This is a genomic window from uncultured Tenacibaculum sp. (assembly GCF_947495995.1).
GTDB lineage: Bacteria > Bacteroidota > Bacteroidia > Flavobacteriales > Flavobacteriaceae > Polaribacter.
Genome location: NZ_CANMAX010000005.1, coordinates 57,672 through 173,014 on the forward strand (window position 1 = coordinate 57,672; position 115,343 = coordinate 173,014).

The 115,343-nt window shown below is 30.1% G+C and carries 99 protein-coding genes (2 of these 99 cut by a window edge); 34 read left to right on the forward strand and 65 right to left on the reverse strand.

Annotated features, from left to right (window positions below; translation table 11 throughout):
• The 3 genes from Q1A15_RS14175 to Q1A15_RS14185 form a co-directional block, all read left to right on the forward strand.
• Nucleotides 1-249: the 3' portion of a DNA repair ATPase gene (locus Q1A15_RS14175; protein WP_299625190.1), read on the forward strand. It extends 4,608 nt beyond the left edge of the window; the window shows 249 of its 4,857 coding nt (coding positions 4,609-4,857); its start codon lies off the left edge, out of view; the stop codon is at nucleotides 247-249.
• An 8-nt stretch (nucleotides 250-257) separates the two neighbouring features.
• The gene (locus Q1A15_RS14180) at nucleotides 258-788 is read left to right on the forward strand and encodes a hypothetical protein (protein WP_299625193.1); all 531 of its coding nucleotides are present in this window, start codon (nucleotides 258-260) and stop codon (nucleotides 786-788) included.
• 289 nt (nucleotides 789-1,077) lie between these two features.
• Entirely contained in the window at nucleotides 1,078-1,449 is a 372-nt protein-coding gene (locus Q1A15_RS14185; RefSeq protein WP_299625196.1) for a hypothetical protein, read from the forward strand.
• Between the two features lie 278 nt (nucleotides 1,450-1,727).
• Here Q1A15_RS14185 and Q1A15_RS14190 read toward each other — a convergent pair whose 3' ends face one another.
• Nucleotides 1,728-3,662, reverse strand: coding sequence for a histidine kinase (locus Q1A15_RS14190; RefSeq protein ID WP_299625198.1), 1,935 nt, complete (start codon nucleotides 3,660-3,662; stop codon nucleotides 1,728-1,730).
• Between the two features lie 26 nt (nucleotides 3,663-3,688).
• On the opposite strand from Q1A15_RS14190, the gene Q1A15_RS14195 reads away from it, so the two are divergent.
• On the forward strand, nucleotides 3,689-4,420 hold the full coding sequence (locus tag Q1A15_RS14195) for a LytTR family DNA-binding domain-containing protein (RefSeq protein WP_299625201.1): 732 nt from the start codon (nucleotides 3,689-3,691) through the stop codon (nucleotides 4,418-4,420).
• A gap of 246 nt (nucleotides 4,421-4,666) precedes the next feature.
• Nucleotides 4,667-4,849, forward strand: coding sequence for a hypothetical protein (locus Q1A15_RS14200; protein ID WP_299625203.1), 183 nt, complete (start codon nucleotides 4,667-4,669; stop codon nucleotides 4,847-4,849).
• A 61-nt stretch (nucleotides 4,850-4,910) separates the two neighbouring features.
• On the opposite strand, the gene Q1A15_RS14205 is transcribed toward Q1A15_RS14200, so the two are convergent.
• The 8 genes from Q1A15_RS14205 to Q1A15_RS14240 form a co-directional block, all read right to left on the reverse strand.
• A complete protein-coding gene (locus Q1A15_RS14205) occupies nucleotides 4,911-5,333 on the reverse strand; it encodes a secondary thiamine-phosphate synthase enzyme YjbQ (protein ID WP_299625206.1) in 423 nt (140 codons plus the stop codon).
• Between the two features lie 11 nt (nucleotides 5,334-5,344).
• The gene (locus Q1A15_RS14210) at nucleotides 5,345-5,875 is read right to left on the reverse strand and encodes a hypothetical protein (protein WP_299625209.1); all 531 of its coding nucleotides are present in this window, start codon (nucleotides 5,873-5,875) and stop codon (nucleotides 5,345-5,347) included.
• A 183-nt stretch (nucleotides 5,876-6,058) separates the two neighbouring features.
• Nucleotides 6,059-10,081 (reverse strand): InlB B-repeat-containing protein, encoded by a 4,023-nt coding sequence (locus tag Q1A15_RS14215; RefSeq protein WP_299625211.1) that lies wholly within the window; start codon nucleotides 10,079-10,081, stop codon nucleotides 6,059-6,061.
• Between the two features lie 101 nt (nucleotides 10,082-10,182).
• Nucleotides 10,183-10,923, reverse strand: coding sequence for a response regulator transcription factor (locus tag Q1A15_RS14220; protein WP_299625217.1), 741 nt, complete (start codon nucleotides 10,921-10,923; stop codon nucleotides 10,183-10,185).
• Entirely contained in the window at nucleotides 10,916-12,133 is a 1,218-nt protein-coding gene (locus tag Q1A15_RS14225; RefSeq protein WP_299625220.1) for a histidine kinase, read from the reverse strand. The genes Q1A15_RS14220 and Q1A15_RS14225 overlap by 8 nt, the downstream gene beginning before the upstream one ends.
• A 94-nt stretch (nucleotides 12,134-12,227) precedes the next feature.
• Nucleotides 12,228-15,155: a sensor histidine kinase gene (locus Q1A15_RS14230; protein WP_299625222.1), complete on the reverse strand. Its 2,928-nt coding sequence runs from the start codon at nucleotides 15,153-15,155 to the stop codon at nucleotides 12,228-12,230.
• Nucleotides 15,156-15,311: 156 nt separating this feature from the next.
• Nucleotides 15,312-17,219: a molecular chaperone DnaK gene (dnaK, locus tag Q1A15_RS14235; protein WP_299625224.1), complete on the reverse strand. Its 1,908-nt coding sequence runs from the start codon at nucleotides 17,217-17,219 to the stop codon at nucleotides 15,312-15,314.
• Between the two features lie 119 nt (nucleotides 17,220-17,338).
• Nucleotides 17,339-17,950: an NUDIX domain-containing protein gene (locus Q1A15_RS14240; RefSeq protein WP_299625227.1), complete on the reverse strand. Its 612-nt coding sequence runs from the start codon at nucleotides 17,948-17,950 to the stop codon at nucleotides 17,339-17,341.
• Nucleotides 17,951-17,957: 7 nt separating this feature from the next.
• On the opposite strand from Q1A15_RS14240, the gene pyrE reads away from it, so the two are divergent.
• Both pyrE and Q1A15_RS14250 read left to right on the forward strand, forming a co-directional pair.
• Nucleotides 17,958-18,599, forward strand: a complete 642-nt coding sequence (gene pyrE / locus Q1A15_RS14245) for an orotate phosphoribosyltransferase (RefSeq protein WP_299625229.1) — start codon at nucleotides 17,958-17,960, stop codon at nucleotides 18,597-18,599.
• Nucleotides 18,600-18,635: 36 nt separating this feature from the next.
• The gene (locus tag Q1A15_RS14250) at nucleotides 18,636-19,025 is read left to right on the forward strand and encodes an SRPBCC family protein (RefSeq protein WP_299625231.1); all 390 of its coding nucleotides are present in this window, start codon (nucleotides 18,636-18,638) and stop codon (nucleotides 19,023-19,025) included.
• On the opposite strand, the gene Q1A15_RS14255 is transcribed toward Q1A15_RS14250, so the two are convergent.
• A complete protein-coding gene (locus Q1A15_RS14255; RefSeq protein WP_299625234.1) occupies nucleotides 19,026-19,760 on the reverse strand; it encodes a biotin--[acetyl-CoA-carboxylase] ligase in 735 nt (244 codons plus the stop codon).
• An 86-nt stretch (nucleotides 19,761-19,846) separates the two neighbouring features.
• Here Q1A15_RS14255 and rsfS point away from each other — a divergent pair, with 86 nt between their 5' ends.
• From rsfS to Q1A15_RS14285, 6 genes are all read left to right on the forward strand, one after another.
• Nucleotides 19,847-20,215 (forward strand): ribosome silencing factor, encoded by a 369-nt coding sequence (gene rsfS / locus Q1A15_RS14260; protein ID WP_299625237.1) that lies wholly within the window; start codon nucleotides 19,847-19,849, stop codon nucleotides 20,213-20,215.
• A gap of 24 nt (nucleotides 20,216-20,239) precedes the next feature.
• Complete coding sequence (ftsH, locus tag Q1A15_RS14265; protein ID WP_299625240.1) at nucleotides 20,240-22,186, forward strand: ATP-dependent zinc metalloprotease FtsH; 1,947 nt, start codon at nucleotides 20,240-20,242, stop codon at nucleotides 22,184-22,186.
• A 21-nt stretch (nucleotides 22,187-22,207) separates the two neighbouring features.
• Nucleotides 22,208-22,795, forward strand: a complete 588-nt coding sequence (locus Q1A15_RS14270) for an LUD domain-containing protein (RefSeq protein ID WP_299625243.1) — start codon at nucleotides 22,208-22,210, stop codon at nucleotides 22,793-22,795.
• A gap of 2 nt (nucleotides 22,796-22,797) precedes the next feature.
• Nucleotides 22,798-23,595 carry a phosphatidate cytidylyltransferase gene (locus tag Q1A15_RS14275; protein ID WP_299625245.1) on the forward strand — a complete coding sequence of 266 codons (798 nt, stop codon included), beginning with the start codon at nucleotides 22,798-22,800 and terminating at the stop codon, nucleotides 23,593-23,595.
• 1 nt (nucleotide 23,596) lies between these two features.
• Nucleotides 23,597-23,854, forward strand: a complete 258-nt coding sequence (locus tag Q1A15_RS14280) for an acyl-CoA-binding protein (RefSeq protein ID WP_299625246.1) — start codon at nucleotides 23,597-23,599, stop codon at nucleotides 23,852-23,854.
• A 76-nt stretch (nucleotides 23,855-23,930) separates the two neighbouring features.
• Nucleotides 23,931-24,569: a YceI family protein gene (locus Q1A15_RS14285; RefSeq protein WP_299625248.1), complete on the forward strand. Its 639-nt coding sequence runs from the start codon at nucleotides 23,931-23,933 to the stop codon at nucleotides 24,567-24,569.
• Between the two features lie 56 nt (nucleotides 24,570-24,625).
• Here the strand turns inward: Q1A15_RS14285 and Q1A15_RS14290 are convergent, their stop codons facing one another.
• Entirely contained in the window at nucleotides 24,626-25,714 is a 1,089-nt protein-coding gene (locus Q1A15_RS14290) for an amidohydrolase family protein (protein ID WP_299625251.1), read from the reverse strand.
• Between the two features lie 36 nt (nucleotides 25,715-25,750).
• Nucleotides 25,751-26,278 carry a 3-hydroxyanthranilate 3,4-dioxygenase gene (locus Q1A15_RS14295; protein WP_299625254.1) on the reverse strand — a complete coding sequence of 176 codons (528 nt, stop codon included), beginning with the start codon at nucleotides 26,276-26,278 and terminating at the stop codon, nucleotides 25,751-25,753.
• A 207-nt stretch (nucleotides 26,279-26,485) separates the two neighbouring features.
• On the opposite strand from Q1A15_RS14295, the gene Q1A15_RS14300 reads away from it, so the two are divergent.
• Nucleotides 26,486-28,840: a penicillin acylase family protein gene (locus Q1A15_RS14300; protein ID WP_299625257.1), complete on the forward strand. Its 2,355-nt coding sequence runs from the start codon at nucleotides 26,486-26,488 to the stop codon at nucleotides 28,838-28,840.
• Between the two features lie 103 nt (nucleotides 28,841-28,943).
• Entirely contained in the window at nucleotides 28,944-29,765 is an 822-nt protein-coding gene (locus tag Q1A15_RS14305; protein WP_299625260.1) for a hypothetical protein, read from the forward strand.
• A gap of 53 nt (nucleotides 29,766-29,818) precedes the next feature.
• Here the strand turns inward: Q1A15_RS14305 and Q1A15_RS14310 are convergent, their stop codons facing one another.
• The 9 genes from Q1A15_RS14310 to kynU all read right to left on the reverse strand — a co-directional run bounded on the left by Q1A15_RS14310 (nucleotide 29,819) and on the right by kynU (nucleotide 37,556).
• Nucleotides 29,819-30,595: an SDR family oxidoreductase gene (locus Q1A15_RS14310; protein WP_299625263.1), complete on the reverse strand. Its 777-nt coding sequence runs from the start codon at nucleotides 30,593-30,595 to the stop codon at nucleotides 29,819-29,821.
• Between the two features lie 9 nt (nucleotides 30,596-30,604).
• The gene (locus Q1A15_RS14315; RefSeq protein WP_299625266.1) at nucleotides 30,605-32,044 is read right to left on the reverse strand and encodes an aldehyde dehydrogenase; all 1,440 of its coding nucleotides are present in this window, start codon (nucleotides 32,042-32,044) and stop codon (nucleotides 30,605-30,607) included.
• A gap of 1 nt (nucleotide 32,045) precedes the next feature.
• Entirely contained in the window at nucleotides 32,046-32,687 is a 642-nt protein-coding gene (locus tag Q1A15_RS14320; RefSeq protein WP_299625269.1) for a hypothetical protein, read from the reverse strand.
• 35 nt (nucleotides 32,688-32,722) lie between these two features.
• Entirely contained in the window at nucleotides 32,723-33,376 is a 654-nt protein-coding gene (locus Q1A15_RS14325; protein WP_299625272.1) for a phytanoyl-CoA dioxygenase family protein, read from the reverse strand.
• Nucleotides 33,377-33,778 carry a RidA family protein gene (locus Q1A15_RS14330; protein WP_299625275.1) on the reverse strand — a complete coding sequence of 134 codons (402 nt, stop codon included), beginning with the start codon at nucleotides 33,776-33,778 and terminating at the stop codon, nucleotides 33,377-33,379.
• A gap of 71 nt (nucleotides 33,779-33,849) precedes the next feature.
• On the reverse strand, nucleotides 33,850-34,374 hold the full coding sequence (locus tag Q1A15_RS14335; protein ID WP_299625278.1) for a DUF1697 domain-containing protein: 525 nt from the start codon (nucleotides 34,372-34,374) through the stop codon (nucleotides 33,850-33,852).
• 35 nt (nucleotides 34,375-34,409) lie between these two features.
• Nucleotides 34,410-34,724 (reverse strand): GIY-YIG nuclease family protein, encoded by a 315-nt coding sequence (locus Q1A15_RS14340; RefSeq protein ID WP_299625281.1) that lies wholly within the window; start codon nucleotides 34,722-34,724, stop codon nucleotides 34,410-34,412.
• Nucleotides 34,725-34,786: 62 nt separating this feature from the next.
• Nucleotides 34,787-36,199 (reverse strand): NAD(P)/FAD-dependent oxidoreductase, encoded by a 1,413-nt coding sequence (locus tag Q1A15_RS14345; RefSeq protein WP_299625284.1) that lies wholly within the window; start codon nucleotides 36,197-36,199, stop codon nucleotides 34,787-34,789.
• Nucleotides 36,200-36,293: 94 nt separating this feature from the next.
• Nucleotides 36,294-37,556: a kynureninase gene (gene kynU / locus Q1A15_RS14350; RefSeq protein WP_299625287.1), complete on the reverse strand. Its 1,263-nt coding sequence runs from the start codon at nucleotides 37,554-37,556 to the stop codon at nucleotides 36,294-36,296.
• A gap of 257 nt (nucleotides 37,557-37,813) precedes the next feature.
• Between kynU and Q1A15_RS14355 the strand changes: the two genes are divergently transcribed.
• The 3 genes from Q1A15_RS14355 to Q1A15_RS14365 all read left to right on the forward strand — a co-directional run bounded on the left by Q1A15_RS14355 (nucleotide 37,814) and on the right by Q1A15_RS14365 (nucleotide 42,358).
• Nucleotides 37,814-39,253, forward strand: a complete 1,440-nt coding sequence (locus tag Q1A15_RS14355; protein WP_299625290.1) for a hypothetical protein — start codon at nucleotides 37,814-37,816, stop codon at nucleotides 39,251-39,253.
• Nucleotides 39,254-39,472: 219 nt separating this feature from the next.
• The gene (locus Q1A15_RS14360) at nucleotides 39,473-40,810 is read left to right on the forward strand and encodes a hypothetical protein (RefSeq protein ID WP_299625293.1); all 1,338 of its coding nucleotides are present in this window, start codon (nucleotides 39,473-39,475) and stop codon (nucleotides 40,808-40,810) included.
• Between the two features lie 192 nt (nucleotides 40,811-41,002).
• Nucleotides 41,003-42,358 carry a hypothetical protein gene (locus tag Q1A15_RS14365; protein WP_299625296.1) on the forward strand — a complete coding sequence of 452 codons (1,356 nt, stop codon included), beginning with the start codon at nucleotides 41,003-41,005 and terminating at the stop codon, nucleotides 42,356-42,358.
• A 65-nt stretch (nucleotides 42,359-42,423) separates the two neighbouring features.
• Here Q1A15_RS14365 and serA read toward each other — a convergent pair whose 3' ends face one another.
• The 5 genes from serA to Q1A15_RS14390 all read right to left on the reverse strand — a co-directional run bounded on the left by serA (nucleotide 42,424) and on the right by Q1A15_RS14390 (nucleotide 47,808).
• Nucleotides 42,424-44,307, reverse strand: coding sequence for a phosphoglycerate dehydrogenase (gene serA, locus Q1A15_RS14370; protein WP_299625299.1), 1,884 nt, complete (start codon nucleotides 44,305-44,307; stop codon nucleotides 42,424-42,426).
• A 227-nt stretch (nucleotides 44,308-44,534) separates the two neighbouring features.
• On the reverse strand, nucleotides 44,535-45,083 hold the full coding sequence (locus Q1A15_RS14375; protein ID WP_299625302.1) for a hypothetical protein: 549 nt from the start codon (nucleotides 45,081-45,083) through the stop codon (nucleotides 44,535-44,537).
• A gap of 176 nt (nucleotides 45,084-45,259) precedes the next feature.
• Complete coding sequence (locus Q1A15_RS14380) at nucleotides 45,260-45,619, reverse strand: hypothetical protein (RefSeq protein ID WP_299625305.1); 360 nt, start codon at nucleotides 45,617-45,619, stop codon at nucleotides 45,260-45,262.
• Between the two features lie 248 nt (nucleotides 45,620-45,867).
• Complete coding sequence (gene ettA / locus Q1A15_RS14385; RefSeq protein ID WP_299625308.1) at nucleotides 45,868-47,559, reverse strand: energy-dependent translational throttle protein EttA; 1,692 nt, start codon at nucleotides 47,557-47,559, stop codon at nucleotides 45,868-45,870.
• Between the two features lie 72 nt (nucleotides 47,560-47,631).
• Nucleotides 47,632-47,808: a CAL67264 family membrane protein gene (locus tag Q1A15_RS14390; protein WP_299625735.1), complete on the reverse strand. Its 177-nt coding sequence runs from the start codon at nucleotides 47,806-47,808 to the stop codon at nucleotides 47,632-47,634.
• 361 nt (nucleotides 47,809-48,169) lie between these two features.
• On the opposite strand from Q1A15_RS14390, the gene Q1A15_RS14395 reads away from it, so the two are divergent.
• A complete protein-coding gene (locus tag Q1A15_RS14395) occupies nucleotides 48,170-49,141 on the forward strand; it encodes an aspartyl protease family protein (protein WP_299625311.1) in 972 nt (323 codons plus the stop codon).
• A gap of 4 nt (nucleotides 49,142-49,145) precedes the next feature.
• Nucleotides 49,146-50,108 carry a glycogen-binding domain-containing protein gene (locus Q1A15_RS14400; protein ID WP_299625314.1) on the forward strand — a complete coding sequence of 321 codons (963 nt, stop codon included), beginning with the start codon at nucleotides 49,146-49,148 and terminating at the stop codon, nucleotides 50,106-50,108.
• Here Q1A15_RS14400 and Q1A15_RS14405 read toward each other — a convergent pair whose 3' ends face one another.
• Together Q1A15_RS14405 and Q1A15_RS14410 are read right to left on the reverse strand one after the other, a co-directional pair.
• Nucleotides 50,109-52,136 (reverse strand): NADPH-dependent 2,4-dienoyl-CoA reductase, encoded by a 2,028-nt coding sequence (locus tag Q1A15_RS14405; RefSeq protein ID WP_299625317.1) that lies wholly within the window; start codon nucleotides 52,134-52,136, stop codon nucleotides 50,109-50,111.
• A 71-nt stretch (nucleotides 52,137-52,207) separates the two neighbouring features.
• Nucleotides 52,208-53,149 carry a nitronate monooxygenase gene (locus Q1A15_RS14410; RefSeq protein ID WP_299625320.1) on the reverse strand — a complete coding sequence of 314 codons (942 nt, stop codon included), beginning with the start codon at nucleotides 53,147-53,149 and terminating at the stop codon, nucleotides 52,208-52,210.
• A 153-nt stretch (nucleotides 53,150-53,302) separates the two neighbouring features.
• Between Q1A15_RS14410 and Q1A15_RS14415 the strand changes: the two genes are divergently transcribed.
• On the forward strand, nucleotides 53,303-55,027 hold the full coding sequence (locus Q1A15_RS14415) for a T9SS type A sorting domain-containing protein (RefSeq protein WP_299625323.1): 1,725 nt from the start codon (nucleotides 53,303-53,305) through the stop codon (nucleotides 55,025-55,027).
• Nucleotides 55,028-55,109: 82 nt separating this feature from the next.
• On the opposite strand, the gene Q1A15_RS14420 is transcribed toward Q1A15_RS14415, so the two are convergent.
• From Q1A15_RS14420 to Q1A15_RS14435, 4 genes are read right to left on the reverse strand one after another with little or no spacing between them, the layout of a single operon-like run.
• Entirely contained in the window at nucleotides 55,110-55,832 is a 723-nt protein-coding gene (locus tag Q1A15_RS14420; protein ID WP_299625326.1) for a pirin family protein, read from the reverse strand.
• Between the two features lies 1 nt (nucleotide 55,833).
• Nucleotides 55,834-56,274: a MarR family transcriptional regulator gene (locus Q1A15_RS14425; RefSeq protein WP_299625330.1), complete on the reverse strand. Its 441-nt coding sequence runs from the start codon at nucleotides 56,272-56,274 to the stop codon at nucleotides 55,834-55,836.
• A gap of 6 nt (nucleotides 56,275-56,280) precedes the next feature.
• The gene (locus tag Q1A15_RS14430) at nucleotides 56,281-56,811 is read right to left on the reverse strand and encodes an NAD(P)H-dependent oxidoreductase (RefSeq protein WP_299625333.1); all 531 of its coding nucleotides are present in this window, start codon (nucleotides 56,809-56,811) and stop codon (nucleotides 56,281-56,283) included.
• Nucleotides 56,799-57,158: a DoxX family protein gene (locus Q1A15_RS14435; RefSeq protein WP_299625336.1), complete on the reverse strand. Its 360-nt coding sequence runs from the start codon at nucleotides 57,156-57,158 to the stop codon at nucleotides 56,799-56,801. Before Q1A15_RS14435 ends, Q1A15_RS14430 begins: the two co-directional genes overlap by 13 nt.
• A gap of 81 nt (nucleotides 57,159-57,239) precedes the next feature.
• On the opposite strand from Q1A15_RS14435, the gene Q1A15_RS21045 reads away from it, so the two are divergent.
• The gene (locus Q1A15_RS21045; RefSeq protein WP_363322687.1) at nucleotides 57,240-58,244 is read left to right on the forward strand and encodes a GNAT family N-acetyltransferase; all 1,005 of its coding nucleotides are present in this window, start codon (nucleotides 57,240-57,242) and stop codon (nucleotides 58,242-58,244) included.
• Between the two features lie 110 nt (nucleotides 58,245-58,354).
• Nucleotides 58,355-59,257 carry an EamA family transporter gene (locus Q1A15_RS14450; RefSeq protein ID WP_299625339.1) on the forward strand — a complete coding sequence of 301 codons (903 nt, stop codon included), beginning with the start codon at nucleotides 58,355-58,357 and terminating at the stop codon, nucleotides 59,255-59,257.
• On the opposite strand, the gene Q1A15_RS14455 is transcribed toward Q1A15_RS14450, so the two are convergent.
• The 3 genes from Q1A15_RS14455 to Q1A15_RS14465 form a co-directional block, all read right to left on the reverse strand.
• The gene (locus Q1A15_RS14455) at nucleotides 59,220-60,062 is read right to left on the reverse strand and encodes an AraC family transcriptional regulator (RefSeq protein ID WP_299625342.1); all 843 of its coding nucleotides are present in this window, start codon (nucleotides 60,060-60,062) and stop codon (nucleotides 59,220-59,222) included. The two genes, Q1A15_RS14450 and Q1A15_RS14455, sit on opposite strands and share 38 nt — an antisense overlap.
• Nucleotides 60,062-60,340, reverse strand: coding sequence for a putative quinol monooxygenase (locus Q1A15_RS14460; RefSeq protein ID WP_299625345.1), 279 nt, complete (start codon nucleotides 60,338-60,340; stop codon nucleotides 60,062-60,064). The genes Q1A15_RS14455 and Q1A15_RS14460 overlap by 1 nt, the downstream gene beginning before the upstream one ends.
• A gap of 168 nt (nucleotides 60,341-60,508) precedes the next feature.
• Nucleotides 60,509-60,943: a hypothetical protein gene (locus tag Q1A15_RS14465; protein WP_299625348.1), complete on the reverse strand. Its 435-nt coding sequence runs from the start codon at nucleotides 60,941-60,943 to the stop codon at nucleotides 60,509-60,511.
• Between the two features lie 236 nt (nucleotides 60,944-61,179).
• Between Q1A15_RS14465 and Q1A15_RS14470 the strand changes: the two genes are divergently transcribed.
• Entirely contained in the window at nucleotides 61,180-61,371 is a 192-nt protein-coding gene (locus Q1A15_RS14470; protein WP_095070624.1) for a hypothetical protein, read from the forward strand.
• Between the two features lie 108 nt (nucleotides 61,372-61,479).
• Here the strand turns inward: Q1A15_RS14470 and Q1A15_RS14475 are convergent, their stop codons facing one another.
• From Q1A15_RS14475 to Q1A15_RS14485, 3 genes are all read right to left on the reverse strand, one after another.
• Nucleotides 61,480-63,189: a hypothetical protein gene (locus Q1A15_RS14475; protein WP_299625363.1), complete on the reverse strand. Its 1,710-nt coding sequence runs from the start codon at nucleotides 63,187-63,189 to the stop codon at nucleotides 61,480-61,482.
• A gap of 79 nt (nucleotides 63,190-63,268) precedes the next feature.
• Nucleotides 63,269-63,793 carry a hypothetical protein gene (locus tag Q1A15_RS14480; RefSeq protein WP_299625366.1) on the reverse strand — a complete coding sequence of 175 codons (525 nt, stop codon included), beginning with the start codon at nucleotides 63,791-63,793 and terminating at the stop codon, nucleotides 63,269-63,271.
• 12 nt (nucleotides 63,794-63,805) lie between these two features.
• Nucleotides 63,806-65,041 carry a DUF6638 family protein gene (locus Q1A15_RS14485; RefSeq protein WP_299625369.1) on the reverse strand — a complete coding sequence of 412 codons (1,236 nt, stop codon included), beginning with the start codon at nucleotides 65,039-65,041 and terminating at the stop codon, nucleotides 63,806-63,808.
• Nucleotides 65,042-66,068: 1,027 nt separating this feature from the next.
• Between Q1A15_RS14485 and Q1A15_RS14490 the strand changes: the two genes are divergently transcribed.
• Both Q1A15_RS14490 and Q1A15_RS14495 read left to right on the forward strand, forming a co-directional pair.
• Nucleotides 66,069-66,989, forward strand: coding sequence for a response regulator transcription factor (locus Q1A15_RS14490; protein WP_299625372.1), 921 nt, complete (start codon nucleotides 66,069-66,071; stop codon nucleotides 66,987-66,989).
• A gap of 79 nt (nucleotides 66,990-67,068) precedes the next feature.
• Complete coding sequence (locus tag Q1A15_RS14495; RefSeq protein WP_299625375.1) at nucleotides 67,069-67,980, forward strand: helix-turn-helix domain-containing protein; 912 nt, start codon at nucleotides 67,069-67,071, stop codon at nucleotides 67,978-67,980.
• 6 nt (nucleotides 67,981-67,986) lie between these two features.
• On the opposite strand, the gene Q1A15_RS14500 is transcribed toward Q1A15_RS14495, so the two are convergent.
• The 8 genes from Q1A15_RS14500 to Q1A15_RS14535 form a co-directional block, all read right to left on the reverse strand.
• A complete protein-coding gene (locus Q1A15_RS14500; protein WP_299625378.1) occupies nucleotides 67,987-72,459 on the reverse strand; it encodes a PAS domain-containing protein in 4,473 nt (1,490 codons plus the stop codon).
• A 128-nt stretch (nucleotides 72,460-72,587) separates the two neighbouring features.
• Nucleotides 72,588-73,046, reverse strand: a complete 459-nt coding sequence (locus Q1A15_RS14505; RefSeq protein ID WP_299625381.1) for an RDD family protein — start codon at nucleotides 73,044-73,046, stop codon at nucleotides 72,588-72,590.
• 53 nt (nucleotides 73,047-73,099) lie between these two features.
• Nucleotides 73,100-73,684: an NUDIX domain-containing protein gene (locus tag Q1A15_RS14510; RefSeq protein ID WP_299625384.1), complete on the reverse strand. Its 585-nt coding sequence runs from the start codon at nucleotides 73,682-73,684 to the stop codon at nucleotides 73,100-73,102.
• 30 nt (nucleotides 73,685-73,714) lie between these two features.
• Nucleotides 73,715-74,161: a hypothetical protein gene (locus tag Q1A15_RS14515; protein ID WP_299625387.1), complete on the reverse strand. Its 447-nt coding sequence runs from the start codon at nucleotides 74,159-74,161 to the stop codon at nucleotides 73,715-73,717.
• Nucleotides 74,162-74,166: 5 nt separating this feature from the next.
• A complete protein-coding gene (locus Q1A15_RS14520) occupies nucleotides 74,167-76,128 on the reverse strand; it encodes an AAA family ATPase (RefSeq protein WP_299625390.1) in 1,962 nt (653 codons plus the stop codon).
• A gap of 14 nt (nucleotides 76,129-76,142) precedes the next feature.
• Complete coding sequence (locus tag Q1A15_RS14525; protein WP_299625393.1) at nucleotides 76,143-76,406, reverse strand: hypothetical protein; 264 nt, start codon at nucleotides 76,404-76,406, stop codon at nucleotides 76,143-76,145.
• Between the two features lie 34 nt (nucleotides 76,407-76,440).
• On the reverse strand, nucleotides 76,441-77,487 hold the full coding sequence (locus tag Q1A15_RS14530) for a hypothetical protein (RefSeq protein ID WP_299625396.1): 1,047 nt from the start codon (nucleotides 77,485-77,487) through the stop codon (nucleotides 76,441-76,443).
• Nucleotides 77,488-77,561: 74 nt separating this feature from the next.
• The gene (locus Q1A15_RS14535; protein ID WP_299625400.1) at nucleotides 77,562-78,908 is read right to left on the reverse strand and encodes a microtubule-binding protein; all 1,347 of its coding nucleotides are present in this window, start codon (nucleotides 78,906-78,908) and stop codon (nucleotides 77,562-77,564) included.
• A gap of 312 nt (nucleotides 78,909-79,220) precedes the next feature.
• Here Q1A15_RS14535 and Q1A15_RS14540 point away from each other — a divergent pair, with 312 nt between their 5' ends.
• Nucleotides 79,221-81,911: a T9SS type A sorting domain-containing protein gene (locus tag Q1A15_RS14540; RefSeq protein ID WP_299625403.1), complete on the forward strand. Its 2,691-nt coding sequence runs from the start codon at nucleotides 79,221-79,223 to the stop codon at nucleotides 81,909-81,911.
• 167 nt (nucleotides 81,912-82,078) lie between these two features.
• On the opposite strand, the gene Q1A15_RS14545 is transcribed toward Q1A15_RS14540, so the two are convergent.
• Nucleotides 82,079-83,707, reverse strand: a complete 1,629-nt coding sequence (locus Q1A15_RS14545) for an isocitrate lyase (protein ID WP_299625406.1) — start codon at nucleotides 83,705-83,707, stop codon at nucleotides 82,079-82,081.
• An 85-nt stretch (nucleotides 83,708-83,792) separates the two neighbouring features.
• On the reverse strand, nucleotides 83,793-85,388 hold the full coding sequence (gene aceB, locus Q1A15_RS14550; RefSeq protein ID WP_299625409.1) for a malate synthase A: 1,596 nt from the start codon (nucleotides 85,386-85,388) through the stop codon (nucleotides 83,793-83,795).
• Between the two features lie 127 nt (nucleotides 85,389-85,515).
• Here aceB and Q1A15_RS14555 point away from each other — a divergent pair, with 127 nt between their 5' ends.
• The 3 genes from Q1A15_RS14555 to Q1A15_RS14565 all read left to right on the forward strand — a co-directional run bounded on the left by Q1A15_RS14555 (nucleotide 85,516) and on the right by Q1A15_RS14565 (nucleotide 89,564).
• The gene (locus tag Q1A15_RS14555) at nucleotides 85,516-87,000 is read left to right on the forward strand and encodes a helix-turn-helix transcriptional regulator (RefSeq protein WP_299625412.1); all 1,485 of its coding nucleotides are present in this window, start codon (nucleotides 85,516-85,518) and stop codon (nucleotides 86,998-87,000) included.
• Nucleotides 87,001-87,062: 62 nt separating this feature from the next.
• Nucleotides 87,063-88,706, forward strand: coding sequence for a carboxyl transferase domain-containing protein (locus tag Q1A15_RS14560; protein WP_299625414.1), 1,644 nt, complete (start codon nucleotides 87,063-87,065; stop codon nucleotides 88,704-88,706).
• Between the two features lie 132 nt (nucleotides 88,707-88,838).
• Entirely contained in the window at nucleotides 88,839-89,564 is a 726-nt protein-coding gene (locus Q1A15_RS14565) for a YebC/PmpR family DNA-binding transcriptional regulator (RefSeq protein ID WP_299625417.1), read from the forward strand.
• 45 nt (nucleotides 89,565-89,609) lie between these two features.
• Here Q1A15_RS14565 and Q1A15_RS14570 read toward each other — a convergent pair whose 3' ends face one another.
• The 17 genes from Q1A15_RS14570 to Q1A15_RS14650 all read right to left on the reverse strand — a co-directional run bounded on the left by Q1A15_RS14570 (nucleotide 89,610) and on the right by Q1A15_RS14650 (nucleotide 109,081).
• Nucleotides 89,610-91,694: a von Willebrand factor type A domain-containing protein gene (locus Q1A15_RS14570; RefSeq protein ID WP_299625420.1), complete on the reverse strand. Its 2,085-nt coding sequence runs from the start codon at nucleotides 91,692-91,694 to the stop codon at nucleotides 89,610-89,612.
• Between the two features lie 150 nt (nucleotides 91,695-91,844).
• Complete coding sequence (locus Q1A15_RS14575; RefSeq protein WP_299625423.1) at nucleotides 91,845-95,261, reverse strand: VIT domain-containing protein; 3,417 nt, start codon at nucleotides 95,259-95,261, stop codon at nucleotides 91,845-91,847.
• Nucleotides 95,262-95,396: 135 nt separating this feature from the next.
• Entirely contained in the window at nucleotides 95,397-96,422 is a 1,026-nt protein-coding gene (locus Q1A15_RS14580) for an AMP-binding protein (protein WP_299625426.1), read from the reverse strand.
• A 1-nt stretch (nucleotide 96,423) separates the two neighbouring features.
• Nucleotides 96,424-97,395 carry a CPBP family intramembrane glutamic endopeptidase gene (locus Q1A15_RS14585; RefSeq protein ID WP_299625429.1) on the reverse strand — a complete coding sequence of 324 codons (972 nt, stop codon included), beginning with the start codon at nucleotides 97,393-97,395 and terminating at the stop codon, nucleotides 96,424-96,426.
• A gap of 6 nt (nucleotides 97,396-97,401) precedes the next feature.
• A complete protein-coding gene (locus tag Q1A15_RS14590; protein ID WP_299625432.1) occupies nucleotides 97,402-98,442 on the reverse strand; it encodes an o-succinylbenzoate synthase in 1,041 nt (346 codons plus the stop codon).
• 5 nt (nucleotides 98,443-98,447) lie between these two features.
• Nucleotides 98,448-98,966, reverse strand: a complete 519-nt coding sequence (locus Q1A15_RS14595) for an SRPBCC family protein (protein ID WP_299625435.1) — start codon at nucleotides 98,964-98,966, stop codon at nucleotides 98,448-98,450.
• Nucleotide 98,967: 1 nt separating this feature from the next.
• Nucleotides 98,968-99,645 carry a metal-dependent hydrolase gene (locus tag Q1A15_RS14600; RefSeq protein WP_299625438.1) on the reverse strand — a complete coding sequence of 226 codons (678 nt, stop codon included), beginning with the start codon at nucleotides 99,643-99,645 and terminating at the stop codon, nucleotides 98,968-98,970.
• Nucleotides 99,646-99,687: 42 nt separating this feature from the next.
• Entirely contained in the window at nucleotides 99,688-100,644 is a 957-nt protein-coding gene (gene menA / locus Q1A15_RS14605) for a 1,4-dihydroxy-2-naphthoate octaprenyltransferase (RefSeq protein WP_299625441.1), read from the reverse strand.
• Entirely contained in the window at nucleotides 100,635-102,140 is a 1,506-nt protein-coding gene (locus Q1A15_RS14610) for a PH domain-containing protein (protein WP_299625444.1), read from the reverse strand. The genes menA and Q1A15_RS14610 overlap by 10 nt, the downstream gene beginning before the upstream one ends.
• A complete protein-coding gene (locus Q1A15_RS14615) occupies nucleotides 102,133-102,648 on the reverse strand; it encodes a PH domain-containing protein (RefSeq protein WP_299625447.1) in 516 nt (171 codons plus the stop codon). The genes Q1A15_RS14610 and Q1A15_RS14615 overlap by 8 nt, the downstream gene beginning before the upstream one ends.
• A 12-nt stretch (nucleotides 102,649-102,660) precedes the next feature.
• Nucleotides 102,661-103,263 carry a hypothetical protein gene (locus tag Q1A15_RS14620; RefSeq protein ID WP_299625449.1) on the reverse strand — a complete coding sequence of 201 codons (603 nt, stop codon included), beginning with the start codon at nucleotides 103,261-103,263 and terminating at the stop codon, nucleotides 102,661-102,663.
• A 21-nt stretch (nucleotides 103,264-103,284) separates the two neighbouring features.
• A complete protein-coding gene (locus Q1A15_RS14625) occupies nucleotides 103,285-104,064 on the reverse strand; it encodes a (Fe-S)-binding protein (RefSeq protein ID WP_299625452.1) in 780 nt (259 codons plus the stop codon).
• 24 nt (nucleotides 104,065-104,088) lie between these two features.
• A complete protein-coding gene (locus tag Q1A15_RS14630; RefSeq protein WP_299625455.1) occupies nucleotides 104,089-104,628 on the reverse strand; it encodes a hypothetical protein in 540 nt (179 codons plus the stop codon).
• A 106-nt stretch (nucleotides 104,629-104,734) separates the two neighbouring features.
• Nucleotides 104,735-106,051 (reverse strand): 4Fe-4S dicluster domain-containing protein, encoded by a 1,317-nt coding sequence (locus Q1A15_RS14635; protein WP_299625457.1) that lies wholly within the window; start codon nucleotides 106,049-106,051, stop codon nucleotides 104,735-104,737.
• A 15-nt stretch (nucleotides 106,052-106,066) separates the two neighbouring features.
• Nucleotides 106,067-106,666 (reverse strand): peroxidase-related enzyme, encoded by a 600-nt coding sequence (locus Q1A15_RS14640; RefSeq protein WP_299625460.1) that lies wholly within the window; start codon nucleotides 106,664-106,666, stop codon nucleotides 106,067-106,069.
• Nucleotides 106,667-106,669: 3 nt separating this feature from the next.
• On the reverse strand, nucleotides 106,670-107,638 hold the full coding sequence (locus tag Q1A15_RS14645) for an MlaD family protein (RefSeq protein ID WP_299625463.1): 969 nt from the start codon (nucleotides 107,636-107,638) through the stop codon (nucleotides 106,670-106,672).
• Between the two features lie 66 nt (nucleotides 107,639-107,704).
• On the reverse strand, nucleotides 107,705-109,081 hold the full coding sequence (locus Q1A15_RS14650; RefSeq protein WP_299625466.1) for an N-acetylmuramoyl-L-alanine amidase: 1,377 nt from the start codon (nucleotides 109,079-109,081) through the stop codon (nucleotides 107,705-107,707).
• A gap of 91 nt (nucleotides 109,082-109,172) precedes the next feature.
• On the opposite strand from Q1A15_RS14650, the gene Q1A15_RS14655 reads away from it, so the two are divergent.
• From Q1A15_RS14655 to Q1A15_RS14670, 4 genes are all read left to right on the forward strand, one after another.
• Nucleotides 109,173-111,848 (forward strand): putative LPS assembly protein LptD, encoded by a 2,676-nt coding sequence (locus Q1A15_RS14655; RefSeq protein ID WP_299625469.1) that lies wholly within the window; start codon nucleotides 109,173-109,175, stop codon nucleotides 111,846-111,848.
• Nucleotides 111,849-111,873: 25 nt separating this feature from the next.
• On the forward strand, nucleotides 111,874-112,257 hold the full coding sequence (locus Q1A15_RS14660) for a RidA family protein (RefSeq protein WP_299625472.1): 384 nt from the start codon (nucleotides 111,874-111,876) through the stop codon (nucleotides 112,255-112,257).
• A gap of 144 nt (nucleotides 112,258-112,401) precedes the next feature.
• On the forward strand, nucleotides 112,402-113,061 hold the full coding sequence (locus tag Q1A15_RS14665; RefSeq protein ID WP_299625475.1) for a hypothetical protein: 660 nt from the start codon (nucleotides 112,402-112,404) through the stop codon (nucleotides 113,059-113,061).
• Nucleotides 113,062-113,116: 55 nt separating this feature from the next.
• Nucleotides 113,117-115,343 carry the 5' portion of a CHAT domain-containing protein gene (locus tag Q1A15_RS14670; RefSeq protein ID WP_299625478.1) on the forward strand. Its footprint extends 578 nt past the window's final position, so the window shows 2,227 of its 2,805 coding nt (coding positions 1-2,227); it begins with the start codon at nucleotides 113,117-113,119; its stop codon lies beyond the right edge, outside the window.

The following is a 115,343-nucleotide window of genomic DNA, read 5'->3' on the forward strand; positions in this document are numbered from 1 at the left end:
AGTGAATCACAGACCTTAACCTCTGCTGCAGAAGGAAATCTTTTAAAGTATAAAGAGTTAATCGATAAACTTTCTGATGAAGAATTAACCAGATGGACTAGCATTAAAGAAATCTTCTTGAAAAACAATAAACTGAAAGGTTTTGGAGATAAAAATGAAATGGCTCAAATTTTAAGTCAGATGATGGCTTTCTCTGAGAATTTAGAAGGAATTAAAGAAGCTCTACAAAAAGGATTGGAGAAGAATTAAAATAATTAATGAGAGATTTTTTAAAAAGAATAAAACTTATAGATGATTTACAGACAGAATTAGAAGTTGAAAAAACTGATTTTGTTCATAAATTAAAACAAAATGTAGATGAAGGAAGCACAGGGATTTTCTCTGATGCTTTCGACATTTTCTCTAGAAGTAAAAACGATTATAAAGGAAACGTAGATTTAAACAGTTTTAAAGTAAAACGCAGAAAAAAATTATTTGACACAAATATAAATCTTGCCGTTGCTAGCGGAACATATAATCAAAAAGGAAATAAATTAATTATTGACACTGAAATAAATGGGTTCTCTCCTATTTTTATTCCTTTTTTTATTTTTTGCCTTTTATTTTATCCTGTATTCATTATAATTTTTTTATTCGGAGAAAATAATGATACAGCAACTATCCTATTTGCTATACCCTTTATTTTACTTCATGCAACTTTTATGATAGGAATACCTTATTTTTTGATGAGAAGAGGAGTAAAAAGATTGAAACGAGAATTAGAAAGAGAGTTTTTCTATTTGACATAATAGAAATCACACTTTAATTCTAAATAAAAAACTAAAAATGAACTACTATGAAAAAGGTCATTTACACGCTTCTTATTTTAGTATTAATAAATTGCTCAACTGAAAAAGAAAGTAATCCTCTTAACTCCGATGTTTAATTCATAAAACATTCACTAAAAATGAGATTAAAGACTTACAAAAGATTTTAGATTTCTTCAATAGTGAAATATGTAAATCAGCACAAGAAAATATTGATGATTGTTATTTAAATTATTGTTCTAGGATTGGTAATGAAGTTAAAAAACACGGAATGTATAAAACTCATATTGATTTTAAAAAACAATATGAAGTATACAAGCAAATTAATTCTAATACATTTAATGAAATATGGCTATTTCAACAAAGCTTACCTATTAGAGAAAGAAAAGATACTTTAAAATATTTAGGTTTTAATCATAGTGGTAAGTACATTCATTTTCTGAATGAATATGGTAAAGAAAATAAAGCAGTTAAAGATTATGTAAATAACTTTAATATTGCTTCAGATCTTGGACCATCAATGATCAGTCAAGTGATTATGAATTATAAAACTTTTCAAATTGAAGATATAAAATCTAAATTATTAATTGCTATTCATTACTTAACATTGAATGATCAAAACTTAAGAAAAGAGAAGTACTAGAAATTTCATTATGACATGATTTCGAATTCATCTCCATTGAATTTAGTTCAATATTTCAGAATCTGAATATAACAACTAACAATGTATTAAGATGAGAATCTGAAACAAGTTCAGATTGACGCAACTACATATTTATTTGCGGCCAGTAACTTAAAAAATTATATTTTAACACAAAGAAGTACACGATTCTGGTCGGACTAACAGAAAGTTAAAATATTAATTTCCAAAAACAGTTAACATCAATTTTATACGTTCACTATAATTTCGAATTCTTGTAATTATTCATCCAATACTAAAGGTAAACTTAACTTGGCACAAGTTCCTTTTACTCGATCATTTTCATATTTTAATTCAAAAGTATTATTGAACTTTTTCGATAACAACTTTAATCTATCTTTAATTAAAATTATTGAATATGATTTTTTCACATTCATTGAAGAAGGAATTTCTTTTTTTATAAATCCTTCTCCGTTATCTATAACCTCAACTAAAAGAGATTCTTTGCCCTCCATATTTTTTTTCACGTTCAATTCTATTAATCCTTTGTCATTTTTTATCCCATGAACAATTGAATTTTCTAATAAAGGTTGCATTAACATTGGTGGAATAAGTACTGATTCTTGATCTAGAGTTTTGTCTATATTTATTTTGAAATTAAACTTATCTAAAAAGTCAGATTGCACTTCTAAATAGTTATTTAGTAACTCTACTTCTTCTTCTAATGTAATATATTCTTGAGATGAGTTTCTTAATATGTTTCTAAATAAATAACTCAACTTTCTTACGTATTCTGTTGTATTTTTAGATTCTGAAACTATTTTTCCATTGATAGCACTAAATGCATTAAATATAAAGTGCGGATTCATTTGCATCAACATTAACTGTTGTTTCAAATTAGCTCTTTCATATTCTTCTTGTTTCCTTTTATTTTTTCTGTAATAGAGAAAAAATAATATTAGTGAAATCATAAAAACAAATAGCATTATAGCTATCACTTGATAATTTCTTATTTTAACTTCATTCTGTTTTTTTGCTTTAGACAATGACTTTATCTCATTTTCTTTTGTTTTCGTGTCAAACTCAAGAGATAATAATTGTAAATGTTTAGATATTTTTTTTTCATTGTAATTATTGATATACTCAATAATCTTTTCATCTAAATCAACTATTTTTTTAAAATTTCCGCTTTTGGTATAAACCTGTCTTAAATAATCATGTGTATGTAAATACAAACGTTTATTCTCCCTAGAATACTCCTTAAAAACATTTACTGAATCGAGAACATTTAAAAGTATTTTTTCTGCTTTCTTCAAGCTATCTTGATTCAACAAAACATATGCATAATTAGCTTTCGTAAAGAATTTTGTGTTAGATCTACTTTTTTTTGAATAATCTAAGTTTTTATCAAGAGATTCTTTTTGAGCTGTTTTAAAATAAACTAACGCTGAATCTATATTCTTTTCTCTGTAATGATATTCTCCTAAATTATTATAACATTTTATGTTATTCCAATTAAGAGTTTCTTTTCTTTCATTTCCTGTATGTTTTATTGTAGAATCCTTAAAGATTTTAAGAGCTTTATGGTTATATATTTTTGCAGAATCTATATTCCCTATTGTAGCATGTAAATTCCCTATACCTAAATACGTTATAGTTGAATAAAACTTAAATCCCATTCTATAATCATCAAGTTTTTTCTTTTTATAAAAAAGAGCTAATTCCATGTCTCCAACATTATAATGACTTTCGCCTAAAAAACCATATATGTAGGATTGCCAACTTTTTCCATCATAACTTTTAGGAAACTTATCTATGTATAAAAGACCTTGATTAAAACTTTTTATAGCTGATATGTATTGAGATTTAAAAAATAGCTTTAATCCTTTTATATAATATGCTTTATGTATTAACCCTCCTGAAGGTAAATAATCTGATTCTTTTTCATGAAATTCGGAAATAGCTTTATTAGAATATATTAATGCTGAATCTTGTTTTCTTTCAACTAAACATCTAAATGCTTTAAATACATAATATTTTGTCCAAGCTTTAATATTTTTATTTTTTTTTATTGAAAATAAAATATCCTTTTCAAAAGTTAGATTCTCTTTTACTAGTCTTAAAGTATCTATTGTTTCTTGCTCTAATAAAACTGGTTTTTGTGAAAAAATTTTTAAGGAAATTACAATAGTTATAAGTGTTAAAATTCTTATCATTAGCATTTAAATTATAAGGATAAAATATGATCAATGCAATAATAGTAGAAAACGACTTTAATTCTTTAAATTATATCCTTAAAATATTAAACAATTATCAAGATATATCAATATTAGGAACTGCTAATACAATAAAAAAAGGAGAACAATTAATTAAAGATTTGAAACCTGATATTCTCTTTTTAGATATTGAGCTAGATGATGGTAATGCTTTTGATTTATTAGACAATGTTAAAACTAGAAAATTTGAAGTTATTTTTACTACAGCTTATGATACTTATTACCAAAAAGCATTTCAGCATTTTGCCTTAAACTACTTATTAAAACCTATTGACCCTCTAGAGTTAGATTCAGTATTAAATCATTATAGAAGCACAACAGTTAAATATAACTCACAAAAATTAAGTCAGTTTAGAAACTTTATTAAAAACGATAATTCTAAAATTTTACTAAATATAGGTGGTAGCTATATTGCTGTATCTTTAGATGACATAATTTATTGTAAAGCTAATCAAAACTTTACTATATTTCAATTAACTTCAGGGAAATCAGAAATGATTTCTAATCCTCTAAAATATTATACTGAATTATTTTTTGATAAAAATTTCTTTAAAGCTAATAGGTCTTTTTTAATAAATATTACACACATTAAAAGAATTATCAAAAGAGAAAGTATAGAAATGACAAATGGCGAAACTATAAATGTTTCCGTAAAGAATCGTCAAAATCTTAATGAGATGATTAAAATTCTTTCTTAGGTTATATTATTCTCTTATCATTGTTTATTACCTAGTCATCAGTTAATTTACTTCACTAATCATTTTTAATGATCAACCTAAAGTTTAAACCAATAGGTTTGTAACTATGAAATACTATTTTATTCAATTAAAACCTTAAACTGGGAAAATTGTTAAGTAGTTAAAAAGAAAATATTCATCTACAGACATAATCTTTGAATGTCTATAAATTTTCAAAGTATTAACCAATTTTAAATTTTAATTATTATGAAAAAATCAATTTTAAATCTAGGAAAAACTTTAGGTAAAGATGAGCAAAAAAATGTTTTTGGAGGTATTGATATTACAATTACTGCCGAATGTGGTTTTATGGGGTTAGGAAAACCTTACAAGAAATGTCCTGCTGGAGCTGCTTGTATTAGTGGTAAATGTCGCTATGTTTTATTATAGGAAACTCTTTATAAGTTCACAAGGAAGAAAAAATAATTTTCTTCCTTGTATTATATCATTTTCAACTTCCAAAAACAGTTAATACCAATTTTCTCCGTCCGCCATAATTTCGATGTTCACCCAAGTAAATTCCTTGCCAAGTTCCTAAGTTTAACTTTCCGCTAGTAATAGGGATTTGAACTTGACAACCCAACATCGAACTTTTTATATGTGCTGGCATATCATCTGCTCCTTCGTAATCATGTTTATAATATGGCATATTTTCAGGAATCATTTTATTGATATGCGTTTCAAAATCCATACGAACAGTTGGATCTGCATTTTCATTAATCGTTAAACTCGCTGAAGTATGCTTTATAAATACTTGTAATTGTCCGATAGCAATTTCTCTTATTTCTGGAATTTCATTTAGTACAATATCTGTGATTAAATGATATCCTCTTTCGAATGCAGGTAAACTAATTTCTTTTTGGTAAAATTTCATACAATTTTAGTTTAAGATAACTCCAATTTAATTTGTTGTAGTGATTTATTTGTAGTCAATATCTTCTCTATTATTCTCTCTTGTAAAACCTCCAATTCTTCATCATGATATTGCATCCATTTCGTGTTTTTAAACACCTCTTCTACCTCTTTTTTCTTTTTAAAAATAACCGTTAAATTAAATAATTTTTCTTTCTCTTTTTCTTCTGGTTTGTAAACCTCTACTTTTTCAGTTTCAAAATCAATTTTCAATCCGAATAGTTTTTCATCGGAAGTTAAACTATAAAAATCAGTCCATTTTGCATATCCTACATAATAATTCTGATTCTGATATTTAGTTACTCCATTCAATTTCCATCTACAATTTGCTACTCTTCCCCAATGATTCGAATATCGATATACTCCTTTTTCTGTATATACATAAGTACTACCTGATTTACTTTTAAAATGAATATTTTCTTCTTTTAAAACATCAGATGTTTTGAATTCAAATTGACAGTAGGTGTGTTTAAAAAAGTTTGTTCTATTGTATTTAGTTTGCATTGAACGCTTCTATTCTTTTATTCAACAAACCTAAAACTATTACTGTAAATAAAAAAAGCCCGAAAAGTTTTAATTACTTTTCAGGCTTAATTGCTTAGAATGTTGAAAATATGATGAAAAACACTAATGAATATAAAAGCAAGAGCAGAATTTCTAGTCTATATTTCTTTATAGCATTCATCATTATTTCTTAATAATCCTTCTAGATGCTACGCGTCCCTCCGAATTTGTTACTTTAAGTATATAAATTCCGCTTACCAAACTAGATAGATTCATCTTTTTCTCTTTTGTTTCTAACACCTTTTTCCCTACAATACTATACAAAACAACTTTCTTTATATCATAACCCGTTGTTACTTTAATATTTAAGATATCTGAAGTTGGTATAGGATATATTTTTACTTCTTTATTAAACTCTTCATCAACAACACTAGCCGTTACTGCACTAAACATTGCTGTAATAGTTTTATCTGCATCCATAACAACATCAACAGGGTTTGCTGTACTAGTTATATCTCCACTCCAACCATCGAATTTATATCCAGCATCTGGAATAGCTTCTAACCTAACTATTGTTCTGTCATTAAACTGACTAATCGTTGGGGTATTATTGATATTTTTTGGACCAAAAGTTGGAACAGAGATATTTACAGTTCCGTTAATAGCATTAACTGTTAATGTACGCTGAATAAGACTAAAATTAGCTGTAACTGTTTTATCAGCATCCATAGTAATTGTCAATGGGTTTGTTGTTCCAGTTGCATCGCCGCTCCAGCCATCAAATTGATAACCTGCATCTGGCGTTGCTGTTAATTCAACTGAAGTTCCATCATCATATGTTCCTCCTGTTGGATTTGGATTTGTACTAACAGAACCATTTGTAGCATTAATAGTTAATGTTCGTTGAATCTTACTAAACATTGCTGTAACTGTTTTATTAGCATCCATTGTAATCATTAATGGATTTGTCGTTCCTGTTGCATCGCCGCTCCAGCCATCAAATTGATAACCTGCATCTGGCGTTGCTGTTAATTCAACTGAAGTTCCATCATCATAAGTCCCTCCTGTTGGATTAGGGTTTGTGCTAACCGAACCATTTGTAGCATTAATAGTTAATGTTCGTTGAATCTTACTAAACATTGCAGTAACTGTTTTATCAGTATCCATAGTAATCGTTAATGGATTTGTCGTTCCAGTTGCATCGCCGCTCCATCCATCAAATTGATATCCAGCATCTGGTGTAGCTGTTAATTCAACTGATGCTCCATCATCGTAAGCTCCGCCTGGTGGATTTGGATTTTTACTAACCCAACCATTTGTAGCATTAATAGTTAAGGTACGTTGAATTTTACTAAACATTGCTGTAACTGTTTTATCAGCATCCATAGTAATGGTTAATGGATTTGTAGTTCCTGTTGCATCTCCACTCCATCCATCGAATTGATAACCTACAGCTGGTGTAGCTGTTAATTCAACTGATGTTCCATCTACATAAAGTCCATCTGCCGAACTAGGACTTATAGTTACCGAACCATTGGTAGCAGTTACATTTAATGCCTTTTTTATCACTGGAGCAGCTGGTCCGAATTCATACGCTCCCATATCAACAGTAGTATTAAATATTCGTTGATTACCAAATAAATCAGTTGATACACCAGAAGGTATTCTACTATTGTCACCAGTATCTTTTGCTGGCGAATTGGTTTGTATTGTAAAATCTCCATTAGCCGCATCAGTAAACAAAGGGTCACTATTACTCGTATTTGAAGCTAAAAATGAAATGTTAGAAAAATTATCCTCATCTATACTGTTCAAGGCTGCTAAATTATTAGTAAAATTAGTCCCTCCTCCTTTTCCAACAGCTAAAGCCACATTTCCATTATTGTTTTTATTTCCCCAGAAAATATTATTTGCTACAAAACTATTTCCATAACTACCTGTATTTCTACTTAGAGCAACTGTTGCAAAATCTGAATTTGCATCTGTTCCTTCATTAAGATTATTAACAAATGTATTATTTATAATGTTCGTAGAAATTATAGTTCCCGTATAATGTGCTCTAACCCAAACCATTCCTCCTTTAGCTTTTCTAGAACCATCATCTGTCGTTCTGTTATTTTTAAATAATGAATTTGTTAATATAAAATAGGTTACATTAGTTCCTTCTCTTGGAATAACATACATTGCTGTACCTGAATTAGAACTTAAATTATTATCAAAAACACAAGCATCTACTGATATAACTACCGACCCTGATTTATCTGCTGATAAATTTAATCCTGCCGCCCAATAAGCAACATTATCCTTAACTGTTGTGTTTTTAATTGTGAAGTTACTTATATTAGGACTCAGAGATAAACCTGCTCCAAATCTACCATCTCCAGAAGTTGCATCTGCATAACCACCAGAAATTGTAATTCCATCAATGACTATATTGTTTCCAGCAACATTAATAACTCTTAAGCTATTATCACTTCTTGTAGTATTATTAAAAGTGACATTGGCATCATCATTTCTCAACAAATCTCCACTTAAGATTGTTTTATTACTTAAATAATCTCTTTGATTTAAGTTTGTTTCATTTCCAGCAAAACCACCATAGATTAATAATCCATCAACATTAAACTCAAATCTTGCGTTTCTATTATTTGATGAAGGTGTATATGTTCCTCTTGCTATCCAAACTTCTGTTTTACCATTTAAATTACTTGCTAATGCAGTTTCTAAACTTGTGTAAGCATTTGCCCATGATCCTCCTGTATTACTTCCTGTAGCAAATTGACTTACATACACACGTGTAGTTTGAGTATAAGTTATTTTTTGGTATTCAGAAGGGGCACTAAATCTGTTATCACAGTTTGTTCTTACATAGACATCATATTCTTGACCATTTACTAATCCTGTTAAAGATGTAGTTGTTCCAGAAATATTTTGAATTGTTGTTCCTGAACTTATAGGTTGTCCAGCATCAACATATGTCAACTCATACGAATCAACAAATTCTGCAACTGGATCCCATGTTATGTCAGCTGTTGTTGCTCCAGTTAATATTCCTCTAAGATTATTAGGCTTATTACAAGATTTTGCAACATAAACCACTTTAACATTATCCGACGTTGCTGTTAATGCTCCTGTACAATTTGTTTTAATATAAATATCATAGCTAGTTCCTGGAACAAAATTATTAATCTGTACCGAAGTTCCTGAGATATTTTGAATAGTTGTACCACTACTAATTGACTGTCCAGTTTCTACATATGTTAACTCGTATGAATCTACTGAATTCGCTGGAGCCGTCCAACTTACATCTGCAGTAGTTTCATCTACAAAACTTACCTGAGGAGCTGTTGGCGCTTTACATACAGGAACAATGTTGGGATCAGTATACTTATAAACTCCACCTCCGTTTGCTACAGAAGCAGGTGATAAAACATATATATCTTGATCAACAATATCTAATGTTCTTCCGTAAGGAATTGTTCCTCCTACATTTTGAACACTTCCTCCGTTTACAGAAATTCTTCTAATTCCACCATTTAAACCTGCATCAATAAAATAAAGATATCCTTGTGCATGCCTTATTCCCCAAGGATCTGATAAACCAGATTTGAATACTTGCGCACTAGGAGAACTAGCAGATAAATCAACTCTATAAATTCTTCCTTCTGAATATGACGTATAATATAAATTATCCCCAACAACTATTGCGTCATAAACGCTATTCCAAGCAGTAGGTAAAGTTGCAACTACAGTTGTATTTGTTCCTCCTGTATATCTTTTAATTTCTATATTAGAAAACGAACCTCTTTTTGATAAAAAATAAAGATCTCCATTGTAAACAAACAATGCATTTGCGCTAAGCCCGTTTATTGCAGTGATAGATCTTGAACCGCTTGGATATGCATAAGCAAACTTTGATACTCCACCTCCTGGTATAATACAAGAATTTCCTTCTCGATATATCATAGTTCCTTGAAAAGCTATATTATTAAAAGGACTATTATTATAACCACTAGATACAACTTGTTCAGTTGGGTTTGACTGGGTAAGTGATACACTTTTTAATTCTGAGCCAACCATTGTGTAGGCCATATCATTTATTACCGCAATTCCTTTACCCGCAGGAAAACCGCTGTAAACTCTTGTTTGTGCACCTAATCCTACACAAAGTGGTATAACTACCATTAAAAGTATTTTTTTAAGCATAACTTTTTGATTATATAATTATAACACAAAAGAATAATATGCTTTTTAAAGGTGAACTTTTTTATTTCCGAATGAACATATTTTGTTTCCTAAGTTATTTTTCAGGAAGTGAATGAAGCTTCAAAAGATTCTTTATAACCTTTGCTGACTGGTATCAATTTTTCTAAAGTAAGTTTTAACTGTCTATCTCTTTTTGAGTAAATAATGATATGATTTGTATTAACGATCCATGATCTGTGAACTCTCGTAAAAGAGGTTACATTTTCAAATAAATTCTCGTAGTGATTTAATTTTTTTGAGGCTATGTATTCCTTATTATTAGTAGTATAAATGATAGAATACATTCGATCTGCTTGGATACAAATAATATCGTCTGTTGCGATTATTGCATAATCGTTCTTATACGGAATCGCTATTTTTTTTAATTCTTTTTTATTCTCTTTTAATACAGGTATTCTTGTATCTAACTTTTTCTGACTAATAAAAAGTTGCGCTTTTTTAACTGCATTTTGCAATAAACTTACTTCAATTGGTTTTAATAAATAATCTATCGCTGCCACTTGAAATGCTTTTATCGCATACTGATCGTAAGCAGTTATGAAAATGACTTGAAAATTAATTTCTTCGAATTCATTAAAGATTTGAAAACCATTTTTCTCTGGCATTTCAATATCTAAAAACACTATACTTGGGGTTTCTTTTTCTATTAATTGCACAGCATCATCAATATTAGAAGCTTCTCCTACAACAGAAATTTCTGGACAAAAATCGTCTAATAAATACCTTAGATTTTCTCTTGCATTTAATTCGTCGTCAACTAATATTGCTTTTAATTTACTCATCTTCTTTAATAAAAGGTATTTTAATAATTACTTTCGTTCCTTCTTTAACTTTTTCATAATTGAATCCGATATTCGATTTATAATAATCCTTCAATAGCATTAACCTTTCCTCTATTAATTTTGTAGATAACGAAGTCTTTTTGTCTCCGTTTCTTTGCTTAATTCTTTTTGATTCCTCTATACCTACTCCATTATCAATAATAGTACAATGTAAGACATCTTTTAATTCAAAATTTAAAATTATTTTTTTAATCCCTTCTTTTTTGTGCAACAATCCATGTTTAATGGCATTCTCTACAAATGGTTGAATAATCATTGAAGGTATTTTAATATGAAATAAGGTTTCTCCTCCAACTATTTTATATTCAAAACTATCTCGAAATCGAAGCTTTTCTAATTCTAAATATTTCTCCAACAGTAATAATTCTTCATCAAAAAAAATAAAACTTTTCTCACTCATATTTAGATTCTCTCGTATCAAAGCAGCAAACTTTGTTAGATAATCATAAGCTTTATGTTTATCTCCCTTTAATACCAAATTTTGAATCGAATTCATGGCATTAAACATAAAATGCGGATTCATTTGTGCTTTTAATGATTTCAATTGTAAATGAGCAAATTCGTTTTTTCTTTTCTCTTCTAACTCAATATAAGCCGTTTTTAATTTCTTCTCATTCGATTCATTTAATTTTTTAAAAAAATTGACTACTAAAAATAAGATTACGAATAAGAATATTTTTTCCTCAGGTACAAAGTTTTCAATATTCCGCTTTCCAGTTATGTAATAAGGTATGAAAAACAAAACTACAGATAAGATCAATGTGAAATAATGCACCCACTTTTTATCAAAAAAGAATAAAGCTAAAATTGGTAGTGCCAAATAATTATACTCGGTATTTTCGTAAACAAATAACACATGCGTTAAACCAACTACAGCTATAACATAAGAACATAAAAATAGTACTCTAGCTACGATATAATAATTTGCTTTTTGTAGTATATAGACTACAATAAACAGTGATAAAAAAGCAATATAACAATACCCTATTTCAAGTGTTAGTGTTCTCTCAAAAAGCCGTTTGATTGTAAAAAACACGATATCGAGTCCCATCATTAGACAACAAAAATTAAGAATCGTAATACGTTTTGCATCCAATCCTTGTAGCGCTAGATCTTGATTATAGATATATTTTTCTAAAAATCTCTTCATTCAACTCTACAAATACTAACATAAATGTGAGAGTTTAAAATTTACTTTCTTAACGTAGTAAAAAAGCTTCCGAATAGCTAAAACTTAAAATGAATTAAGACAAATAAGGAATTTTAATAATAACCATCGTTCCTTCTTCGACTTCAGGATACTCTACTCCAATATCGGTTTTATAATAATCACGCAGAAATAATAATCGTTCTTGAATTGATTTTGTTGAAAATGATTTTCTTTTTACACCATTGGCTTGTTGAATTTCTTTTGACCTTTTAACTCCAATTCCGTTATCAAAAATTTTGCTCACTAAAACACCTTCCTTAATGTAGAATTCTATCTTTATTTTTTTCATTCCTTCTTTTTTATGAAGCAAACCGTGCTTTATTGCATTCTCTACATAAGGCTGAATAATCATAGTTGGAATTTTAACTTCTTCAACATCTTCTCCTACGATAATTTGATATCTGAAGCTTTCTTTAAACCTAAGTTTTTCAAGTTCTAAATATCTATTTATCAATGAAAGTTCTTGTTCAAAAACAACAAAATTTTGTGTACTTAAATGTAAATTTTCACGAATTAAAGAAGAAAACTTAGTCAAGTAATTATAGGCTTCTTGCTTATCATTCTTTAAAATTAAATTTTGTATTGAATTTAATGCATTAAACGTAAAATGCGGATTCATTTGAGATCGTAACGTTTCTAATTTTGTAGAAACCAACTCTTTCTGCAATCGCGCTTTTTCCAAAGCCACATTTTGCCTACGTTTAATACTTTTTAAACGTGTATAAAAGCGATACCAGATAAAAACAACTCCAGATAAAAACACGAGTAATATAAACCACCATTCTTTGTAAATCGGTAAAGCAATAGCAAAATTTATAGTTCTTGAAAATTCATTTGTCGGATTATCTATTGATGTAGCTTTAAGAGTAAATTCATAAGTTCCTGAAGCAAGATTATTAAAAGTTACCTGATTAATATTTTCATCAAGATTATTCCATAGACCAGCATCTTTTTTATTCGATAATTTATAAGAATATTGAACATTTTCTTCTGATAAAAAACCATTGATTTGAAACTTGAAGTGTACTTTATTTTCATCAGAATTCAAATCGTATTTCTCTTTTAATTCTCTAGTTTTATCATTAATTGAAACATCTGTAAAATAAAACTCAAGTGTATTCACTTTTTTAAATAACTTTTCTCTATCAACTACAATAACTCCTTTATTAGAACTAAAAAACAACTCTTTCTCAAAAGGAATAATATCTGTGATATTATATGTATTTATTCCATCTCTGCGGGTTAAGTTTCTAAACTTTTTAGTTTTTGTATTTAATAACTGTACTCCATTTGTAGTTGAAATCCACAAGTTATCTCCATCTCCTTTAATTTCTCTAGTTAAATTTGATAACAAGCCATTATTCCTATTATAATTCACATAAATATAGTTCTCTTTAACACCTAGAATTCCTTTTTTAAATGTAGATAACCAAACTGTTCCATCGTTTGTTTCTCCAATATCTATAGTAAAAACTTCTCTATCTTTATGTAATATTTTTAACTCTTTATTTTTATCATCATAAACTCTTGTTCCATCAACATAACCTACGTATTTCTTGTCATTTTTTTTACTATGATGTATAGTGTAAGAACGTAATGGACCTAGTTGTGTTGATTTAATTTCTTTTGAACTTAATTTTAATTCTGATGCGGAATTGTATGAAGCCACTAAAATCTTATTCTTTTCTACAAATGAAAAATCTTTTACTCCAGAAAGATAATAGTTGGATATATATTCATAACTAAAATCGTTAACATCTATAATTAATGTATATGTTTCATAACCCACAATAGCCTTATTTTCACTAATTTCAACAATTGCAAATACTTTTTCCTTTTTTAACGTTGGTAATTTTGTTCGTTTTTTTGTGTTTACATCTACTAAATCAAGGCTACCTTGAGAAGAACCAATTAATATTTTATCTTCTCCTATTTTACTCATTGCTGTTATATTAGCATCTGTTAAATCGAACTTAAGTTCATTCAAATGAATATTAGGAACAATATAAACACCGTTCCTAAGCGTAGTAAACCAATAATTATCATTTCTATCTTTAATGACCTTAGAGACTCCCTTTCCTTTAAAAATATGGTCTTTAATTATAATCTCACCTGCTAAATGATCATAATCACAAATAAATACACCATTTTCGGTAGCTAACCATAATAAATCTTCGTATATGTAATAATCGATATATGGAGTATATTTTAGAATATTAGGTAATTTAATTTCTACTAAACTATCTTGGGTCTCTAATACTAACCTATTATTTTCTTTATTTACTTTTGTTGCTAGTTTTTCTAATCCTAAAAAAAAGTTTTTACCTCTAAAAGGAATAAAACTCCAACTAATGTAGAAGAAGTTTGATTGTAATTTATTTTTGAATTTCTTTTCTATGTTTGATTCTCCGTCAACCCCAATACTGAACTTATGATCCTCTATAATGTATGAAAGATTTCTATCATTTTTTATAACAGATATTGTTTTATTATCATCATTAATTTTCTTTACAATATTTGAATTATTTAAATCAACTAAAATAATTTCCCTGTAATAATAGATGACAAGTTTATTTTCAAAAAAAATAAAATTTGTTAGCTCTCCTTTAGCCTCATTCTTAACATCTTTAAATAGTTTTAATGAATCGTTTTCTACATAAAAAAACTGTCCTGATATGTTATTACACCAAACTCTACCTTGATCATCTAATTTCACTCCAAAAACAGATAATCCTCTTTTATCCGGATGCGTGTAATTTTTGAATTTCTTTCCATCATAACGGAATAAACCTTTATCAGCTGCTAACCAAATAAAACCTTTGTTATCCTCTACAATATTGTAAAACTCAATATCTGGTAATCCATCTTTTTCTGTGAGTTGTGTAAATACTGGTTGTTGAGCAGTAATAAATACTGATAAACTCAACAGAAACAGAAATAATATCTTTTTAAAGACGCGCATTGAATTATTTTGTGTGTTCACAAAATAAGGAAACTGAAGTCAATAAAAAAACCTTATCCATTATTCACTTCCCAGCTGAATCAAAATATTTCCCAAATAAAAAAACCAGTTTTACTTTCGTAAAACTGGTTTTTAATATGGTATAAAAGTTGTGAATTACTTCACTTCTTCGAAGTCTACATCTTCTACATTATCGTTACTATCTGCTTGCGCATTTGCTCCAGCATCAGCTTGAGGTCCTCCTGCAGCTCCACCAGCTTGTTGCTGTGCAGCATACATTTCTTCAGAAGCTACTTTCCAAGCTTCGTTGATTTTCTCCATTGCTGCATCAATCTGAGCTAAATCTTTGCTTTCGTGAGCTTTTTTCAACTCTTCTAAAGCAGATTCGATTGGCGCTTTCTTATCAGCTGATAATTTATCTCCAAATTCCTTTAACTGTTTTTCAGTTTGGAAAATCATAGAGTCAGCTCCGTTAATCTTATCGATACTTTCTTTAGCTTTTGCGTCTGCTTCTGCATTAGCTTCAGCATCTGCTTTCATCTTTTGGATTTCCTCTTCTGTTAATCCTGAAGAAGCTTCGATACGGATATTTTGCTCTTTGTTAGTTCCTTTATCTTTTGCAGAAACATTGATGATACCATTCGCATCGATATCGAAAGTTACCTCGATTTGAGGAACTCCTCTTTGTGCTGGTGGAATACCATCTAAATGGAAACGTCCAATTGTTTTGTTATCTGCAGCCATTGCTCTCTCTCCTTGTAATACATGGATCTCAACAGATGGTTGATTATCTGCTGCTGTAGAGAATACTTGTGACTTCTTTGTTGGAATAGTTGTATTCGCTTCTATTAATTTAGTGAATACGTTACCCATAGTTTCAATTCCTAATGATAAAGGTGTAACATCTAATAATAATACATCTTTAACATCTCCTGTTAAAACTCCTCCTTGAATTGCAGCTCCTAAAGAAACTACCTCATCTGGATTTACACCTTTACTTGGCGCTTTTCCGAAAAACTTCTCAACAGCTTCTTGAATTGCAGGAATACGAGTTGAACCTCCAACCAAGATTACTTCGTCAATATCAGAAGTACTTAAATCAGCATTTTTTAATGCTGTTTGACATGGCTCAATTGTTCTCTTTACTAAATCGTCGATTAATTGCTCAAATTTAGCTCTACTTAATGTACGAACTAAGTGTTTTGGCCCACTAGCAGTAGCTGTAATATATGGTAAGTTAATCTCAGTTGATGTAGTACTAGATAATTCAATCTTAGCTTTTTCTGCAGCTTCTTTTAAACGTTGTAACGCCATTGGATCTTTACGTAAATCCATATTCTCTTCTGCGTTAAACTCGTCAGCTAACCAGTTGATGATTTTTTCATCTACATCATCTCCTCCTAAGTGTGTATCTCCATCAGTAGCTAATACTTCAAATACTCCATCTCCTAATTCTAAGATAGAAACATCATGTGTACCTCCACCAAAGTCAAATACTACGATTTTCTTATCAGAATCAGCCTTATCTAATCCGTAAGCTAATGCAGCAGCAGTTGGTTCGTTGATAATACGACGAACTTTTAATCCTGCAATTTCTCCAGCTTCTTTAGTAGCTTGACGTTGTGCATCGTTAAAATATGCTGGTACTGTAATTACTGCTTCAGCAACATCTTGTCCTAAATAGTCTTCAGCAGTTTTCTTCATCTTTTGTAATACCATCGCAGAAATTTCTTGCGGAGTATACAAACGATCATCAATTTTTACACGAGGAGTATCGTTATCTCCTTTTACTACTTCATAAGGAACTCTTTCTACTTCTCGTAAACTTTCAGAATAATGATTCCCCATAAAACGCTTAATTGAATAAACAGTTTTTGTTGGGTTAGTTACTGCCTGACGCTTAGCTGGATCTCCAACTTTACGTTCTCCTCCTTCTACGAATGCTACAACAGAAGGTGTAGTTCTTTTTCCTTCTGAATTAGGAATTACTACTGGCTCATTTCCTTCCATTACAGAAACGCATGAGTTGGTAGTACCTAAATCTATTCCTATAATTTTACTCATAACTTTATAATCGATTTTATTTTTAATCTTAATTTTTACGAGTAACAGATGTCAAAGGTTATGCCATTAAGTTTTTTTATTTTTTTTGACAGAAAAGCTTAAAATGCGGTGACATGATGTCAGTTTTCGATATTTAAATCATTGTATTTTGCTAAAACAGTTCTAACATTGGCATATGTCTTTTTTAAGGCCTTAGCAACTGCATCAGATTTTTTAAATTCTGCTTTTTTAATTCCTTCTTCTAACAAAGGATTTAATTTACCTTTATGATCCGTATGCATTAAATACCAATAAATTTTCTTTAATCGTAGTTTTCTATTATCATAATAGAAATGGTAAGTATTGAGTAAAAATTGTTTAATTTCTAGATTTTGAATACCACATTCTTCTTTTACTTCTCTAAGTGCAGTATCTTGTATATCTTCATCACCATCTATTCTACCTTTTGGTAAATCCCACTTTTTTGCTCGATAAATAAATAATAGTTCGTTTTCATCGTTAGACACCAATCCTCCTCCAGCTTTAATCATGTTATACTTTTTACAGAAAGCTAACCAATCTCCTTCGAGTGTATTTGAAAACAAGTATACTCCCTTTAATTTACCAGTTTTTACCTGATTTATAACCCGTGAGATTACTATATTTTTGATTTTTAACAACGGAAGATCTTCCTCATTTTTTAACGAAGAAGTAAATATTATAGGTCGATCATTCACAAAAACTTTATACATTTGCGCTATGATTTTAAACAAAGATACTGCAAAAAAAACTGCTGAACTTCTTTTGCAGATTAAAGCCATCAAATTAAGCCCAAACGAGCCTTTTACTTGGGCTTCTGGTTGGAAATCTCCGATTTATTGTGATAATAGAGTTACATTATCATATCCACCAGTACGAAATTTTCTTAAAGAAAAAATAGCAAAGCTCGTTGAAGAGAAATATGGAAAACCTGATGTAATTGCTGGAGTAGCTACTGGTGCTATTGCAATTGGTGTACTTGTTGCACAAGAATTAGGGTTACCTTTCGTTTATGTTAGACCAGAACCAAAAAAACATGGACGTAAAAACCAAATCGAAGGTTTTTTAGAAAGCGGACAAAATGTAGTCGTTGTTGAAGATTTAATTAGTACTGGTAAAAGTAGTTTAAATGCTATTAAAGCTTTAAAAGAAGCCAATGCTAATGTAAAAGGAATGGTCGCTATATTTTCTTATGGTTTTGCTGTTGCTGAAGAAACATTTGGAGAACACAATTTAGATTTTTCTACTTTAAGCAACTACGAAAATTTATTAGAACAAGCTTTAGATAGCAATTATATCACTCAGAAAGAATTGCAAACTTTAGAAAGTTGGAGATTAAATCCTAGCGAGTGGAAACAATAATACTTAAAAATTGATCATTTAAATCTACCATAAATAATGAATATTGAAGGAAATAGCGTTAGCGTAAATAAATCACAAAAAGACTTATTCGATTTTTTAATTCAGTTAGAAAACTTTAAAGTTTTAATGCCTGAAAATACAGAAAAGTTCGAAGTAGATGGTGAATCTTTCATTTTTGGATTAAAAGGAATGCCAGAAATTAGATTAGTAATGAAAGAGAAAACTGAATTTTCAAACGTTACTTTAGGAGCTGCAAGCAGTAAATTACCTTTTACTTTAGCTGCAGACATTCAAGAAGTATCAGACAGTGAAAGTAATGTTCAGTTAAAGTTTGAAAGTAGCTTTAATCCAATGATGGCTATGATGGTTAAAAAACCATTAACAAACTTTATCAATACTCTTACAGAAAACTTAGCAAAACTTTAATTATATGAAAACAACTTCTTTTAATTGAAACGATTTTAAAGTTTCATCAGGAAGTTCAATAATAAGTTTTCCATTAGAAGTTTCGACTTCTAATATTTTACCCATAAAAACAACATCTTTATCATCTTTAAACATGCTAGGGATGTTTTTTTTATGCAATACATTATGATATTCTTCATTCAAAACATCATAATCTTTATTGATTAGTAAACTTATTTTCTCTTTTAGTTTAGAAATAATTTCAGCTAACACATCTTCTATTACTATTTCTTTCCCAGTAATATTTTTTATTGAAGAAGCTTTTGGTAAGTAAGTAGGAAAGTCTGTTTGATTAATGTTCACTCCTACTCCAATTATTGTAGCATCTATTTTGTTCCCTTTTAGGATATTTTCGACTAGTATACCACAGATTTTCTTTTTCTCTGACAGAATGTCGTTAGGCCATTTAATTTCTAAGTTTGTCAGCTTAAAACTAGACAAAGCTTCATGTATCGCTATCGCTATAGCAAAGTTAAGATATACTTGTTTAGAAATGGGCACATCACTCAACCTTACATAAACACTACACAAAAGGTTCTTTTTAGCTTCAGAAACCCAAGTTGTATTCATTTGTCCTCTCCCTAAAGTTTGCTCATCTGCGACGACAACAGTATAGTCAGAAAGTTCAGATTCTACTGACAATTCTTTCAAAAAAGAGTTGGTTGATGCAGTGGCATCAAGTTTGATTATATTCATAAATGCTAATTATAACGAACTCGTTTCAATAATACATAAATTAGTCACAAAAAAATAATAACTTTGCTAAAAACTAAAAATAATTAATGACAAAAACTCAAGCAAGTACAGACGATTTAATTGCAACAATTATTAAAGGAATCGATGATGTTAAGGGAGAAGATATCCAATTATTAGATTTAAGAGATATCGAAAATACTGTATGTGATTATTTTGTAATTTGCACAGGTAACTCAAACACTCAGGTTAATGCTATTTCAGGTTCAGTACATAAAGTAGTTAGTAAAGAACTTAAAGACAAACCTTTTAATGTTGAAGGTCAAGATAATTCTGAATGGGTTTTAATGGATTATGTGAATGTAGTTGTTCATATTTTCCAGAAACATGTTAGAGATTATTACGACATTGAAAGTCTTTGGGGAGATGCTAAAATTACAGAAATTAACCCAGCATAATCCTATAATTATTCACCCACACTTATGAGCGAAAAGAAAAAAAACACCTCAAATTTTAATCTAGGCTCGAACTGGATTTATATACTTCTTATTTTATTTTTAGTAGGAATGACTCTATTTGGAAGATCTAGTGGACTTACAGATGGAAAAGATCTTACTTCTATAAAATTTAATGAGATTTTAAATGATAACGATATTGAAAGCGTTCTTATCTTAAACAACTCTAGAGCTGAAATTTATATCAAACAAGATGTAATAGATGCAAAAGAGAAATATTCTAAAATCGTGAAGAATCCTTTTTACAGAAAAGGAAGTCCGCTTTATGAATATAACTTTGGAGATTTACAAAACTTTGAAAATAAGTTAGAAGAAGCTAAGAAGAAAAACAACCTATCTTTAGACTACGCTTACAAAGAAAGAACTAGTATTTTCGATACAATCTTAGGTTTCTTACCTTTTATCTTATTAATCGCTATCTGGTTATTCTTTATGAGAAGAATGTCTGGTGGTGGTAGCGGAGCCGGTGGAGGCGGTCAGATTTTTAATATTGGAAAATCTAGAGCTAAACTTTTTGATGAGAATACTAAAGTAAAAACAACATTTAAAAATGTTGCTGGTTTAGAAGGAGCTAAAGAAGAAGTACAAGAAATTGTAGATTTCTTAAAGAACCCTGATAAATACACAAAACTTGGTGGAAAGATTCCTAAAGGAGCTTTATTAGTAGGACCTCCAGGAACAGGTAAAACTTTATTAGCTAAAGCTGTTGCAGGTGAAGCTGGTGTACCTTTCTTCTCACTTTCTGGTTCAGATTTCGTTGAAATGTTTGTTGGAGTTGGTGCATCTCGTGTACGTGACTTATTCAAACAAGCAAAACAAAAATCTCCATCGATTATCTTTATTGATGAGATTGACGCTATTGGTCGTGCTCGTGGTAAAAACAGTATGACAGGTAGTAATGATGAGCGTGAAAACACATTAAACCAGTTATTAACTGAAATGGATGGTTTTGGAACTGATACTAATGTAATCGTATTAGCGGCAACAAACCGTGCAGAAATTCTTGATAAAGCATTAATGCGTGCTGGTCGTTTTGACCGTCAAATCTACGTTGACTTACCAGATTTACATGAGCGTAAAGAAATATTTGATGTACATATTAAGCCGTTAAAATTAGCTGAAGATGTAAAATTAGATTTCTTAGCACAACAAACTCCTGGATTCTCTGGAGCTGATATCGCAAACTTATGTAATGAAGCTGCTTTAATCGCTGCAAGAAATAATAAGACTGCAATTCATCACCAAGATTTTATGGATGCTGTAGATAGAATTGTTGGTGGTTTAGAAAAGAAAAACAAAGTAATCACTCCAAAAGAAAAGAAAGTTATTGCGTATCATGAAGCTGGTCATGCAACGGTAAGTTGGATGTTACAATATGCTGCTCCATTAGTAAAAGTAACTATTGTTCCAAGAGGTCAGTCTTTAGGTGCGGCTTGGTACTTACCAGAGGAGCGTAAAATTGTTCAAACTGAACAAATGCTTGATGAAATGTGTGCTACTATGGGTGGTAGAGCTGCAGAGAAATTAATCTTTGACAAAATATCAACTGGTGCTTTAAGTGATTTAGAAAAAGTAACAAAACAAGCTCGTGCCATGGTAACCGTTTATGGTTTAAATGACGAAGTTGGAAATGTTACTTACTATGATTCTTCTGGAAACGATTCTTTTGTTAAACCATACAGTGAAGAAACTGCAAAGACAATTGATAAAGAAATTTCTAAAATCATAGAAGGTCAATATCAAAGAGCTATCGAAATTTTAGATCAGCATAAAGACAAGCTTGATATTTTAGCTCAAAAACTTTTAGAGAAAGAAGTGATCTTTAAAGATGACTTAGTAGAAATTTTCGGCAAAAGACCTTTTGAAAAAGACGAGAAATTATCTGACGAATTAAGCAACTCGACTGAAGAATAATATAAACTCGATAACTTTTAAATGAATTTTTTAAGAAAGTTATTTAATATTAGTACAGAGTCGTCTAACGAGAAATTGATTAAAAAACAACCAGTCAATTTGTCGTTAGACGATTCTTTTGTACACCATTTTATTAATAATGGTGGTAAATTTTTGTACAGTACAAAAATTGATGAGGTTATTTATAACCTAAAACATATTATAGCAGAAAATAAATGGGAAGAAATTTCTTGTAATGATATCGATCTGCTAAAACTTACAAAAGATATTCCTGTAACTATACATGAAAAACTAAACAATACCAATCCTATTTTCACAAGTTGTGAGCATTTGATTGCTAACTCTGGAGAGATTTTATTTTCATCAAACCAGTTAGGAAGTCAGAAATTATCACAATTATCAGATGATTTTATAGTATATGCTACTACAAGTCAACTTGTAAAAAATATAGGAGAAGGCTTAACAGGAATTAAAATGAATTTCAAAGGAAATATTCCAACAAATATTAGTTCTATAAAAAATTACTCTATTTCAAATTCTGAAGATGATATTTTAGAATTTAATAGAAATTCAAAGAATTTATATTTACTATTATTTGAAGATTTATAATTATGAGTAATTTTTTAGTAAGAATTATCTCTGCTATTGTATATGCAGCACTTTTCATCTTTAGTATTTTTTACTCTGAAGATAGTTATATTGGTTTAATAGCTCTTTTCGGGAGCATTTGCTTGTGGGAGTTTTCAAAAATTCTAAACAACAGAGAGATATTACTTTTCATTCCTATTTTATTAAGTGGAATGTATTTAAAATACACAGATCAAATTTCTAAAGACCTTAACTTAGTTCTTTTAATTACTTCTATAGGTTATTTATCATATTTAATTATTGATTTATACACTAAAAAAACTAGTATTAGAAGTTTAATTAATAAGTTTTTCTTAACGTTAAACTACATTATACTACCTTTTATATTTTTAGCTTTTTTACCATTCTTACATGGAAGTTACGAGCCTTACTTGGTCGTTTTTGTAATTCTAATTATCTGGGCTAATGATAGCTTTGCTTATTTAGTTGGTAAAAATTTCGGTAAGAGAAAATTATTTGAAAGAATTTCTCCGAAAAAAACCATAGAAGGATTTATTGGTGGATTTATATTTTCAATAATCACTGGTATTGTGATTGCAAAATACAGTACTATATTAAATGTTGTAAACTGGATGGTAATAGCATTTATAGTTTCGGTATTTGGAACCTATGGTGATTTAGTCGAAAGTAAATTCAAACGTATCGCTAATGTTAAAGATAGCGGTACCATTATGCCTGGTCATGGTGGACTTTTAGATCGTCTGGATAGCTTGTTTTTCCTTGCACCCTTCGTATATTTGTATATACATTATTGTATATAAAATGACTTCTGATTTAGATACGCTTTTTTCTGACGCCTTTGAACGTGCGAATAATACTACAAAAAAATTCGCTCCAGATGTTCAGTTACGTTTATATGCATATTATAAACAGGCCACTAAAGGAGATAATTTTTCATACAATAACGAAGATAATTTGAAAAATGCATTTAAATTTAATGCATGGATTCAGTTGAAAGGAATGGATGAAAATGAAGCTAAAGAGAATTACATTAAATTGGTTAATTCAATTTTAAAATAGATTATCATTATTGAAAATAAACGAATAGAAAAGTAATTAGTATTAATTTAACCAACAATCTAAAATAAGATCCAAGATGAACAAATTTCTAACTATTGTAAGTATTGTAGCATTATCTTTACAATTTACTTCATGCAAATCTGAAGCTAAAAAAGAAGAAAAAAAGGAAGTTGAAACTACTACAGAAGCTCCTGTTGAAAAGACTGCTCCTTTTGCTATAAAAAATGCAACAAACAGCATTAACTTTACTGCATACAAGACTACTGATAAAGTACCAGTAAACGGAATCTTTAAAAAAATCGAAATCACAAAAGGTGGTGAAGGAAATTCTGTTAAAGAAGCAATGAATGGTGCTGAATTTAAAATTCCTGTAAGTGGTTTAGAAACTAAAGACAACGGAAGAAACTTAAAAATCAGAAAGTTTTTCTTCGCTGTAATGGCTAACACAGTAGATTTAACAGGAAAAATCACTATTGATAACGATAGTTTAGGTACTGCAGAATTTACAATGAATAGTGTTACTGAAAAACTTCCTTTCAAATATACAATTAAAGATAAAGTATTCTCTATGAGTACAACTATGGATATTGATAAGTGGAATGCACAAAGCGCTATCGCTTCTTTAAATAAAGTTTGTGAAGATTTACACAAAGGAGCTGATGGAGTTTCTAAAACATGGAGTGAAGTTGCAATTAATGTAACTACAACTTTCTAATTTAGAAAATAGAAAACATATTAAAAAAGCCTCAGTGAATACTGAGGCTTTTTTATTTAACTTAATATTTTATTGACTAATTCTTTCTTCTTTTCTTCATTATCTCCAAATAACCATTGTAACACGTTACACTGCCACATTTGATCTCTATGTTCTTCTGAAATAATTTCTCTATCGATAGCCAAATCCAAAATCTTTCCTGGATAAGATGATTGTTTATCACTCTCCATTTCTCCTAACGGATAAGGATCATCTAAACCAATTAATACTTGATCTACACCTTGATTCTTAATTAATAAATCTAAAGAACCCGTATCGTGAACTAAAGTATCAAAGAAAATATTCTTATGTCCTACTGCTTTTCGTGGATGTGCTTTACCTTCAAATAAATCGGGTCTCCCATCAAAACCTTGAATTCTTCTTCCTAAATTCATTTGAGCTAATTGTCCTCCATGAGCAAAACATACTCGCATATTAGGATACTTTTCGTAGTAACCGTTCAATGATAAGAAATGATAAGCATCTGCACACTGAGCTAACATCCAAATTAAATGAAAACGCCAACTTGTATTTTCTAGTTTAATGAATTTTTCTCCATCATAGGGGTGAATTTCTACAGCTAAATTATACTTATCTGCTAATTCAAAAATTGGTTCATTTTCTTCATCAAAAATACAACGCCAAGTTCCAATAGTATCCATATAATGTGTTGGTAAACACAATAGGTTCATTCCTAACTGTTCTACACATCGTTCAATTTCCCAACAAGCTCCTCTTACAAAACCTGGATGTACAACAAAACCACAAGTAAATTTACTTGGATGATCTTGTTGAATACGTGCGTTAAAATCGTTTTGGAAACGTAAAGCTTGTTTCATTTCTTCTAATCGTAAACCATTTCCGTATAACTGAGAAAGATTTAAAACTACAGCATGATCAATCTTAAAATGTTCCATCCAAGCTAATTTCTCATTTAAAAAGAAACTTGAATCGGTTACTGGCCTTTTCCAGTTTTTTTGCAGCATGAATTTTTTGTCTTTATCCACCCAAAAAATCCCTTTGTCTTTCATAAATTGTGGAATTTCTTCTGGATAAGGAAGCAAATGTGAATGTCCGTTGATTCTTAGTTTTCGTTTAGCTTGCATTGATTCGTTTTAAAGTTTTCGTTTTTCTTAGTACTATTACTTTATTTTATTTGGAGCTTCCATTACTGTACCACAATTTGAACAAGTACATTTATCTTTATCTGAATAATATTTATCAAAAATAATTGGCATATCTGTTTCAATATTATCTAATGCAAATTCTTCTCGATATAATGGTGTTCCACAATTTTCACAATACCACTCCAAAGCATCTAACATTCCTTCAGCTCTTGGATATTCAATAACTAAACCAACTGTATTTTCTTTACGTTGAGGTGAATGAGGCACTTTTGCTGGTAATAAGTAAATATCACCTTCATTAATTTCTACATCAATCATCTCCCCTTTTCCATCTATAATTTTCAACACCATATCTCCTTCCACTTGATAGAAAAATTCAGGTGTTTCGTTATAGTGATAATCTTTTCTATTATTTGGTCCGCCAACGACCATTACGATATATTCTCCATTATCCCAAACCTGTTTGTTTCCTACAGGCGGCTTTAATAAGTGACGATGTTCATCGATCCACTTTTTAAAATTTAAGGGTTGTACTAAATTCATATTGTTTTGTATTGAGTTATAAAATTAAATAAAAACTACTCAGAAAATGCACTTAAAAGTTAATTAAAATTGTGAATTAAGTTATCAAACAAACTAAAAATTACATTTTATTCGTATTCTAAATAAGAAATGCTACTTTTAAACACATATAAACGGGACAATTTCAACTAGGTATTAAATACTTAGTTCTGTATAAAAAACCTCTTCATGAAGAAAAAAATAATAATTGCATTATCCATCCTTTTACTTATATCTATCGCTGGTTTTATCTGGATAAAAAACAGTAACAATTTTAAACGAGAAGGAAAATTTGAAATAAGCATTAATGAAAAACCAATCAAAATTATTCGTGATGAAAATGGTATTGCTTATGTAATTGCAGAAAATAAAGCTGATCTTTTTAGAGGACAAGCTTTTGTTACAGCTCAAGATCGACTATTTCAAATGGAGTTTTACAGAGCTTTAATCAAAGGAAAAGCTGCCGAATTAGTTGGATCGTCTATGTTACAATCTGATATTAAAATAAGAGTTCTTGATATTTATGGAAACGCAAAAAGAAGTTATGCGTATTTAAGTGAAGAAACTAAGGCGATTTTACAATGGTATTGTGAAGGTTATAACGAATATTTAAAAGTTGCCAAAGATGAATATCCATTGGAATTAAGTTTATTAAAAATGAAACCAACAGAAATGCTACCTGAAGATATTATGTCTATTGTACATTTTGTCGGTTTATTTCAGGGACAGAATATGGAAGACGAAATTATTAGTCACAATTTAGCTGCTCGTTTCAAAAATGCTTCTGAATTATTACCGTTGTCTATTAATGTTGATAGAACAAAACCGCTACAATTCGACTCTATTGTTAAACATCGAAGTACAACAAAAGAACTTGCATATACTAAACTTCCAAATCCTTTAATTCCATATCCAAAATTAGGTTCGAACAACTGGATTCTTTCAGGAAAAAGAACACAATCTGGTAAACCTATTTTAGCTAACGATCCGCACGTAGATTCTAGAATTTTACCAGGACTATTTCATCCTATAGGTTTGGTTTGTCCAGAATTTAAAGCTGTAGGTATTTCTACACCTGGAATTCCTGGATTATTATCTGGTCGTAATGAGTTTGTTTCTTTTGGTGTAACTAATGCTTATGGTGATAGTCAAGATTTATTTATTGAAAATATAGATGGGGATTTTTATGTAGAAAACGATAAAAAAATTCCTTTAGAAATCAGAAAGGAAATCATAAAAATAAAAGATAGCAGTACTATTGAATTCACTGTAAGATCAACAAAAAGAGGTCCGATTATCTCAGATTTTCCAGTTTTTAATGTACTAACAAAAGATACTATTAGTTTACGTTGGACTTTAGCCGAAACTCAAAGTAAAGGCATTGGACAAATTGGTTTACTTGAAACAAAAGATATTACTTCTTTTAGAAAGGTTTTAGGAAACATGGACAATATGTTTTACAATTATGTTTTTGCAGATATAAATGGGAATATAGCGCATCAGGCAACCGGATTAATTCCTGTAAGAAGAAATGCTAGTGGAGATTTCCCACAGCCAATTGACTCTTTAGATAACTGGAATGGTTTTATACCTAAGAATGAATTACCTCATCTTATAAATCCTGAAAAAGGCTGGTTAGGAACTGCAAATCACGATACGCGTCCAGATGATTATCAATATTACTATTCAAATCACTTCTCTCCTGCTTACAGGTATGAAAGAATACATGAGCTTTTTGCTTCAGATAAAAAATATAGTGCTGATGAATCTTGGAAACTATTGTTTGATGTAAAAAATATGCAAGCACAAAAGCTTAATCCTTTATTCGTAAAAGCATTACAAGAAAATGAAAATACTAAAGCACTTGCTGAAATTTTAAAATCTTGGGATTTATCTGAAGAGATTGATAAAGTTGGAGCTGCTGTTTATACATTGTTATACAATGAACTGGTTTATCTTATTTTAAATGATGAATTACCTGACGAAGTAGAAGATATGTATTGGGAAAACTTATACTATTGGAATCAAAGAGTAGATGAAATGATACTTACCAATCATCGTTTTATTGACAATGTAAATACTCCTGAAAAAGAAAATTTAGCTCAATTAATTGTAGAAGCTGGAATTACAACTCAAAAAATATTAACTGAACGATTCGGTAAAGATGCTAAAAACTGGACTTGGGGTAAATTACATACTGTGAAATTTGCGAGTCCGATTAAACAAAATGGTTTTGGTAGCGAATTCGTTGGAGGTGAATTATTACCGAAAGCAGGATCAAATCAAACTTTAAATAGAGGCGGATTTGTAAAAAACAAAGAACATCTTTTTGAAACTTCTTGGTTTAGTTCTTTCCGAATGATTGCTGACATGAGCGATAATGAAAAAATCATGGGAATTATTGCCGGAGGAAGTTCTGCAAGAGTCTTTCATCCTTACTATAAATCTCAGCTTGAAAAATGGAATACCAAAGAATGGATTCCGTATTGGTTTTCAAAAGAAAAGATAGAAGAACATGCTAAATATGAGCTTATTTTAGAATAATAACACATCTAATAAGATTTGACAGCCATAATTATCTAACATGTAAGTGTTACTTTTTTATTAAAATTACTACTAATACTATATTCGTATTTTAGTTTGCTTGATGAAAAAGAACATATCTGTAGAAGAAGCTATTAAAGTTGGTAAAAGAAAAAAAGCTCTTTTTTTTACATTTTACTTTACAGGCTTCATATTAATTATTATGGCTACTTCTATTTTTAAATCGACTAGTTTTTTTATAATTAGTCTGATAGTACAATTATTAGTGTCAATTTTAATATTATGTAGATTAGCTTTTAAATGGAAACTGTGGGCTTTTAGTCATGTAAGAAATGTTCACGAACTATATTACAGGGCAATACAGGAACGAATAATTCATCCATATCATTCTTCTTTAACCGATAGATTAGAATTTAAATCGGATGAAGAAAAAAGAGAATGGCAAAAAGTTTTAGTAAAGTTTGAAGAAGAGGATGTATTTACTGAGAATAAAAAAATCGGAAGTAATGTTGTCTTTTACTATTCCAAAATTAAAGGTTTCTATAAGACAATATGCTATTTAGCTTTTACTGGACTTTTGCTCTTATTACCTTTATACGAGAATAAAACTAACTTTTTTATAATTCTTTTCATTTTAGGAGGAATATATTTTACTATTTTAAAAGCATATGTGTTATTTAACCGTAAACCTCAACTTACTATTACCAGATATGGAATTCAACACAAAGATAAAAATGTAATGGAGTGGAAAGACATCGAAAATGAACAACTATTTTGTACTCCCAATAAATCAGAATTATGTTTTCATTACAAAGAAGAACCTGTGATTATTAACTTTAGAGATTATGCTACTTCGAAAGCTGTATTGAAAGAAACATTAGAAACGTTTAGGATAAGAAATAATAGAATTCATAATGAAGAATAATTATGAATCACTTTTATAAAAACAAAAAGAGCTTCAAAAATGAAGCTCTTTTTTTATAATGATTTTGTTCGTCCGCCGTCTACAGGAACATTAATTCCATTGATATAACTAGCACGACCACTAGCTAAAAAAACGATTGCATTGGCAACCTCTTCAGGCTCTGCAAAACGCTTAGCTGGCGCTGCATTTTTCATGGTTTCTATAACTTCATCTACAGATTTACCAGTTTTCTTAGCTTTATTGTTTATAATTTCATTTAATCGTTCTGTTCCTGTAGCTCCAGGTAATACATTGTTTACTGTGATTCCAAACTGACCTAATTCATTAGCCATTGTTTTCGACCAATTTGCCACAGCTCCACGAATGGTATTAGAAACCCCCAAGCCATCTAAAGGTTGTTTTACAGAAGTAGAGATCACATTAATCACTCTTCCATAACCTTGTTCTTTCATAAAAGGCACTACAGCTTGAACCAACACATGATTACACTTTAAATGCATTGTAAATGCACGTTCAAATTCATCGATTTGAGCATTAAAAACTGGTCCGCCTGCTGGTCCGCCAGTATTATTGATTAGGATATGAAAATTTAAAGACGAAGCTTCTATTTTCTCTTTTAACTCCTGTGGATTCGAAAAATCAGCTACGATATAATTATGCTTCAACTCTTGGTTTGGTAGTTCTACTAAAACTTTTTTTAGTTTCTCTTCGTTACGTGCAACTAAAGTTACACTAACTCCTTCTTCTGCTAAAGCAAACGCAGATGCTTTTCCAATTCCTTGAGTACTACCACAAACTAAGGCGTTTTTATTTTGAATTCTTAAATCCATTTTAGTTGTTTAATATTTTATACATATGTTTTTAGGTTCGGTAAAGAAACGTAATGCTTCAAAACCTCCTTCTCTCCCAACTCCACTGGCTTTTACACCTCCAAATGGAGTTCTTAAATCACGAAGTAACCAAGTATTTACCCAAACAATTCCTGCTTGCAATTCTTGAGTCATTCGCATCGTTCTATTTAAATTGTTCGTCCATAATGTAGCAGATAAACCGTAACTTACATTATTTGCGTAACTTAATACTTCTTCCTCTGTTTTAAAAGACATAATTGTTACTACTGGACCAAATATTTCTTCTTGATTTAATTTACATGAGTTATCCTGAATTTCAATTACAGTTGGTTGTAAATAATATCCATTCTCACTGCCTTTTACAGTTACTGTTTCTCCTCCAAATAAAATCTTTCCGCCTTCTTCTTCGGCAATATCTATATACGATTTCACTTTTTCTAAATGTGGCTTAGAAACTAAAGCGCCAAGGTTTGTATCAACATCAAACGGATTACCAATTTTAAGTTTTGAAACTTTATCGATAAAATCCTTTTTAAACTTTTCATAGATACTTTCTTCTACAAAAATTCTACTCCCACATAAACAAATTTGACCTTGATTGGCAAAAGATGACTTTACTGTTGTTGCTAACATTTCATCATAATCAGCATCTGCAAAAATAATATTTGGATTTTTTCCACCTAATTCTAACGAAAGCTTCTTAAACATTGGTGCCGCTGTTCTTGCGATATGAGCTCCTGTTGTAGTTCCACCTGTAAAAGAAATTGCTTTAATATTCTGATGTTCAACAATAGCTTGACCTGTAGTTTGACCTAAACCATGTACAATATTTAAAACACCTTTAGGCAAACCTGCTTCGTTACAAATTTCACCTAACAAATAAGCAGTCATTGGTGTAACTTCACTTGGTTTGGCAACCACGCAATTTCCAGCAGCAATAGCAGGAGCAATTTTCCAAGTAAATAAGTACAAAGGTAAATTCCATGGAGAAATACAACCGACAACTCCAATCGGATGACGTAACGTAAAATTCATTGCATTTAAACCAACACTTTCATGAGCTTCAGAAGGAAACTGTGTGATAGCGTTAGCAAAAAAACGAAAATTAGAAGATGCTCTTGGAATATCAATAGCTTTTGCTAAACTTAATGGCTTCCCATTATCTTTAGCTTCTGCTTCTGCTAAAAAATCGAGCTTATCTGTTATTAAACCTGCAACTTTAAGTAATATACGACTTCGTTCTTCTAAAGTAGTTTTAGACCAAATAGGAAAAGCTTCTTTAGCTGCTTTATAAGCTAATTCAACATCTTCTTTAGAAGAATTTGGTATTTGTCCGTATACTTCTCCAACAGAAGGATTAAAATTATCAATATAATTTCCATCAACTGGATTTATAAATTCTCCGTTTATGTAGTTTTTTATATTCATTTCATAATGCATAATAAACCGTAAATAAAACAATCTCTTTCTCTAATAATTCCTTTTTCTTTTGATTTATAAACTTATTGTATTCTTCCCCCTCTGATGTATCCGAACTTCCAATTTCTTTAAGTTCTTCTCTTAATTCTTTACGAAAATTTTCTACTTCGCTTTCAAAAAATATATTTCCATTTTTAGCAACCATTATTTCTTCTCCATTTTCATAATAACTTAAGCTACCTAGATCTGAGGATTCTTTAATATAATTTTTCTCACTAATTAATGAATATTCCCTTTTTGTAAGAAGCACTAATTTTTGGTCAGGTATAAACTCATGAATTTCTGTTACTTTAATAGCTTTAATATTTTCTACTATGACTTCTAAATCACTATTTAAAAGTGAAAAATCAAAGTAGTCTAAACTCTTTATCTTCGCATAAACCTTAAGTTTTTTAAAACTATTTTTTCTTTTCAAAAAAGATAATAAATTGTCTTTTTTAGGGTGATCTTCATAATATGTGTAGTAATATACATAACCCGTCACCTTTACTTCTCCAAGATCAAACTCTGCTAAAATTCGATACGCTTTTCCAGAATCAGCAAATGATACAATCCACAACATAAGTGTTGCTAAAACTATTATTTTTTTCATATTATTTGTTTTTCTAACCATTGCATTGGAATTTCTTAATTACAAAATTCTAAATGAATGACTCTTCGATTAAATGCTGATACTGATCTTTGCGATGCATGTAACAATAATGGTTTCATTACCATCACTCCTCCTCTATCAACATTACATAATACTTCTTTTTCTAAGTTATTTTTATTGAAAGTTTCATCAACTCTAATAATTCCTTTGTTATGACTTTTTGGAATTACATGCAAGGCTCCGTTAGTTTCATTTGTATCATCTAAATGAATTCGAAATGTAACTGTATTTTCTAAAACTTCTCTTGGCGGAATAACACCTAATTGTCCGTTTTTATTCGTCCAATTAGAATATCCATGTATTTCTTTTTTATTCTTTACACTTATGCTTAAATCTTGATGATAACTTACAAACCAATTCGACATTTTAGGTTTATTAAAAAAGATCGCTTTTGATAAAAAACACCTTTCATCACAAATACTTTTGTATAAGTTTTTAAAATTATCATTATTGAAAATTAACTCTTTCAGTTTAGGAACTTTCAATACCAACTGGCGAATAGCAAAATTGTGATCAGATTGATCAATTAAATCACACATTTCTTTTAGTTCCTCATTTGAAAAAATAGGTTTAGAAATAGAAAAACCTTCTTTTTCTAATGTTGTTTTATGTGAATCTATTTCGATCAATTATTGTTTTTTGTAAGCAGTTACTTTAATTTCTACTACTAAATCTGGATGTGGTAATTGATGAACAGCAACTGTAGTTCTTGTTGGTCCGGTTTGCTTATCGAAAAACTCTCCATAAGCTTTATTGTAACCTGCAAAATCGTTCATATTTACTAAAAAAGTTGTGACATCTACAACATCTTTTAAGCTTGCTCCAACCGTTTGTAAGTTTCTATCAATATTTTTTAAAACTTCTCTAGTTTGAACTTCAATATCTAATTTTTTGGTATTCATTTCATCAATAAGTTCAATTCCAGCTATTGTATTATCTGGTCTTCTAGAACTTGTTCCTGAAACAAATATAAAATCTCCTACTACTTTTACATGTGGATATGCACCTCTTGGTGTTACTTTTTTTTCCATTTTTTATTTCTTCATTATAAGGTTCTGAAATACTGAAAATAGATTCAGCACTGATTAATTCAGAATGACATTTAATTAATTTCTTTCGCTAGAGTTAATAGCTTTAAGGTTGTTTTTAAATTTCTTGTGGTTGCTGTTACATTCAGTTTCTTTTCAAACAAATTGTTCGTCAATTTTGTTTTTCCATAGCCTCCAACTGCATTTACATATACAACATCATCAATTACTTCATAAGTATCAGCTTTCGCATCAATAGCAAAACTTTTAATTTCAGGAACTGCCGATAAGAACGTAAAATATTGCTGTTTTTCTTCTACTGCTGAATACGGATTATTAGCTATTGCTTTTTCCCATTGGGCAACTGTTCTAGCTAATACCGGAACATCGTAACCAAATGTTTCTGCTATTCCTTCTTTGATTACCTTTTCGACTTCTAAAGCTTCCTTCGAAGATTTTAAAACAATATTTCCGCTTTGGATATACGTTTTTACTTCAGAAAACTCTAAACCTTCAAGCATAACTCGTAATTCTTGCATGGGAAGTTTATTTTTTCCTGAAACGTTTATTCCTCTGAGTATAACAATGTATGTTTTCATTTATTCTTTGTCAGGTCGAGCGCAGTCGAGACCTATTATTTCAAATTGTATTTTGAATGAGTCGCATTTCTACATTCTGATAAGATTTTTAACATATCAAAATCTCCATTAGCTAAAGCTAACTTTTTCCTTGAACTCCACTTCTTTATTTTCTTTTCAAAAAATATTGCCTGTTCAACATGATTAAAAACTTGGTTAAAAATTAATTCAATTGATCTTCTTTTAAAGGTAAAACAGTTTTTATTAATTCCGTTTTCATGTTCTTCAAATCTTCTTTGCATATTATTCGTTAAACCTACGTATAATAAGCTGTCTGAACATTTTAATATATAAACATAATATTTTTTCATAATAACCTCTCGACTCCGCTCGAGGTGACATTTAGTTTACTTTAATTATATATCTGAAATTACTATTTCAATCCAGCAATTTTATCTTCAGTAAGAATCTCTTTTGTTTCGTGATTTACTTTATTCAATACAATCTCTAATTCTTGTGCAGACATATTTTCTGAAGTTGAAACCTCAGCATCAGCAATTAAATTTAGTAACGCTTTATCTTGTGCTCGTCCTTTTTTCATTGCTTCGTTGTAACCAATATCTTCATTAAAAGTTACCATAGAATATTTTGAATAATACGACAGTGGGAACTTTTCTTCTAAATCCATCTCTAACTTACGTTTTTGTTTGAATAATGGATTCGCAACATGATCTCTCATTTCGTAGTAATTGTCTACAGCCAAATCTGCAATTGCATCAGTATCTTTTTTACGTTCTTGTTGATACGTTTTAAATATTTGCTCCCAATCACCTTCAAATCGTTCTAAAACACCATCAAAAACAGCCACATCTTCAAAAGAAGCATTCATTCCTTGTCCATAAAACGGCACAATTGCATGAGCAGCGTCACCGATCAATAATGTTTTATTTTTATACATCCAAGGTGAACATTTTACTGTTCCTAAAGATCCTGTTGGATTGTTAAAAAATTCATCTTTTATATTCGGAATTAACGCTAATGCATCTGGAAATTGAGTTTCAAAGAAATGTGTAACTTCTTCTTCTGTAGTTAAGTTTTCGAAATTAAACTTTCCTTCTTCATAACTTAAAAACAAGGTTACTGTAAAACTTCCATCTAAATTTGGCAACGCAATTAACATATACTCGCCTCTTGGCCAAATATGTAAATGATCTTTACTAATCTGATGATTCCCTAATTTATCTGCTGGAATTTCTAACTCTTTATATCCATGCGTTAGATAATCTTGACTATAACTGAATAGAAATTTACGTTCTAAATAATAACTCTTTCGAAGTATTGATCCTGCTCCATCTGCTCCAAAAATAATATCTGGATTTACAGAAAATTCTTCATCAGTTTCATAACTTTTGAAATGAGCTACAGTATTTTCAATATCTATTCCTGTACACTTAGCATTGAAATGTATGTTTACATTTTCATGTTTTTCTGCTTCATCAAGTAGTAAAGCATTTAAATCTTGACGCGAAACTGAGTTTATATATTCTCCTGTTCTACCTGAATAGTTAGATGCAAAAGTATTCCCTTCAATATCATGAATTAAACGACCATACATTGGAATACATAATGCTTTCGCTTGCTCTTCAACACTGGCTAATCGTAGTGATTTTAATCCTCTGTCGGATAAAGCTAAGTTTATTGATCGTCCTGCAGAAATATCTACTTTTCGTAAATCAGGTCTGCTTTCGTATAATTCTATTTTATATCCTCGTTGCGCTAAACGTAATGCTAATAAACTTCCGCATAAACCAGCTCCAACAATTAATATTTTGTCTTGTTTGCTCATTTTATAATCTGTCAGGTCGAGCGCAGTCGAGACCTATTTTATTTCTAATTAAATTCAAAACCTCTCGACTCCGCTCGAGGTGACATTTTTATAGTTATAGTAAAGTTTTTAAAATCTCAACCATTCTAAATACATCTTCAAAACTGTTATACATTGGCACTGGTGCACAACGAATAACATCTGGTTCTCTCCAATCGGTGATGATATGATGATCTGTTAATTTTTGATGTAAACTTTTAACTGCATGCTGTACTTGAATTGATAATTGACAACCTCTTTCTTTTGGATTAGAAGGTGTGATGATTTTAATTCTGTCTGTATCAATTTGATTAATTAAATACTCGAAATACCCAGTAAGCTTTTCTGACTTTTCTCGTAACGCATTCATTCCAACAGTATCGAATAAATCTAAAGACGAACGAATTGCTGCCATAGATAAAATTGGTGGATTTGATAATTGCCAACCTTCAGCACCTGCCATTACATCAAAAGGTTGACGCATATTAAAACGTGTATCTTTATTATGATTCCACCAACCTGCGAATCTTGGTAAATCTCTATTATGCGCATGTTTTTCATGCACAAATAATCCAGATAAACTTCCTGGTCCAGAATTTAAATATTTATAAGTACACCACGCTGCAAAATCTACTCCGCTGTCATGTAAATTAGGTTGAACATTTCCTGCACCGTGAGCCAAATCAATTCCAACAATACAATTCTTAGCGTGACCAATTTCTGCAATACGTTTAATATCTAAATATTGACCAGTATAATAATTTACACCTCCGATTAAAAGTAAAGCAATTTCATCTTCTTGTTCTTCAACAATAGTTTCTAAATCTTCAATTCTCAATAGTTCTTCACCAGCTCTTGGTTTCCATTCTACCAATCCATCTTCAACATCGAAACCATGAAACTTTAATTGTGATTGTACTGCATATCTATCCGAAGGAAAAGCATCACTTTCAATGACAATTTTATACTTCTGCTTTGTTGGTTTATAAAACGAAACCATTAGCAAGTGTAAGTTTGTAGTTAACGTATTCATAACTACAACTTCTAATGGTTTGGCTCCAACAATTTTCGCCATTTTTTCTGTAAGAAATTCGTGATATGGCAACCAAGGCGTTTCTCCTTCGAAATGTCCTTCTACTCCATATTTTGCCCAATCATCTAATTCTTGTTGAATGTATTGTTGTGTTTGTTTTGGTTGTAATCCTAGTGAGTTTCCTGTAAAATATAACCAATCGTTTCCTTTATCATCTTTAGGGATGTGAAATTGATTTCGTAAATAAGCTAATGGATCATCTTTGTCTAGTTGTTTAGCATAATCCAAAGAGTTTTCGTAGTTCATCAAAAGAATGATTTTTATCAAAGATAGTAAAACCAAAGGAGTTTTATAAAAGCTAAAAGAGAGATGAATCTTGCTTTATTTTGTTCATTAACGATAACTGTAATATTCAAAATTTCAGAAAAAACATCTTGAAAAATCCCATAACGTAAAAACCGACTTTTATACCTCTCTTTTATGTTCTTAAGGATAAAAACATAGTATTTATAACTCTTTTCTATAGTTTTAGATTATCAAAAAACTAACAAATACTTAAAATTATGAAATTCCTTAGGTTTACTTTTCTCTTACTATTAGGTGTAGTTTTTATTACATCTTGTAAAACAGAAAAAAAAGAAATAAAGAAAGTTGAAAAAGAAGTTGAAGCTTATGCCAAAAGTGAAATCAATGAATTGTGGTGTAAAGCAGAATCTTCTTGGTTTACTATTGATTCTAATACTGGAAAACGTAAAACTCCTCCTCCTGCTGAAGATAAATCGAGTGTTTTTGGTAATAATAAAACCGTTTCAAATTGTGATTTTCATCAATGGTCTTGGCAGAAATTTTTGTGGTTAACTAATGATATTGATGGTAAACCATTATTTATAAAAGAACTAACTCAAGTTACAAACCAAAATGTACCTGTTACGCAGCCTAGTGGTCAGTATAAAATCATTTTAACTTCTCATGACAATGTTCAAGCAACAGGAGACATTTTAAAATCGAATAAAACTTTTAGTAAAGACAATAAAAGTTATGATGTTTACTATTCTATTCATGTGAATGATACTTTATATAACAACATTGAAAAATATGCTAAAATGGAAGCAACTAAATATACTGATACTACTTTTCCTGTAGGTTCTTTAGAATTAAAAGTTGCATGGGTAGATGCGAAAGCAATAAGCGATACAAGTTCGTATTTTGTAACAGATGCCGTGATTGATGGAGAAGATACTCAAATAGCTTTATTAGGAATGCACGTAGTTGGAGTTGTATACAATCATCCTGAATTTATCTGGGCTACTTTTGAACACGACGATTTAGTTCCTTATTACGATTGGAAAGCAACAACAGATGCTGATGTTCCTGTAACTTCTTCGACAAATAAATTGTTCTTCGATAAAAATGCAACTGGTACAATTGATAATCTTGCGAGTCATTATAACGATCCTTCAAAAGATAATCCAAATGTATTTGCAGTAAACAAATATGGAGTTCCTCGTCAAGCTCAAAATTCTTTTTTAGCTACAAGTCAAGATGGAAAAACAAACTATGACAATATTGATAAAATTAATAAAAGTGTAAAGTCTCAATTAAAAGATATCTGGGTAAATTATTTTTACAACGGTTCTATTTGGATTGATACTGAAGGTTATAAATATCCTACAGAGCAAGCTAAACTATTAAATACTTTAGGGGGTGACTTAAGTAATTCTGCTCCAGGTAAATTAACTCGTGGATCGGTTGCTGCTTATAATATTACTATGGAAACTTATGAGCAATTAGGATTTAACCCACCAAAATCTATACATGAACAATCGGTTACTACAATGGGAAATTGTTTTTCTTGTCACAGTAGTAATGGTACAAGTGGTTCACCTTTAAATGTAAGTCATATATTTAATGGTGCTGTAAGTCGTGAAAAGGGACACACTAGAAAAGAGACAAAACAAAAACACTTAAATGAAGTGCTTAACATTGTAAAAAAGATGAAATAATTTTTACGAAAGTTAAAATAAAGAACTAACCAAACTTTTTATTTTACTATTACTAAAACCTTGTTGATGAATATGTCAGCAAGGTTTTTCATTTAAAAAACTCTTATTACATAAAAACATGCTTTAATACTTCTTTTAACTACGCTAATGCATTTTAATCTCGTAAGGGAAAAAAGCATTTGTAATTTTAGTGTATTGAATAACTAACAAAACTGAGTCATGAAATCAATTAAACTAATCACTTTAATTGCATGTATAATAGCATTTATATCATGTAATAATGAAAAAAAGAAAGAAGAAAAGAAGTATACAAAAGTTGTAGACAGTTATGGTTATCCGACCGATTCTGTTACGATCAACAAATGGGTTGCTGATAATGATCTTAGGTCTATGTATAAACACAGTTGGGATGTTTGGAAACACCTAACAACGAGTGTAGGTGATAATAAATTAAGATATCAAACATGGTCTAGTCCAACTCAGATTATTGATAAATTAAATAATCCTTCAAAAAACGAAAAAACAGAAACTCTATTTGAAAAACCACATCAGTTCACGCATCATAATCCAAATTTTGTTGCTGACGATTTAAGTATTGTTGTTACTGTGGGATATAATAAAGCTTCAGAAAAATATGCTATTGATAATAAAATCTTTTATTTATCTAGCTTGAAAAAAATGCAAACCGGACCTTATAGTAGGATTCCTGATTTTCCTTCTGATGCTATAAATATTAAACCTGTTTACAAAATCATTACAAAAGATAAAGTAAAAGATGATATTTATACGATGTCTGCATGGAATGGACCAAAATCATATGATGATGGTTATCCACAAAGTAAATGGAAGTCTTGTATTCATGTAAATATTAAAGACAAAAAAACGAATCCTAGTGGACGTTTAGATTATGCATGTGATAGTATTAATACTAATAATACTTTTTATTTAGATGATTTTATACATTTTAAAATTTCAGCTAAACAAGCAGCATCTTACAATCAACAAATAAATAATGCTGATGTAAAAGCTAAAGAAGGTGACATTGCCTTATTAGTTGCTATGCATGTTACTACAAAAGAAATTAAACGTTGGACTTGGCAAACGTATTGGTGGTCTCCAACTCCTTTAAATCCAAGAAACCCTAGTTCTAATGCTATTGCTTCTTCTAAAAATGGAATTCAACTTGAAGGTGCTGCTACGCATTATGCTATGGCTGTTGCATATTCAATGATCACACCAAGTCAGCCTTATATTAATGGTAAAAACGAAGGAGATCCATTAATTGCTTTTAATCCGTATTTAGAAGCTCACTTCGGAAGGTTTGGTTCTGACAGTTATGTTATGAATAATGGAAACAAAATAGACACGAATTTAGGTGTTGATTCTAATTGTATGTCTTGTCATATTGTGGCTGCGATTAACACTAAAGGCACCACTTTTAACGGACCAAGTTATCAAGGAGATATGTATACAAGTTATAAAGACTCAGTTTTCACAAATAGATTAATGTTAGATTTTGCATGGTCTATTCAAGGAAATTTACAGAAAAATAAATAACAGCTACACTACTTTAATAAAAAAGCCTTGTTGAAAAACAAGGTTTTTTTAGTTTAACTTTTACCTAACCTAATGATATAAAACCCTTTACTTGTTCCAATTTTCACTTATCTCATTCCATTTTTTCCATCTCCCTAGAAATTGTAAGGTAAATTTAATTCACAAAAAATACTCATTATTAAAACTTTTATTATGAAAACTGACACTACAATTTCAAAGTATGCATTAGCGTATTCAAATTATTATGATTTATTGAATAATACATTATTAGCTGATGCACCTAATTACTGGCAAGCTGGTTGTATTTTTGATACCGTTTTAGACTTTCTAGCACTTTCTATTACTAGCCCTTTAGATGATAATGAAGATGTTACTATCTCAAAAGCAGAAGCTCAAAAAGCTGTACATGATGTTTTAAAAAAATACAACTGTGATATTATTTTTAATCAAAATAAAACACAACATGTACCTGCCAACGTTTATTATAATGGGACAAGTGAAATACCAGGAATAGCTCAGTGTGCAAATTGGTATGACGATGCGGGTTGGTGGGGAATTGCCTGTGCTAAAGTTTATGACCCTTCTTATAAAGAATTATTTACTTCTGAAACTAAAGCTAAAGCTGAAAAAATTGCTAAAGCTTGTTGGACTGCTATGGAAACTGGTACATATACACAATATGGAGGAGCTCCAAATGTATATCAAACAGCAATAAATCAAAACAGTCCTTATGTTGATCAAGCAGCTCCTAGATATCAAGGCGGTGTTTGGCAATCAAATTTTGGTGATCCTCTGACGGCTAGTCTTGGACCTTTTCAAAATAGCGTTGTAAACGGATTATGGTTCACTTTATCTACCAGATTATACAAAATGTCTGGAGATTTTGAATTACAAAAGCGTATTTCTCCATATATTGAATCTTTTTCTTCTTTCTTTAAACAATGGATGGCTGATTCTGAATACAGTATTTTATTTAAAACGGGAGAACAATCAGGTTTAATTAGAGAACGATATCCAGCATATAACAACAGTGTAATACAACATGGTGGGAATATTTTAGTAAACCCAAGTTCTTGGTTTGAAGCAAACACATGTTGGGCTGGAGATCAAGGTTTGTATTTAGGAGGATTCTATGAGTATTCAACAATAATGCTATCTGAACAAAGTTTCGCTAATGAAGCAATGAATCTAATTTTAGGTGGTATTCCTAATATGACTACTACAAATCCAATTACTCCTATACAAGGAAATGTTATCGCTCCTTGGTTTCCTTATACATCTGATAACGGACTTAAAGTAACTGACTCTTCTGATTATGCTTCAGGATCTGGTATTTGTATGCGTTATTTATTATATGGATATTTAAAAGGAGGAAACCCAATTTCTGAAAGACTTTCTCAAACCAATGATCCTTTATGTGAACTTATTCATGCTTCAGCAGAAGCATGTGTAAATAATACTTATCCTCAGTTTGGTAACACATCATTTGATCAATTCAATAGCCTTTCTATTTTAATGCTTTCTTTAGTTTTAAAAATAAAACAATAGTCAAATAAAAAAGCCTTGTTTTTCAACAAGGCTTTTATTTTATATTTAACTTTTTGAATTATATCTTAATATAATACTCTAAAACGTAATGTACCTTCTACGTTTTTTAACTCTTGAATTACTTCTTGATTATAATCTTTATCAACATCAGTAATTACGTAACCTACTTTAGGATCTGTAGATAAATACTGACCTAAGATATTTAATCCATATTCAGCAACTACTTTGTTAATATTTGCCATTACTCCAGAAACGTTTTCATGCATGTGTAAAAAACGATGTGCATTTTGTTGTTTTGGTAAACGAATATTTGGGAAGTTAACTGCATCAACAGTATTTCCAGAGTTGATATAAGCCATTATTTTCCCTGGAACAAAATCTGCAATATCCCTTTGAGCTTCCTCTGTACTTCCTCCTACGTGAGGTGTTAATATTACATTCGGTAAACCTTTTAACTCAGTTAAGAAATCTCCATTCTTTCTAGGTTCTTCTGGATAAACATCAACAGCTGCTCCAGCTAATTTTCCAGATTTTAACGCTTCAGTTAGTGCTGGAATATCAACTACAAAACCTCTTGATAAATTCACTAAATGCGCTCCATCTTTCATTTGAGAAATTTCTTTTGCTCCGATATAATTTCGGTTTAAAGAATTATCGTCAACGTGAAGTGTAACTACATCAGAAACAGCTAGTAAATCAGCTAAAGAATTCATTTTTGTTGCATTTCCTAAAGCTAATTTATCTTCAACATCATAATAATATACATCCATTCCTAAAGCTTCAGCTAAAACAGATAATTGTTTTCCTATATTTCCATAACCAACAATTCCTAATTTTTTACCTCTAACTTCTCTAGAACCTTGTGCTGTTTTATTCCATTGACCGTTGTGAATTTCTGTACTTCTTTGAAAAACACTACGCATTAGCATAATTATTTCTCCAATTGCTAATTCTACAACAGATCGTGTATTACTGTATGGTGCATTAAAAACTACAATTCCGTTTTCTTTACATGCTTCTAAATCAATTTGCTTAGTTCCGATACAGAAAGCTCCAACTGCTAATAGTCTTGGTGCATTTTCAATCACTTTTTTTGTGATCTGAGTTTTGGAACGAATACCAATTACATGTACATCTTGTAATTTTTCAATAAGTTCTTCTTCTGATAAACTTCTTCCTACAGTTTCAACTGTAAATCCATCATTGGTAAACTTTTCATACGCATCTGCATGTATGTTCTCTAATAGTAACATTTTGATGCGATTTTTTGGATATGATATATTTCTTGGCAAATCGTTTATAAATAAAAATTCGTCTAAATTTGGTGTTATATAATCAGCATTTTTAATTGTTTTTTCTCGCTGAACATTTTCTGTATATGCAAAAAACTTGTCTGCAACTCCTGCTTCTCTAGTAATATAGTCGCTATAACCATCACCTATTACTTGAATTTCGCCATCGAGTTGTAAATTTTGTAAACAAGCTATTTTTCCATCATGTACCGAAAGTACATTATTTCTATCAAAACCTATAATTTCTCCTACTTCACTAAACTCAAAAGTATTTGCAAAAACTCTTTCTGCTGGAATATTATACTCAGCTACAATAGGAATGATAAACTCTTTAAATCCTGCTGAAATTACATAAATGTTTTCTGAATAAGATTCAAAGAATTCTTTATTTCTTTCAATTGAACTGGAGACTCTTTTCTTTAATTCTTGAATTAACAAGTCTAAATCGGATCGTTTTGCATTAAGCAATTTTATTCTTCGTTCTAACGACTGGGTAAACGAGATTTCCCCATCAATCCCAAGGTTTGTAATTTTGATAATCTCGTTGATTATCTCTTCTTTTTTTGGATTGTTTGCTAAAGTTATTTCAGCCAAAACATCCAACGCTTCTACTTTAGTAAGCGTACTGTCGAAATCGAATATATAATATTTACTCATGGCATTAAATTGTCCATTAAACCCGAAAATTACAATCTATTTAGTAGACATAAAACACAAACATTAAGAAATCTTCTATTTTTATCAGTCTGATAATAAAACCTATATATTTTATGAATATGTTAAAAATACACACAATAAAAAAAGATAGATTAACAATAATCTATCTTTAAAATCTATACTTAGATTTTTATAACCAAATTTACATTATTTCAATGTTTTACGTTTTAATCTTCTATTTTAAAACGTTTTACTGCTTCTTCATAAGAAAGTTTACTAAGATCTTCTCTAGATGAAGTTGCTGGGTTTCCTTCTATGATAAAATAACGAACTTTAGTAATATCTGCATTTAACGAACCTGTTGAACTCAAAGCATAAATGGTTATTTTATTTAACTCATATGTAAAAGTAATTACTTCATCATTTCCATTATCAAACGGAAAGTTATACGTCATAGGATACCAAATCTCATCACCAAACAACTGAAAATAAATCAAAATCAACGAGCTACTAAAAACATCTTGAGTTAAATCCATATCATCTATTTCAAAAAAATTTGCTTCTTGCCCTAAATAACTTCCTTCGGTCCAAACAACATTATCTACGGTTTTTACCAATACATTTGCATTACCATCTGCTCCCGGTAAACCTTGTTCTCCTTGTGGACCTTGCGCTCCGTCTATTCCATCCATACCATCTTCTGAATTACAAGAAAAACTGAATGATAATACAAATGCTACTAATAAGTACGTGAATTTAAATTTTACTCTTTTCATGATTTTATATAATTATTGTTTATTTACATGGTTTCATTCTTTTAATGAAACTATCTTGAAAAGGTTAACATTCTGTCTTAAAAATATTTTTATTTCGTTTCTAAATATAAAAAAAGCGCAATAAAAAAGCCAACAAGTATCAACTTATTGGCCTTTTCATTAAATTCTATTAGATCCTAAGAATTTTTGTTCTTCGGTTTTAATTCCTTTAATCCTGTAATTATAAGTACAGTTTCTCCTTCTTTTTCTTTAGAAACATAGGCAACTTCGAATGTTTTGCCTTTATAAGCATCCGATTTAAGGTCAAATAACTCTAATACTTCATCTGACACTTTATTAAAAATCATAGCTGTATCATCTTTCAGTAAAAACTTAAATCCTTCATCAGAATGTCCTTCAAAAGTTGCTACAAGATATTGTTCTTCTTGCTCTAAAGTAATTTCTTCTGATTGTTTTTCGAATGCATTTACTGTTCCGTAAATTCCTGCACATAAGAATAGCATTACAAAAGCTATCTTTTTAAAATAGTTACTCATTTTTGATTGTTTTAAAAAATTAAACTTATTGATTGATTTGTAGCCTATTGAATTAACTGCGCAGAAAACTTATAATCTACATAATTGAAAACCCAAAACAACTATTTTTATTTTCTGATAATCAATATTTTAACTTTATTTAATAAAACATCTTTCTATTTTAGAACTTTTAACGCTAATTAAGATTCTTTTAAAAAATGAAAAGAATACATTTAAAAAAAGCTCACCGGAAAGGTGAGCTTCAGAAATTATCTAATTAATTTTTTATACTTAATTCGTTTCGGCATAATATCTCCACCTAATCGTTTCTTTTTATTTTCTTCATATTCAGAGAACGATCCTTCGAAGAAATATACTTGAGAATCACCTTCAAAAGCAAGAATATGTGTACATATTCTATCTAAGAACCAACGGTCGTGAGAAATTACTACTGCACATCCTGCAAAGTTTTCTAATCCTTCTTCTAAAGCTCGAAGTGTATTTACATCTAAATCATTGGTAGGCTCATCTAATAATAGTACGTTACCTTCCTCTTTAAGTGTCATGGCTAAATGTAAACGGTTACGCTCACCACCAGACAATGTATCTACCTTCTTGTTTTGCTCACTTCCAGAAAAATTAAATCGACTTAAGTAAGCACGTGAATTCACTTGCTTTCCTCCCATCATTACTAAATCTTGACCATCTGAAAAGTTCTCCCAGATAGATTTATTCGGATCAATATTCGCATGATTTTGGTCTACATAAGCAATCTTAGCAGTTTCTCCAACAGCAAAAGTTCCAGCATCTGGATTCTCTTCTCCCATAATCATTCTAAAAATTGTTGTTTTACCAGCACCGTTTGGTCCAATAATTCCAACAATTCCTGCTTGAGGTAAACTAAACTCTAGGTTTTCATATAATAACTTTTCACCAAAAGCTTTAGAAACTCCAGCAGCATCAATTACATTATTTCCTAAACGTGGACCATTAGGAATGTAAATTTCAAGCTTTTCTTCTGTTTGTTTCTGATCTTGGTTCATTAACTTATCATAGTTCTTCAAACGAGCTTTTGATTTTGCTTGACGTCCTTTTGGAGCCATACGAACCCATTCTAACTCTCGTTCTAAAGTTTTCTGACGTTTAGAAGCTGTTTTACTTTCTTGATCTAAACGCTTAGCTTTTTGATCTAACCAAGAAGAATAGTTTCCTTTCCAAGGAATACCTTCACCTCTATCTAATTCTAAAATCCAACCCGCTACATTATCTAAGAAATAACGGTCGTGGGTTACTGCAATTACAGTTCCTTTATATTGTGCTAAATGATGCTCTAACCAATGTACAGATTCTGCATCTAAGTGGTTGGTAGGCTCATCTAGTAATAAAATCTCTGGTTCTTGTAATAATAATCTACATAACGCAACTCTTCTTCGTTCTCCTCCAGATAAAACACCAATCTTTTTATCAGGATCTGGAGTACGTAATGCATCCATTGCGATTTCTAATTTTGTATCTAATTCCCAAGCATTAGTTGCATCTATTTTATCTTGAAGCTCAGCTTGGCGATCCATAAGTTTTTGCATCTTATCAGGATCAGAATATACTTCTTCTAAACCAAACATGTCGTTGATTTTGTTGTATTCATCTAATACTTCAACAACTTCGGCAACACCTTCTTTTACAATTTCTAAAACTGTTTTATCCTCGTCTAACTGAGGTTCTTGTTCTAGATATCCAACTTTATATCCTGGAGAAAAAACTACATCTCCTTGATAATTCTTTTCAACTCCTGCAATAATTTTAAGTAAGGTCGATTTACCCGAACCATTTAAACCTAAAATTCCAATTTTAGCTCCATAAAAGAAACTAAGGTATATATCTTTTAAAACTTGTTTTCCAGTAGATTGATAGGTTTTAGAAACCTTATTCATGGAAAAAATGACTTTCTTATCGTCTGACATTTATGTAGTTATTAATTTGGTTTGTTAAATTTAATTGTACGATTACAATTTAAGGAAAAGTAATTGTATTTCTTATACTCTACCTTTTAAAGCGTTAAATACCCATGCAATAGAAAAAAAGCCTAATCCTACTGCTCCAAATCCATAGCCTGCAATTTCATCGTATTTGAAAACTGCTAAAGCTACCAAAAGCATTCCCATAATAACCATAATTAAAGTTGCATAAGCTAATACTGTGTTTTTATTCATTGCCATAATCTAAATTTTGGGCGCCTCCACTAGCGTGGTTCGTTGTAAGTCAATCGTACTCTTGAGTGGAGTTCTTACAAATGTCTTACTTCTATGCGCTTGATGAGCTACAAATATCGAGAAATATTTGAATTATCAGTAAGAATATTAGATTCTATACCTGTTTTTTTTATCAAATCGTTATATAATTTCATCATATTTAGCTTGTAATTAGATTTATATAGATAATTACACCATTTTTTAAACTTATAATAACAACACGAAAAGGTGCTTAAATTGCATCGTTTTAACTTTAACATAAGTTTTTCATCTTCTAGATAAAATGATTGTAACTTAATTCAAAAGAAATAGTCTTTTAAATATGCGCAATGTTATTTTCATAATTATCTTTTCTATTTTCTGCAATACCATTTTTGCGAATAACGATGATTCTATTTTCATGAATTCAATTCCTATTCATTTCAAAAATGCACAAATCATTAATAAATATTCAACTCGAATTCCATTTAAACTTGTAGATAGACTTATTGTTATTGAAGGAAAAATTAAAGGGAAACAAGGAAACTTTATTATTGATACTGGTTCTGAAACTATGATTTTGAACAAAGTTCATTTTAAAACGTATTCATTTGAAAAAGAAAAGAAAAATACTTCTGGAGTAATTAATTATGTTGATGATATTTTCGAAAAGAAAATAAAAAAGTTGTCACTAGGAGCAATTACCTTTAAAAACAAAAGATCTGATATTATTGATTTATCTCACATCGAAAAGAGTAAAAAAATGAAACTCTTAGGAATAATCGGTTTTAGTACATTGAAAGATTATGAAGTTTTTATAGACCTTTACTTAAATCAGATTACATTAACCAAAGTTGACCGTGATGGTAATACTTTAAATGATCATGTTTACTTAGAGAAGATTGTTGATTCTATCAATTTTAAATTAAAAAAACATACAATTGTTTTAAATGGCTATATTGGTAACGAAGAAGTTGTATTCGGACTCGATTCTGGTGCTGAGTTTAATCAGTTAAATAAAAGAATCAATAAAAAAGCGTTGCGACATTTTTATCCAAAAAAACGTGTAAAATTAATGGGAGCGAGTAAAAAGAAAATTGAAGTTTTATACGGAAATTTGTTTCGAGTAAAACTAAATGACAATACTTTTTTTGGTCCGATGAAAACCATGCTTACCAATCTAAACAATATGAACAATGCTTTTGGCACAAAGTTAGATGGTATTTTAGGGTATGATTTCTTTGCCCAAAAAAGAGTAATTATTAATTACAAAAAGGAAAAACTTTATTTTATTAAATATCCTCTGGTTAGATAACTCTATGAAGAATGTATTCTACATCATTTTAATATTCATCAGTTTTATAAACTTTAATGCTTTTGCTCAAGAGAAAGCCATAAAAGGATATAGAATTGAAGGAGACTATGTTGTTTTTACTTTTGACAAAAGAGATTATACAGAAGCTACCGACGAAAAAAATCAGAAAAGATTAGAGTTTGATGATTTTAATATTGAAAGTGTAGTAGTTGCCGGAAACTTCAATTCTTGGTCCAGAGATCGTTGGAAAATGACTAAAGTAAATACCAACATTTACGAATTAAGAAAAAAAATAGATGACTTTACTGATGATTTTAACTGGGAATTCAAATTTGTAATTAATAATAGCATTTGGGCAGAACCTAACGAAAGCGCAAACAATATTACTCTTGCAAAAGATGGTGATAAAAACTATTACACCTACAACTTTAAAATGTACAATGCATATCCTAGTAAAAATGGAAATGCTAAATTTAAACTCAAAGGCTTTCCTAATGCAAAGAAAGTTATCGTTGCCGGTTCTTTTAATAAATGGGATGAACAACTGTTTCAAATGAAAAAAACAGATAACGGATGGGAATTAAGGTTACAGCTAAAACCTAATATTTACGAGTATCGATTTATTGTAGATGGAAATTGGATTGAAGATCCTGAAAACTCTAAAAAAGTCCCAAATGAATTTGGCGAATACAATTCGTTAATTGATATCTCTGCAAGAGTTGAGTTTTTCTTAAAAGGTTTTAAAAACGCTGAAAAAGTAATACTGGCGGGATCTTTTAATAACTGGTCGGAAGGTTCTTATAAAATGACAAAAGTAAAACAAGGTTGGTTTTTCTCTACTGTTTTACAGTCAGGAAAACATCATTATAAGTTTATAGTAGATGGAGAGTGGAAAGTAGATCCATCAAACCCCGTTAAGGAATTTGATGGACATGGTAATATTAATTCTGTAAAAATGGTCAGGTAATTAGATTTCTGCCGCTAATCTACTTCCTTGATCAATTGCTCTTTTAGCATCTAATTCCGCCGCAATATCTGCACCTCCAATTACGTGAACTTTTACTCCTTTAGATTGTAATGGTTGTAATAATTCTTTAAACGGTAATTGTCCTGCACAAATAATCACATTGTCTACTTCTAACACTTTTTGTTCTTCATTTTGTGTATAGTGTAAACCTTGATCATCTATTTTATCGTACTGTACTTCATTAATGAATTGTACATTCTTTTTCTTCAAGTTTGCTCTATGAATCCAACCTGTGGTTTTTCCTAAGTTTCCACCAAATTTACCTTTACTACGTTTGAACATAAAGATTTCTCTTGGTGAAGGATGTACGTGTTTTTCAACACCTTCAATTCCACTTCTAGCTTCTAAACTTTTATCAATACCCCATTCGTTTAACCAAGCATCGATATTTTGCGAAGTACTTTCGCCTTCATGTGATAAATATTCCGATAAATCGAAACCTATACCTCCTGCTCCAATTACGGCAACACGTCTTCCTACTTCTTTTTTAAGTTTAAGAACATCAATATAATTTAGCACTTTTTCGTGGTCAACACCAGTAATTCTTGGTGTTCTTGGTGTAATTCCTGTAGCTAAAATAACTTCATCAAAATCACCTTGAGCTAAATCTTCAGCATTAACCCTTGTGTTTAACTTTAGGTTTACATTATGAAGTTCTATTTGTTTACCGAAATATCGAATCGTTTCATAAAACTCTTCTTTACCTGGAATTTGTTTTGCAATGTTGAATTGACCTCCAATTTCACTTTCACCATCAAACAAAGTAACTTCATGTCCTCTTTGTGCAGCAACTGTTGAAGCTGCTAAACCAGCAGGACCTGCACCAACTACAGCTATTTTTTTCTTCTTATCTGTAGGTGTATAATTTAATTCTGTTTCGTGACAAGCTCTAGGGTTTACCAAACAACTTGCTACTTTTTGCTCAAAAACATGATCTAAACAAGCCTGATTACAAGCAATACATGTATTGATTTCATCATCTCTTTCTTCCTTTGCTTTGTTTACCCATTCTGGATCTGCAAGAAACGGACGAGCCATCGAAATCATATCAGCATGACCTTCAGACAAAACTTTTTCGGCAGTCTCTGGCATATTTATTCTGTTTGAAGTTACTAAAGGAATAGAAACTTCACTCTTCATTTTCTTAGTAACCCAAGTAAAAGCTGCTCTAGGTACAGAAGTCGCAATTGTTGGAATTCTAGCTTCGTGCCAACCAATTCCTGTGTTAATTATTGAAGCTCCTGCTTTTTCTATTTCCTTAGCCAGCATTACAATTTCATCCCAAGAACTTCCATTTTCAACTAAATCTAACATTGAAAGTCTGTAGATAATGATGAAATTTTCTCCAACTTTTTCTCTAGTTTGCTTTACCAATTCTATTGGTAACTTCATACGATTCTCGTAACTACCACCCCAATCGTCATTTCTTTTATTGGTTCTTTTAGCTATAAACTGATTGATTAGATAACCTTCAGATCCCATAATTTCTACTCCATCATAACCTGCTTCTTTTGCTAAAGCTGCAGATCTTACGAAATCTTTAATCGTTCTTTTAATTCCAGACTCTTTCAATTTAAATGGTTTGAAAGGTGTTATTGGAGATTTTATAGCAGATGGTGCTACATTTAAAGGATGATAACCATATCTACCAGCATGCAAAATTTGCATGCATATTTTTCCACCTTCAGCATGAACAGCATCGGTAATTACTTTATGATTTTTAGTGTGTTTTTTTGTACTCATTCTGGCAGAAAAAGGTCCTGTCCAACCCTGAATATTGGGAGCAATTCCACCCGATACTATTAAACCTACACCTCCTTTTGCTCTTTCAGCATAGTATCTTGCAATTTTTTCATAACCGTTTTTCTCTTCTTCTAACCCTGTATGCATAGATCCCATTAAAACTCTATTTTTCAATGTAGTGAAACCTAAGTCTAATGGTTCAAAAATATGTTTATACTTTGTCATCGTTTTTTGTTTGTTAGTTTATTTGCTATGCATGCATAACAAATACAATATACATTTTTTAATAATACAATTTATACAAAGCTATCTACAATTTCACTAATAGGTTTTATAGATGTTGTATATTCTATACTTGGTCCAGCTACCCATACAGTTTTGTATGTAGCTTTCATTGCTGCATTTTTTGTTGCTCTCATTCCCATTGAAAAGCGAATCATCTTTACCCACTTTTTCAATTTTCTATTTTTGTTTAGTATTTTCTCAATCCAAGTTTCTTCAGTACCAATTTTCTGTACATAAGGTGTGTTAATCACTGTACATGGAGTTCCTGAAATTCTTTTGGTCATTATAATATCATCACTTCCGTAATCTACACAAGCTTGCTTATAATCTTGGTTAACTCCTGATTCTATTGATGCGATGAAAGGACTACCAACTGACACTCCTACTGCTCCATAAGATAACATTTCTTGTAATTGACTTTTGTTACCAACACCTCCAGCGGATATTACTGGTAGTTTACAATTTTCATTTAACTCGGTAATTAAATCTTTTGGTGAAATATTACCTCTATGTCCACCAGCTTGATTATTAACTGCAATTAAAGCATCAGCATTTAATGACTCTACTTTTTGTGCGAACTTTAAATCTGTTACATCACAAAACACCTTAATTCCGGCTTCGTGAGCCTTATTAATTGTTTCTTCAGGACTTCCTAACGATGTAATAATAAAATCTACTCCTTCTTCACATAAAACTTTAAGTTGCTCTTTATACTTAACATTAGATTTATTAACTATTAAATTAAATCCGAAAGAACCTCCTTCTACCTTATTGGCTTTTAATTCTTTAATCGCTTCTCTTAATTCATCTGTAGTTCTATAATTTAAAGCAGGAATACAACCCGCAACTCCAGATTTCATACCTTCTATAACCATTTTAGTATTTGAAACTAAAAACATTGGAGCAATAATAATCGGGTGTTTTATATTTAATAATTCTGTTAGACTAGACATATTTAATTTTTAAATTTATTATGCATGCATAATAATTGCAAGATACTTTTATTTTTCGAATTTGTAAACCTTAACTTTCTTTTAATCTTATTTTCTTGTTACTTATTTTAATGAAAATATAAATTTGCTAACCTTTTTATAACAATAAAATAAATGAATAAACTTTTATTAACCCTTTTAATATTTGTCTGTACATTTAGTTATTCTCAATCTGCTCCAATTATTATTGATGGTAATTTTGAGGATTGGACTTCTAATCTAACTACGTTTACAGACACAAATGAAACTCTTGATGGTATAGATTTACTAGAGTTTCAAGTTACAAATGATGCTGAATATTTATACTTAAGAATTAAAGCAAATAAAGAATTTGACTTAACTGATGGTGATTTAATTCCGCATAATTTTTTCTTGTATTTAGATACTGATGACAATTCTACTACTGGATTTAAAGTACGCGATGATTATGGTGCTGAATTAGGTATTCAATTCGCAGATCGAATCTTATTCAATAACTTCACCAATACACCAAAAGCTCAGGTTAATTTTGCTGAAGTTGGTTTTAGATCTGCTCCAACTGTAACTTCAAAAGAATTTGAAATTGCAATACCAAGAGCAAGTATTCCTGATGGCGTAAATCCGTTATTTCCTTCTTCATCAGTTAAAATTTTATTCCGTAACAGAGCAAATTTCGATTGGTTACCTAATTTGAATAATGTATTTACATACACTTTTGATGAAACTCCTGTAACTCCTTATCAGCCTATTGATATCAATAAAACTGATGCTAACTTTATTAGAGTTGTTGCTTATAACACGAAATTAAATTCTTTACTAGACACGAATAAACTAGATGAATACGAACGTATTATTAAAGTTATTCAACCTGATGTTATTGGTTTTGTTGAAAGTTCTGACACAACTGTAGAGTATATAAAATCTCTATTTGATAATTGGTTGCCTTTAGGAACTACAGATGGTTGGTATGTTAGAAAACACGGTGGAGAAGTTACCGTATCGAAATGGGAAATTTTACAAGAATGGGATTTAGATCGTCAGTTTCCTGTACTTATTGATTTACCTGAGAGCTACGGAACAGATTTACTCTATACAAATGCACATTTGAATTGTTGTGGTGCAAATGATAGAAGACAAAGACAAGTTGATCAATACGCTGCTTTTGTTTTGGATGCGAAATCGCCTGGCGGACAAATTACGTTACCTAAAAATACACCAATTGTATATTCTGGTGATTTAAATTTAGTTGGACTTTCGAATCAATTAGCAACTTTATTAACTGGACAAATTCAAAATATTGCTACTTACGGCTCTGGTGCTCCGTTAGATTGGGACGATACTGATTTTAAACATGATAATGCTTTACAAACAGATATTCCAATGGCGTATACTTGGAGATCAGATGGTTCTAATTTTCCTCCTGGAAAGTTAGATTTTATTATCTACTCTGATTATGTTTTAAATGCTGAAAAAACATTTGTAATTCAAACTGAAGAAATGCCTAGTGATCGTTTAAGTTTATTTGGATTACAAGAATTTGACACAAGTGTAGCTTCTGATCATTTTCCTGTTGTCGCTGATTTTTCTATTATAAATACTACTTTAAGTACAGAAGAAAACTTTTCGCTTACAAACAAAGTATTTCCGAATCCAACAAGTGATCTTGTGAATATTCAATTGCGTTCTTTTGGTAATTATGATATCAAACTTTTTAATACAGTTGGAAATTTAGTACTTCATAAAAAAGAAAAATCTGACTTGATTTCTTTTTCTACAAACTCACTTTCTAGTGGAATCTATCACTTAGTTATTAATGATAACGAAGGAAAAACTCAATTTATTAAAATAGTGAAGCAATAACACACTTCAACTTAAATAACATTCAAAAAAAAGTCAATCTGAATAGATTGACTTTTTTGATTTTATAAGAATTGCTTCGGATTTATATTTCCATAGGAACTTCTATAAATAATAATTCTGATGCAGTTTTCGCTTTTGTTGTAAACGATTTTGTTTGAGAAATACCAATAGCATCTCTGTCTGTACTTACTGTATCTTCAGTAAGAATTTCACCAGAAATATTCATAAGATATACTCCGTTTTGTTCTGATTTCAACTCATATGTAAATATTTCACCTTCGTCTAAATCAATTCTTGAAAGTTTCGCATTTTGATGCACTTTTAAACCATCAAAATTATCATCATCTGTAGAACTTACCAGAACTTGAAGTTTGTTTTTTCTGTCTTCAGGTTGAAACGTTTTTTGATTATATCTTGGTTTTACTCCTTCTTCATTAGGTATAATCCAAATTTGAAATAAACTTAAATACTTATCAGTAGTTCCATTCATTTCAGAATGATAAATTCCTGTACCTGCAGACATAACTTGAACTTCATTTGGATTTACATATAACCATTCATTCGAAGTATTGTCTTTATGTTTTAAAACACCACTTAACGGAATTGTAATAATCTCCATATTTTGATGTGGATGAGTACTAAATCCCATACTCGGTGCAATTAAATCGTCGTTTAATACTCGTAGTGCACCGAAGTTCACTCGTTCAGGATTGTAAAAATTAGCAAAACTAAAAGAGTAATTTGCTTGTAACCAACCGTGATTTACAAAACCACGTGTATCTGCTGGAAATTTTACTAATTGCATATTATCGAATTTTATCTAATAAATCACTTAATTGTTCCGCTTCTTCTTCAGAAAGTCTTTCTAGAAGGTTTAATGCGTTTATATTCTTGTCAATTTCAGAAAGTAACAGTAGTCCTTCTTCAGAAATAGCTACATATACTTCTCTTCTATCAACTTCTCCTTTACTTCTCAGAATAAGATTTTTCTCTACCAACTTATCCATTAATCGAGTTGCATTAGGAGCACGTTCAACCATTCTATCTTTAACCAATTGAACTTTAATTTTATCTGCAGCTCCTCTTAAAATCCTAAGAATATTATATTGTTGTGGAGATATTCCATAGGTTTTAAAAAACTCTACTTCCCTACTACTTATCCAATTGGCAGTATATTTAATATTGATAAAAGCTTTAAACTTATTATTATCAAAAGTTGCGTTTATATCCTTTTTTATATCTCCCATAAGCTATTATAATACTGCTTCTAAATCTTGAACTGCTACAGATAATTCTTTTAATAAATCTTCATTTACCAATTTACCATCTTTAAAATTATCGTTGAAAGAAGGTAAACTAAAGCTTCCTTTTATATCTGCTCCAAAATGAGGGAAACTATTTAAAGCTGTGTTTAATACAGTTGCTCCTCCTCTACCTCCAGGTGAAGTTGCTAAAACTAATACTGGCTTATTCTTAAATACAGTTTTATCTTTTCTAGATACCCAATCTAAAAGATTTTTAAACGCTGCAGTATAACTACCGTTATGTTCTGCTAAAGAAATTATAATAGCATCGCTATTCGCTAATTCATCATTAAACTGAACTGCAGCTTCTGGAAACTCACCGGCTAATTCTACATCTATACTATAAAGTGGCAATTCGTAATCGTTTAGATCTAATACTTTATACTCGTTGTTTGTTAATAAACTTGCAGCAAATGTTGCTAGTTCTTTATTTATTGAATTTTTACTGTTACTACCTGCAAAAGCTACTACTTTACCCATCTTTTTTTGTTGAAATTATATGAAATTAATACTAATACGAAACCTATTGCTGCCAACATTTGTTGACCGTCTTTTATCATTACATGTGCAAAAAATGCTAATACTGTATTGAAAAAGAAACCTGCATATGCCCACTCTTTTAAAGATCTATTATTTATAAACCAAATAGTAGCTAATCCTAAAAGTTTAACCACTGCTAGAGGATAAATAATATATGTTGGATATCCCATTCCTTCAAAAGCTTTAACGATATGCTCGTGATTGAAAAAATACATACCAGCAGAAAACAACATTAATAATGTTAAGAGTACTGTTGATATATAAAATATGATTTGATTTTTCTTCATAATTAAAATTTTACACTACAAAGATATAAAATATTTTCCATGGAAAATAAATTTTAATATTGATTTATTCAATGGTATAATATGAAAAAGTTATACATTTGTATAAGTACTTATATATTTACATATATTAATATGGATGCATTACAAGGAATTGGAGCTGTTGGTATTGGTTCTAGATTAAAAAGACTTAGTGAATACATGATGAAAGAAACTCAAGTAGTTTACGATCATTTTGGTTTTGATTTCGATCCTTACCTCTTTCCTACGTTTAAAGTTATACAACACAAAGATGAGGTTACAAATACCGAGATCAATCAGAGTTTGCAAACTTCACAGCCAGCAACAACTCAGGTAATTAATAAACTAGAAAAAAAAGGATTAATAGTTCTAAAAGAACATCCTTCAGATAAACGAAAAAAATTAATTTCTCTTTCTGAAAAAGGAAAACAATTAGCTGAAAATATTCAGCCATTATGGAGAAGTATTGAACATACAATTAAGGTGTATACGAGAATTACATCAGATTCTTTAATTGAACATATAAATAAACTAGAAAAGAAATTCACTCAAAAAAAATTCAGCGAAGCAATTATGGAACATTACATAGCAAATAATAAAAAGCAACTTGAAATTGTAAACTTTTCTGAAGAGTTTGCAAAACATTTTTATGATTTGAATATAGAGTGGTTGCAAACATATTTTTATGTTGAACCATTTGATGAAGAAGTATTAGGAAAACCTAAGCAATATATTATAGATAAAGGCGGACATATATTCTTTGCCAAATTAAATGATGAAATTGTTGGAACGGTTGCATTAATGCCTCTTGATGATAAAGGTACTTTTGAATTAACAAAAATGGCGGTTTCTCCTGAACATAGAGGTCATAAAATTGGTCAGCAATTAATTACAAAATGTATTGATTTTGCTAAAGAGGAGAATTTTAGCACACTACTACTCTACTCTAATACTTTATTAGAAAATGCAATTTATATCTATCGAAAATATGGTTTTGTAGAAGTACCTTTAGAAGCAAACTCTCCTTATAAACGTAGTGATATAAAAATGGTTTACAAAGGATTGTAATTTAACTATAACGGTAAAGTAATTATACTTTAAAATTTTAAATAAGTTAAGGTCTAAATCATTCATAATAGCTAGTTTTGCAGACTTCAATGTAAAATATAGTAACGCACATGTGGATGTATTTAGGCCTTTTGGCTGCTCTATTTTTAGGTTTACACAATTTATGTAAGAAACACGCAGTAAAAAACAATGAGGTATATCCTGTTTTATTAGGAACATTGGTAAGCGGACTTCTAGTATTACTTCCTTTTTATATTGGAACTCATTTTTTTCCTGATGCAACATTAAAAGCTGGTTTTCTAATTCAAGATATTCCTGTAGAAAAACACGGTTACATTTTTATAAAATCTATGATTATGTGTTCGTCATGGATTTTAGCCTACCAAGCTTTAAAACATTTACCATTAACTATTGTTGCTCCAATTCGTTCTGGTGGACCTTTTTTTACTTTTTTAGGAGCCATATTTTTATATCAAGAACGACCAAGTTTATACCAATGGATTGGTTTTTTCTTGATTATATTTTCGGTATATCTGTATTCACAAGTAGGTAAAAAAGAAGGTATTATTTTTAAAAGTAATAAGTGGATTTATGCAATTATTGGTGCTACTTTTTTAGGAGCCTCTAGTGGTTTATATGATAAGTTTTTAATTCAGAAAATTCATTTAAATCCGCAAACTTTACAGTTCTGGTTTTGCTTTTACTGTATTCTAATCCTACTTATTATTTTAAGTATTATTTGGTTTCCGAAGATTGAAAAACGTAAAGCTTTTAAATGGCGTTGGTCTATTCCTGCGGTTGGAATTTTACTACAAACTGCTGATTATTTTTATTTCAAAGCATTACAAGATCCAGAGGCTTTAATTATGTTATTATCGGCTATTAAAAGAAGTCAGTTAATTATCGCTGTAGTCTTGGGTGGAATTTTATTTAAAGAAAAGAACAAACGCAAAAAACTATTACCATTAGCTGGAATTATAATTGGGGTTGCTTTGATTTTGTATTCGAATTAGCGTTTACAGATTTATGATAAAAATTTGTGGTAAAATTCTGTTCATTAAAATACTCTAAGGGTTTTCTTTTTACCATAGCTTTAAACTCTTTGATAAAATGACTTTGATCGAAATAACCGCTATCATATATCGTATCTAAATAATTCTTATCATTATTTAATAATCCTTTTTTCACAATACTTTGCATTCTTGCTAGTTGTTGAAATCTCTTAGGAGTAATTCCAAATTGACTTTTAAAATTTCGTTGAAACTGACGCATACTTAATTGCAGTTTACTTGAAAGATTTGCTAGATTAATGTCATTAAATTGATAATACAATTCATCAATAATTGGATTCCATTTTTCGTCACCTGGATTGTAATTTTCATCAAACATTTTCAATAAAAATGCATCGATACAACTAATTTTAGCTTCAATTGATTTAATGTTTTTCAATTCTGCTACCAAATTACTTCCAGCCTTTCCCCAGAGTTTATCAACTGAGACAAACTGATCATTTAAATCTAAAAAACTCCATTTAGTGAAATGTCGGAACCTCCCACTTTTAAAACGAACTGATAAAAAGGAAACCTTATCTGTCTTGTCGAAAGAAAAACCTTCTCTTGGACAAATAGTATGAGCTTGTGGCAATACAATATTATTGACAGATAATGCTGTTTCTAAGTGAAAAACTAACTCTAAACCTGTACCTGGTAAAATCTTTGGTAAATGAAAAAAATCGTTATCCTCTTTTTCAAAAAGATAATAACGATCAATATATTTTTCTAATGATTTTGCTGGTAAATAAGATGTATTAGAATACATTAATAAATTTCTATAACAGGTTCTTTAGCTAAAATAGGCATTACAAAATTGATATATTTTTTATAATGCTCACTTTGTTTATGATTCTCAAAAGCTTTATTATTTTCATAAACTTCATAAATCATAAATTTATTTTCTGAATAACAATTTTCCAGAATATTATATTCTAAACAACCTGTTTCTGCTCTGCTTTTTGATGTTACTGAAAAAGTTTCTTTCATAAAACTTTCTCTATTTTCTTGTTTAATTTCTAAATGAACTATAATTACTTTTTTCATTATTATTTGTTTTTATATCACAAATATGAATCGAAAAAATAACGCTCAATAGTAAAAAAACGACATCAATATCTTTTACAACAAATTATTTTAAAGTTTTGTAAAACTTCTTTCTAACAATAATAAACCTTCAATAAAAGCAATCTAAAAGTAAAACTAACCTAATTTCTATTTCTCAGTTAAAAAGTGTCTATATAGAAATAATGCTACTAATGCAATTACAATGTAAAAGAAATTTATCGGAGACATTTGATAAACATAAAAATAGAAACCGATAGTAAATAATTCGTACACTAAATGTATTCCATCATACAATTTAAATGAATTAATTGATATTTCTTTTACACGTTCAGGAAAAGCTTTTCTTTTTACAACTAAAACATAATGCAATCCAGCTAATAAAATTGCAAGTAATATAACACCGATATCAAATATTTGATCTCCTAAAAAGTTTACTTTAAAATCGAAATGTAAGACGATTAAAAAAACATTTACAGTATGTAAAAATGAAGTGTGACATAATGCTAGCCAAGAAGGTGGAACTAATTTTATATGTTCTAGATAGTAATATCTGGTAGTTAATATTTTGGTGTATAAATTCATGTGTTGGTTAATTCAATTTAATATACGTTCAATAAGTTTTGAAACGATTATAAGGGAATACAGCATTTTTATTTAGGATTTAAAAATACTTAAACTTTTCACATCTCATTAAAAATATTCTTTTAAAAACTTCAAAAAAAATTTAATCCCATTCAATATACAATTATGTTTTATTTAACATTTTTAACATATTAAATTCATTACTTTTAGAATATTAACCTTTTAAAAATAAATCTATGTTAAAAAACATTTCAAACTTAGGAAAAAAGCTAAACAAGAAAGAGCAAACTACAATTACAGGAGGAGAATTTTGTATGATTCACTGTCTGGACGAATGTATATCTGGACTAGATAATTACACTAGTGAAGGAGGACAATATTGTAGTCAATTATGTATTAGACTTTCAGGCGGTAACGGAGGTTTTTAAACTATTCTATTAACACATTAACTGTGTTAACCGACATTAAAAAATAAACCATATTATTCAGTTTGAATAATATGGTTTTTTAGTATTGTAGAATTTTAAAAACAAATTCTATTCTGTTTTTGGTTCTTTACCTAATGCCTTTATAGAATCGATTTGCTTTTGTAATTTTTCTATTTGCAGTTTATTCTCTGCCTCCTTTAACATTGTTTGTACGGAATCTAAAGCCACAGTTTTTTCTTTTTCGAAAAGTGTAGAATTGATTTTAAAATAATCGTTCGATGTTTCACTTTCTTTCCAAGCTTCTCCTAATTGTTCAAAAACATTTACATCCCATTTGCTTGGATGCTTAGCATCAATCCAAACTACATCTCTATATTCACTATCAATTAATGCTAAATCTGGAGTTGCAGATCCGTCAAAATTACTAGAGTTATCACGAATTGCAGAAATTGTTCCTAAAAAGAACATACGTTTTCTTCCAGCAATGTTTTTAATATAAGGTCTAAATTCAACAGGCTTATTCACCGACCAATCAAATTCTTTACGAGATTCGATAACCTTTAACGGCATAGCAGAAACTCCCGCATAACCTTGTTTTTTTGCACTATGATCGTAATAATACAACTTATCTGTTCCATCAGCAGGAATAAATACACTAAAACTTAAACTTGTACGCTCATCTCCTACTGGTTCTAATCCGAACCAATGGTATAAACCGCTATAAGCATCTAAAGTTGTATCTGAGAAATCAAAATCCGTTACAAAAGGTTGTTGATTTTGATCGTCTTCTAAATCTGGTATTTTTACTGCTGTTTTCATATTCCAAGGTAACGGATCGCTAAATCCACCTAAGAATTTTAATGATTCAGCTTGTAATCTCGAAACTTTTTCGGCTAAAGTATTTTGACGTGTTAAGTACGGATAATTCTTCATATCCTTTGGAGCTATAAAAGTTCCTTTTCCAAAGAAAATACGCTCTACATAATCGTTAAAATCATGTGCTCCATTTTCTATAACCATCACTCCTCCAAAAGTAGGATATGGAAAAAAGAAACCTTTCCACTTGATTAAACTTACCACTTGTACCCAAGCTCCTTTATCGTTTTTCATGTAATACGTGTCACTTGGTTCCATCGTAAACATTTGAAAAAGATTGAAACGTTGTACAACAGCATTGTATGTATTTCTACTGAATTTTAAAGATTCACCTATAGAAAAAGTAACTGGAATTCTATTTTCACTTGAAAATCTTGGAAAAGGTGTTGTACTAGATACGGCAAAAACTTCTTCTGTATTATCAGTCATACCTTGCCAAGCATATTTTTCTGTTGGCTGAATTGCCATAGTCCATTTATTGATAGAATCTACTCGAACCAAATGTGGTAACGATACATCTTTTGTTTCTCCAACAGACTCGTTAGCCATTGAGAAGATATTCATTAATGGTTGTATACGTTCGTTCTGAGTTAAAGGTAACTCACTGATTTCAATTTTATTTAAATCGTTAAAAACATTGTACATTTTTACATAATCGTACATTTTATATTGCCAACCTACAAAGTATAAAATTCCGAAAAAGACAATCATACCAAACAATGTAACTAATCTGCCTCCTGCACCTGCTGTTCTTCGGAACTTTCTAATTCCTAAAAATAATACTGTAAATGATAAAATGATAATAAATATAAACTTCCTTACAAAAAGTAAAGCTGGCTGAAAATCATCTCTTAAGATGAATAATGCAAGCAAAATCACTAAAGTTCCAAATATGACGATGAACTTTTGCTTTCCTCCTTTGTTCCAATATTTTTTTATCATTTTGTTAGATTTTTTTGATTTTTGGTCTCCTTTTTAGAGTAAATATTCTACTGAAAATCAGTTTTAATATTATTTAAAACTACAAGTATCCTTTATCTTTTAAACGATCTCTTGCACTTTTCTTTTCTTCTTTCGGTTCTTCTTCTTTTTTAGCTTCTTCTTTTACTTCCTCTTTGGTATCAGATTTTAAATCTTCAATAAAATCTCTACCTTTTTCAATTGTGTTTTGCACTAAATCTTCTAAGGAATCAGAATGCTCATCGATTACTGCTGCTGATTTAAAAACTCCACCTGCTACGTAAGTTCCTATTAAAGTTCCTACAATCATTGACGCAAATGCAGATATCGTAGCGATATCAATTGGAATTAAAAAACGTACTAACATAATTCCTATTAAAAATAAGACTGACACGAATACTAAGCGTAACAAAAAAGGTTGTCCGTATACAAAACCTTTGGTGTCTGAAGCCTTCATTTGCAATTCTTTTGAATTGAATATTTTATTAAAGAAACGATAAATTCCGTTTCCTTTAGACTCTTTCCAATACCATACAATACCAAATAAAATGGCAGCTATAAAAAGTATAATTTCTAGTGTTAGCATGATTTTTTGTGTTTAAATATTATTTTGAATCGTTTGAATTACCCAATCTTTCATTGAGTCGTTCCAACTCTTATATTTATTGTAAAATTCTTTTTTATCGTACCAGTATAAAAACAAAATATCTTTTGGAGAAATACTTACTAAAAGTTTCCAAATTAGATCTTGTTCGCTTGGTTTTAATGATGAATGTGGACTATGCAACGCTACATGAACTTCTTCATCGATTATATCTTCAACTTTAACGAAAGTTCCAGATTTTTTCTTTTCTAGATATCTGTCGACACTCATTACTTTCTTTCTCGCACTAATATCAATCTTATTTAAATAACTCTTAAATAACATTGGATCTTCTAAAATATCTTTTACTTCGTGAGTAGTATTTTCTAAGTATTTAGATAGTAAAAACTTTTTTACACGTTCGTATCGTCGCTTAGTAATTTCAGAATCTAAATCAAATTCAATAATTAAATGCGAACGTAATTTTTCTATCAATTCATCATGCTCAATGTGGTACATTAACACATCGTGACTCGCATCTTTAATTGCTTCTTTATAAGCATCTATATCCTGAAAAACTAAAATTGGAGATAAAAAACTTTTAATTACAAATATTCCTCCAAATGCTTCAGTAAAAAAAGAATCTACATTAAACGTAATATCTTTAATATCAATAACGCGTTCTCTTAAATCTCCATATGTATTAGCAGAATCTAACAATTTCTGATGAATCTCTTCATTTATAAAGTTATTATCTCTGTTAAATAATTCTATAAGGTCTAGTTGTTCTTTTTGAGCTTTATCTAAATTATCAACCAAACGAAATCGAACAGTTACATCTTTATATTTTAAAACATCTAAAGGTTCGTAGAACACGTCTATTTTCTGATCAAAATCAACACAAATTGCAGAATCTCTAGTTATATTTTCAATATTACTCTGATGTGTTTTAAATACTTGTTTCATTAACTCTCTATCGAAAGAATGAAACGGATTATATACTGGTAAACCTTTTTGTAATGGTGTGATAATAATACAATGTGGATTTGCCTCTCCGTTATTCAGGTAATGAATTTCCTCTTTTTCTTCAGCAACTTCAGGACTCCAACCTATTCCATCAATAAAAAAAGAGGTTAACTTGGTTTCTGTAAAACCTAGTTTCACCAAACATTTATTATAACGTTCTACTAGTTTACCACTAATAGGAATTAATTCTCCTTTATATAAATCTGCTTCTTTAAGTTTTTGCATTAGTATTAAAACAAGTGTTTAGATTGAAAACAATAAGTTAAACTCATTGATTTTATTAAATCTTTTTAAAGCTTTTTTGTACCATCCAAATATAAATTAAATATGGGTATAATCGCAATCCTTTTCTTATTAGAAGCTGTAGATAGAAAATAGTTACACAAAATGTAGTAGATTTTATTCCTTAGGCAAGAAATATAAAAGCGTTTGTAGATTTACAACAATTGATAATAAACTATATTATAAAAAAATAAGGTCGTTATGTAAAAACAAAACGACCTTGGTTATATTAATTTCTTGTTGTATTTATGATCAAAAGTATAACATTATAATCCCCCAATTACAATATCTTAAATTAGCTTTAAACTTACGTTAAACCAGTATTCATTAAAAAACTTTTGATTTTATATACAAAACAAGAGTTTAACGTATTGCAAATTTAATTAATTAAAAGGGCAAAAGAAACAGGAAAAACACTTTTTTAACACTCAAAAAACACAAAACCAACACATAACATTCTTTTTTCACTACAACAGTAGTTTTTTTGTGTTATCTCTTAAATAAGTGTTATTCTATAAAGTAAGTATATTGTAAATTAGTACTATAAAAGCATCATTCCCCCGATATACGCTAATCTTTGTGTAACTTGTATAAGTTACCTAGAAGAATAATAAGACTGTTTTCATTACAAAAACAGTCTTATTTTTTTTAAATTGTTTAAAAGAAACAATGATAAAGTGCAGATTGCCCCCAATTTACAACTATACCAGTAGAAATTATTCTCTTAAAATCTGTCCACTAGCTAACCATCGTAGTATATAACAGACACAATTTAACTCCATAAATTTAATCATTTTTTCTTTTCGACCTAACCAAAAAGTATATTTCAATTACAGATAAAATTGAACTATCTCTAATTTGGGTAGTACTAAAAACAAAAAAACCCCATAAAAAACTAACAATCAAAAAATTAAAAACTATAAAAAAATTAAAAAACTCAGTTTTTTTCTTTAACTTTAAGAAAAAACTATTGAATACGAATAACTTACATATCAACACAATATCTGAATTATTCAAGATGTATAATTTGAGTAAACCTCAAAATTCTAATATTGCTATTTTAAAGTTATCCGAAATTAAAACTTCAAATTTTCCTCTTCATTCAAAATTTACTCTAGGCTTTAACACAATTACACTTAAAGACAATACCAATGGCTTGTTTTTAAGTAAACATGGTTTTAATTTTAATAAAGGAGTTTTAGCTTTTACAAAACCAAATCAAAGTTTAAGTTTCTCTATCACTGAAGAGTTAAATGATATTGAAGGTTATATTTTAATGTTTCATAACGATCTATTAAAGAACACTCCTATGTTAGAAAAAATAAACAATTACCGTTTCTTTAGTTATGATGTAGATGAAGGCCTTGTATTATCGGTTAAAGAACAGGAAAGTATTAAAGAATGTATCAACTTTATAAAAAATGAACTTAATAAAGAATTTGATAACCACACACATATTGTTGTGTCATCTATTTTAGAAGTTTTTTTAAATCTTTGTAATAGAGCTTATGAAAGACAATTTAAAGAAAAAGTACTCGTAAATAGTCATGTTATCTCTAAGGTTGATGACTTTTTAAAATTTTATTACGACAATAATTTATTTGCTGAAAAAGGGATACCTCAAGTACAACAAGTAGCTGATTATGTAAAACTTTCCCCTAATTATTTGTCATCTATTTTAAAAAAAGAATCTGGTAAAAACACCAAAGATTACATTAACTATTTTATTATTGAAAAATCTAAAAGTCTATTACTTAATAAACAGCAATACTCTATAAATGAGTTATCTTACAAATTAGGATTTAACTACCCGCATTACTTTAGCAGGTTTTTTAAATCTAAAATTGGTAAAACTCCTCAACAATATCGTAAAGAGAAATCTTATAAATAAAATCTGTTTATTTTAAACTAATTAGTGTTTTTAAAATTAAAGTATTATTTTAATCTTTGTGTAAGAGACCCCAAAGATTATGAGTAATAGCCCCTCAATAATCAAAACAATATCTGAGTTTCATCAGATATTTAGTTTAGATAAACCCAAACATCCGTCGATTAGTTTTGTTCAATTAAATGAGATTAAAAATAATATAGATGAGAGACATGCAAATTTAGAAATGGATTTGTTTGTAATCTCTATGAAAGATGGTAGTTGTGGTTATTTGTTCGGTAGAAAGAGTTATGATTTTGCCGAAGGTGTTATGACGTTTACTGAACCTAGCTTAATGTTCTCTCGAGTTGATGAGAATTGTCTTAAAGCCGCTTCTGGTTGGTTTCTAATTTTTAGCATAGATTTACTTAAAAACACAATCCTTTTTGATCAAATAGATAATTATAATTTTTTCTTTTACAATAATTCTGAAGCTTTACATTTATCTGGTTCTGAACAACAAGTAATTTTGAATTGTGTTGGACTAATTGTAAAAGAGATTGATGAAAGAATTGATAATCATAGTAACACTGTAATTATTTCTACACTTAATTTATTATTAAACTTGTGTTCTCGATTTTACGACAGGCAATTTAATACGCGATCTATTTTTAATAAAGAAACATTAAATAATGTCGATTTTATTTTAGAAGAATATTACACTAAAAATAAATTAGTAAAATTTGGTTTGCCTAAGAAAGCTTTCATTGCTGATGAATTAGATTTATCTGAAAACTATATAAATGACCTTATTTTAAAGGAAACAAAGAGAAATACTCAGAATTATATTTTAGACTTTATTATTGAAAAAGCTAAAGTACAATTGGTAAAAAATGATGATTCTATAGAATCAATTTCTCAAAATTTAGGATTCAAATTTCTAAACTACTTTGAGCGTTCTTTTAAGTTGAATACTGGTATGTCTCCTCTTGAATTTAGACAACTATTTAAATAAAAACTCTTAGTGAATTCCGTTTTTAAAACGAGTAATATCTACATGACTTCCTACAACACGAAGTGGTTGATCATTTTCATCCCACTCAATAACATTACCATTGAAATATATCCATATTAAAGAACCATCTTTATGGTAATATCGAACTTCTTTGGAATATGGTATTTTTCCTTTTGATTTGATATGTTGTTCGAATAATTCAAGTACTTCATTTATATCCTCAGGATGCATTTGCTGCTTCCACCAATCTGGTGAATCTGAGACCTCTTCTTCTGTGAAACCAAACATTCCTTTAAATGCTGGGCTATAATATTCATAATTATCTTTCACATGCCAATCCCAATATCCTACAAGATTACCTTCTATAATGCTTGTGTACATTTTATTAGTTTCAAACAACTTTCTTTCAGCCTCTTTAATGTTTGTAATTTCTACGTGACTACCAACCAATCGTATTGGTTCTCCATTTTCTCCCCATTCAACAACTTTCCCTTTACAACGTACCCAAACTATTGATCCGTTTTTATGATAGTAACGTACTTCATTTATAAAAGGAACTTCTCCATTGGTTTTCATATGCTCTTCAGCATTTTCTAGAACTCCTTTAAGATCATCTGGATGAATTTGTTGTTGCCACCAACCGAAATCATTAGGAACTTCATGATCTTCAAAACCAAACATAGCTTTAAATGCCGGGCTATAATATGCTTTTCCTTCTTGAACATACCAATCCCAATATCCAGCTAATGTTGCTTCAATAATATTATTGTACATAATATTACTCTCGGATAATTTTTGCTCTGCTTCTTTAATTTTTGTGATATCAACATGACTTCCTACCACTCGTAAAGGTTCTCCATTTTCTCCCCACTCTATTACTTTTCCTTTACAGAATACCCAAACTATTGATCCGTCTTTATGATAATATCTAGCTTCATTAGTAAAAGGAGTTTTTCCTTTAGATGCTATATGTTCTTGAACAACTCCATAAGAACGTTCTACATCGTCAGGATGCATTTGCTGCGCCCACCAATCTGGTGAATTTGGCACTTCATGGTCTTCAAACCCAAACATTGCTTTAAAAGAAGAACTATAAAATGTATAATTCTCTGTCACGTGCCAATCCCAATACCCAGCTAATGTTGTTTCTAAAATAATATTATACATTATATTAGATTCATTGAGCTTTTCTTCTACTTCTTTAATAGCTGTAATATCTGTACCTACTCCAATGTGCTTTACTTTATCGGTTCCTTCAATTCTTTCAAAAATTGTTTCTTTCGATAAGAACCATCGATAACCGCCATCTTTATGTTTCATTCTGTACTCAAAATCTAAAATATCTCCGTTTTCTGAGTCACATATGGCTTGATGATGTGCTGACACTCTTTTCAAATCATCCGGATGAATTATTTCAACCATTAAATTATTCCCTAAATCTTCTACATCCTTTTTGCTGTATCCTAAAACTTGAACTACTTCTTTATTTACATATTCATTTTTCTGAGTATCTTGATTATAGATATATGTTGTACCTGGCATTACATCTATGACTTTCGACAAGAAAGTAGTTTTTTCTAATAACTCTTTTTCGGTATTTTTTACATGTGTAATATCGCTGGCTACTCCAATTATTTTCATTTTTCCAGAAGGAAGTCTTTCGAAAATAGCTTCTTTAGAAAGTAACCATATGTAGTTTCCGTTTTTATGTCGAACTCGATATTCAATATCGTGCGTAACATTTTTTTTAGATGTTTGAATTTTCTCCAAATTAGCAAACACTCTTTCAATATCGTCTGGATGTACAATATCAACTAAAAAGGTTTCACCAAACTCTTTAACTTCTTCTTTTGTGTAGCCTAAAACTGATGCGATATCTCTATTAGCGTACTCATTTTTATTGGTTTCATAATTATATACATAAATTAAACCAGGCATTAAACTTGTAAGCTCGGTTAAAAATTTTCCTTTATCCAATAACTCTAACTCTGTACGTTTCTGGGTGTTAATATCTACAAAAGAAACTACAACTCCTCTTATCTTGTTATTTTCACTTATAAATGGATTTATCCTTTTCAGATACCAACAATCGTTTATAAGTTGAACCTCCTCTTCATATATTTCCCCTGAGTTAATTACTTTAGTGATATTCTTGAAAAAGTTGTTTTTATATGCTTCTTTAAGATTCGAATTGAAATTAACAACTGAACTTCCTATATCTGAACTAGAAATATTGATAAACTTTCTTAGTGATGGCGAAAACCTTCTAATTATTAAGTTTTCATCTAAAAACAAAACTCCAATATCTACTGAAAGGATTAAGTTTTCTAAATCTTCATTTAACTGAACTAACTCTAAGATTTTTTCTTGATACTCAGCATTTACAGTATGTAATTCTTCATTTACACTTTGTAACTCTTCGTTTGTGGTTTGTAGTTCTTCATTTGAAGCTAATAATTCTTCATTAGCAGATTGTAATTCTTCATTTGATACTTCAATTTCATCTACTTTAGACTGAAGGTTTGCTTTTGTATCTATTAATTCTTGCTCTAATGAACTAATTTTATTGTAGTCAAAATTAGCATTAGCAGGTAAACTAGCGTCTATATTGCAGTACGTATTTTCTTTCTTAAAAATGATTAAATATAACTTACGATAATTCGATAAACTCTCTACAGGAGAAACTAAAACACTGACTACATTTTTCTTATTGTCTTTTTCAAATGTGATGTTATCGTATCTAACTTTTTCATTTTTTTGTTCTACTCTTACCAAAGCTGTACTCAAAGCTAAAGACAACTCTTGAGGCAACATTTTTAAAATATCAAATGAACGAATCCTTTTTTCTGGTAATTCAATAAACTCTTTAAAGTTTCCATCTGCACTTACTAATTCATAATTACTATCTATACAAATACTCGATGCAGAAAACTCTTCTAATAATAATCCGGATAAACTTTCTGATAATTTTTGATCAATAGTTCTTTGTCTATTTTGATTATAAACTGCTTTTGATGGTTCTTTAGTAGTATTCTTGAAGTTTCTTCTTGAAAAATCTGATCCTTTATACGCTTCTATATTCTGGTATATTTTCCATTTTCTAGATAACGCTTTAAAAGATTTTGAAATTTCTCCAAGAGTTTCACTCGGACCTAAGAATAAATATTTGTTTACACCAGTTGCGTAATGTAAATCTGATAGTAATTTTTGTTGTAATTCAGTTTGTAGGTAAATCAATAAGTTTCTACAAATCGTTAAATCCATATTATTGAATGGTGGATCTTGTGCTGAATTGTGATATGAAAAGATGATATTTTGTCGGATTCGTGGAGAAATCACATATAAATCTCCTTCTTTATGAAAATACTTTTCTAAAAGATTTGGATTTATATCTGCTATTATACTTTCTGAAAAAACACCTCTGTTCGCTTTATTAATAGCATCTATATCTAAATCGGTACCAAATATTTTTACATCTCTTTCAATACCATGTTGATCCATATATTCGTTCAAAAGAATCGCTAAAGAATATGCTTCTTCTCCTGAAGAACAACCAACACTCCAAACTTTTATGGGTTCATCATCAACTTTTGATTCGAATATCTTAGGAATAACTTCTTCTTCTATAAAAGTAAAAGCCTCTTGATCTCTAAAAAACTTGGTAACTCCAATTAGAAATTCTTTATGTAATATTTCAGCTTCATTTTCACGTTCATGCAAATAGTTTAAATATTCTCCAACAGACTTAGTTTTAGTTACGCTCATTCTACGAGTGATTCTTCTGTAAAGCGTTGGTCTTTTATATTCAGAAAAATCGATTCCTGTTTTACTATTTACTAAACGTAGAATTCCTTTTAAAATAGTATCACTTAAGATTAAATCTTGATCCTTTTCTTCTTCTAAAATATTTGCAAAATCTATAAAACTTGATAATTCTACAGGTATATTAAAGGCTGGTAAAATTACATCAACAAAGCCAGAAGCGATTGCACTATTGGGCATTCCATCGAATTTTGCATCTTCTGGATTTTGCACAATAACCATTCCTCCAAGTTCTTTTATTTTACGAATACCTCTTGTTCCGTCTGAACCTGTACCGGATAAAATAATGGCAATTGCTTTTTCTTTTTGTTGAACGGCTAATGATTTAAAGAAAATATCAATGGGAAGATTTAATGTATTCTTTTTAGGTCTGTCTGTAAGAATTAAACGATCACTTTCCAGTGTCATGTTTTTCTTTGGAGGAAGAAGATAGATATTTCCTGGTTGAATTTTTACATCAGTTACAGCTTCTTGAATTGGTAGTCTAGTATTCTTAGCTAATAATTCAACCATTAAACTTTTGTAGTCTGGTGATAAGTGTTGAATAATTACAAAAACATGATTAAAATCTTCTGGCACATTACTAAAAAAGGTTTTTAACACCTCTAATCCTCCAGCCGACGTTCCAATGCCAATTACTCTGTAGTCTTTTCCCATTAACTTTTATTTGATAGTAAAAGATAATAGTTTATAATAAAAAAAGGAAATAAAAGAGAAAAAAAATAAAACTTAAAAAGTTTTATATCAAAAACTTACACACATAACCTAATCAAAAACAAAGGTTTTCAACTTAATTTAACACTTGAAATATATTTACTTTTTACCACTTTTGTATCAGCAATAATATCGCCCAATCTACTATTTTTTTTATCGATTAGTGCTATTAAAATACCTAGTAAAAAACAAAGATCTATCATACCGAAAAGGAAACGCAAGAAACCTTTACCAACATTCATTGGCTTTCCGTGATTTCCTATAACTTTAATATCCATGAATCTTTTACCAATAGTTTGACCGTACAATCCTTCACTAATTGGCCATAGATAAAGCCATAATCCCAGCATAAATAATGCAGGTAAACCTTTAATGGTAAAATTTAGCAGTCCGTAATTCTCTCCAAATAACAAACTAAAACTCAAGCTAACCAACCAAAACAATACTAGATCAATAATAAAAGCTAGTATTCTTACTGGAATACTAGCTAATTCTGGTTCTTTATATTTTTCTTCAAACTCTTCGAACATTATTCACTTCTTTTTTGAAATAATTTTACTTAAAATTCACTCTAAACCTCAACTTATAATAAATTATTTATTTGAGCATACTGCATTAACATTATCGTTCTTGCATCTTTTATTTTGTTCGCTTTAATCATTTCAAGGACTTTATGAAATGGAAGCTCTAACACTTCAATTTCTTCTCCTTCTTCTTCTACTCCACCTCCTGAATAATTTTTCATACCATCTGTATATTCAGCAACATACATATAAGATTTTTCTGTTGTAGCACCAGGAGAAATATAAGATTCAAAAACTCTCTGTACCTTTTTTATTTCATAACCAACTTCTTCTTCTACTTCTCTAATTACACAATCATCAGGATTTTCACCATCATCAATTGATCCCGCGCATACTTCTATTGACATTCCTCCTTCTGGAAGGTTTTCATCATAGATAGCCATGCGAAACTGTTTTGTTAAAATAACAGAAGATTTTTCTTTATTGTATAATAAAATACAGGTTCCGCTACCTCGATCGTAGCTTTCTCTTGAAAGACGTTTCCAACTTCCATCTTTAAAAAGAAAATCGAAATCAACTTTATAAAGTGTTCCCCAATCTTTAGACAAAATACTACGAGTAATATTTTTAAGTCTGTTTTTCATTCTAGCTTTAGCTCTTTTTTTTACTAAACATTAAGCAAACCAAGATATAATTTCAAAGAATCCGACTACCGATGAAACTAAAAGTAAAATCAAGAAAAGTATACACCCAAAACTTGACGAATCTTTTTCTTCATTTTCAATCTTTGCTTCAATCTCACTTCTTGTCTTATAATTTGGTTCTACGTAAGTAAGTATATCTCTATTGTATTCATAATTAAACCAATTTAAAGTTTTTAGTTTTATCAGTCTTCCATCATCACTAAGCTCTTTTAAACTGTCAAATTTATCTTTAGCTGTTAATAATTCTAGAGCGAATAACTCTAAACCAGTTTTATTTGCATTAATCTTTAGTTGTTCTTCTTCTTCTTCATCAGAAGAATAGTCACTAAAAATATTGAAATACGCATCTTCTTTATTTTGAATATTGTTTTGTAAAAAAAGAATTAGTTTATCATAAACTTCTTTATTTTCTTCCATTTTCACTAACGCTTTTCAAACTGCTCACGAGCTTTTAACTCAATATTCATTTGATTCACTCTAGCATCGACTTTACGCTTAAAATCTGTATCTGCAATAGTGGCAACATTATCTAAATAACGAACTACTTCTTGTCTTCTAATTTCAGAGAAATCTAATCCTTTCATGTTCTCTTTCATTAACTCTCTAAGCATATTGAATTTCGTTTCATAATCTTTCTTGAAATAAATCTCAGGATTATCAAACCAATCTTGTTCTAAATCAAAATCCGTTAAACGTAATGAAATTGCAGATTGTATATTTCTAACATCTCTTGAAGAGAAAAACGGAAACGCTTTCTGCATTTCTTTATATAAACTTGCGAAGAACATGTGTTCGTTTGTTTTGTATTGTTTTTCTACACGATCATACACTTCATGTACACGAGCTTCTGTAGGTTTTTCAATACTATTCAACACATCTCCCATAGTTTTTACAAACCCTTGATCTGCTAGATAATTATAGCCAGACGGTCCAGCCATGTTTACAAATTCTGGCATTGTTTTTTCAAACTTTCTCCACCAAATATGATCTTGATCTAAGAAATCATTCTCTGTTCTTGCTCCGTCAATTTTAAATCTTCCTTGTACACGAGAAATAACAGCTTTGTCTAGCATTTCTGGTAGATTCGTGAATAAACCGATAGAACTGTTTCCATAATTTACAGCATACGCTCCTTCAGTATAACGTAAGAATACACCAATAACTTCTTTTACCCCAGCAGAAACACCTTGTGCAGTTCTTTCTTGTAAATTATTTTCTGCATCATCAATTGGTGCAAAAATTAATTTTGTTGGATCTTGCATTGGTTTCATCCACTCTACCATTTTTTCTGCCGAACCTCCTTGAAAAGTGGAAATCAACGTACCTGGCATTGGGTGAAATAAAAACGGAATATCTAAGTTATCTGAATGTTCTTTTAATCGGGTTGCAATCGCTGCGATTAACATACTTTTTCCTGTACCTGGAATTCCATATCCCATAAATACAGGCATAAATCCGCCTAATTCTTGGAATGGGTTTTTCTGTGCTTCGAAATCGTAACTTAACATACGTTCAGTTAAACGACGTGCGAAGTGCTTCGCATCTTTATTTCCTACAATTTGCTCGAACTGAATTTTATTAAACTCAACACTCTTTGCCGTTCCGCTGAATGTATTTTCCCATCCTGAAACTGCAAAATCTGAGTTCTCTAACTTATATGTTCTGTCTATAATCGTTTCTGTATATTCTAAGCTACTTTTTCTTAAATTGATTTCATCAATTAAAGCTTCGAAATACACTACAGTGAAATCTATCACATCTTTATCAGATTTGATGATATCTGGATGTGATAAATATTTTTCGTAATAGAATAAACAACAAGAAATTCCTTTTAAAGGTGTTAAAAATGATACTTCAGGAATTCCTGCAAACTTCTGCTTCATTACAGATAAATCATCTGAAGCATGAGGTTTTAAATCGTGTAGTATTTTATATGAAGTTGCAAACAACTGGAAAGCTGTTGCTGTTTGCATTTTGCTTTCAAACTCTCGTCTTCCATTAGCATCTAATGCAGATTTTCTTTCAGATAAACTTGACAAACCTGATGCATCTGTAAAACTATCTTTAATCCAAATCCCTAAAGTAATTCCCTCTTGCACAGCAAATAATGTCTGATTTAAAAACACTGGAATTGCAATAGAATCTGGTAATAATCTTTTCTTTAATGCTAATATTGTTTTTGAAACAGATGTAATTTCTGCTCCTCCACTTCCTCCTTTAGCCTTAGACAAAAACAATAAAATTGATTCATCTTTAGCATCTTTGTCTTTATTTTTTGCACGTTGACTTTGCTCCCATTGAATACTTTTTAAATATCCGCTAGCTTCATCACGAAGTACATCTAATTCATTTTTCTTTATTGGGAAAGTTGAGTTGTGTTCCATTTTTCTTTAGTTGATTATTTATTTTCTTTTTCTTTAGAATTTAATTCTTTCTTTATTTCTTTTATACTTTTAAAATCTTTATAAATCATTGATAAATAAAGCATAGTTAAAGTAAACAGCGGTAAAAAAACATCACCTTTCCAATAGAAGTAGACATAACCAAAACCAATATAAGTAGCTATTAAAAGACCTAATTGCATTCTATAAGTCATTATTCTATTTTTCAAAAGAGAAGTTAATTCTTCTGTAGATTTATCTGTAAGACCTTCTTTATTCATTTTTGAATTTCTATAGTAAACATGTAATTTATAATTACATAGTAATCTTTAAATCTGAAGTTTGTATAGGTTCTTTCGCCAACTTATTTAATACCTCTGGGGTTTTACTATGTAATAATTGAATGATTCTATGTGGTGCAAAAACGTATTTTCTTCGATCTACATCATTCCATTTTTGATAGGTTTGTTTTGAGAAAAAACCGCCCTCTGTAAATGTACTTCCAGAGAACACCTCATCTGTTTTAAATGATAAAGCATATGATTCTAATGGGATTTGCTTCTTAGCAATTCCTTCTAAAATCGCATGAGTAATTTTATTTTCGTCTTTTGCAAACACATTGTGTAACGGACCTAAATCTAATCTTTTAATATATTTCGGATGAATATCAGAAAGTTTTCTATCGATATTATGTGCCATCATATCTAACGCCATTTTTCGATCTGCAGTTTCTTTTAAAACCTTGTATAATGGTTCTTTAAAGTCGTTAGATTTTCTTCCTTCATAATCAAAATACATAAAACAAACATAAGGTCTATTATCAGAAACATCATAAAAACTCCAACTTGTAATATATTTTGCTGGACTATTTTCTGGTGCATTAATTACTTTACCTTGAACAAACTTTTTGAATATGTATTTCGGATTTACAGAATTGTAATATACTATCGAGGATGCTTGAAATAAACGTCTCCTTTTTACAGGTTCTTTTTTTCGTATTAAAGTATCTAAAAACTCCTTTTTAATATCTTCTACATTCTCTAACTTATCTAAATACTCATTCCTTAAATCTAAATCATTATGTAGATATCTAAATTCTAAATAATTTGGAAATCCAGATTCTGTAAGATCTATCTTCATGTTTTCTTCTTCATCATACATATATTTAATACGCATTGCTTCGATAGAATACAAAAATAAATCTGAGTATTGTTTAAAGATTGTTAGCTCTTGATGACTACATAAATTCTGCCTTTGAATATTGACTAACAACTCTTTTAGCACAAAATCTAGCATTTTATGATAAAAGACATATTGTTCTTTGGAATCTAATGTTGCAGAATCTAAAGGGGTTACAATCATATTTTACGTGATATTTTCTAAAAAACTTAAAATATTAGGATAAAAAAGGCGGTAAAATTACCGCCTATTATTTTTTATGACAATAAATCGTCGTCACTTGATTCAGGCTCTGGATTATTTTTCACTGGCTCGTCTCCACCATCATTTGGTGCAGCCCCATCAGCTTTGTAATAATCTTCGAATAATTCTTTCATGTCTATTCCATAACGGTCAGCAAAATTCTTCTGAATTTCAGAATCTTTCTCTCTAATTTCCTGTAAAGCTTCAGCATAAGAACTATAAACACCTTGCATTACTTTTTCGTGTACAGGAATATTGTCCATCATTTCTTGACGAGCTCTAGCACTTGCAGTATGCATTGCAGCTAAAGTTTCACCGATATGCTCATCTGTTTTAACACCTAAGTGTTCTAAGATTGCAGCAAATTCTTGATCTGTTCTAGCTTTTAAAGCTACGATATAACCATCGTAATATTTTAAACGCTCTTCTGTATCTGACTTTAATTTAGCTCTATGAGTTTGTAAGTTACTACGTAAAGATGTTAATACCTTAATCGTTAAGTTATGTTTGTGCACGAAACTATCTTTACTTGCAGCTAAAGTAGTGTAGGCACTTTTTAAACCTTCTAACTCTTCTACTTTTTGCTCTAAACCAGTAACTTTTCCAATCGCTTCAGAATACTCAGTAGATTGCTTGTCTGCAATTTCTTCTAATTCTTGACGCGCTTGCTTTAATAAAGCATACTGCTCTTCTAATTGAGCTTCTACTTCTTTTTTCTTTTCTAAAGCTTTTGTATGATTTTTAGAAGCTTCTACAATCGCAGTTTGTAATTTTTCCTCTACTTCTTTAATCTCTATTTCACGGTTCTTTAAACGTGTAACAGCTGCTTGAGATTTATATGATAATTCACTTAATAATGTTTGAACATCTGCACTTTCGATACGCTCTTGAAACTTAGCTTTTGCTTTGTTATCTGCACTACTACGTGTTTTTTCAGCTTTCTTTAATTCTTCTTCTGCCTTTTGGATTTTACTCTTTCTTCCCCAAAGGTTATTCCACCAAGTATCTGGTTTATTTTGTGCGTCTTCTAATTCTATTCTTGCTCTTTCTAAGGCTTTTTGAGCATCGTCAATAATTTTTTGCTCTTCAGCATTTAAAGACGAGAATTTTTCAAAAATAATACCTACTTCATCTTGATAATCTGTTAAGTCTTTAATAGCATCTAATAAAGTAGTTCTATCCTTTTCCGCCATATTTACAACATCGTCTAATGTTGCATTTAATATTTTTTGACGTGTTTGTGGATCATCTTCTTGAGCTAGCTTAGATTTCATAGTATCTATAGCTTTCCCCCAGTTCACATCTACTTTTTCAGTTCTCTCATTAGAGTTTGTTTCTAGTAAATCAAAATCATCAGACATTTCGTGTAAGTTTTTTTAGTTGTACAATTTTTAAAGTTAGCAATTTCGTTAAAAAAAATTATTTAAAACAATTAATCAACAAATATATGTAGAGTTTTAGTTTAAAATGTTACAGATAAAAATTAAAAAATCACCCTTTTTGGGTGGCTTAATGATTTTTTCTAGTGTTATTTTTGAACTGCTTGTTTAAGCTAAAAAGAATTAACCACCGAAAAATTAACAGAAACTATTATGAAGACAAAGAAAGAAAAACAAAGAAGAAAACTGCCCTATTTTTGCAGCTCAAAAAACACTCCACCCCAATTTTTATTTTTGATTTTAACAGTATTAATCAGCACATTATCATTTGCTCAAATTGATATAAATAATGGAGCAGCTTTTGGTTGTGGTTCTACCATTACATTAGCATCTAATTCACAAAACATAAGTTCATCTACATTTACTTGGGATGCAACTGGACCTATTTTATTTAGAAAAAAAGGTACAACTGAAAACGGATCTAGATCGTTAACAATTAATGGAGACAATGAAGTTGAAATTACAGTAAAAGGAACTGGGAAAGTATTTTTAAAAATAACCGATACTTCTCAAACTCCTGCTGTTGTTAATAGATTTGATGTTGAAATAAATCCTACTAGTAATCAGCTGGACCCAAAGTTCTCTGTCTTGTACGGAAAAATTAATGCTCCTGATAATATTAAAACTAGATCTCATTGGATCCCGTTAAATGTTCAACTAGGAAACCCTACAAATCAAGAAGTTATTATTACAGATGCTTCTCCTTTAAATGTGGCTTGGTTCGCACAAGGAGGAATAGTCATAGTAAGTCAATCTAACTTCACTAATCCTGATGGAACTTACGGCTCAAAAGTTATTATTGAAAGTGATGGCACTAATAATAAAGGTTTTTTAAGTGCTTCTTTTGCCGACGCATGTACAGGTGTTTGTGGTGGTGGACCAAGTACAACTTGGGAAATCTTAAAAAACTTTAAACCTACAGAAATATTTGGTGTCACATGTTTACGTGACAATAATTTAGACTCTAGCAAATCTACAGCTTATACAGTATCTGACGATATTGCAGGAAACGGTATTTTTAGATGGGAAGTAGAATTACTTGACCCAAACACACCAGCTTCAGCAATAAAAATTGAATCTAGTGAGCTTTATGGAAATGCTGCTGCAATCTTATATCAAGATGGCTTTAGCCCGTCGAATGTTGGAAATTTCAAAATAAAGATTATTAATACTGTTTTTGAAGATTTTCCATTAATAAAACCAATATTCAACCCGGTAGCACAAACTTTAGAAAGAATAATTACTGCAAGTCCTGCAACTCCTAGCGTTGATGAACAAGTATATTGTGCAGATACTACGGTTGGAGCTTCACTAACCGTAAAAGTTAAGAATGCTGAAGTAAATAAAATTTATCAATGGTCTGTTGTTGGAGATAATGATTGGACAATCACTCCTATTGCTAGCGATGGAAGTATTGCTACAATAACATTTAATGATACTGATAGTGGAATTTTAAATGTTACTGCTTACGATATTGCTGAACCAGAATGTAAAAGTGCTCCTGCAATTGCTTTCATTAATAGATTAGGTGCTGAAGATATTACTATTAACGGACCTACTTGTATTCAGAGTAACAGTAGTAATGCATTTACTTTTACAGCTTCTCCTTTTGCTAAATACGATTGGACAATTCCAAGCGCAATAACAGATGTAAATAGCGGTTGGAGTGTTCAAAGAAGCGGAAACATATTAACTTTAACTCCACCTGTTGGCGGAATTCCTGCAAATAGCACAGGAAAATTTACTATTTCTGCTACTTTAGACACCTGTAACAGTAACAAAACAGCAGATTATAGTTTTGAAGTTGCTCCTGTTGCTCCAAAAATATCTGGACCAGAATGTACAATTCCTAACACAAACTATAATTATACTATCAATTATAATGGAGCTTCAAATGCTGAAGTTGTTGTTTTAGATGATAGAAATTCAATTATTGAAACTAAAAATCTTACCAGTCCTGAAGATTTTGTTTTCACTCCAACAAATGCGTATGGCAGTTTTAAATTAGAAGTTTCAACATACAACAATAGAGCATGTAATTCTGAAGCAGTTACTAAAGAAGTAAAAGTAGCTCCAACAACCGCTATCTCTAGAGTTAATACTACGTGTGATAATCAAATTACTTTTACAGCAAATGCTACAGGTATTGCTGATATTTTCCGTTGGGAATTCCCATCAACTTGGTCTATCGTGGGCGGTTCTCAAGGAACAAATACGATTACTCTACAATCTGATGGAAACCAAGGAACTGTTCGTGTTTCTGCTAGCAACAGTGGATGTGAGGGTAATTCATCATCTTTAAATGTAGATCCATTAAGATCTATAAATGATATAACGTTTAGTATTCAAGAGCTTGATTTAGGCGGACAAATATTTAATGTATTGGTTGCTGAAGCTACAGACACTTTAACATTACAATGGCTGTATCTACAAAATCAAGATGATTATGATCAAAGCACTTGTTCTATCGTAAATCCGAGTAATATAGTACCAACAAATCCACAATTAGGGAAAAGTGCACAGGCATTTTTATTCCCAACTAATAGATGGTTTGCCTTACAAGTTACTGACCCAACAAGACCAAATTGTTCTACATGTTTTGTTGTAGATGTTACTACCGTAACTAGAAAAAAGTCTAGATCAATTTCTCCAAAACAAAAAATCGAATTAAGAAAATCCTTAACTAATGATTTAAATATTAAAACATATCCAAATCCTGCTAACGATTATTTAAATGTTGAGATACCTTTAAAAGAGAAAGTTGGCGCTATGGCATTAATGGATATGAATGGAAGTATTGTATTTAAAAAAGAACAAGCTAACAATAAAGAAATTATAGATGTATCTACTTTAGCTAAAGGAACCTACATTCTTTTAACTCAAACACAAAACAGTTACACAACCAAAAAAGTTATTTTAAAATAAACGGTGAATTATTCTTTAGCTTAACAGCAAAAAAGAGACGAGATTTTTCTCGTCTTTTTTTTGTAATAAAAAAAGCTACTTAAAAAATTAAGTAGCTTTTTACTTCAAACTAGAAATTTATGTAAACAAACAACTATCTAAAACTCGTTAGAGTATTAGCGTTAATTTTAGACATTTACTGAAGTTTCTTCTAAAACAGCTTCAGTACTTTTCGCTTCAAATTGATTTGATGTATTCTTCTCTCCTCCTGCTTTAAGTGCATTATCTCCTGAGAAGAATGTTTTATGATCGTCACCTAAATCAGAACCTGCCATTCTTTGGTGCTTCACACAAGAAACTCCTTTTCTTATCTCTTGTCTTTGTACACCTTTTACATATGCTAACATTCCTTCTTCACCAAAGTAACCTTCAGTTAAATCATTCATATGTAAAGCAGTTGTATGATACGTTGGTAACGTAATTAAGTGGTGGAAAATTCCAGCTTCTCTAGAGCCATCTTGTTGGAAAGTTCTAATTTTCTCATCTGCACGATTAGATAACTCAGTACCATCATAAGCCACATCCATTAAATTAGCTCTATCATATGTAGACACATCTTCTCCAGCTTCTACCATTGCATCGTAAACTTGCGTACGGAAGTTTAATGTCCAGTTAAATGAAGGCGAATTGTTATATACTAATTTTGCATTAGGAATTACTTCTCTCACTCTGTTCACCATTGCAGCAATCTGACCTACGTGTGGTGTTGGAGTTTCAATCCATAATAAATCTGCTCCATTTTGTAAACTTGTGATACAATCTAAAACAACTCTATCAATGTTAGTTCCTTCTCTAAACTTGTATAATCCGTTTGCTAATCTTACAGGACGAACTAATTTTCCATCTCTTTTTAATAATACTTCGTTATTAGAAACCTCATCGATAGAAACCTCTTCACATTCTACGAAATCTAAATATTGAGAAGCTAAATCTCCTGGCTCTTGACTTACTGGTAATTTTTGAGTTAAACCAGCTCCTTCAGAATCTGTTCTTGCTACGATAACTCCATCTTCAACTCCTAATTCTAAAAACGCATAACGAACAGCATTTAATTTTGCTACGAAATCTTCGTGTGGTACAGTTACTTTTCCATCTTGGTGACCACATTGTTTTGCATCAGAAACTTGGTTTTCGATCTGAATAGCACATGCACCAGCCTGAATCATTTTCTTAGCTAATAAATAAGTAGCTTCTTCGTTTCCGAAACCAGCATCGATATCAGCAATAATTGGCACTACGTGAGTTTCAAAATTATCGATTTGATCTTGTACATCTTCTCCAGCTTCTAACCTTCTGAATAAATCGTTTAATTCGATAGCATCTGCTTGACGTAAGAAATCATAGATCTCTTCGATTAATCCAGGTACAGCTGTTTTTTCATGCATTGATTGATCAGGTAGCGGTCCGAATTCAGAACGCAACGCAGCTACCATCCAACCAGATAAGTACAAATATCTTTTACTTGTAGTTTTATAATGTTTCTTTACTGAAATCATTTTTTGCTGAGCTACAAATCCATGCCAGCATCCTAATGATTGTGTGTAATTAGCAGGATCAGCATCATAAGCATCCATATCTTCTCTCATGATAGAAGCGGTGTACTTGGCAATATCTAAACCAGTTTTAAAACGATTTTGAGTTGCCATTCTTGCTGCATTTTCAGGACTAATAGCACTCCATGAATTCCCGAATTTTTCCTTTAAAGTTCTTACAGTTTCTAAAGCTGAACTATAACTTCCTTGTGCTAAATTTTTCATAATATTGTATTTCGCTATTGAGTTATTTAATTTATTAATGACTCGCCCTTTAAATGTTGCCGCATTTTTAGGGCTTTTTTTTTATTTATATGTATTGGTACGCTGGTAAGGTTAAAAACTCTTCAAAGTCTTCTGACAACACTAAGTCATCAAACAATTGAATCGCTAATTCAAATCTTCTAGAAATAAAAGCTGCTTCACCAACTAATTCTTTAATTTTTTTAATCTCTTGAGCTTTAAACTCATTGTACATTTCTATATCGAAAGCTCTTTCGTCTTCTAATCGAACTCCTTTGTGAAGCCATTGCCAAATCTGTGTTCTTGAAATTTCTGCAGTTGCTGCATCTTCCATTAAATTATACAATGCTGCTGCTCCATTTCCTGACAACCAACTTTCGATATACAAAATCCCTACATTGATATTCTCACGAATTCCTTTTTCAGTTACAGTTCCTGTTGGTAATTCCACCAACTCTTCTTCTGTAACCACTAAATCTTCTCGCTTGTTATCAATTTGATTTGGAGTTGGCATGTGCTCATTGAAAACATCCATAGCTACTTTTACTAAAGCTGGATGTGCAACCCAAGTTCCGTCGTGACCATTTTTCACTTCTTGAAGTTTATCACGTTCTACTTTTGCATAAGCGGCATTGTTTGCTTCCTCATTATTTTTAACAGGAATTTGTGCTGCCATTCCTCCCATTGCATGAACTCTTCTTACGTGACAACGCTGAACTACGCGTTGTGAATATGCTTTCATAAATGGCGAGCTCATTGTTACTTGAGCACGATCTGGAACTAAAAACCCTTCATGATTTCTAAACTTCTTTATATAAGAGAAGATGTAATCCCATCGACCACAATTAAGCCCAGCCATATGATCTTTTAATTCGAATATAATTTCATCTAATTGAAAACTTGCTGTAATTGTTTCAACAAGAACTGTAGCTTTAATAGTATCTTGAGCAATACCTAAGTAATCTTGCGCAAAAACAAAGACTTCATTCCACCAACGAGCTTCTAAATAGTGCTCTAATTTTGGCAAATAAAAATATGTTGCTGAACCTTGTTCTTGTAATACTTTAATATTATGAAAGAAGTATAATCCGAAATCTACTAAAGAACCTGACATCTCTTCTCCATCAACTACAAAATGTCTTTCATTTAAGTGTAAACCTCTAGGTCTTACTAACAATAATGCTGTTTCTTCATTCAACTGATACGTTTTATCTTTCTTTTCGTTGTAGAACGAAATCGTTTTCGTATTAGCATCAAATAAATTTTGCTGACCTTTTAATATATTAGAAATTGTTGGAGAATTACTATCTTCAAAATCTGCCATAAAAGTTTTAGCACCAGAATTTAAAGCGTTAATCACCATTTTTCTATCAACCGGACCTGTAATTTCAACTCTTCTATCTAATAAATCTTGAGGTAAAGGTTTACAAACCCAATCTGAATTTCTTATTGAAGCTGTTTCTTCTGGAAACGAAGGAAAATTCCCTTCATCAAAATACGCTTGCATCTTGACTCTTTCCTTTAGCAACTCCAATCTTTTAGCATTAAACCTATTGTGTAACTCGACTAAAAAAACTTTAGCTTCTGGAGTTAAAATTGATTGATAAGACTGTTCTTCAAATCCTTTGAATTGAATCTCATTTAACATTGCTTTTGTTTCCATTTTTCTTCTTTTTAAAAAACTACACTACAATGATATAAAATATTTTCGGTCTCCACAAGCGAACGTTCGCTAAATTTTAAAAAATTTTAATTTTTATAAGTTCGCTTTATTCTTTACATTTGATTTTATGATCATAGAAGACGAATATATTCGCCTAATTTTTGGGCTAAAACTGAAGCAAATACGAACAGAGAAAAACCTTTCATTATTTGGCTTAGCTAAACTTACTGGTTTATCTAAATCGTATTTAAATGAAATAGAGAAAGGAAAAAAATATCCTAAAACAGATAAGATTGCAATTCTTTCGGATAGCTTAGAAGTTCCTTATGATCATTTAGTTTCTTTAAAGCTTGATAAGAATCTAGCTCCAATTGGAGAAATTTTACAATCTAAAATTCTAAAGGAAATTCCGTTAGACTTATTCGGTATTCAAGAAAACAACTTAATAGATATTGTTGCTAACGCTCCTGCAAAAGTGAATGCTTTTATTAGTACAATAATTAAGATATCTCAGAATTATAACTTAACTCGAGAAAGTTTCTTCTTAGCATCTTTACGTTCTTACCAGGAAGCACACAACAATTATTTTGAAGATATTGAAGATAGTGTTGAGAAGTTTGCAAAGTCGTACCATATAGATTTAACTAAAGAAATTACTTCTGCAGATTTAGAAGAAGTTTTAAAAGAAGAATTCAATTATAAAATAGATACCGAAGAATTATCTAAACATAAAAACCTAACAGATTTACGTAACATATATATCCCAAAAAAGAATACACTTCTATTAACTAATGAAATTTCTGAAGCTCAAAGAACTTTTATTCTTGCCAAAGAAATTGCTTATAACTTTTTAAAAATAGAAGATCGTTTGTATACGTTTCCTTGGATAAAGTTTGAAAGTTTCGATCAGGTATTAAATAATTTTATTGCTTCATATTTTGCTGGTGCATTAATTATTCCAAAGAAAAAATTAATTCAGCAGCTGAAAGAACTATTCGATAAAGAAGATTGGAATCCGCTACGATTACATAAAATCATTAAAAGCTATAATTGTTCAGACGAGACTTTTTACCAGCGTTTAACTAATATTTTACCAAAAGCTTTTAATATTAAAAACTTGTTCTTTTTACGATTCACTTATAAAAAGGATGCTCCAAAATATCGTTTAAGCAAAGAATTACATATTACACAGCAACAATCACCACACGCAAATCGAAATCAAGAACATTATTGTAGAAGATGGGTTTCATTGAAAACGATTCAAAACTTTATCACCTCTGATCAACAGAAATCTGCATCAGGAATTCAGATTTCTTCATATCAAAATTCAAATAACGAATATTTAGTATTATCGTCTGCTAACAAAGATCCTTTCAAAAAAGACATCTATAGAAGTATCAGTATCGGCATGCTTCTATCTCCACATTTAAAAAGAAAAGTAAACTTTTTAAAAGAAGACACTTTTGAAAAACAATTGGTAGGTGTTACTTGCGAATCTTGTGCTGTAAAAGACTGCTCTGATCGTGTTTCTGAACCATGGATCTTAGAGAAGAGAGCGCGATATAAAGAAATAGAAAATACTGTTAGTGATATTATAAAATCCTATACCTAAGCGTTGAACAAATCTGCATTGATTTTGTTATTTTAGCAATCACAAAACAAACAGACTACTTTATGGATATTAACTTCAATAAAAACGAAGATCATAATAAGCTTTTAGCATCGGATTTAAGACAACGATTAGCTAAAGTTAAATTAGGTGGTGGTGAAAAAAGAATTCAAAAACACCACGAAAAAGGAAAGTTAACTGCCCGTGAACGAATTGAATATTTATTGGATGACGATACTGACAGCATAGAAATCGGTGCTTTTGCTGGAGAAGGAATGTATGCCGAACATGGCGGATGTCCTTCTGGAGGTGTAGTTATCAAAATTGGTTATGTTAAAGGTAAACAATGTATCGTTGTAGCAAATGACGCAACTGTAAAAGCTGGAGCTTGGTTTCCTATCACTGGAAAGAAAAATTTAAGAGCTCAAGAAATTGCAATAGAAAATAGATTACCAATTATTTACTTAGTGGATTCTGCTGGTGTGTATTTACCTATGCAAGATGAAATTTTTCCAGACAAAGAACATTTCGGAAGAATTTTTAGAAATAATGCTGTAATGAGTAGCATGGGAATTACTCAAATCGCTGCTGTTATGGGAAGCTGTGTTGCTGGTGGTGCTTATTTACCAATTATGAGTGATGAAGCTTTAATCGTAGATAAAACAGGAAGTATTTTCTTAGCAGGAAGTTATTTAGTTAAAGCTGCAATCGGTGAAGCTATTGATAATGAAACTTTAGGTGGAGCAACTACACATTGTGAGATTTCTGGAGTTACTGATTACAAAGCTAAAGATGATAAAGATGCTTTAGATAGAATCAAAAATGTGATGGATAAAATCGGTGATTTTGAGAAGGCTGGATATAACAGAACTGAAAGCAAAGCACCTGCAAAAGATGAAAATGAAATCTTCGGAATTTTACCAAAAGCTCGTCATGAACAATATGATATGATGGAAATCATTGAGCGTTTAGTTGATGATTCTGAATTTGATGAATATAAAGCTGGTTACGGACAAACAATAATTACAGGTTATGCAAGAATTGATGGTTGGGCAGTTGGAATTGTAGCGAACCAACGAAAGATTGTAAAATCAAAAGGAGCTAAAACAAAACCTAGCGAAATGCAATTTGGTGGAGTAATTTACTCTGATTCTGCAGATAAAGCAACTCGTTTTATTGCTAATTGTAATCAGAAGAAAATTCCTTTAGTTTTCTTACAAGATGTAACTGGATTTATGGTAGGAAGTAAATCTGAACATGGAGGAATTATTAAAGATGGAGCGAAAATGGTAAATGCCGTGAGTAATTCTGTTGTACCTAAATTTACTATTGTAATAGGAAATTCTTACGGTGCTGGAAACTATGCCATGTGTGGAAAAGCTTATGATCCAAGATTAATAGCTGCTTGGCCAAGTGCAGAGTTAGCTGTAATGAGTGGTAATTCTGCTGCTAAAGTTTTATTACAAATTGAAACAGCTGCTTTAAAGAAAAAAGGTGAAGAAATCACTAAAGAAAAAGAAGCTGAATTATTCAATAAGATAAAATCAAGATACGACGAACAAATCTCTCCATACTATGCTGCGGCAAGAATTTGGACAGACGGAGTTATTAATCCATTGGATACAAGAAAATGGGTTTCAATGGGAATTGAAGCTGCTAATCATGCTCCCATTGAAAAGCCATTTAACTTAGGTGTAATTCAAGTATAAGTGTACTGAAATTACAGCTATTTAAATATAAGAACTTAATCAAACACCATTAGCACTGTTAATGGTGTTTCTTTTTTTATAAATACTATGATTTTTTTACATTTGCTATCGTTAAATTAATTATAGTAAGAAATGGGAAGAGCATTTGAATTTAGAAAAGCACGAAAGATGAAACGTTGGTCAGCAATGGCGAAGACTTTTACCAGAATTGGTAAAGATATCGTGATGGCTGTTAAAGAAGGTGGACCAAACCCAGAAACCAATTCTCGTTTACGTGTTGTTATTCAGAATGCAAAGGCGGCTAACATGCCAAAAGATAATGTAGCACGTGCCATTAAAAAAGCATCTGATAAAGATACAGCTAACTATAAAGAAGTTTTATTCGAAGGATATGCTCCTCATGGAATTGCTATTGTTGTTGAAACTGCAACAAACAACAACAACAGAACTGTAGCAAATGTTAGAGCTGCTTTTAATAAATGTAACGGAAACTTAGGAACTTCTGGTTCGGTAGTTTTTATGTTTGATCATGTAGTAAACTTTAAAGTAAAAGAAGAATCTTTAGGAATGGATCTTGAAGAATTTGAAATGGAAATGATTGACTTTGAAGTTGAAGAAGTATTTACTGATGAAGAAGACAGCAGCGTAATGCTTTATGCTCCGTTTGGTCAATTTGGTGCAATTCAAGGATATTTAGAACAGAATAATATTGAAATCGTTTCTTCAGAATTTGAACGTATTCCAACAACAACAACTAAACTAGGCGAGGAACAACAAGCCGATGTTGAAAAGTTATTAGAACGTTTAGAAGAAGACGATGATGTAAACCAAGTCTACCACAGTATGGAAATGGTTTAAAAACATAAAAAAACACCGCTAATTGCGGTGTTTTTTTTATAAGGCTTAGTTTGTACTAACATAAGCCTTTACCAATCTAACAAACTCCCCTCTAAATCCTTCTCTATCTTTCCCTCTACCCTTTTTCCCCAGAGCAATTACATCTTCTATTTTTGAATCACTTTTATATTGCGATTTTCTTAAGTGCATTCCGAATAAAGCCACAGCAGAAACAAAATTCATATCATTTGATGCTGAAACCTCTCTGTCTTTTACCGTTTTTACTAATTCTATACTTTTAGTTCCGCTAGGTTTTTTATATCTAAACTTCACTGTAAGAAGTTCATCCTTATAATCATTCACTACAGTTTTTGTGTATTTTAAATCTGGAATATTTTTTAAATACTCACTCTTAACTCCAACTGGAATCACTTCGTACAAAGCAGTAACATTATGATTGCTTCCTAATTCACCAGCATCTTTAGTGTCATCCACAAAATCCTCATCGTTTAGCAATCTATTTTCATAACCTATTAAACGGTAAGCTTGTACTTTCTTAGGATTAAACTCTACTTGAATTTTCACATCTTTAGCAATTGTATATAAAGTTCCTCCAAACTCTTTTCCAAAAACCTTTTGCGCTTCTTGCATGGTATCTATGTAAGCATGATTTCCATTTCCTTTATCTGCTAATGTTTCTAATTTACTGTCCTTATAATTTCCGTAACCGAAACCTAAAACAGATAAAAACACACCTGTTTTTCTCTTTTCTTCTATTAATTCTTGCATCGCTTTATCTGAAGAAGCTCCAACATTAAAATCACCATCTGTAGCAAGAATCACTCTATTATTTCCTTTTCTTTTGAAATTCTTTTCAGCAAGTTTATATGCTAATTTTATTCCTTCTCCACCTGCAGTGGAACCTCCAGCTCTTAAATTATCTAATGCATTTAAAATTTTCTCTTTTTTATCTCCTGAAGTAGGTTCTAGAACAACACCAGCCGCACCAGCGTAAACCACAATAGACACTTTGTCTTTTGCTCGAAGTTGATTTACTAATAATTTGAAAGCTCTTTTTAGTAATGGTAATTTTGAACCATAACGCATAGAACCAGAAACATCTATTAAAAATGTTAAGTTAGAAGCCGGTAATTCTTCTTGTTCATATTTTTTTCCTTGTAAACCTATTCTAACCAACTTTGTTTTTGCATTCCAAGGTGTTTTTACAACTTCTGTAGTAATTGCAAAAGGATGTTCTCCTTTTGGCTGCGGATAATCATAATCAAAATAATTAATCATTTCCTCTATTTTAACAGCATCAGTAGGTATTGTATTTCCTTTATTTATCATTCTTCTGATATTACTGTAAGAAGCTTTATCAACATCTATAGAAAAAGTAGACAAAGGAGATAGCGTTACATTTTCAAAATGATTTTCTTGAATTTCTTTATACTCCTCATTATTCTCAACATTGTAATTCCCTGCTTTAGTAGTAATGATAACACATCCATTTTTTGCTGCTGCTCCGTATAAACTTTGTGCTTCTTTAAACTTTAAAACATTTACACTTTTTATTTTATTCGGATCAATATTTTGGATCGCTTTGTTCGAGTTTCCTTCAATTATTACACCATCTACAATGTATAAAGGCTCTTCATTAGTATTTAAATTAGATGTACCTTTAATTTTTGTGTTTTTATTAGAAAGAGCATATAAAGCACTTTTTGCAACATTGGTTCTTCTTCCATTTACTTTATCTCTTTTTATTACCGGACTAGAAACAGACAAATATTCAACTGGCTCTGCTTCTTCGTACTCTACCGCTTCTATTATTTCTTCAACAACCACAACTTCTTCCAATGGAATTTCAGAAACTCGCATGGTAACATTAATTATAGAAGAATCGTGAACCTTTCTTTCTTCTGTTTCATAACCTACCGAAGAAAAAACCAACACATCTCCTTTGGTTGCTTTTATAATATATTTTCCATCTATATTAGTAGTTGTTATTTTGTTTGAACCTTTGATCAACACATTTACAAAAGGTAAAACATTTTTGTCGTCTGAAACCACTCCAGAAATTTCTTTTTGCTGAGCAAAAGTTCCTGGGATGTATAAAATCAGAATTAGCACTTGAATTATTTTTTTCATAACCATAGTATTTATACAATCAAAACTATTGATTGAATACTATTAATAAAATACAGAATTAGTTAACTACTTATTTGAATGAGTAAAACGAAAACTAAAAAGACCAATATCTAATGATATTGGCCTTTTCCTATTGTTTAAACACTAAAATTAAAAAACAATATTTCCTATATCTATAACATCATCGACGTTATCTAGACGTATAACTTTTACTTTTTTTGTTTCGTTTGCTCTACCATAATTTTTATACATGGTTAACTTTAAAGAAGTGGGTCCAGATATTTTTTGCTGAGAACTTGAATAATACTTCACTTTTACATTGTAATTTCCTTTGATAGCCTTTTTCAATAAAAACTGCTCTGGACCAAAACCATCTGTCATATCATCTGACATTAAACCTCCTATTTTGGTTCTTTTATGCTTGTAATAACATTTTTCTTCATTTGGATCGATAACCCATAGATCTATATCTGTATCGTTATGATTCCAATCAATTACTATCTTTAAATCTAATTCTACTTCTTTTAGAAATCTTTTATCTATATGATTGATCTGCAATTTATCTTTATGTAACTTAATTATTTTATTCAACTCGAATAACGCTACAGTTTCAATTCCTTTATATCTTCTTGCTTCATCATTTTCAACTAATTCACCATTAACAATTTGATATAAAAGATCAATTGCTTTCTGATATTCTCCATTTGCTTCATATGCTAAAGCTAAATCTCTATGTGATTGAATATCTTCCGATCTTAATTTCACAATTTGTTCATACATATGAATAGCTGATGGATACATATTATACTCTTCAAATTTATATGCCAGAGACCTTAATAACTCATAGTTATCTAACTCTATCTCTGCTACGTTAGACAAAACTTGAATTGCAATATTTAATCGAGCTCTATTCTTAAAAAAATCTGCAACATCTATATAAAACGACGGTGATGTATTGTATTCATCTCTTAACTCTAAATACTTTTGATACGCTGCATCGGTATTTTTAAATTGATCTAAGGTTTTTAAATATGGTGTATCAGGATTCCATCCTTTTAATTCAATTTTCCTTTGAACCATTTCTTCAAACTCTTCAGCCTTATCTAAATCATCTTTATTTGCTTCTTTTGTAGTAATAACAATAACACCGTTACTTCCTCTGGCTCCATAAATTTGTTGACCATCTTCATCTTTTAATATATAAATGGAAGCAATTTTATCTTGACTTAAATTCGGATTTCCTTTTACTGGTACACCATTTACAACATATAAAGGACTTGTAGTTTTTGAAATCGTAGATGTTCCTCTAACAGCTATTGTTTCTTTATTATCATCAATAGCAACACCAGCTACACTTCCTTGTAAATCGTCTGTTACTTCATCTACAGCGTTACTTTCTATAGCTTCTGCACTAACACTTGATACTGCAGATGCTGTTGTGTAGCTAACACTTTTTGTTGCATATGCTGCAACCACTACTTCCTCTAATACACTTCCACTTTTTAATATAATATTATGAGGATCTGTATTTACTATTTCTTTTTCTTCTGTCTCAACTCCAATAAAACTATATACCAATACATCTCCTTTCTTTACAGAGATAGAAAACCTTCCATTAAAATCAGTCTCAGTACCTTTTGATGTCCCTTTTATAACAATATTTACTCCAGGCATTGGTCCAGACTCATCGCTAACTACACCTCTTACTATAAAATCTTCTCCTCTTCCTAATCTTGTATTTGTAGTGTTCGATTGAGTTCTCTCAACTGTAACGTTAACATTCATATCACTATTTTCAGCTTGTAATGGAGCTACATCATTTCTTTCTATCTCTTTGTGTACTTTACTATACCATTCTAAAATATCATCATAATCATCAAACAAATCATTTTGTAAACGCTGAATTCTTTCCTTTTTATCATTTACTTTTTCGCTTAACAACCTATTATACTCTTCCAATAATTCTTTAGGAGGTGTAATTTCGTGTGTTACATAATCTTGTATTCTATCTAAAACCAATAGCGAAGTAAACGGACTGATAATTTGATATTTCTTACTTAAGTCAACTATTTCTTTTCTATACTTTTCTTTCTCTATCTCTAAATAATTCAATTTACGTTGCGCCCAAATTTTTGCTAAATATTTCTTGCCCTTACTTTTTCTATTTACATTAAAACTTATTGTTTTAACTGTATCATTTGGTGTTCCTAAATATATTTTTAAACGCTTATTTTTTGGTAATCCTTTTCCTAAAACCGAAAAATTCTTTCCTACTCTAGCTCCTTTTTGAGGATAAAACTCAACACTTCCTTCTGCTAAATCAGTTCCTAAAAATTGTAACTTATTTTCTTTAAACTTTCCTAATGCTTTTTGAGTTGATTCTTGTTTTAGATTTATATAATCACCTCCAGATTTTACAGCCATCCATTTTAATCTAGAGTGATTTGCACTTCGTAAACTATTTATTACAAATGTTTTCTTTTTAAATTCAATTTCAGTTCCATCTAACGTATTCAATCCATTTGTAAAAATTATATGTACATTAGAATCATCATTATATTTTGTAAGAAAGTCATATGAAGTACCACCTTCGAATATTGATTTTTCTAACTCGTTTTTCAACCTTTTCCAGTTACCTCTATCAACAACAAAATCAGTATTCTGATATCCTTTGAAATTAAACTTCACCAATTTTACCTTAGCATGTTTAACTTCTTTAAAATAATTACCTAACAATTCTAATTCTGAAGTCAACTTTTTATTCTTCTGAGATAATGAAGTATCCCAAAAAATAGTTAGGTTATTTTCTAAAGCATTTTTTACATCAAAATCTTCTAAAACTTTAGCGCAATAGAAATAATCTTCTTCTTGGATTACTTTTTCTTTATTTGGATTTAAAGGAATTTTAATTAATGTAGGTTCTTTAATTCTAACTTTTTTGCCTTTGTATTTGCTTTGAAAAACATCTTTATCTGCATTATAAATAAAACTAGATAAGATGCCTTTTTCTATTTTAGGCTTTCCTTTCAGATTTAAAACTTGAATATTTAAATCATACGATTCCATTTTATTTTTAAACTTGAATGGTAATTTATAGAAATACGAATCGTTGTTTAAAATTAACTTTTGTTGAATTCCTATAACTATTCTTTTATAACCTTTTGCAGGAATTGGATATACTCTAGTTTTATAATTATTTCCTTTCGTTTTTACTAATAAACCAGGATCAATTCTTTGTCGAACCGTGCTTTCAAAAGCAACTCTTGCTTTTTCTTTTTCTACAATTACAGCTTCACGAAGACTTCCATTAATATCTAACGCATATCTAATTACTGATTGATTCTCGCCTAAAGGAAAAATTAATTCACCTTCTAAAACTCTGTTATTAGAATTATAAAAAGACATATCGTAGGTTGTAAATGCTATATCCCCTACAATTGAAGTTTCCACTTTTAGTTTTTTAACTAAAATTTCTTTTTCATCAACTTTTAACACCGGAACCTCTTGTGCAAACAAAAAGCTAAGCTTAATGATGAATACTATTAAAAGGGTAAATTTTAATCTCATACAATTTTGTTTTTGGTAAATGTATACGAATTTACCTTAGTATAAGACTAAGAATGAGCTAGAATCTATTTTTGATTAGTAAAAATGTATTTTGAATAAGTTAAGGCCAATTTCCGAATTTTCACTTACTCCAGATTAAAGATTCAATAATTCAATCGTTTTTTTACGCTGAATTTTCTTGGTTTCTGTTACTATAAAATCAGACACAAAGTAAACTTCCTTAGGCTTTTCGTACTTTGATAAACTTTCAAGTTGATCGAGCTTCACATCATAATTTTCTCCTTCGATCACTAGTATTAATTTTTCTCCTAAAACAGTATCTGAAACTCCGGTAACAAAGAATCGGCGATTTATAATTTTCGCTAATTTCTCTTCTATTTTTTCAGGATGTAATTTTATTCCGCCTGAATTGATAACATTATCAAAACGACCTAACCATTCGAAGTTTTTATCTGAAATTAATTGAACTACATCATTTGTGACAATTAGTTCATCTGAAACTTTTGACGCTTGGATTACCAAACAATTTCTATGATTTATACCTATTTTTACTTTAGGAAGTGTTCTATAAAAAACAGGTGTTTTCTTATAATTATTTAACTTTTTAACTGCAATATGAGTTATAGTTTCAGTCATTCCGTAAGTTGCATAAACTTTAGTACTAATATTCTGCAATTGTTTAATTAACACAGAAGATACTACCCCACCCCCAACAATTAGTTTTTTTATTCTATGTAAATCTTGTAATGAATTTTGCAGTTGCAACGGAACCATTGCTGAGAAGTCGTACGTTTTATTTGTTTCTGTTAATGGACTTGACACGGGATCGATAATATCGATATTCCATCCTAAAGTTAAAGCTCTAATCAACATCATTTTTCCAGCGATATAATCGACAGAAAGACATAACAAAGCATTGGTATTTTCTTTAATGTTGAAAAACTCTCCAGTAGCTTTAGCTGAATTAATCATGTACTTCTTTTTCAGCTGAATTGGTTTTGGTGTTCCTGTAGAACCAGAAGTAGTAACCACTATAAACGATTCCTCATTTAACCAATCATTTAGAAAAACATACAAATTTTCAGAAATAGTTTTTGCGAATTCAATTAATTCTTTCTCTGATTGAAAAGAAATTCCGTTTAACTTAAAACTCGAATGCATTTTATTCAATTCCTTTTATTTCTGTGATATTTTTTAAATCTGAAGTTGGATTATTAATGTTCCCAAATAATTTCTCTTTGATATTCTTCCATCCATATTTTTTAGAAAAGAAGAAAAGTAACGCAGGATACAACACAAAAACAGGAAGAAACATTTCTACACCAACAGAAGGTTCAGACGTATCTATATAAAGCGCTTCTGTTTGAAAAACCGTCCAATTTGCTGTTACTAAAACAGCCGCAATAATATTATTCGCTGCATGAAAACCTAATGCTAATTCTGTTCCTTCATCTATAAGCGTTAACATTCCGTAGAAAAAACCTGTTCCGATATAGAAAACCATTGAGATATATCCCAGTTTTTCTACTTCAGGATTTGCTCCATGTAATAAACCAAAAACTACAGATGTAATTAAAAGTGGTAACCATCTATTTTTAAAAAGTACTCCGAAACCTTGAAGTAAATATCCTCTAAATAACAATTCCTCAAAACTTGTTTGGAATGGTAAAAAAAGAAATGAAATTATTACTAATGTAAAAAAAGGAACGGGTTTAAAATTCCAGGTATAATTTTCTGGCGAAATAGCAATACCAACTGCAGTAATTACAATTGCAACAATAGCCCAAGTTATGAAAGCAAACCAAAAACGTTTCCAATCGATTTTAGCCCTAGATGTTACCAAAGTTGTAAACTTTCTTTGGTGAATATATTTAACTCCGATTATTAAGGCTAACAATCCGAAGATAAACATAAGAATCATTAGAAATAAATATAAATTGCTATCTATTCCTATTCCCAAAAAACTATTTTCAGCAGCTTTTGCGAAATCACCCATATCGCTAGTATTCATAAATGCTGCAATAGTGATTGGAAGAATTCCGATGATTTGCCATCCAAATAAAACTAAAAATATGGTTAGTAAATAAAAATACCAGTCATTTTTTCCTTTGAAAGCTTGCTGAATATAATTCATGTGTTATTATTTTAAATTAAAATTCCAATCCAAGTTTTTATTGTATTGTAATTTTCCATTTTTCACCTCTAACGGACTATTAAAATTATTTGTAAATAAGCTACCTGTACCTAAACCTTGTGGCATATTACTATTTAAAGTATAGGTCCATTGTGCAATAGCGTTTAATCCTATGTTACTTTCAAGAGCAGAAGTAACCCACCAACCAATGTTCTTTTTATTCGCGATATCTATCCAGTTCTGACTTCCTTTAAAACCTCCAACTAATGTTGGTTTCAGAATAATGTATTGTGGATTGATTACATCAATTACATGTTGTTTTTTTGCTTCAGAAAAAACACCTATTAGCTCCTCATCTAAAGCGATTGGTAATGGTGTTTGTTCACACAATGCAGCCATTTCTTCTAGTTGACCTTGTTTTATTGGCTGTTCTATTGAGTGTAAATCTAACTCTGATAATCTTTTTAATTTTTCTAATGCTTCTTTAGGAGAAAAAGCTCCGTTTGCATCTACACGTAGCTCAATATCTTTTGCAGAAAAGTCTTTTCGAATATTCTGAAGCAATCCTAATTCTTCTTCAAAATTGATTGCTCCAATCTTCATTTTAATACAAGAAAAACCTTGATTTAATTTATCTTGAATTTGAGATTTCATGAAGTCAGCATCTCCCATCCAAATTAAACCATTTATGGAAATTGGATCTTGCTCTTTTACAAAATTAGATGGAAAAAGTTCAAATTTATCATCAGAGTTAAGCGAAAGAAAAGCTTGCTCTAATCCAATTTGTATTGACGGAAATTCAATCAATTCTTCTAATAAAGTTGATAAACCTAAGTTGATATTAGCGCAAGTCCATGCTAATTTTTCTTCATAATCTGGTCTATCGTCTGCGCTTAAACCTTTAAACACACCACATTCACCAACACCTTCTTTACCTTCACTAGCTAGTAAAATAAAATATGTTTCTTTAATTCTTAAAACACCTCTAGAAGTTCCGCTAGCTTGTTTAAATTGTAATGTATATTTCTGAAAATCTGCTTGAATCAATTGTACTATTGTTTTTCAATGAATGTTTTGAAATTATTCAAATATTCTTGATCTAAGCTTTTTAATTTCCCTTTGAAATAAGGATATAAACAGCTTAAAATATAAGAACCTCCAACACACTTCGAATTATTTTCTATTGTTGTATTTCCATCAGAAAAACTAAACACATAGTCATCCGTTTTCAACATGGTAGATGAATTGAAACGTAATGTTACTTTTTCATTTGGTACAAAAGCCATTACTTTTTCTCTCATAACGATTTCTTCACCATTCTTGTTCTTCATTACTAACTTATACGTACTACCTGTACGCTCTGTTTTTTCGTTCTCCGCTTCAATCGAATGCAATTCTGGTATCCAATTTTTAATTTTTGAAGTATCATTGAATACAGAAAACACTTCATTTACTGGTTTATTAATCGTGACTTTTGTTGTATATGTCGTTTCCTTAAAAATAAGTCCCGTTGCTAAAAACACTATTGTTAAGGCAATAATTACTCCTAAGATAATTTTTATTGTTTTCATACTAGATTGTTATCGTTCCTCCTATTTCTAATACTTTTAAATCTTTATTTGCATTAGCAAACTTTGTTTTCGCTTCATCAACATCAATTTCTATAGGTGGAAATGTATTGAAATGACAACCAATTACTGTATTACATTCTACTAAATCACTTGCTATAATTGCGTCATCAACTCCCATTGTAAAATTATCTCCTATTGGAAAAATTGAAGCAGTTAATTTAGTCGTCATCGGAATTAATTTCATATCCATAGTCACTGCTGTATCTCCTGCAATGTATACTGACTTGTCACTAGCTGTAATTACAAATCCTCCTGGTTGACCTCCATAAGAACCATCAGCAAAAGAAGAAGTATGAATGGCGTTTACATATTTAGCAGAAAAAGAATCTGTTTTAAATGTTCCGCCATGATTTACAGGATGACCTTTTAAATCTTTAGCTCCGTAATACATCACAATTTCGTAGTTAGAAATAATAGTTGCTCCTGTTCTTTCAGCTAATACTTCTACATCTAACACATGATCTTGATGCGCGTGAGTTACTAAAATATAATCTGCTTTAATTGAATTTATATCGATATGAGATGCCAGCGGATTTCCAGTAATAAATGGGTCTACAATGATATTAGATCCGTTTATTTCTATTCCGAAACAAGCATGACCGTAAAATGTAATATTCATGGTTTTATGAGTTGTTTGTTTGTTTTTGTGGGGACAGTAAAATTACAAAACGTTACCAAGACCGAAAAGAATTGCGAATAAAAAAGTACTTAATGCAACCTTCTTTAATTCACCATCTAATAATCGTTCTTCTTTATTATTATACACAAAAAACAAATGCTTTGTAAGTGGTAAATATGCTATTAAAAATAAAAATTGAAATGGAGTTCTGTAATGAATACCTACATATAAAAATGAAAACAGAAACGATGAAATGATTAAGTAATAATGATAATACTTTGCAAATTCTGATCCTATTTTTACAACAATTGTATTTTTTCCTGATTTTGCATCGTTTTCACGATCTCTCATGTTATTTAAATTCAAAACAGCTGTACTTAACAATCCTATAGAAAAAGCTGGTAGAAAAATGGTGAAATTTATCTGTTTCGTAAATAAGAAATACGTTCCTACAACGGCTAACAAACCAAAGAAAAGAAACACGAAAATATCTCCAAATCCGCTATAACCATAAGCAGATTTACCAACTGTATATTTAATAGCTGCGACAATTGAAGTAATTCCTAACCCGAAAAACAACAATGAATACATAAAGTTATCTTTACCAAACGCCACATAAATTAGTGCAACAGCAACAATAAGAGTAAGCGTAGCAGTTACAATCATTGCTCTTTTCATTTGTTCTGGTGTAATCGCACCAGAGGCAACCATACGAGCTTCACCTTCTCTGTTTTTATCGGTTCCTTTTATTCCATCTCCATAATCATTTGCAAAATTAGATAATACTTGAAAACCCATGGTAGTTAATATGGCTAGCCAGAATATAGATGACTGATACAATGGTATTCTTGAAAAAGAAACCAATTCATTTAATGGATTATTATTAATTAACTCTAAAAAAGATTCTTGAGATCCCAAATAAGCTCCAACAATTATTCCTGAGATTGAAAGTGGTAATGTTCGTAATCTTGCTGCTTTTATATAACTTTTTACATCCATTCTTTTGTACTCGTTTCTATTGTATATAAAATTTGATTATAAAGTTCGTTTGCTCTTTCTTTTGTTATACTTGGTAATTTTATTTTTCCTGAAGCTGTTTGTAAGATTAAATCAGCAACATTTCTTCTTCTTTGAAAAATACTTTGCTTGATTTTTACATTTTGTACTTTAAACATTTCTAAATATGTAGTGCTGGTTTCTATTGCTCCGCCACCAACTAAAAGCATATTATTAGAAACTTTAAAAAACAACTTTCGTATTCTCCTATACAAAAGCGGTATTGCGATTAAAAGTAAAAACACATTAACTATCAGTTGATTTTGTGCATTAAAAATGAAATAGAATAACACATTAAGACATGAGAAAATCAATATAGTTCTGAATATAATTCTATAGGTAAAATACCAATGAGGTTTTTCCTTTTCAGCATCTTGAAAATCTAAAGACGTAAACAAAGTAGCTTTTATTTTTTCTAAATGATCTTTTTTACATCCCACTATTTTTATCAACTTATCAGCTTTTTTTACTTTTCCGCTGATTGCTTGTTTAAAAATAACATACGAAATACCTAATCTTCTTTTTAAAGGATTTGTGATTATCGTTATAAATTGAACTTTTTCCCTCTTAAGAATTATAGCTTTTTTGTTAGTTAAACCTTGCTGGATTTCAAAAGCTTCATTTTTAATTGAAAAACTCAAATTAAAATGTCTTAGAAAAACACGCACAAATGAACTTATTATGGCGACTATTGATAAAAAAATCAGTACGCCTAAAAGTAATATTATACTTCCTGCAAGTAAATCTTTACCTTTATTTAGGTAATTATCTAAAACTTCTTCTCCAATAAAATTTAGAAAAACGTCTTGTATTTGCTGATAAAAACCAAACAAGAACGCTAATAAAAGTAATAAACTTTGTAAGTGATTTTCTGTTATACTAACTTTTAATAAATCATTTACTCCAATAGAAAGTAAAGGCTTTTCTTTAATAACCTCTGTTTGTTCAGTTATTGATTGTTCTTGCAATTTCGCATCAGTAATTTTTTTTCTGAGCGCTTTTGCTTGGTCTAACGATAATGCTTTAATCGAGATTTCTGTTTTATCTGAACCCGCAGTTTCAATATCTACTTGATAAACATTGATTAACTGGTGAATTACATTTTGGGAGAAATTTACATTCTGAATTCTATCAAATGCAATTGCTGTATTATTTTTAGATATAATTCCTTTTTTCAGGATAAAAGAATCTCCTTCAATTTTAAACTTGAAATTCTTATAAACTAAATATGATCTAATAAGAATAAAAGTTAACAATCCTATAATTCCTAAATAGAAATAAAGAATATTTATTGAAGATAATTTTGAAGCTTTTGTAATAAAAAGAAATAGTAAGACCCAAGTTGCTTTTAAAACTTGAAAAAGAATTTTACCATATATAATTACAATTCCTTTTAATGATTGTGTTCTAAATTCAGAAAAGTCTATTTCATTACTCATTAATCTTGCCGCTAATAAACTCTTTAATTTGTAACGCTTGTTCTTTGGATAATCCTTTAATTTCAAGATCATCGCTACTGTCTCCAGCCGTGTAGACACTTAAAGAAGCTAGTTTAAAAAATCTTGAAAACACTCCTTCATCTATTTCAACATGTTGAATTCTAGAAAAAGGTACTGTAACCATTTTTCTTGTAATAAGTCCGCTTTTATATGTAATATCTTGATCTCTTATTACATATTTACGTTTTGGAAAACTTAATACTATATTAAGAATGTAAAGTATTACCAAAACAGCAAGAGAAATGTACACTAAATAAAAAGGAAAATCTTCTTCTTTTTTACGTATCACTTTCTCTAAGAACAAAACTATACTAGGAACTATTACTAGGATATAAGAAAAAGCACTTAAAAGCGCTACTTTTAAGTAACGCTTTTCTATGCTTTTGAATGTTATTTTTGAAATATCAGGAAAGTTGATAACTTCATTATTTTGAAATTGATTTTCCATATATCGTTAAGTTTATAAAAACTCTACTTTTGTTATTTTCTTCCTTACAATATATTCTTTTAGCTTAGGAGAAAAATACTCGATGTTTTCGTAAGAGACCTTAACTGATTTTCCTTTCGCTTTTTTCTCTAACTCAATTAATTCATCTGAACCTTCAAAGTTATTTAACCAGATTAATTTTTGAGTTTTCCCTGTAGTATCTTTAATTTCTACAGTATATAATTCTTCTCCAGAAATTTTCTTGATTGTTCCCTCTAAATATGCTGAAGTTACTTCTTCAGATTTAGCATCTTCGGAAGCTAAAGCTATTAGAACATCTGGACAAAATTTAATCATGTTTACACCTATTTTCTCTCCAAATTCTGCTCCACCCTGCTTTCCCTTAGTTAAATCCATGAATATACCTTCTTCTTTCAGTTTCGCTTCATACTTTGTATATAATTTAATAATATACAAACCTAGCTCCATATTTTTCTCTTTGCTTGAAAGTGTTTTCAAGTCTAAAGCTGAAAGGTAATCACAGGTTTCTTTAGAAATTTTATCCAAAGTAGTTTCTTGTGCAAAAGATATCAGTCCTGTAAATGCTAAACACAATAGTAAAATTTTCTTTTTCATAGTTTATTTAAGTAATTGATTTTATAGATTGTTAGCTTCAGCAATTAACTCCGCAATATCTTTAACAACAATTTGATCTTCTTTTAAATGGAACTTTACTCCATCTGTCATCATTGTATTACAATAAGGACAACCTGTTGCAATAATTTCTGGGTTCGTTTCTAAAGCATCTTTAGTTCTAAGAATGTTAATATCCATATCACCTTTTTCTGGCTCTTTGAACATTTGCGCTCCACCAGCTCCACAACATAATGCTGTAGATTTGTGACGTTTCATCTCAGTAGATTTTACACCTAATTGACGAATTAAATCACGTGGAGTTTCATATACATCATTCGCACGTCCTAAATAACAAGGATCGTGATATGTTAATCTTTTGTTCTTTAAATTTTCACCTTCAATTGTTAATCGACCGTCGGCTACTAATTTATTGATGTATTGTGTATGATGATAAACTTCATATTTACCACCTAAACTTGGATATTCATTTTTTAATGTATTGAAAGAGTGCGGATCACATGTTACGATCGTTTTTACTTCATATGCATTTAAAATTTCAATGTTAGTCATTGCTTGCATTTGAAATAAAAATTCATTTCCAGATCTCTTTGCTGCATCACCAGTAGAACTTTCTTCAGTACCTAATACTGCGAAATCAACATTAGCTTGGTGTAAAATCTTCACAAAAGACTTTGTGATTTTTTTAGCTCTATCATCATAACTTCCAGCTGCTCCAACCCAAAACAACACTTCTGGTTGCTTTCCTTGAGCCATCATATCTGCCATTGTTGGTACGTTCATAATATTGTATTGTTTATGTTGATTTTAATTTTGTGATTCTTTTTTTCTTTCTAGCATTAAATCTTGCTTAAATGTCTTAGCTGTTTCTAATACATTTGCTGATAGCACGTTGTAAACTAATGGTGAATTCGCGTCATAATTAACCATTACCCACTTGTTATCTGTTCCTTTTCCTTTTAGAAGAATTGTTATTCTATCTTTCATGTTAACACTCATAGATTTATTAGATGTAAATTCTACATCCATCTCTTGCATTTTCATGATATTCTTCATCATTTCTTTTCCTTCTTCGTCAAACTCTTCTTTGTGAAAAGTCATTTTCATTGTCATATCGTAAGTTACAAATACATATTCTAAACCTTCTTCTTTATATAGTTTAGAAATTTTGTAGTCTGGTATTACTTTAGGAACATCTAAAGAAAACTCTTCATTTCCTTCAAAAGCTGACTTAAAAACAGTTTTTAATTGATCTCTAGAAGCAAACTCAAAAGCTTTAGGGTGACACATATCTAAGATCGCATCATAATCCCTATTGTTCATATCTACGAACATCTTTTTTGCCATAGCGTTTATTTCATCAGTATTTTGTGAAATAACTTGAACACTAGTTAGCAACATACAAATTAATAGGATAAAACTATTTTTCTTTAAGGATTTAAGTCTCATATTTCTATTCGTCTTTCCAGTTTAATCTATCCATTTGACTATACTGCCATGGAGCACCATTGTTCTCAATATTAGTCATCATCATATTTAATTCTTGAGGAGCCGCAGATTCTTCCATCACTAAATATCTTCTCATATCCATAATGATTGATAATGGATCGATATTCACTGGACATTCTTGTACACAAGCATTACAACTTGTACAAGCCCAAAGTTCTTCTCTTGTAATGTAATCATCTAATAATTGTTTACCATCTGGTTTAAACTCACCATTATTAGCATCAATATTTTTTCCTACTTCCTCTAAACGATCACGAGTATCCATCATAATCTTACGAGGTGATAATTTCTTTCCTGTTAAGTTTGCAGGACAAGACGATGTACAACGACCACACTCTGTACATGTGTATGCATTCATTAGTTGCACCCAGTTTAAATCTGCTACATCAGATGCACCGAATTTCTCTGGTACTTCTTCCTCTACTCCATCTTCTGGCATTGCATATGGATCTGCACTTGGATCCATCATCATTTTTACTTCATTAGTTACAGACTCTAAGTTTGTAAACTCTCCCTTAGGCTTTAAGTTCGCAAAGAATGTATTTGGGAAAGCTAATAAAATATGTAAGTGCTTAGAATAATATAAGTAGTTTAAGAAAATTAAAATACCTACAATATGTAACCACCAAGCTGTTTTTTCAATTGTATGTAATGCTTCGTGAGAGTAATCATGAAATAAAGGTGCAATGAATTGAGAAATCACATTACCAGCTCCAGCTTCTTGAAAAGGAATATCTGTAGCATTCATTACTAAGAATAATGTCATTAATACTATTTCGAAGTATAAAATAATGTTACCATCATTCTTTGGCCATCCTTCCATTTCTGCACTCCAGAAACGTTTAATTCTTTCGATATTTCTTCTGAACCAGAATATAATAACAGCTACTAAAACTAGTACTGCTAAAATTTCAAAAGTTCCTATTAAGAAACCATAAATACCATTTCCTAATACTGGTTGAAATACACGATGTGTTCCGAATAAACCATCGATAACGATTTCGAGCATCTCTATATTAATAAGAATAAAACCAATATAAACTACAATATGTAAGATTCCCGATAAAGGTCGGCGAACCATTTTATATTGTCCTAAGGCTATTTTAGCCATGTTTTTCCAACGTTCAGGTTTCCTGTCTGTTCTATCTATGTCCTTACCTAATTTGATATTTCGAATTAACTTTCGAACGTTCATCACAAAATACCCTATACCTGCGATTAAAATAAATGCAAAAAAAATGTTTGGTACGTATTTCTCCATTTCCTTATTTGTTAGTTATTGATGTTTCCAATTATCTTCTTGAGAACTATTAGGCGATAATCCTAAAATATCTCCTTTAGTAGTGACTCCTAAACCTAAAACAGTTCTGTTTGCATAGTTAAAGTAACTTACTACTTGATTTATTTCTAGAATTTCTGCATCAGAAATTCCATTCTCTTTAAGTTTATTTACGTCTTCTTGTTTGAGTTTTGACGGATTTAAAGTTAGCTTTTCAGCATACTTTAATCCTTCTGAATAAGCTTTTGATACTATTTCGAAAGAATTATTTCTTAATTCTTCTTTAATTTTAGTTGCTTTATCATCGTCGTTTAATAATCGTTTTAATCCTTCAAAATGATGATCTACACAATATTGACAATGATTTAACATACTTACGTAAACTCCTATCGTTTCTAAATACCATTTTGGCAACGTATTGTCACTATGGTGTAATACTTTTTTGTAAATAGCCATATGACCTTCCATAGTGTTGGGTCTTAAACTATGGATTAGCATGATATTATCTACATTATTATTTGGACCTGTTACGCGTTCGTAAAGTTTTTTAAGTTTCCCTTGAGCTTTTTCAAAAGGAATAATATCAATCCAACTCATTTATCATTTATCGTTACTTACGTTTTTGTTGTTATTCTCTTCATTATATGGTTTTGGTTTTTTACCAAATAGTGAAAAGTGAACAAAACGTTTAGGGTTTAATTTCATTTCCCTTAGCAACTCTTCCATTTCTTTTGTTGCATTAGCTAAATTCGTGTACAATTTATCATCAGACACTAACTTACCTAAAGTACCTTTTCCTTCTTTAATTCCTACCAATAATCCGTTTGCATTATCGATAGTAGCTTCTAACTTCTTAATTGTTTTTCCTAATTCAGCTTTCGCTAAATCTTCGGTTATCTTAGAAACGTCTTCTGTAATTTTCTTTGTGTTATCAAGCGTAACATCAATTTTGGATTTATTATCCTCAAGAAGTTTATTGATAGATCGCATTGTTTTGTTAAGGTTGTATACTGTTCCTTCAAAACCTAAAATACTTCTATTTAAACTTTGTCTTGCTTTTTGATTTAACGTTTGATTAAACCCTACAACTAAAGAATCTACATGTACAAGAACATTTGCTAATTTATCTTGAATTGGATTGAATTTTTCACCTACAGATGAAAATAAATCCGATTTTACTTCTCCTGGTAGATAATCTCCCGAAACTGCTTTATCTCCACTGTAACTTGGAACTATAGCTAAGTTTTGCCCTCCCATTAATCCGGCAGGATAAATTTTAGCAATACTGTTTTTAGAAAATTCGAAATTATTTTGAAGTGAAAATTTCACTAAAAGTGTTCCTTTCTTTTCAGGACTAGGATTAAAAGTGATTTGATCAACTTTCCCTACTTGCAATCCGTTTATAGTTACAATACTAGCTTCACTTAATCCGTTTATATTTGCATACTCTACGAAAAAATGACGTGCGTTTGGACTAAAAACATCTTGTCTTTTTAAAAAATTGTATCCCCAAATTCCTACTCCAATGATTAATAAGGATACGATACCTGTTTTAAGTTCTTTTGACATAAGCAAAAATTACTACCGACGAAATTACTAATTATTTTTGGTAGAAAAGAATAGATTTTTTCTAAATTACTGTTTTCTTAATGCTTCTCGTATAGAAATCTTTTTACCATTTTCAAAAGCAACTACAAAACTATCTTTATGTCCTGCTTTTCTTGCTATTGAAAGATTTCGTTTTACTTCCTTAAAACTAGGTGTGCTTCCGAAGTAATATTTGTAGTATTCATCTATTACTAAAACCTCAACATTTTCCAATCCTCTAAAATTGAAATTATCGTCTGTTAAGTATTCTCTAGATGCTGCGATTTGAACCTTAAACTCAACATAAGCTGGCATTGTTTCTTTAGGTTTTTCTTCAACAGGCTTTTTTTCTTCTTTTACCACTTTAGGTTTTGGTGTAGTTTTAACTACAGTTTTCTCCACTTTTGGTGTTTCTACTTTCTTTTTCTCTGGATTAACCTTAGGTGGAACTTGTTTTTTTTCTGTTTTCGCTACAACTACCGGAACTTTAGTTGCTGCTTTAGAATTATCCTTTATTGGATTTTTTACTCTTTCGAAAGTTTTTTTACGCTCTACGGTATTTGTTATTTTCGGAGGTGTATTCTTTTCTTTTATTTTAACTTGAACTACAGATACAGATTTTTGATCTTCTCCCACTGTATTCAATTTAATTTGACTAATATATTTCCCTATTGCTTTAGAAATCGAATTAGCCATACGTGTTTGTCCTACACTTGAATTTAAAAACTTCCCTTCTGCTTTATTAGTTAAGAAACCTAATTCAATAAGTACACTAGGCATTACTGTTTCACGTAATACTAAGAAGTTATTTTGTTTTACACTTCTATCGTATCGTTTAGCATTAGAAAAGTTACTCTGAACCATTTGGGCAAAAGCTAAACTTTCATCTAAATTTTCTTCTTGTTGAATTGATAAGTTAATAACTGCCTCTGGAGAATCTGGATTGTAATCGTAATTACTTTTATAGTTGTCCTCTAATTTAATTACGGCATTTTCTCGTTTTGCTATTTCTAAGTTTCTTCTATTCCCACTAAGCCCTAATACAAAAGTTCCTGCACCAAATGCTTTCGCACTCTTGTAAGAATCACAGTGAATAGATACGAATAAATCTGCTTTATTATCATTTGCAATCTTTGCTCTATTATGTAATTCTACAAAGACATCTTTATCTCTTGTATAGATAACATTAATATCTTTATTGCTTTTCTTTAAAGCTTTACCTACTAATAAAACTACTTTAAGTGCAATTTTAGATTCTTTATATCCGTTACCTAAATTACCAGGATCTTTTCCTCCATGGCCAGCATCTAAGACCACTGTGTATTTTTTCTGTGCTTTTAAAGGAATAGTAACTCCTACAAAAAGAAGTAAAAACACTAGTAACGAAACATTAATTTGATATTTGGTGAATTTTAAGAATTGCATCAATAAAATTTAACTATTTTTGGCTTCTGTTATTTGGCGCTTCAAAGATTGAGCCATACTTTTATTAAATACAAAAATAGCATTTATCGAATTGAAAGCAAATTCACTGTACATACTTTTAATTTTATCATTTTTTTGTTTTAAAATAAGTTTCGCTCAAGAAATAGAAAAAGATAATATTCCAGATCAACCTGTTGTTAAAAAAGATTCTGCAAAAGCCTTGGTTAAAAAACCATTAGGCAAACTTAAAACAGACAGTATACCAAAAGTAAAGACTGATTCTATTGGTAAAGATTCCATTGTTAAACCTAAAGAAGTAATTGATTACATTATTACTCACGATGCTGAAGATTATACCATTCAGAACGCAAAAGAAAAAACAGTTACTTTATATAATAACGCACGATTAATTTACGGCGACATTGATTTAAAAGCTGGTAAAATAATAATCAACTATAAAAAGAATACGGTTTACGCTACTGGTATAAAAGATAGTACAGGTTACGTTCAACGTCCTATTTTTAAACAAGGCGGACAAGAATCTGAACAAGATTCAATCTTATTCAATTTTAAAACTAAGAAGGCTTTAGTATATGGTGTAAAAACTGTACAAGGAGAAATTATTACTTATGGTGAAAAAACTAAAAAGGTTAATGACTCTACTATATATATGAGTAAACTTCGTTTTACTACTTCTAAAAAAGATAAACCAGACTATCATATTGCAACTAATAGAGCCAAATTAGTTCCTGGTAAAAAAATTATTGTAGGAGGAAGTAACTTAGTTATTGCAGATGTACCTACTCCATTATATTTACCATTTGCTTATTTTCCATTAACTGAAAAAAGATCATCTGGATTTATTATTCCTTCTTGGGGAGAAAATAATCAGCAAGGTTTCTTCTTACAAAATGGAGGTTATTATTTTGCTATTAATGATTATTTTGATCTAGATCTTACTGGAGATTTATATTCCAATGGAAGTTGGGCTGTAAATGCTCGATCCAACTATAATTTACGTTATAAGTTTTCTGGTGGAGTTAGTGTTCGTTTTCAAAACCTAACGACTAGTATTCGAGGTTTTAGTGATTTCTCTAAATCATCAAACTTTAATATTACTTGGAATCATCAACAAGATCCTAAATCGAGTCCGAACTCAAATTTAAGAGCTCGAGTAAATGTAAGTAGTAGTAGCCAGTTCTTTAGACAATCTTTAAATCAAATAGATCAAAATCAAACGTTACGAAACTCGTTTGATTCCTCTATTAGTTATTACAAAAAGTTTGTAGGTACGCCATTCAATATGAATGTTACCTTAACACATAGTCAGAACTCAAATAACAATATTGTAAATCTTACACTACCAAGTTTACAGGTAAACATGGATCGTATTTATCCGTTTGCTGCTAATGGAGTAAAGAAAAACGCACTACAGAAAATTGGAGTAAACTATACTTTACAAGGTAGATACAGCATTAGTACGGAAGAAGAAAATTTCTTTACTTCTAAAATGTTTGAAGATGCTAAAGCTGGAGTTCAACATGAAATAAGAGCAAATACAAATATTAAAGCGTTCAAATATTTTACTTTATCGCCTAATTTCAACTATACAGATGTTTGGAATTTTGCTACTATAAAAAAGAGATTTGATCCAACTCTTGGACAGGCTGTTAATGATACTATTAATGGTTTCAAGAGATTCAACAGATATAATTTTGGTGTTGGTTTAACTACTAATATTTATGGTGATTTTAAATTCAAGGGAAAAATAAAAGCAATTCGTCATACGGTTAGACCAAGTGTTTCTTGGAGTTACGCGCCTAATTTTGCTGCTCCTTTCCAAGAACGAGTTCGTGATCGTTCTGGAATTATTACCTATACTCCTTTTGATGATGGTATTGGAATTTTTGGTGCTCCAAGTAGTGGTGTTTCTAACTTATTAACATTTGCTTTAAATAACGTTATTGAGGCCAAAGTGAAACCTGGTGAAGATGATGATTCCGAAGAAGATAAAAAAATAACCATTCTTAATAATTTAAACTTTAGCTCCTCCTATAATATGGCTGCTGATAGTTTACGTTGGAGTAATGTTGCATTTTCTGCAGGAACTCAATTATTTAAAAATAAAATGTCTGTAAACTTGTCTGGTAGTTTAGATCCTTATCAGGTAACTTCACAAGGTGTACGCATTAATAAATTTAATCCTTCACTATTTAGGTTAAGTAATGCTACGTTAACTGCAAATTATAGTTTCTCAAGTAACGACTTTAGTAAAGACAAGAAAAAAGATAAAAACCAAAATAATAATCCGAATAATCCACCAGATGTATTTGGAATTAACGACAATCAAGCCATTAATGGTTTTGCCAATCAACAACCTTCCGGTCCAGGAGAAGTAAAAGAGAAAACAGCAGATTTATATCGCGCTAAAATACCTTGGAATTTAAGTTTTGTATATTCTGCAAACTATTCTAATAACGGATTTAATAATGCTGGTATACAAAATCATACTGTAGGTTTTAACGGAAGTGTTGATTTAACACCTAAATGGAAAGTAAACTTTAGATCTTCTTACGATATTAAAAATGGAGCTTTCTCGTTTACCACGCTTAACTTCTCTAGAGATTTAGATAGTTGGCGATTTAATTTCAACTGGGTTCCTTTTGGAAACTTTACTTCGTATAACTTCTTTATTGGAGTAAAATCGTCTATGTTAAGCGATTTAAAATGGGATAAACGTCAACCGCCAGATAGAAGATTATTTTAATACAACAACAATCAACTTTATTTCGATGAAAAAAATAATAAACACTAAAAACGCTCCTGCTCCGATAGGACCATACAATCAAGCTGTATTAACAGGAAATACGTTATATACTTCTGGACAAATAGCTATTAATCCAGAAACTGGTGAATTAGTTTTAGACGATATCAAAACTGAAACTAAGCAAGTATTAGAAAACATGAAAGCTGTGTTAACTGAAGCTGGAATGACATTTGAAAATGTTGTAAAAACATCTATTTTTATTTCAGATATGAATAATTTCTCTGCAATTAATGAAGTTTATGCAACTTATTTTAATGAAGAAACTGCTCCTGCAAGAGAAACTGTAGAAGTAGCTAACTTACCTAAATTCGTTAATGTAGAAATTAGTATGATTGCTATTAAAGAGTAATCTTACTATCAAAACACTATAAAACTATTTTTTAGCGTCCTGTAAACACATCATTTACAGGATTTTTTATTTTTTTTATTCAATTATGTTAACTTTTAATATTTAGTTTGCACTAATGTTTAGGAACATAATAAATAACATAAAATGAAAACATCACTATTATTTAAACTACTAATCGTACCTGTGTTAATTTTCTCGTGTTCAAACAACACTGATATGGAAACTATTGAAGATGAAACATTAGCAGTAAAAGAGGGCAAAAAGACGCTGCTAAAACGAGGAGAAGAAGAACCAAATGTAGAAAACACATATTATGAAGAAGATTTATACATTTTCTATTTAGAAAATACTTTAACTCGCCAGTACGAAAAAAAAGAAGAGTTATTACTTAAAATTGAAGAAGGTGAAGAAGATTTAATTGAGAAATTAGAATTGCTTCAAAAAAGTATTAAAGAAAATGAGAAAGCGCTGAAGTTTTTCAGAATTCGTCCAAGAGTACCAAGTTTACCTCCTCCACCTTTACCTTGTCCTAAAAAAATAACAAGTTGTAGATTACCTTTAAATAGTTACAACTTTATCTTATTAAATAAGGATATAAAAGAGTTTTCTATTCAAATTAAAACTGAAGAAGGAGAAATTATCAGTGAGAACAAAGAATTATTTCCTGCTGAAAATTTTGAAGGACTACCAGCTATTCAGCTAGATAAAAAAGATTTTTCAGGTAAAGTTGTATTAAGTATTACTAAATTTTCACCAATACATGAAAGAATGATTTCTTATGAAATTAACGCTATCATAGATTAATAAATTACTTTATTCTTTAAATAATTAGTAGTTTAGCTACATACCAAATTGGATTATGAGAGCTAAACTACTTTTTTTATTCCTCCTACTCTATTCTTTTTCTGAAGCACAAAACGATTCTATAAACACCATCAAATTCGAAAAGTATACGAACCAAGCTTATCAGCATATGTATACAAATCAAGATAGTGCGTATTATTATTTCAATAAAGCTTTAGAGTTAAGTGAAGAACAAAATTGGTACTACAATAAAGCCAGTATTTTATCTTACATTATTTATGTAAGTGACTATCATTATAATTTACCAGTACTAAAAAGTAATTTGAATAGTCTGGAAACATTATTAGTAAAAAAGAAAGATTCTATAAGAACTGAAGATTATGATGAATTATTACCTCTATTCCTATTAAATAAAGGAAATTATTATTTCAAACTAGAAGATTACAAACGAGCTAAGCCACTTTTTTTAAAACTTTATAACACTTTAAAGTCTAAAACTGATTCTAAAGAAAATATCACAAATTTAAATAGTGTTTATTCTTTTCTGACTAATATTTACACAAGTGAAGGAAAATATAATTCTGCAATTAATTTTCATGACAAAGCTGTTTTGATTCAAAACAATTATTTTAATTATTTTGATGATATTGAATCAAATAGAATGCTTTTTAAAAGCTATATGGCTAAAATTTATAACTCCCAAAAACAATATAAAAAAGGAATTAAATTATTAGAAGAAATCGTTACTTTTTACAAGCAAAGGAATTATAAGAACTCACTTATAACGTCATATCAAGCTTTAATTAATGCTTATATCCTATCAAAAAATACAGAAAAAGCTTTACAGTTATTATCGAGTTCAGAAAAAATATACAGAGAAAACGATCCTTTCTATAAAATACTTTTAGAATTGTATGGCGATGTTTACACTCAAAAAGCTTCGTATACAGATGCTTTAACGTATTACACGAAATCTTTAAACCTTTATAAAACATATCGTAATAATGAAAAACATCTAGATATCGCTTTAATCAATCAGAAAATTGCAGATACGTATTACAGAAATAAACAATATGAAAAAGCACTAGAAACTATAAATGAAGCATTATATAATCTTACCTTTTTTGATGAGAAAAATGCCAGTAAACTATCAGTTGACAAAATACTTACCAACGATCAAACTATAAATATTCTTCATTTAAAGTCGAAAATATTGACTCGTTTATTTGAAAAATCTAATGAAAATAAATATTTAAAAGAAGCTTTAGAAACAAGCTTATTTACTACTGAAGTTTTAGATAACATTAAACCTACTTTAGAGAATAAAAACGATAAACAATTCTTGATAAATAATGTATATCCTATTTTTGAAACTGCATTAAACGAATGTTTCTTATTATACAACTCTACTCAAGATTCGCAATATTTAGAGAAAGCATTTTTTATTCTAGAAAAAAGTAAATCGACACAGTTACTTGAAGTTGTTAATTTAACTAAAGCAGTTAACTTTAATAATATTCCACAAGAACTTATTGATAAAGAACAACAATTATTAGCAGCCATTTCTAATATTGAAACTGATATTTACGTTTCTAAAACCTCTACTGAAAAACAACAACAATTAATTACAGCGAGAGAGAAATACAATACTTTTATTGATTCTGTAAAAATTAAACAACCTAAATATCATAACTTAAAATATAATTATAATGTTTCTTCTTTATCAACCATAAAGAAGACGATAACTAATAACGATGGGCGACTTTCGTTTTTTTACGGTAAAGATTACATCTATCAATTTATAATCACATCTGACAAAGTTGAGTTATTACGCTTTAAAAACGATACGAATTTTCAAGATGAATTACTAGCTTTCTATGAAACGGTATCGAATTTTAAAAGTAAATATGATAATCAAAAAGCAAATGCACTTTTCACAAGATTAATTCCGGAAAGTTTGAGAAGTAAAACTGATCTTATTATTCTACCAGATGGTTTCCTTTATTACATTCCGTTTGAAGCCTTATCTACCTCTTCTTCAGAAACAAATTATGTGGTTAATTCCACTGCAATAAGCTATGGAAATTCCTTTACTTTATTGGAAGAAATAAACAATATAGAAAGTTCGAAAAACATTAAAAATAAAATTCTAGCAGTTGCGCCAGAATTCTATAATACAAAAAGTACGGAAGTGAGAGCAGATTTTAGTCCACTAATTTTTAATAAAAAGGAAGTTAAAAACATTGCTTCGTATTTTGACACAGATACTATTATTGGAAAAA

Coding starts and splice junctions, on each gene's coding strand:
- Q1A15_RS14555 (WP_299625412.1), top strand. CDS start 85,516: ATGATCATAGAAGACGAATATATTCGCCTAATTTTTGGGCTAAAACTG.
- Q1A15_RS14430 (WP_299625333.1), bottom strand. CDS start 56,811: ATGGGTAAAGTAGTAGCTTTTGCAGGTAGTAACAGTAAAAATTCAATA.
- Q1A15_RS14205 (WP_299625206.1), bottom strand. CDS start 5,333: ATGAAATTTTACCAAAAAGAAATTAGTTTACCTGCATTCGAAAGAGGA.
- dnaK (WP_299625224.1), bottom strand. CDS start 17,219: ATGAGTAAAATTATAGGAATAGATTTAGGTACTACCAACTCATGCGTT.
- Q1A15_RS14455 (WP_299625342.1), bottom strand. CDS start 60,062: ATGTATTCTAATACATCTTATTTACCAGCAAAATCATTAGAAAAATAT.
- Q1A15_RS14485 (WP_299625369.1), bottom strand. CDS start 65,041: ATGCAAAAACTTAAAGAAGCAGATTTATATAAAGGAGAATTAATTCCT.
- Q1A15_RS14615 (WP_299625447.1), bottom strand. CDS start 102,648: ATGGAAAATCAATTTCAAAATAATGAAGTTATCAACTTTCCTGATATT.
- Q1A15_RS14570 (WP_299625420.1), bottom strand. CDS start 91,694: ATGAAAAAAATAATTCAAGTGCTAATTCTGATTTTATACATCCCAGGA.
- Q1A15_RS14535 (WP_299625400.1), bottom strand. CDS start 78,908: ATGTCTGATGATTTTGATTTACTAGAAACAAACTCTAATGAGAGAACT.
- Q1A15_RS14390 (WP_299625735.1), bottom strand. CDS start 47,808: ATGAATAAAAACACAGTATTAGCTTATGCAACTTTAATTATGGTTATT.
- Q1A15_RS14355 (WP_299625290.1), top strand. CDS start 37,814: ATGAAATTCCTTAGGTTTACTTTTCTCTTACTATTAGGTGTAGTTTTT.
- Q1A15_RS14320 (WP_299625269.1), bottom strand. CDS start 32,687: ATGAAAAAAATAATAGTTTTAGCAACACTTATGTTGTGGATTGTATCA.
- Q1A15_RS14425 (WP_299625330.1), bottom strand. CDS start 56,274: ATGGGAGATATAAAAAAGGATATAAACGCAACTTTTGATAATAATAAG.
- Q1A15_RS14275 (WP_299625245.1), top strand. CDS start 22,798: ATGAGTAATTTTTTAGTAAGAATTATCTCTGCTATTGTATATGCAGCA.
- Q1A15_RS14450 (WP_299625339.1), top strand. CDS start 58,355: ATGTGGATGTATTTAGGCCTTTTGGCTGCTCTATTTTTAGGTTTACAC.
- Q1A15_RS14405 (WP_299625317.1), bottom strand. CDS start 52,136: ATGACAAAGTATAAACATATTTTTGAACCATTAGACTTAGGTTTCACT.
- Q1A15_RS14255 (WP_299625234.1), bottom strand. CDS start 19,760: ATGAATATAATCAAACTTGATGCCACTGCATCAACCAACTCTTTTTTG.
- Q1A15_RS14645 (WP_299625463.1), bottom strand. CDS start 107,638: ATGTCAAAAGAACTTAAAACAGGTATCGTATCCTTATTAATCATTGGA.
- Q1A15_RS14185 (WP_299625196.1), top strand. CDS start 1,078: ATGTATAAAACTCATATTGATTTTAAAAAACAATATGAAGTATACAAG.
- Q1A15_RS14635 (WP_299625457.1), bottom strand. CDS start 106,051: ATGGAGAAATACGTACCAAACATTTTTTTTGCATTTATTTTAATCGCA.
- Q1A15_RS14620 (WP_299625449.1), bottom strand. CDS start 103,263: ATGAAAAAGAAAATTTTACTATTGTGTTTAGCATTTACAGGACTGATA.
- Q1A15_RS14190 (WP_299625198.1), bottom strand. CDS start 3,662: ATGATAAGAATTTTAACACTTATAACTATTGTAATTTCCTTAAAAATT.
- Q1A15_RS14240 (WP_299625227.1), bottom strand. CDS start 17,950: ATGTATAAAGTTTTTGTGAATGATCGACCTATAATATTTACTTCTTCG.
- Q1A15_RS14310 (WP_299625263.1), bottom strand. CDS start 30,595: ATGGATTTAAGAATTCAAAATAAAAACGCCTTAGTTTGTGGTAGTACT.
- Q1A15_RS14410 (WP_299625320.1), bottom strand. CDS start 53,149: ATGTCTAGTCTAACAGAATTATTAAATATAAAACACCCGATTATTATT.
- Q1A15_RS14545 (WP_299625406.1), bottom strand. CDS start 83,707: ATGAAAAATTTAGCACAAGGAAGTTATAGTTCAGCTTTAGAAACTGTA.
- serA (WP_299625299.1), bottom strand. CDS start 44,307: ATGAGTAAATATTATATATTCGATTTCGACAGTACGCTTACTAAAGTA.
- Q1A15_RS14225 (WP_299625220.1), bottom strand. CDS start 12,133: ATGAAGAGATTTTTAGAAAAATATATCTATAATCAAGATCTAGCGCTA.
- Q1A15_RS14295 (WP_299625254.1), bottom strand. CDS start 26,278: ATGAATTTAGTACAACCCTTAAATTTTAAAAAGTGGATCGATGAACAT.
- Q1A15_RS14285 (WP_299625248.1), top strand. CDS start 23,931: ATGAACAAATTTCTAACTATTGTAAGTATTGTAGCATTATCTTTACAA.
- Q1A15_RS14200 (WP_299625203.1), top strand. CDS start 4,667: ATGAAAAAATCAATTTTAAATCTAGGAAAAACTTTAGGTAAAGATGAG.
- pyrE (WP_299625229.1), top strand. CDS start 17,958: ATGATTTTAAACAAAGATACTGCAAAAAAAACTGCTGAACTTCTTTTG.
- Q1A15_RS14595 (WP_299625435.1), bottom strand. CDS start 98,966: ATGAAAACAATAAAAATTATCTTAGGAGTAATTATTGCCTTAACAATA.
- ftsH (WP_299625240.1), top strand. CDS start 20,240: ATGAGCGAAAAGAAAAAAAACACCTCAAATTTTAATCTAGGCTCGAAC.
- Q1A15_RS14575 (WP_299625423.1), bottom strand. CDS start 95,261: ATGAGATTAAAATTTACCCTTTTAATAGTATTCATCATTAAGCTTAGC.
- Q1A15_RS14510 (WP_299625384.1), bottom strand. CDS start 73,684: ATGAAAAACAGACTTAAAAATATTACTCGTAGTATTTTGTCTAAAGAT.
- Q1A15_RS14330 (WP_299625275.1), bottom strand. CDS start 33,778: ATGGAAAAAAAAGTAACACCAAGAGGTGCATATCCACATGTAAAAGTA.
- Q1A15_RS14305 (WP_299625260.1), top strand. CDS start 28,944: ATGAAAAAGAACATATCTGTAGAAGAAGCTATTAAAGTTGGTAAAAGA.
- Q1A15_RS14270 (WP_299625243.1), top strand. CDS start 22,208: ATGAATTTTTTAAGAAAGTTATTTAATATTAGTACAGAGTCGTCTAAC.
- Q1A15_RS14530 (WP_299625396.1), bottom strand. CDS start 77,487: ATGATTGTAACCCCTTTAGATTCTGCAACATTAGATTCCAAAGAACAA.
- Q1A15_RS14365 (WP_299625296.1), top strand. CDS start 41,003: ATGAAAACTGACACTACAATTTCAAAGTATGCATTAGCGTATTCAAAT.
- Q1A15_RS14465 (WP_299625348.1), bottom strand. CDS start 60,943: ATGAATTTATACACCAAAATATTAACTACCAGATATTACTATCTAGAA.
- Q1A15_RS14215 (WP_299625211.1), bottom strand. CDS start 10,081: ATGCTTAAAAAAATACTTTTAATGGTAGTTATACCACTTTGTGTAGGA.
- Q1A15_RS14665 (WP_299625475.1), top strand. CDS start 112,402: ATGAAAACATCACTATTATTTAAACTACTAATCGTACCTGTGTTAATT.
- Q1A15_RS14585 (WP_299625429.1), bottom strand. CDS start 97,395: ATGAATTATATTCAGCAAGCTTTCAAAGGAAAAAATGACTGGTATTTT.
- Q1A15_RS14345 (WP_299625284.1), bottom strand. CDS start 36,199: ATGAGCAAACAAGACAAAATATTAATTGTTGGAGCTGGTTTATGCGGA.
- Q1A15_RS14395 (WP_299625311.1), top strand. CDS start 48,170: ATGCGCAATGTTATTTTCATAATTATCTTTTCTATTTTCTGCAATACC.
- aceB (WP_299625409.1), bottom strand. CDS start 85,388: ATGGAAACAAAAGCAATGTTAAATGAGATTCAATTCAAAGGATTTGAA.
- Q1A15_RS14380 (WP_299625305.1), bottom strand. CDS start 45,619: ATGAGTAACTATTTTAAAAAGATAGCTTTTGTAATGCTATTCTTATGT.
- Q1A15_RS14480 (WP_299625366.1), bottom strand. CDS start 63,793: ATGCTAACACTAGAAATTATACTTTTTATAGCTGCCATTTTATTTGGT.
- Q1A15_RS14210 (WP_299625209.1), bottom strand. CDS start 5,875: ATGCAAACTAAATACAATAGAACAAACTTTTTTAAACACACCTACTGT.
- Q1A15_RS14660 (WP_299625472.1), top strand. CDS start 111,874: ATGAAAAAAATAATAAACACTAAAAACGCTCCTGCTCCGATAGGACCA.
- Q1A15_RS14180 (WP_299625193.1), top strand. CDS start 258: ATGAGAGATTTTTTAAAAAGAATAAAACTTATAGATGATTTACAGACA.
- rsfS (WP_299625237.1), top strand. CDS start 19,847: ATGACAAAAACTCAAGCAAGTACAGACGATTTAATTGCAACAATTATT.
- Q1A15_RS14515 (WP_299625387.1), bottom strand. CDS start 74,161: ATGGAAGAAAATAAAGAAGTTTATGATAAACTAATTCTTTTTTTACAA.
- Q1A15_RS14435 (WP_299625336.1), bottom strand. CDS start 57,158: ATGAAGAAAAATCAAATCATATTTTATATATCAACAGTACTCTTAACA.
- Q1A15_RS14420 (WP_299625326.1), bottom strand. CDS start 55,832: ATGCAATTAGTAAAATTTCCAGCAGATACACGTGGTTTTGTAAATCAC.
- Q1A15_RS14280 (WP_299625246.1), top strand. CDS start 23,597: ATGACTTCTGATTTAGATACGCTTTTTTCTGACGCCTTTGAACGTGCG.
- Q1A15_RS14560 (WP_299625414.1), top strand. CDS start 87,063: ATGGATATTAACTTCAATAAAAACGAAGATCATAATAAGCTTTTAGCA.
- ettA (WP_299625308.1), bottom strand. CDS start 47,559: ATGTCAGACGATAAGAAAGTCATTTTTTCCATGAATAAGGTTTCTAAA.
- Q1A15_RS14460 (WP_299625345.1), bottom strand. CDS start 60,340: ATGAAAAAAGTAATTATAGTTCATTTAGAAATTAAACAAGAAAATAGA.
- Q1A15_RS21045 (WP_363322687.1), top strand. CDS start 57,240: ATGAAAAAGTTATACATTTGTATAAGTACTTATATATTTACATATATT.
- Q1A15_RS14600 (WP_299625438.1), bottom strand. CDS start 99,645: ATGAATATTACATTTTACGGTCATGCTTGTTTCGGAATAGAAATAAAC.
- Q1A15_RS14520 (WP_299625390.1), bottom strand. CDS start 76,128: ATGGAACACAACTCAACTTTCCCAATAAAGAAAAATGAATTAGATGTA.
- Q1A15_RS14565 (WP_299625417.1), top strand. CDS start 88,839: ATGGGAAGAGCATTTGAATTTAGAAAAGCACGAAAGATGAAACGTTGG.
- Q1A15_RS14400 (WP_299625314.1), top strand. CDS start 49,146: ATGAAGAATGTATTCTACATCATTTTAATATTCATCAGTTTTATAAAC.
- Q1A15_RS14340 (WP_299625281.1), bottom strand. CDS start 34,724: ATGAAAAAATATTATGTTTATATATTAAAATGTTCAGACAGCTTATTA.
- Q1A15_RS14315 (WP_299625266.1), bottom strand. CDS start 32,044: ATGAATATAAAAAACTACATAAACGGAGAATTTATAAATCCAGTTGAT.
- Q1A15_RS14375 (WP_299625302.1), bottom strand. CDS start 45,083: ATGAAAAGAGTAAAATTTAAATTCACGTACTTATTAGTAGCATTTGTA.
- Q1A15_RS14195 (WP_299625201.1), top strand. CDS start 3,689: ATGATCAATGCAATAATAGTAGAAAACGACTTTAATTCTTTAAATTAT.
- Q1A15_RS14650 (WP_299625466.1), bottom strand. CDS start 109,081: ATGCAATTCTTAAAATTCACCAAATATCAAATTAATGTTTCGTTACTA.
- Q1A15_RS14610 (WP_299625444.1), bottom strand. CDS start 102,140: ATGAGTAATGAAATAGACTTTTCTGAATTTAGAACACAATCATTAAAA.
- Q1A15_RS14230 (WP_299625222.1), bottom strand. CDS start 15,155: ATGCGCGTCTTTAAAAAGATATTATTTCTGTTTCTGTTGAGTTTATCA.
- Q1A15_RS14640 (WP_299625460.1), bottom strand. CDS start 106,666: ATGAGTTGGATTGATATTATTCCTTTTGAAAAAGCTCAAGGGAAACTT.
- Q1A15_RS14290 (WP_299625251.1), bottom strand. CDS start 25,714: ATGCAAGCTAAACGAAAACTAAGAATCAACGGACATTCACATTTGCTT.
- Q1A15_RS14250 (WP_299625231.1), top strand. CDS start 18,636: ATGAATATTGAAGGAAATAGCGTTAGCGTAAATAAATCACAAAAAGAC.
- Q1A15_RS14630 (WP_299625455.1), bottom strand. CDS start 104,628: ATGGCAAAAAAGATGTTCGTAGATATGAACAATAGGGATTATGATGCG.
- Q1A15_RS14415 (WP_299625323.1), top strand. CDS start 53,303: ATGAATAAACTTTTATTAACCCTTTTAATATTTGTCTGTACATTTAGT.
- Q1A15_RS14495 (WP_299625375.1), top strand. CDS start 67,069: ATGAGTAATAGCCCCTCAATAATCAAAACAATATCTGAGTTTCATCAG.
- Q1A15_RS14580 (WP_299625426.1), bottom strand. CDS start 96,422: ATGCATTCGAGTTTTAAGTTAAACGGAATTTCTTTTCAATCAGAGAAA.
- menA (WP_299625441.1), bottom strand. CDS start 100,644: ATGGATGTAAAAAGTTATATAAAAGCAGCAAGATTACGAACATTACCA.
- kynU (WP_299625287.1), bottom strand. CDS start 37,556: ATGAACTACGAAAACTCTTTGGATTATGCTAAACAACTAGACAAAGAT.
- Q1A15_RS14475 (WP_299625363.1), bottom strand. CDS start 63,189: ATGATAAAAAAATATTGGAACAAAGGAGGAAAGCAAAAGTTCATCGTC.
- Q1A15_RS14505 (WP_299625381.1), bottom strand. CDS start 73,046: ATGTTCGAAGAGTTTGAAGAAAAATATAAAGAACCAGAATTAGCTAGT.
- Q1A15_RS14525 (WP_299625393.1), bottom strand. CDS start 76,406: ATGAATAAAGAAGGTCTTACAGATAAATCTACAGAAGAATTAACTTCT.
- Q1A15_RS14300 (WP_299625257.1), top strand. CDS start 26,486: ATGAAGAAAAAAATAATAATTGCATTATCCATCCTTTTACTTATATCT.
- Q1A15_RS14500 (WP_299625378.1), bottom strand. CDS start 72,459: ATGGGAAAAGACTACAGAGTAATTGGCATTGGAACGTCGGCTGGAGGA.
- Q1A15_RS14220 (WP_299625217.1), bottom strand. CDS start 10,923: ATGAGTAAATTAAAAGCAATATTAGTTGACGACGAATTAAATGCAAGA.
- Q1A15_RS14335 (WP_299625278.1), bottom strand. CDS start 34,374: ATGAAAACATACATTGTTATACTCAGAGGAATAAACGTTTCAGGAAAA.
- Q1A15_RS14470 (WP_095070624.1), top strand. CDS start 61,180: ATGTTAAAAAACATTTCAAACTTAGGAAAAAAGCTAAACAAGAAAGAG.
- Q1A15_RS14625 (WP_299625452.1), bottom strand. CDS start 104,064: ATGAACGTACCAACAATGGCAGATATGATGGCTCAAGGAAAGCAACCA.
- Q1A15_RS14360 (WP_299625293.1), top strand. CDS start 39,473: ATGAAATCAATTAAACTAATCACTTTAATTGCATGTATAATAGCATTT.